This window comes from Nonomuraea sp. NPDC003709, assembly GCF_040610775.1.
In the GTDB taxonomy this organism is placed as follows: domain Bacteria; phylum Actinomycetota; class Actinomycetes; order Streptosporangiales; family Streptosporangiaceae; genus Nonomuraea; species Nonomuraea angiospora_A.
This window is the reverse complement of record NZ_JBEXMW010000001.1, coordinates 265195-378107: the sequence shown is the minus strand read 5'-3', so window position 1 is coordinate 378107 and position 112913 is coordinate 265195. Positions and strand designations below refer to the sequence as shown.

108 protein-coding genes (2 of these 108 only partly in view) are annotated in these 112913 nt (G+C 70.5%); 48 read left to right on the top strand and 60 right to left on the bottom strand.

The window, feature by feature from the left end; genetic code table 11:
- The 4 genes from ABZX61_RS01865 to ABZX61_RS01850 form a co-directional block, all read left to right on the top strand.
- Positions 1–38, top strand: the end of a protein-coding gene (locus ABZX61_RS01865; RefSeq protein WP_350728352.1) for an STAS domain-containing protein. It extends 310 nt beyond the left edge of the window; 38 of the gene's 348 nt are visible here — the last part of the coding sequence; the start codon falls outside the window, past its left edge; its stop codon occupies positions 36–38.
- Between the two features lie 59 nt (positions 39–97).
- The gene (locus ABZX61_RS01860) at positions 98–997 is read left to right on the top strand and encodes a GNAT family N-acetyltransferase (protein WP_355190704.1); all 900 of its coding nucleotides are present in this window, start codon (positions 98–100) and stop codon (positions 995–997) included.
- Positions 997–1836, top strand: a complete 840-nt coding sequence (locus ABZX61_RS01855; protein ID WP_355190702.1) for an LLM class flavin-dependent oxidoreductase — start codon at positions 997–999, stop codon at positions 1834–1836. The genes ABZX61_RS01860 and ABZX61_RS01855 overlap by 1 nt, the downstream gene beginning before the upstream one ends.
- Positions 1837–2016: 180 nt before the next feature.
- Positions 2017–2760, top strand: coding sequence for a hypothetical protein (locus tag ABZX61_RS01850; RefSeq protein ID WP_355190700.1), 744 nt, complete (start codon positions 2017–2019; stop codon positions 2758–2760).
- A gap of 6 nt (positions 2761–2766) precedes the next feature.
- Here the strand turns inward: ABZX61_RS01850 and ABZX61_RS01845 are convergent, their stop codons facing one another.
- The 5 genes from ABZX61_RS01845 to ABZX61_RS01825 all read right to left on the bottom strand — a co-directional run bounded on the left by ABZX61_RS01845 (position 2767) and on the right by ABZX61_RS01825 (position 7689).
- A complete protein-coding gene (locus tag ABZX61_RS01845; protein ID WP_355190698.1) occupies positions 2767–3582 on the bottom strand; it encodes a hypothetical protein in 816 nt (271 codons plus the stop codon).
- Positions 3583–3664: 82 nt separating this feature from the next.
- Positions 3665–4798: a hypothetical protein gene (locus ABZX61_RS01840; RefSeq protein WP_350728347.1), complete on the bottom strand. Its 1134-nt coding sequence runs from the start codon at positions 4796–4798 to the stop codon at positions 3665–3667.
- A 114-nt stretch (positions 4799–4912) separates the two neighbouring features.
- On the bottom strand, positions 4913–6391 hold the full coding sequence (locus tag ABZX61_RS01835) for an ATP-binding protein (RefSeq protein ID WP_355190696.1): 1479 nt from the start codon (positions 6389–6391) through the stop codon (positions 4913–4915).
- Positions 6388–6897, bottom strand: a complete 510-nt coding sequence (locus ABZX61_RS01830) for a VOC family protein (protein WP_355190694.1) — start codon at positions 6895–6897, stop codon at positions 6388–6390. The genes ABZX61_RS01835 and ABZX61_RS01830 overlap by 4 nt, the downstream gene beginning before the upstream one ends.
- A 99-nt stretch (positions 6898–6996) precedes the next feature.
- Entirely contained in the window at positions 6997–7689 is a 693-nt protein-coding gene (locus ABZX61_RS01825) for a C39 family peptidase (RefSeq protein ID WP_355190692.1), read from the bottom strand.
- A gap of 355 nt (positions 7690–8044) precedes the next feature.
- Between ABZX61_RS01825 and ABZX61_RS01820 the strand changes: the two genes are divergently transcribed.
- From ABZX61_RS01820 to ABZX61_RS01810, 3 genes are all read left to right on the top strand, one after another.
- Entirely contained in the window at positions 8045–8494 is a 450-nt protein-coding gene (locus ABZX61_RS01820; RefSeq protein ID WP_355190690.1) for a lamin tail domain-containing protein, read from the top strand.
- A 70-nt stretch (positions 8495–8564) separates the two neighbouring features.
- Complete coding sequence (locus ABZX61_RS01815; RefSeq protein ID WP_355190688.1) at positions 8565–9119, top strand: YceI family protein; 555 nt, start codon at positions 8565–8567, stop codon at positions 9117–9119.
- Between the two features lie 452 nt (positions 9120–9571).
- Entirely contained in the window at positions 9572–10885 is a 1314-nt protein-coding gene (locus tag ABZX61_RS01810) for a UDP-glucose/GDP-mannose dehydrogenase family protein (protein WP_350728341.1), read from the top strand.
- A 131-nt stretch (positions 10886–11016) separates the two neighbouring features.
- On the opposite strand, the gene purE is transcribed toward ABZX61_RS01810, so the two are convergent.
- Positions 11017–11499, bottom strand: a complete 483-nt coding sequence (gene purE / locus ABZX61_RS01805) for a 5-(carboxyamino)imidazole ribonucleotide mutase (RefSeq protein ID WP_355191450.1) — start codon at positions 11497–11499, stop codon at positions 11017–11019.
- A 14-nt stretch (positions 11500–11513) separates the two neighbouring features.
- Positions 11514–12662: a 5-(carboxyamino)imidazole ribonucleotide synthase gene (locus ABZX61_RS01800; RefSeq protein WP_355190686.1), complete on the bottom strand. Its 1149-nt coding sequence runs from the start codon at positions 12660–12662 to the stop codon at positions 11514–11516.
- 280 nt (positions 12663–12942) lie between these two features.
- Between ABZX61_RS01800 and ABZX61_RS01795 the strand changes: the two genes are divergently transcribed.
- Positions 12943–13425 (top strand): GtrA family protein, encoded by a 483-nt coding sequence (locus tag ABZX61_RS01795; protein ID WP_355190684.1) that lies wholly within the window; start codon positions 12943–12945, stop codon positions 13423–13425.
- Here the strand turns inward: ABZX61_RS01795 and ABZX61_RS01790 are convergent.
- Together ABZX61_RS01790 and ABZX61_RS01785 are read right to left on the bottom strand one after the other, a co-directional pair.
- Entirely contained in the window at positions 13409–14689 is a 1281-nt protein-coding gene (locus tag ABZX61_RS01790; protein ID WP_355190682.1) for an ATP-binding protein, read from the bottom strand. The genes ABZX61_RS01795 and ABZX61_RS01790 overlap by 17 nt on opposite strands.
- A 3-nt stretch (positions 14690–14692) precedes the next feature.
- On the bottom strand, positions 14693–15361 hold the full coding sequence (locus tag ABZX61_RS01785) for a response regulator transcription factor (protein WP_043620820.1): 669 nt from the start codon (positions 15359–15361) through the stop codon (positions 14693–14695).
- Positions 15362–15564: 203 nt separating this feature from the next.
- Between ABZX61_RS01785 and ABZX61_RS01780 the strand changes: the two genes are divergently transcribed.
- From ABZX61_RS01780 to ABZX61_RS01770, 3 genes are all read left to right on the top strand, one after another.
- Complete coding sequence (locus ABZX61_RS01780; RefSeq protein ID WP_355190680.1) at positions 15565–17832, top strand: glycoside hydrolase family 95 protein; 2268 nt, start codon at positions 15565–15567, stop codon at positions 17830–17832.
- A 23-nt stretch (positions 17833–17855) separates the two neighbouring features.
- On the top strand, positions 17856–18257 hold the full coding sequence (locus tag ABZX61_RS01775) for a MerR family transcriptional regulator (RefSeq protein WP_355190678.1): 402 nt from the start codon (positions 17856–17858) through the stop codon (positions 18255–18257).
- A gap of 81 nt (positions 18258–18338) precedes the next feature.
- Entirely contained in the window at positions 18339–18815 is a 477-nt protein-coding gene (locus tag ABZX61_RS01770; RefSeq protein ID WP_350728334.1) for an RICIN domain-containing protein, read from the top strand.
- Positions 18816–18918: 103 nt separating this feature from the next.
- Here the strand turns inward: ABZX61_RS01770 and bfr are convergent, their stop codons facing one another.
- The 7 genes from bfr to ABZX61_RS01735 all read right to left on the bottom strand — a co-directional run bounded on the left by bfr (position 18919) and on the right by ABZX61_RS01735 (position 23783).
- Positions 18919–19404 (bottom strand): bacterioferritin, encoded by a 486-nt coding sequence (gene bfr, locus ABZX61_RS01765; protein WP_355190676.1) that lies wholly within the window; start codon positions 19402–19404, stop codon positions 18919–18921.
- 15 nt (positions 19405–19419) lie between these two features.
- Complete coding sequence (locus ABZX61_RS01760) at positions 19420–19596, bottom strand: (2Fe-2S)-binding protein (protein ID WP_138669932.1); 177 nt, start codon at positions 19594–19596, stop codon at positions 19420–19422.
- 106 nt (positions 19597–19702) lie between these two features.
- Positions 19703–20323 (bottom strand): MBL fold metallo-hydrolase, encoded by a 621-nt coding sequence (locus ABZX61_RS01755; protein ID WP_355190674.1) that lies wholly within the window; start codon positions 20321–20323, stop codon positions 19703–19705.
- On the bottom strand, positions 20324–21409 hold the full coding sequence (locus ABZX61_RS01750; protein WP_350728332.1) for an S-(hydroxymethyl)mycothiol dehydrogenase: 1086 nt from the start codon (positions 21407–21409) through the stop codon (positions 20324–20326).
- Between the two features lie 15 nt (positions 21410–21424).
- On the bottom strand, positions 21425–22390 hold the full coding sequence (locus ABZX61_RS01745) for an adenylate cyclase regulatory domain-containing protein (RefSeq protein WP_355190671.1): 966 nt from the start codon (positions 22388–22390) through the stop codon (positions 21425–21427).
- A gap of 4 nt (positions 22391–22394) precedes the next feature.
- Positions 22395–22907 (bottom strand): PH domain-containing protein, encoded by a 513-nt coding sequence (locus ABZX61_RS01740; RefSeq protein WP_355190669.1) that lies wholly within the window; start codon positions 22905–22907, stop codon positions 22395–22397.
- A gap of 33 nt (positions 22908–22940) precedes the next feature.
- Positions 22941–23783: a biotin--[acetyl-CoA-carboxylase] ligase gene (locus tag ABZX61_RS01735; protein ID WP_355190667.1), complete on the bottom strand. Its 843-nt coding sequence runs from the start codon at positions 23781–23783 to the stop codon at positions 22941–22943.
- A 35-nt stretch (positions 23784–23818) separates the two neighbouring features.
- On the opposite strand from ABZX61_RS01735, the gene ABZX61_RS01730 reads away from it, so the two are divergent.
- From ABZX61_RS01730 to ABZX61_RS01720, 3 genes are all read left to right on the top strand, one after another.
- Positions 23819–26023, top strand: coding sequence for an FdhF/YdeP family oxidoreductase (locus ABZX61_RS01730; RefSeq protein WP_355190665.1), 2205 nt, complete (start codon positions 23819–23821; stop codon positions 26021–26023).
- Positions 26020–26862: a formate dehydrogenase accessory sulfurtransferase FdhD gene (gene fdhD / locus ABZX61_RS01725; RefSeq protein ID WP_355190663.1), complete on the top strand. Its 843-nt coding sequence runs from the start codon at positions 26020–26022 to the stop codon at positions 26860–26862. The genes ABZX61_RS01730 and fdhD overlap by 4 nt, the downstream gene beginning before the upstream one ends.
- Positions 26863–26923: 61 nt before the next feature.
- Positions 26924–28003, top strand: a complete 1080-nt coding sequence (locus ABZX61_RS01720; protein ID WP_355190661.1) for an epoxide hydrolase family protein — start codon at positions 26924–26926, stop codon at positions 28001–28003.
- A gap of 9 nt (positions 28004–28012) precedes the next feature.
- Here the strand turns inward: ABZX61_RS01720 and ABZX61_RS01715 are convergent, their stop codons facing one another.
- The 3 genes from ABZX61_RS01715 to ABZX61_RS01705 all read right to left on the bottom strand — a co-directional run bounded on the left by ABZX61_RS01715 (position 28013) and on the right by ABZX61_RS01705 (position 33040).
- Positions 28013–30634 (bottom strand): phosphoenolpyruvate carboxylase, encoded by a 2622-nt coding sequence (locus ABZX61_RS01715; protein WP_355190659.1) that lies wholly within the window; start codon positions 30632–30634, stop codon positions 28013–28015.
- Positions 30635–30699: 65 nt separating this feature from the next.
- Complete coding sequence (locus ABZX61_RS01710; protein WP_355191448.1) at positions 30700–32250, bottom strand: hypothetical protein; 1551 nt, start codon at positions 32248–32250, stop codon at positions 30700–30702.
- A gap of 25 nt (positions 32251–32275) precedes the next feature.
- On the bottom strand, positions 32276–33040 hold the full coding sequence (locus ABZX61_RS01705; RefSeq protein ID WP_350728324.1) for an ABC transporter ATP-binding protein: 765 nt from the start codon (positions 33038–33040) through the stop codon (positions 32276–32278).
- Between the two features lie 36 nt (positions 33041–33076).
- Between ABZX61_RS01705 and ABZX61_RS01700 the strand changes: the two genes are divergently transcribed.
- From ABZX61_RS01700 to ABZX61_RS01680, 5 genes are all read left to right on the top strand, one after another.
- Complete coding sequence (locus ABZX61_RS01700) at positions 33077–34666, top strand: acyl-CoA carboxylase subunit beta (RefSeq protein WP_355190657.1); 1590 nt, start codon at positions 33077–33079, stop codon at positions 34664–34666.
- Positions 34663–34872: an acyl-CoA carboxylase subunit epsilon gene (locus tag ABZX61_RS01695; protein WP_350728322.1), complete on the top strand. Its 210-nt coding sequence runs from the start codon at positions 34663–34665 to the stop codon at positions 34870–34872. Before ABZX61_RS01700 ends, ABZX61_RS01695 begins: the two co-directional genes overlap by 4 nt.
- A gap of 107 nt (positions 34873–34979) precedes the next feature.
- Positions 34980–35921, top strand: a complete 942-nt coding sequence (locus tag ABZX61_RS01690; RefSeq protein ID WP_355190655.1) for an NYN domain-containing protein — start codon at positions 34980–34982, stop codon at positions 35919–35921.
- 119 nt (positions 35922–36040) lie between these two features.
- A complete protein-coding gene (locus ABZX61_RS01685; protein ID WP_350728320.1) occupies positions 36041–37420 on the top strand; it encodes a DNA-3-methyladenine glycosylase 2 family protein in 1380 nt (459 codons plus the stop codon).
- A complete protein-coding gene (locus tag ABZX61_RS01680; protein WP_355190653.1) occupies positions 37417–37917 on the top strand; it encodes a methylated-DNA--[protein]-cysteine S-methyltransferase in 501 nt (166 codons plus the stop codon). Before ABZX61_RS01685 ends, ABZX61_RS01680 begins: the two co-directional genes overlap by 4 nt.
- Here ABZX61_RS01680 and ABZX61_RS01675 read toward each other — a convergent pair.
- Positions 37914–39068 carry an MFS transporter gene (locus ABZX61_RS01675; protein ID WP_355190652.1) on the bottom strand — a complete coding sequence of 385 codons (1155 nt, stop codon included), beginning with the start codon at positions 39066–39068 and terminating at the stop codon, positions 37914–37916. The two genes, ABZX61_RS01680 and ABZX61_RS01675, sit on opposite strands and share 4 nt — an antisense overlap.
- A gap of 90 nt (positions 39069–39158) precedes the next feature.
- Between ABZX61_RS01675 and ABZX61_RS01670 the strand changes: the two genes are divergently transcribed.
- Positions 39159–39593, top strand: a complete 435-nt coding sequence (locus ABZX61_RS01670) for a MarR family transcriptional regulator (protein ID WP_350728317.1) — start codon at positions 39159–39161, stop codon at positions 39591–39593.
- 27 nt (positions 39594–39620) lie between these two features.
- Here ABZX61_RS01670 and ABZX61_RS01665 read toward each other — a convergent pair whose 3' ends face one another.
- The 12 genes from ABZX61_RS01665 to ABZX61_RS01610 form a co-directional block, all read right to left on the bottom strand.
- Positions 39621–40544 carry a hypothetical protein gene (locus ABZX61_RS01665; RefSeq protein WP_355190650.1) on the bottom strand — a complete coding sequence of 308 codons (924 nt, stop codon included), beginning with the start codon at positions 40542–40544 and terminating at the stop codon, positions 39621–39623.
- Entirely contained in the window at positions 40541–41137 is a 597-nt protein-coding gene (locus ABZX61_RS01660; protein WP_355190648.1) for a hypothetical protein, read from the bottom strand. The genes ABZX61_RS01665 and ABZX61_RS01660 overlap by 4 nt, the downstream gene beginning before the upstream one ends.
- The gene (locus tag ABZX61_RS01655; protein ID WP_355190646.1) at positions 41134–43836 is read right to left on the bottom strand and encodes a BTAD domain-containing putative transcriptional regulator; all 2703 of its coding nucleotides are present in this window, start codon (positions 43834–43836) and stop codon (positions 41134–41136) included. The genes ABZX61_RS01660 and ABZX61_RS01655 overlap by 4 nt, the downstream gene beginning before the upstream one ends.
- A gap of 69 nt (positions 43837–43905) precedes the next feature.
- A complete protein-coding gene (locus tag ABZX61_RS01650) occupies positions 43906–44316 on the bottom strand; it encodes a flp pilus-assembly TadE/G-like family protein (RefSeq protein ID WP_350728313.1) in 411 nt (136 codons plus the stop codon).
- On the bottom strand, positions 44313–44705 hold the full coding sequence (locus tag ABZX61_RS01645) for a TadE/TadG family type IV pilus assembly protein (protein WP_350728312.1): 393 nt from the start codon (positions 44703–44705) through the stop codon (positions 44313–44315). The genes ABZX61_RS01650 and ABZX61_RS01645 overlap by 4 nt, the downstream gene beginning before the upstream one ends.
- Positions 44702–45130 (bottom strand): TadE/TadG family type IV pilus assembly protein, encoded by a 429-nt coding sequence (locus ABZX61_RS01640; RefSeq protein ID WP_350728311.1) that lies wholly within the window; start codon positions 45128–45130, stop codon positions 44702–44704. Before ABZX61_RS01640 ends, ABZX61_RS01645 begins: the two co-directional genes overlap by 4 nt.
- Positions 45117–45347, bottom strand: a complete 231-nt coding sequence (locus tag ABZX61_RS01635; protein ID WP_350728310.1) for a hypothetical protein — start codon at positions 45345–45347, stop codon at positions 45117–45119. The genes ABZX61_RS01640 and ABZX61_RS01635 overlap by 14 nt, the downstream gene beginning before the upstream one ends.
- Positions 45347–46219 carry a type II secretion system protein gene (locus tag ABZX61_RS01630; protein ID WP_355190643.1) on the bottom strand — a complete coding sequence of 291 codons (873 nt, stop codon included), beginning with the start codon at positions 46217–46219 and terminating at the stop codon, positions 45347–45349. The genes ABZX61_RS01635 and ABZX61_RS01630 overlap by 1 nt, the downstream gene beginning before the upstream one ends.
- Before the next feature lie 40 nt (positions 46220–46259).
- On the bottom strand, positions 46260–47105 hold the full coding sequence (locus tag ABZX61_RS01625) for a type II secretion system F family protein (protein ID WP_350728308.1): 846 nt from the start codon (positions 47103–47105) through the stop codon (positions 46260–46262).
- 4 nt (positions 47106–47109) lie between these two features.
- Positions 47110–48405 carry an ATPase, T2SS/T4P/T4SS family gene (locus ABZX61_RS01620; RefSeq protein ID WP_355190641.1) on the bottom strand — a complete coding sequence of 432 codons (1296 nt, stop codon included), beginning with the start codon at positions 48403–48405 and terminating at the stop codon, positions 47110–47112.
- On the bottom strand, positions 48402–49118 hold the full coding sequence (locus ABZX61_RS01615; protein WP_350728306.1) for a hypothetical protein: 717 nt from the start codon (positions 49116–49118) through the stop codon (positions 48402–48404). Before ABZX61_RS01615 ends, ABZX61_RS01620 begins: the two co-directional genes overlap by 4 nt.
- A 1-nt stretch (position 49119) precedes the next feature.
- The gene (locus ABZX61_RS01610) at positions 49120–49791 is read right to left on the bottom strand and encodes a hypothetical protein (protein ID WP_350728305.1); all 672 of its coding nucleotides are present in this window, start codon (positions 49789–49791) and stop codon (positions 49120–49122) included.
- A gap of 559 nt (positions 49792–50350) precedes the next feature.
- Between ABZX61_RS01610 and ABZX61_RS01605 the strand changes: the two genes are divergently transcribed.
- The gene (locus ABZX61_RS01605) at positions 50351–55363 is read left to right on the top strand and encodes an FtsK/SpoIIIE domain-containing protein (RefSeq protein ID WP_355190639.1); all 5013 of its coding nucleotides are present in this window, start codon (positions 50351–50353) and stop codon (positions 55361–55363) included.
- A 502-nt stretch (positions 55364–55865) separates the two neighbouring features.
- On the opposite strand, the gene ABZX61_RS01600 is transcribed toward ABZX61_RS01605, so the two are convergent.
- Positions 55866–56447 (bottom strand): helix-turn-helix domain-containing protein, encoded by a 582-nt coding sequence (locus tag ABZX61_RS01600; protein ID WP_355190637.1) that lies wholly within the window; start codon positions 56445–56447, stop codon positions 55866–55868.
- Between the two features lie 322 nt (positions 56448–56769).
- On the opposite strand from ABZX61_RS01600, the gene ABZX61_RS01595 reads away from it, so the two are divergent.
- The 3 genes from ABZX61_RS01595 (at position 56770) to eccB (ending at position 60291) form a co-directional block, all read left to right on the top strand.
- Positions 56770–58128 (top strand): alpha/beta hydrolase, encoded by a 1359-nt coding sequence (locus ABZX61_RS01595; protein WP_355190635.1) that lies wholly within the window; start codon positions 56770–56772, stop codon positions 58126–58128.
- A gap of 440 nt (positions 58129–58568) precedes the next feature.
- A complete protein-coding gene (locus ABZX61_RS01590; RefSeq protein ID WP_355190633.1) occupies positions 58569–58700 on the top strand; it encodes a hypothetical protein in 132 nt (43 codons plus the stop codon).
- A gap of 175 nt (positions 58701–58875) precedes the next feature.
- A complete protein-coding gene (eccB, locus tag ABZX61_RS01585) occupies positions 58876–60291 on the top strand; it encodes a type VII secretion protein EccB (RefSeq protein WP_355190631.1) in 1416 nt (471 codons plus the stop codon).
- A gap of 263 nt (positions 60292–60554) precedes the next feature.
- Here eccB and ABZX61_RS01580 read toward each other — a convergent pair whose 3' ends face one another.
- Both ABZX61_RS01580 and ABZX61_RS01575 read right to left on the bottom strand, forming a co-directional pair.
- A complete protein-coding gene (locus tag ABZX61_RS01580; RefSeq protein ID WP_355190629.1) occupies positions 60555–61388 on the bottom strand; it encodes a hypothetical protein in 834 nt (277 codons plus the stop codon).
- A gap of 32 nt (positions 61389–61420) precedes the next feature.
- Positions 61421–62497 carry a hypothetical protein gene (locus ABZX61_RS01575; RefSeq protein WP_355190627.1) on the bottom strand — a complete coding sequence of 359 codons (1077 nt, stop codon included), beginning with the start codon at positions 62495–62497 and terminating at the stop codon, positions 61421–61423.
- A gap of 256 nt (positions 62498–62753) precedes the next feature.
- Between ABZX61_RS01575 and ABZX61_RS01570 the strand changes: the two genes are divergently transcribed.
- Genes ABZX61_RS01570 through ABZX61_RS01545 form a run of 6 tightly spaced genes read left to right on the top strand, consistent with a single transcriptional unit; the run spans position 62754 to position 67043 of the window.
- Complete coding sequence (locus ABZX61_RS01570) at positions 62754–63095, top strand: WXG100 family type VII secretion target (protein WP_355190625.1); 342 nt, start codon at positions 62754–62756, stop codon at positions 63093–63095.
- An 18-nt stretch (positions 63096–63113) separates the two neighbouring features.
- On the top strand, positions 63114–63425 hold the full coding sequence (locus ABZX61_RS01565; protein ID WP_355190623.1) for a WXG100 family type VII secretion target: 312 nt from the start codon (positions 63114–63116) through the stop codon (positions 63423–63425).
- A 34-nt stretch (positions 63426–63459) separates the two neighbouring features.
- On the top strand, positions 63460–63840 hold the full coding sequence (locus ABZX61_RS01560) for a hypothetical protein (RefSeq protein ID WP_355190621.1): 381 nt from the start codon (positions 63460–63462) through the stop codon (positions 63838–63840).
- Positions 63840–65273: a hypothetical protein gene (locus tag ABZX61_RS01555; RefSeq protein WP_355190619.1), complete on the top strand. Its 1434-nt coding sequence runs from the start codon at positions 63840–63842 to the stop codon at positions 65271–65273. Before ABZX61_RS01560 ends, ABZX61_RS01555 begins: the two co-directional genes overlap by 1 nt.
- Complete coding sequence (locus ABZX61_RS01550; protein WP_355190617.1) at positions 65270–65683, top strand: hypothetical protein; 414 nt, start codon at positions 65270–65272, stop codon at positions 65681–65683. The genes ABZX61_RS01555 and ABZX61_RS01550 overlap by 4 nt, the downstream gene beginning before the upstream one ends.
- A gap of 22 nt (positions 65684–65705) precedes the next feature.
- Positions 65706–67043, top strand: coding sequence for a hypothetical protein (locus ABZX61_RS01545; RefSeq protein ID WP_355190615.1), 1338 nt, complete (start codon positions 65706–65708; stop codon positions 67041–67043).
- Between the two features lie 45 nt (positions 67044–67088).
- Here ABZX61_RS01545 and ABZX61_RS01540 read toward each other — a convergent pair whose 3' ends face one another.
- From ABZX61_RS01540 to ABZX61_RS01530, 3 genes are read right to left on the bottom strand one after another with little or no spacing between them, the layout of a single operon-like run.
- Positions 67089–67529, bottom strand: a complete 441-nt coding sequence (locus ABZX61_RS01540) for a YbaB/EbfC family DNA-binding protein (protein WP_355190613.1) — start codon at positions 67527–67529, stop codon at positions 67089–67091.
- Between the two features lie 50 nt (positions 67530–67579).
- A complete protein-coding gene (locus tag ABZX61_RS01535; protein WP_355190611.1) occupies positions 67580–68749 on the bottom strand; it encodes a hypothetical protein in 1170 nt (389 codons plus the stop codon).
- Positions 68749–69075, bottom strand: coding sequence for a hypothetical protein (locus tag ABZX61_RS01530; RefSeq protein WP_350731426.1), 327 nt, complete (start codon positions 69073–69075; stop codon positions 68749–68751). The genes ABZX61_RS01535 and ABZX61_RS01530 overlap by 1 nt, the downstream gene beginning before the upstream one ends.
- 111 nt (positions 69076–69186) lie before the next feature.
- Between ABZX61_RS01530 and ABZX61_RS01525 the strand changes: the two genes are divergently transcribed.
- Positions 69187–69621, top strand: a complete 435-nt coding sequence (locus ABZX61_RS01525; RefSeq protein WP_355190609.1) for a YbaB/EbfC family nucleoid-associated protein — start codon at positions 69187–69189, stop codon at positions 69619–69621.
- 58 nt (positions 69622–69679) lie between these two features.
- Here the strand turns inward: ABZX61_RS01525 and eccD are convergent, their stop codons facing one another.
- The gene (gene eccD, locus ABZX61_RS01520; protein WP_355190607.1) at positions 69680–71161 is read right to left on the bottom strand and encodes a type VII secretion integral membrane protein EccD; all 1482 of its coding nucleotides are present in this window, start codon (positions 71159–71161) and stop codon (positions 69680–69682) included.
- Positions 71162–71262: 101 nt separating this feature from the next.
- Here eccD and eccCa point away from each other — a divergent pair, with 101 nt between their 5' ends.
- From eccCa to ABZX61_RS01505, 3 genes are read left to right on the top strand one after another with little or no spacing between them, the layout of a single operon-like run.
- The gene (gene eccCa / locus ABZX61_RS01515; RefSeq protein ID WP_355190605.1) at positions 71263–75252 is read left to right on the top strand and encodes a type VII secretion protein EccCa; all 3990 of its coding nucleotides are present in this window, start codon (positions 71263–71265) and stop codon (positions 75250–75252) included.
- Entirely contained in the window at positions 75249–75584 is a 336-nt protein-coding gene (locus ABZX61_RS01510; RefSeq protein WP_350731418.1) for a hypothetical protein, read from the top strand. Before eccCa ends, ABZX61_RS01510 begins: the two co-directional genes overlap by 4 nt.
- Positions 75581–76675, top strand: a complete 1095-nt coding sequence (locus ABZX61_RS01505) for a transglycosylase SLT domain-containing protein (RefSeq protein WP_355190603.1) — start codon at positions 75581–75583, stop codon at positions 76673–76675. Before ABZX61_RS01510 ends, ABZX61_RS01505 begins: the two co-directional genes overlap by 4 nt.
- A 58-nt stretch (positions 76676–76733) precedes the next feature.
- Here the strand turns inward: ABZX61_RS01505 and ABZX61_RS01500 are convergent, their stop codons facing one another.
- The 3 genes from ABZX61_RS01500 to ABZX61_RS01490 form a co-directional block, all read right to left on the bottom strand.
- On the bottom strand, positions 76734–78866 hold the full coding sequence (locus ABZX61_RS01500) for a protein kinase (protein WP_355190601.1): 2133 nt from the start codon (positions 78864–78866) through the stop codon (positions 76734–76736).
- Positions 78867–78984: 118 nt separating this feature from the next.
- Positions 78985–80124 carry a S8 family serine peptidase gene (locus ABZX61_RS01495; protein WP_355190599.1) on the bottom strand — a complete coding sequence of 380 codons (1140 nt, stop codon included), beginning with the start codon at positions 80122–80124 and terminating at the stop codon, positions 78985–78987.
- 195 nt (positions 80125–80319) lie between these two features.
- Positions 80320–80592, bottom strand: coding sequence for a WXG100 family type VII secretion target (locus ABZX61_RS01490; protein ID WP_026214895.1), 273 nt, complete (start codon positions 80590–80592; stop codon positions 80320–80322).
- 130 nt (positions 80593–80722) lie between these two features.
- Here ABZX61_RS01490 and ABZX61_RS01485 point away from each other — a divergent pair, with 130 nt between their 5' ends.
- The 3 genes from ABZX61_RS01485 to ABZX61_RS01475 all read left to right on the top strand — a co-directional run bounded on the left by ABZX61_RS01485 (position 80723) and on the right by ABZX61_RS01475 (position 84737).
- Complete coding sequence (locus ABZX61_RS01485; RefSeq protein ID WP_355190597.1) at positions 80723–81442, top strand: SDR family oxidoreductase; 720 nt, start codon at positions 80723–80725, stop codon at positions 81440–81442.
- Positions 81443–81466: 24 nt separating this feature from the next.
- Positions 81467–83218 carry a biotin carboxylase N-terminal domain-containing protein gene (locus ABZX61_RS01480; RefSeq protein ID WP_355190595.1) on the top strand — a complete coding sequence of 584 codons (1752 nt, stop codon included), beginning with the start codon at positions 81467–81469 and terminating at the stop codon, positions 83216–83218.
- 121 nt (positions 83219–83339) lie between these two features.
- Positions 83340–84737, top strand: coding sequence for a hypothetical protein (locus tag ABZX61_RS01475; protein ID WP_355190593.1), 1398 nt, complete (start codon positions 83340–83342; stop codon positions 84735–84737).
- A 76-nt stretch (positions 84738–84813) separates the two neighbouring features.
- Here ABZX61_RS01475 and ABZX61_RS01470 read toward each other — a convergent pair whose 3' ends face one another.
- The 3 genes from ABZX61_RS01470 to ABZX61_RS01460 form a co-directional block, all read right to left on the bottom strand.
- Positions 84814–85380, bottom strand: coding sequence for a TOPRIM nucleotidyl transferase/hydrolase domain-containing protein (locus ABZX61_RS01470; RefSeq protein WP_355190591.1), 567 nt, complete (start codon positions 85378–85380; stop codon positions 84814–84816).
- 42 nt (positions 85381–85422) lie between these two features.
- On the bottom strand, positions 85423–85833 hold the full coding sequence (locus ABZX61_RS01465) for a RidA family protein (protein WP_355190589.1): 411 nt from the start codon (positions 85831–85833) through the stop codon (positions 85423–85425).
- Positions 85834–85974: 141 nt separating this feature from the next.
- Positions 85975–86532, bottom strand: a complete 558-nt coding sequence (locus ABZX61_RS01460) for a hypothetical protein (protein ID WP_355190587.1) — start codon at positions 86530–86532, stop codon at positions 85975–85977.
- 95 nt (positions 86533–86627) lie between these two features.
- Between ABZX61_RS01460 and ABZX61_RS01455 the strand changes: the two genes are divergently transcribed.
- The 3 genes from ABZX61_RS01455 to ABZX61_RS01445 are packed head-to-tail and all read left to right on the top strand — an operon-like array spanning position 86628 to position 88215.
- Complete coding sequence (locus tag ABZX61_RS01455; RefSeq protein ID WP_355190585.1) at positions 86628–87146, top strand: AAA family ATPase; 519 nt, start codon at positions 86628–86630, stop codon at positions 87144–87146.
- Between the two features lie 10 nt (positions 87147–87156).
- A complete protein-coding gene (locus ABZX61_RS01450; RefSeq protein ID WP_355190583.1) occupies positions 87157–87672 on the top strand; it encodes a histidine phosphatase family protein in 516 nt (171 codons plus the stop codon).
- Complete coding sequence (locus ABZX61_RS01445) at positions 87673–88215, top strand: GNAT family protein (protein WP_355190581.1); 543 nt, start codon at positions 87673–87675, stop codon at positions 88213–88215.
- Here the strand turns inward: ABZX61_RS01445 and ABZX61_RS01440 are convergent.
- The 6 genes from ABZX61_RS01440 to ABZX61_RS01415 all read right to left on the bottom strand — a co-directional run bounded on the left by ABZX61_RS01440 (position 88184) and on the right by ABZX61_RS01415 (position 95757).
- Positions 88184–89302: an FAD-dependent oxidoreductase gene (locus tag ABZX61_RS01440; RefSeq protein WP_355190579.1), complete on the bottom strand. Its 1119-nt coding sequence runs from the start codon at positions 89300–89302 to the stop codon at positions 88184–88186. The genes ABZX61_RS01445 and ABZX61_RS01440 overlap by 32 nt on opposite strands.
- A 66-nt stretch (positions 89303–89368) precedes the next feature.
- Positions 89369–90253, bottom strand: coding sequence for an RNA polymerase sigma factor SigJ (gene sigJ, locus ABZX61_RS01435; RefSeq protein ID WP_355190577.1), 885 nt, complete (start codon positions 90251–90253; stop codon positions 89369–89371).
- Between the two features lie 15 nt (positions 90254–90268).
- On the bottom strand, positions 90269–90586 hold the full coding sequence (gvpO, locus tag ABZX61_RS01430) for a gas vesicle protein GvpO (protein ID WP_355190575.1): 318 nt from the start codon (positions 90584–90586) through the stop codon (positions 90269–90271).
- Between the two features lie 94 nt (positions 90587–90680).
- Positions 90681–91685, bottom strand: coding sequence for a LacI family DNA-binding transcriptional regulator (locus tag ABZX61_RS01425; RefSeq protein WP_355190573.1), 1005 nt, complete (start codon positions 91683–91685; stop codon positions 90681–90683).
- A complete protein-coding gene (locus ABZX61_RS01420) occupies positions 91682–94459 on the bottom strand; it encodes a glycoside hydrolase family 3 C-terminal domain-containing protein (RefSeq protein ID WP_355190571.1) in 2778 nt (925 codons plus the stop codon). Before ABZX61_RS01420 ends, ABZX61_RS01425 begins: the two co-directional genes overlap by 4 nt.
- 98 nt (positions 94460–94557) lie before the next feature.
- On the bottom strand, positions 94558–95757 hold the full coding sequence (locus tag ABZX61_RS01415; protein WP_350731389.1) for an ROK family transcriptional regulator: 1200 nt from the start codon (positions 95755–95757) through the stop codon (positions 94558–94560).
- Between the two features lie 210 nt (positions 95758–95967).
- Between ABZX61_RS01415 and ABZX61_RS01410 the strand changes: the two genes are divergently transcribed.
- The 3 genes from ABZX61_RS01410 to ABZX61_RS01400 are packed head-to-tail and all read left to right on the top strand — an operon-like array spanning position 95968 to position 99522.
- Positions 95968–97605, top strand: a complete 1638-nt coding sequence (locus ABZX61_RS01410) for an extracellular solute-binding protein (RefSeq protein WP_355190569.1) — start codon at positions 95968–95970, stop codon at positions 97603–97605.
- A 37-nt stretch (positions 97606–97642) separates the two neighbouring features.
- The gene (locus ABZX61_RS01405; protein WP_355190568.1) at positions 97643–98614 is read left to right on the top strand and encodes an ABC transporter permease subunit; all 972 of its coding nucleotides are present in this window, start codon (positions 97643–97645) and stop codon (positions 98612–98614) included.
- A complete protein-coding gene (locus ABZX61_RS01400) occupies positions 98611–99522 on the top strand; it encodes a carbohydrate ABC transporter permease (protein WP_355190566.1) in 912 nt (303 codons plus the stop codon). Before ABZX61_RS01405 ends, ABZX61_RS01400 begins: the two co-directional genes overlap by 4 nt.
- 415 nt (positions 99523–99937) lie before the next feature.
- Here the strand turns inward: ABZX61_RS01400 and ABZX61_RS01395 are convergent, their stop codons facing one another.
- Both ABZX61_RS01395 and ABZX61_RS01390 read right to left on the bottom strand, forming a co-directional pair.
- Positions 99938–100570: a helix-turn-helix domain-containing protein gene (locus tag ABZX61_RS01395; protein WP_355190564.1), complete on the bottom strand. Its 633-nt coding sequence runs from the start codon at positions 100568–100570 to the stop codon at positions 99938–99940.
- A gap of 62 nt (positions 100571–100632) precedes the next feature.
- Positions 100633–100926: an antibiotic biosynthesis monooxygenase gene (locus tag ABZX61_RS01390; protein WP_355190562.1), complete on the bottom strand. Its 294-nt coding sequence runs from the start codon at positions 100924–100926 to the stop codon at positions 100633–100635.
- Between the two features lie 100 nt (positions 100927–101026).
- On the opposite strand from ABZX61_RS01390, the gene ABZX61_RS01385 reads away from it, so the two are divergent.
- The gene (locus ABZX61_RS01385) at positions 101027–101638 is read left to right on the top strand and encodes an NAD(P)H-binding protein (protein WP_355190560.1); all 612 of its coding nucleotides are present in this window, start codon (positions 101027–101029) and stop codon (positions 101636–101638) included.
- Positions 101639–101687: 49 nt separating this feature from the next.
- Here the strand turns inward: ABZX61_RS01385 and ABZX61_RS01380 are convergent, their stop codons facing one another.
- Genes ABZX61_RS01380 through ABZX61_RS01360 form a run of 5 tightly spaced genes read right to left on the bottom strand, consistent with a single transcriptional unit; the run spans position 101688 to position 105913 of the window.
- Complete coding sequence (locus tag ABZX61_RS01380) at positions 101688–102683, bottom strand: zinc-binding dehydrogenase (protein ID WP_355190558.1); 996 nt, start codon at positions 102681–102683, stop codon at positions 101688–101690.
- A gap of 44 nt (positions 102684–102727) precedes the next feature.
- Positions 102728–103558, bottom strand: coding sequence for a helix-turn-helix transcriptional regulator (locus ABZX61_RS01375; RefSeq protein WP_355190557.1), 831 nt, complete (start codon positions 103556–103558; stop codon positions 102728–102730).
- Between the two features lie 47 nt (positions 103559–103605).
- On the bottom strand, positions 103606–103938 hold the full coding sequence (locus tag ABZX61_RS01370; RefSeq protein ID WP_355190555.1) for a YciI family protein: 333 nt from the start codon (positions 103936–103938) through the stop codon (positions 103606–103608).
- A 54-nt stretch (positions 103939–103992) separates the two neighbouring features.
- Positions 103993–104706, bottom strand: a complete 714-nt coding sequence (locus tag ABZX61_RS01365) for a helix-turn-helix domain-containing protein (protein WP_355190553.1) — start codon at positions 104704–104706, stop codon at positions 103993–103995.
- Positions 104707–104761: 55 nt separating this feature from the next.
- A complete protein-coding gene (locus ABZX61_RS01360) occupies positions 104762–105913 on the bottom strand; it encodes an NAD(P)/FAD-dependent oxidoreductase (protein WP_355190552.1) in 1152 nt (383 codons plus the stop codon).
- Positions 105914–106023: 110 nt separating this feature from the next.
- On the opposite strand from ABZX61_RS01360, the gene ABZX61_RS01355 reads away from it, so the two are divergent.
- Both ABZX61_RS01355 and ABZX61_RS01350 read left to right on the top strand, forming a co-directional pair.
- Entirely contained in the window at positions 106024–106707 is a 684-nt protein-coding gene (locus tag ABZX61_RS01355) for a TetR/AcrR family transcriptional regulator C-terminal domain-containing protein (protein ID WP_355190550.1), read from the top strand.
- 440 nt (positions 106708–107147) lie between these two features.
- Positions 107148–109967, top strand: a complete 2820-nt coding sequence (locus ABZX61_RS01350; protein WP_355190548.1) for a BTAD domain-containing putative transcriptional regulator — start codon at positions 107148–107150, stop codon at positions 109965–109967.
- Between the two features lie 16 nt (positions 109968–109983).
- Here ABZX61_RS01350 and ABZX61_RS01345 read toward each other — a convergent pair whose 3' ends face one another.
- Positions 109984–110832, bottom strand: a complete 849-nt coding sequence (locus ABZX61_RS01345) for an ABC transporter permease (protein ID WP_355190547.1) — start codon at positions 110830–110832, stop codon at positions 109984–109986.
- The gene (locus ABZX61_RS01340) at positions 110829–111836 is read right to left on the bottom strand and encodes an ATP-binding cassette domain-containing protein (RefSeq protein ID WP_355190545.1); all 1008 of its coding nucleotides are present in this window, start codon (positions 111834–111836) and stop codon (positions 110829–110831) included. Before ABZX61_RS01340 ends, ABZX61_RS01345 begins: the two co-directional genes overlap by 4 nt.
- A gap of 64 nt (positions 111837–111900) precedes the next feature.
- Here ABZX61_RS01340 and ABZX61_RS01335 point away from each other — a divergent pair, with 64 nt between their 5' ends.
- Together ABZX61_RS01335 and ABZX61_RS01330 are read left to right on the top strand one after the other, a co-directional pair.
- Positions 111901–112509 carry a TetR/AcrR family transcriptional regulator gene (locus ABZX61_RS01335; RefSeq protein WP_350731362.1) on the top strand — a complete coding sequence of 203 codons (609 nt, stop codon included), beginning with the start codon at positions 111901–111903 and terminating at the stop codon, positions 112507–112509.
- Positions 112510–112643: 134 nt separating this feature from the next.
- Positions 112644–112913, top strand: the 5' portion of a protein-coding gene (locus ABZX61_RS01330) for an RNA polymerase sigma factor (protein WP_355191446.1). It continues 186 nt past the right edge of the window; only the first 270 of its 456 coding nucleotides appear in the window; its start codon is at positions 112644–112646; its stop codon lies off the right edge, out of view.

Here is a 112913-nt window from a genome sequence, read left to right as displayed (position 1 = left end):
TCGGCGAGGCGTGTTCGGCCTTCGGCAGCGCCGCCTGACCTCGATCGAGCCTCAATGGGGACGGTCTGAGTGATCGCTTCCGTGCGAGAACATGGTCATGTCATCACAGGCACCCCTCGCCACGGCGGCCGCGGCCGGGGAGAGCCCCTCAGGTGTGGAGGCCTTCGCGTTGTTCGACCAGTTCCCCGAGCCGGGGCGCTCCCAGCTCGCGGCCGCCTTCGACGAGGGCAGGACCCGGCCTGAGTGGTGCTTCGTGAAGGGGCAGGCCCGCCTGGCGTTCTGGGCGCCCTTCCCGGGCTCGGAGCCGGTGACCATCTGGCAGTTCGACCCGGGCCCCGATCCGGTCGCCGCCGCGGAGCTGCTGAGCGGCAGCCTGCGCACGATGGGGCCGACCAAGATGATCCACGACATCTCGCTCAAGCCGGGGCTCGACCCCGTGGTCGACCGCGCCGTGGAGCACGAGGCCCTGACCCTCGCGGGGTTCGTCATGGAGGTCGAGCGGCTGGTGCTCGAATGGGTGGCGGGCAACGACGTCCCTGTCCACCCGGGCCGCCTGACTTACCGCCCCGCGCGCCGCATGGCCGGCGACAAGGTGATCGACGTCCTCGTACGCATCTCGGAGGGCTCGCTCGACTACGACACCCGGATCGAGGTGGCCACGTCGGGGGCCGAGCACGAGGCCCGATGGATGTACGACGACCTGATCAACCGCAAGGGCAAGCCCGACTGGTTCGTGATCGGCTACCTGGGCGACTCCCCCGTGGGCCTGGTGGCCCCCGACGACCACTCGATCGCGTACATCGGGGTGGTGCCCGAGCACCGCGGCCACGGCTACGTCGACGACCTGCTGGCCAGGGGCACCCGCACGCTGGCCGAGGCGGGCGTGCAGCGCATCGTCGCCGTCACGGACGTCGCGAACGTCCCGACTGCCGACGCCTTCCTGCGTGCTGAATACTCGGAGGTCGGCCGGTTGTTCCGCTATTACTGGAGGGCATAGTGAGACTCGGAGTCATGTTCGACCGGGACCTTCCTCCCGAGCAGTTGATCCCGTTCGCCAAGGCGCTCGACGAGACGTCCGTGGACGACCTCTGGGTGGTGGAGGACCTGGGCTGGACGGGGGGCGTCTCGTCGGCCGCCACCGCGCTCGCCGTCACGTCCCGGCTGCGGGTCGGCATCGGCATCACGCCCGCTCCCCTGCGCAACCCGATGCTGCTGGCGATGGAGCTGGCCAACCTGGCCAGGGTGCACCCCGGGCGGCTGGCCGCCGGGATCGGGCACGGCGTGGGCGACTGGATGCGCCAGGTGGGCGCCGCCCCGTCGTCGCCGCTGACGCTCCTGGAGGAGACGATCACGTCCGTAAGCGCGCTGCTGCGCGGCGAGACGGTCACCCTGCACGGCAGGTCCGTCCACCTGGACGGGGTCTCCCTGGTGCACCCGCCCTCCGCGCCCCCGCCCGTGCTGGCCGGGGTGAAGGGGCCGCGCTCGCTGGCCCTGTCGGGCCGGGTCGCCCAGGGGACGATCATTCCCGAGGGTGTCGGGCCCGCGCAGCTGCCCGGGATCCTGGACCAGATCGGGGGCTCCGCGGATCACGAGCTCGTGGTCTTCTCCTTCCTCAACACCGAGGCCGAGGTCCCGGAGAGCTCCCGGGCCCTGGTGGCGGGGCAGGCCGGGTTCCTCGGGGTCGCGCCCGAGGAGGTGGCGATGGCGTCGGGGTCTCCTGAGGCCGCGGCCGAGCACGTCAAGGAGCTGTGGGCGGCCGGGGCCGCCACGGTGGCCGTGCGGCCGCTGGGGCCGGACCCGCTGCGGCACGTCACGGCCCTGCTGTCGGCCCTCTGACGCGCGTTCTCTGCGTTCTCGGGGCCTGACGCGTGGTCTCCCGGCCTGACGCGCGATCTCCGGGCCTGACGCGTGGTCTCCCGGCCTGACGCGCGATCTGGCCGAAAGGCCGATGGCGGCCCGCCCGTGTTCGGCCGGACGGTCGATGGCGGGCGGGCGGCGCTCGGCCACCATGGCGGCATGAGCATCTCCATGAGGCGAGTCGTGGCGACAGGGGTGACGCTGGCGGCGGCGCTGACGTTGACCGGGTGCAAGGTGGACCTGGACGCCGAAGAGGTCCACACCGCGCAGGCGTTCCCGTTCACGGGCACCGCGCTGAAGATCAATGCCTCCCTGGGCGGCGTGCGCGTCCTCCAGGGCAGCGGGGGCCGCGTCGAGGTGGAGCGGTGGGTACGCGGCAAGGCCGCCGACGACGGCAACGCCACCTGGTCCCTGCGGGACGGCACCCTTCGCCTGAGCGCGAACTGCAACATGGTCTTCGGCGACTGCGGCGCCCGCTACCACGTCAAGGTCCCGCCCGGTGTACCGCTGTCGATCGAGGCCGACGACGGCGTCATCCTGAACGGCCTCGCCCAGGACGTCGACGTGGTCAGCCGGGACCGCATCCAGGTCTCGGGCGCCGCGGGAAAACTGCGGCTGCGCAGCGAGGGCCCGATCACGGGCGAAGGGCTGAAGTCGCCGAGCGTCCGGTGCCGGACGTCGGACGGCGCGATCGACGTGTCGTTCGCCAGCCCGCCCACCGCCCTCGACCTGGGCTCCAGCGACGGCCGGGTGACCGCGACCGTGCCCATGGCGGCCTACGCGATCACGGCCCGCAGCACGGACGGCACCGAGCGCTCGGAGCTCAAGGACGACGCCAAGAGCCCCAACACCATCAAGGCCGTGAGCGGCTCCGGAGACGTCCGCATCCTCCGGGCCAGGTGACCTCGTTCACTGCCAGATGGCCGCGTACAGCCCGTTCTCGGCGTTCACCTGGACCGGGGACAGCCCCTTGGCCTTGAGGTCGGCGAACCGCTTCTGGTAGCCGGAGGAGGTCATGTCGACGTAGTGGGCCCAGGACCTGACGCCGTCCTTGCGCCACACCGCCGTGTACGTCCCGTCGGGCGCCACGGCCACCTTGACCGGCCGGAACCCCTGCTTCTTCTTGGCGTAGAACGCGGCCTCGTGCTGCTGCCTGGACTTCCCGTACGTGTAGTACCAGGCCCCGCCCGTGTTGACCGTCCACACGCCCACGTACCGCAGGTCGTCCGGGGTGCCGTACACGTCGACCGAGGTCAGCGCGAGCCCCTGGGCGGTGGCCCGCTTGTTGGCGGCGGCGAACTGGGCGGGGGTGAGGTTCGACCTGGCGAAGAACTTCCCGCGCCGCTTCTCGAAGACGGCCGTGAACACCGGCGCGTCACTCGGCCCGGTGGCGGAGACGAAGACCGGCTGCGCCCCCTCCTTCAGCCCCTGGTCGAACCGCTGCTGGTACTCCTCGGCCGACATGCCCTGCCAGATGCCCCAGTTGGCCGGCGAGCCGCCCTTGACCCACACGGCCGCGTACCGCTCCCCGTCGGAGACGTTCACCGTGACCGGCCGGAAGCCCTGGTCCCTGAGCTGCTTGACCCGCGCCACGCTCTGCTCGGCGGTGAGGCCGTGGTAGGCCACCCAGGCCGGACGCGCCTGCGCGCCGGCCGGGGGCGCCACCACGGCCACCGGGGCCGTCATCCCGATCAGTAATGCCGCGATCTTGCTCGTGGTCCGCATGACCCTCCCGTGCCTTTACGCATTCGTGGGGATTTCGGACCGACCATAACAGCCTTAACTGACCACCCGCTGGCAGCTCCGATCAGCCGACCTTCTCGAACGGGGTCGGCGTCTGGCCCGTCCAGCGGAAGAGCTGGGCGTGGCCGGTGTACTTGCTGACCCCGCCTTCCGTGATGGTCGCGGACTTGGACACGTAGTAGCGTCCGCCGCCGAGCGAGATCAGGCCGTACTCGCCGCCGAACTCCCAGCCCCTGACGCCGGTGGCCTCGTGCTGGAGCCCGCCCGGCGCCAGCGTGAGCAGCCGGCCCCGCTCGGGCTGCGGCTGCCCGACGATGTCACCCTCCCTGGGCCGCTCGCGGCCGTCCACCATGAAGAAGGAGTAGTTGGGGAACTGCGGCTTCTTGCCCTTGTAGACGGCCATCATCCAGTTGCCCGTGAAGTCGTCGTACTCGAGGTTCTGCACGCCGTAGGTGGTGTTGCCGGTGTACGCGAAGTACTTGCCGTCGACCTGCTCGGGGCCGCTCTTGTGCGGGTCGCTCTCGGTGAGCGGCTTCTCGTACTTCTTCCACCGCTCGATGTCGTACTGGAGGAGGACCTGGTAGTCGTTGTCGGCCCGGGTGGTGTTGGAGTAGATCCCGTACGCCACGGTCAGCAGCTGCTTGCCGTGCTTCTTCCCGAACTCGGGGCCGAAGGACACGCCGTCGATGCCGCTGCACCCGTACCGGTGATCCGGGGTGTTGCCCACGTTGCCGTCGAACTTGCCGTCGCCGTTCATGTCGGCGGTGTAGTCGGCGACGACCTCCTTGAGGTAGACCGTCTTGACGACGTCACTGGTCTGGGCGTCCATGCCCATGCTGGTGATGCGGTCGACGTCGAAGATCGCGATGTAGAACGACTCCTGCTCCTTGTACTCGAGGGAGCCGTACACCCGGCCGTCCTTGGCGTTGAAGTCCAGATCGCCGAGGTGCCCCGTGAAGCCCCTCACCGAGCCCACGGGGTTGCCCTTGAGGTCGGTCTTGACGAGGACGTTGGTGAAGGAGAAGTACATGTACCCCTTGCGCTCGTCAATGGCGATCCCCTGGACGTGCCCCTCGGTCCAGGCGCCGCCGTAGATCTCGTTCGGCAGCTCTGGGCGGCGGTCGTCGGCGGTGGCCGGGGCGGCGAGCAGGCCGAGCGATGCGGTGGCGACCACGGCGAGCGTCAGGACTTTGCGCATGTTTGCGTACCCGTCTTCGGTTAGGGATCAGACCGAAACCTGACGGTATACCGACCGAATGTCGCTGTCTGACATATGCGTGAACTGGCAGTGAAGTCACTCAGAACTGCCCATTCATGGGCAATACAGCCGTTCAAGGCCGATCAGAGCCACCCGGGCATCCTCGCCCGCGACCGCGCTCAGCTCGTCACTGAACCCCGACCCTCCATAGCAGGCGAGCACGGTATCGCGCGTGTCGTACCCCTTACGCTCCAGCAACTCGCGCGCTCTCGCGAGTCGCCTGAGGTGATGGCGATCCATCACTTCACCCCACTTGGCCTCACCGAGCGACAGGATCCGCCGCGGCTTCCCGGGCTCCTGCGCGGCCAGCGCCACGACGTCGATCTCGATCTGACCCCTGTTGACCGGATCGGGCACGACGCCTGCTCCGATCTCAGCCGGAAACTCGCCGAAAGCGGACTCTCCCGCGTCCAGCGCGAAATCCCGGCACAGCGCCTCGAAGTGCGGCCCGACGACCTGGGCGAGAAACGTCTGCCTGACCGCCTGCCATACGGTCTCGGCCCGATGAATCTCCAGCTCCGACCAGCGGCGCCGCATGATCGCCTCGTAGAAGGTGATCAACGGCTCCACGATGCGGTAGCGGGAACGTCCCGAGCGGAACAGGTCCGGCTCCCGCCTGACCAGCGCGCAGTCCTCCAGCACCGTGAGCGGATGGGTGATCTGATCGGACCTGCGCCCCACATAGTTGGCGATCCCGCCGTTGGTGGAGTTCCCGCCGGCGATCGCCGCCAGGACGGAGTGGTAGAGCGCCGGATCACGGATGTCCGACTCTTCCGCCAGCAGATACCGGGCCTCGCGAAAAAGCGGCATCTGCGGGTTGAGCACCGTGCGGACGACCCAGGAGTCGAAGTCATCGAGGCTCTCCGGCACGTCACCCTGCGTGAACTCATAGCGATAGGCGGGTGTTCCGCCCACGATCGCATGCACCAGCACGGCCAGCCGGGAATCCGAGATCCCCCAGAACTCCGCCGCGTCCCGATACCGAAACGGATGAATCATGAGTTCGAGACCGGCCCGCCCGCGCAGTGGCGCCTGTCCGGAAAGCAGCCCGCCCATCACGGACATGGCCGATCCACAGAGGATCAGCCGCGCGGCGCTCTCCCGGCCGCTTCCACCGGGACCGAGCTCGCGCTGAATGATCGACGGCAGCGCGGGCGAGACCCTGAACAGGAACGGAAACTCGTCGATGATCAGCGGCATGGGCCGATCGCGAAGAGCGCGGAGCGTGTAGGGAACAGCGTCGTTCCAGTCCCGGAAAGGGATCTCCACGACCTGCCGGGTGAATCGCGTGAGAGCTTCGGTGAAGAGCCGCAACGATTCGGCCTCCGTCGCCTCGGTGGCGGCGAAATACATCCCACCGGTCGCCTCCGCCAACGCCTGCAGGAGAAAGCTCTTCCCCTGCCGACGTCGCCCACTGACCACACCGAGCGACGCACCGGGCATCACGGCCGTCTGGCGTTGTGGCGCGACAAAACCCGCCAGCCCTTGCCACTCCCGCACGCGGTCAAAGACGTGCTCCGGCTTCCGGATCAAGCCCCCTCCTCCCATGGCACACTTACAGAAATATACTTCTCAGAAGCATAGTTCTGTAGTCGTGCGGGCGGTTCCTCAAACGGTCGGCGGTTGCCCTGGGGCGTCGAGCGCGACCAGCTCGATCTCGAAGCCGTCCCCATCCTCCAGATAGGCCGCGTAGTGCCGCTCCCCGCCCGCGTACGGGGGCGATCGGGGAACATCAGCGTCCAGCCGTTCGCGGGCGCCCGCTCGGCCAGCGCGTCCACCTCGGCGCGGCTTCCCACATGGAAGGCCAGATGGTTCAGCCCGGGGCGGCAGCGGTCGTGCCGGTCGGCGCTGAGGGCGGGCGACTGCTCCAGCACCAGGTACGTGGCCCCCAGCCGCCAGCTGCGGCCGTGCTCCCAGTCCTGGTACAGGGTGTAGCCGAGCGTCTCCAGCAGCCACTGCCAGCTCGCGACGGCTCGCGGCAGGTCGGGCACCCAGATCTCGACGTGATGCAGCATCCCGGTCGCGGGCTCCCCGCTCATCCCGTACGCACCCCTTCCGCTCCCGGTCGTGGGCCCCCGCTCATCCCGTACGGACCCCTTCCGCTCCCGGCCTTGGGCGCACGGCCCGCCCGCGTCGCCTCAGAGCTTGGAGATGTAGTACATGTTGCCGCCCGGCTGGAGGATGCCGGCCAGGACGGAGGTCTTGATGGTGTGGGTGCCGCCGGTCGGCTTCCACGGGTCGTACACGGTGATGGTGCCCGCCGTCTTGTCGTAACCGTAGGCGATGATGGCGTGGCCGACCCTTGTGCCCTTGATCGTGCCCTTGTTCCAGGGCAGCTGCTCCATCCACACCGCGAGCACCGGCGCCCGGCGCAGGTCTCCGATGTTGCCGGAGACCCGGTTCATGAGCACGACCGCGTTGCCGTCCGCGTCGGTGGGGCTCGTGACCTTGTAGCCGCGCGACTTGAGGTAGGCGTTGACCACCGGCATGGCGTTCACACCCTTGGTGCCTGCGGCGGCCGTGGTCTTCATCTTCTTGGCGAGGGTCGACTGGCTGACGTTGACGCCGAAGGTCGACAGGCTCATCGACGACGAGGCGGGGACGCAGAAGTAGTTGGTCTCCTGGCGCTGGCCCTTGAGGTTGAGCTGGTACTTCAGGGGCGTGAAGAGCCCTTTGGGCGTTGCGGCGACGGAGGACGAGGGGGACGGGGAAGGGGTGGGAGTCGGGGTGCCGGGGGACGCGTAGGCCGGTGACGCGGTGGTGAAGCCCAGGACGGCCACGGTCACGGCTGCGGTGAGGGCGACGCCGGTCCCCGTTCTACGGTTCTTCACTTGATCACTCCACACATGCGCGGCTGACAGTAGTCAGGGACCGTAGTTGATCTGCCAAGAGTGTGCAAATGGTGGCGCATGGTGACATAGGGGCAGACGGGACATTCGCGACACGGCCGAATGCGGAGCGCCTTACACGAGGCGGCCGGACGCGGAGCGCCCTTCGCAAGCCAGCCGGACGCGGAGCGCCTTACACGAGGCGGCCGGACGCGGAGCGCCTTTCGCGAGACGGAGCCGGACGCGGAGCGCCTTTCGCGAGATTGGCCGGATGCGGACGCCGTTGATCGCCAACCCGGCAATCACAGCAGCCGTCCCACTGATGTCACGTTCCATCTCTAGCCATATGGAGCCCGCAGTGCTCAAGCGCCTCCTCGCGGCGACCGGCGTCGCCGCCGTGGTCCTGCCGTCGGCCGGTACGCCCACCCAGGCCGCGACCCCGGTCGTTCAGATCGTCAAGGTCTATTACGACTCGCCAGGGTCCGACCGAGGCGGCAACGTCTCGCTCAACGGCGAATACGCGGTGCTGCGCAACATGAGCAGGCGAAGCATCCAGCTCGAGAACTGGATCCTGCGGGACGAGACCGGCTACAAGTACCGATTCCCCAGCTTCACCCTCAAGCCCGGCAAATCAGTGGCCGTACGCTCGGGCCAGGGGACCGACACCTCGACCACCCTGTACTGGGGTCGCAAGTGGTACGTCTGGAACAACGACGGGGACACGGCCGGCCTCTACCGGAGCAGCGACCTCAAGAAGATCGACGGCTGCACCTGGGGACGCGGCGGCATCTCCACCACCTGCTCGTAGGTTTTCACCACGCCGACCGACACGCCCCTCGGTCAGAAGGCGGACGCGTGGTGCGAGTTAGCCTGACAAGGTGAGCATTACCGCTGGTAGCTACACATTCGGACCCGATTCCGGCCGGCTCCTCATCCACACGACCCGCACCGGACTTGGCGCCAAGGCCGGCCACGATCTCACCATCGAGGTCACGCGCTGGAGCGGCGACGCCACAATCGACACCGCCGCCCCGGCGAACTCCTCGCTGACCGTCGAGGTCGACCCGGGTTCGCTCGAAGTCCGGACGGGGACCGGCGGCATCAAGCCGCTCACGGACTCCGACCGCGAGGAGATCGAGCGAACCATCCGGGAGAAGATCCTGCACACTGGCCGACATCCGGCGATCACCTTCCGGTCGACACGGGTCGACGGGACCGCGGAGTCGTTCCACATCGAGGGCGACCTCACCATCCTCGGGGTGACCCGGCTGGTGACGGTCCAGGGCATGTTCGCCGATGACCGCGTACGGGGCTCGGCGGCCATCGTGCAGTCCCGGTGGGGGATTCGACCGTATTCCGCGTTCTTCGGCGCGCTCAAGCTGAGCGATGAGGTCGAGGTGCGGTTCGACGTCGGCCTCGCGGCAAAGGACTGAGCTCGGACCGGTCCCATCTCCCGAGCTCACGAACAGGGCCTCGTGGTGGCCTCAGCGCCTCCATGCCCCTGGCCGTGCTTCTCTCAATGGCCCGCGTGCTCAACGAGTCGGCGAAGCGGGTTTGGCTGGGGGTTTGGGGGCCACGTCCCCCAATATCACTGCCCGAGCCCTCCGCGCGAAGCGCCCCACCCTGAGGACCGCGCCTTCGCCCCCGGCACGAAGCGCCCCACCGTGAGGACCGCGCCTTTGCCCCCGGCACGAAGCGCCCGCCGCGAGGACCGCGCCGTTGGTCCCGGCGTGATCTTCTTGTCGGCGACGGCGTAGAGGGTGTCAGATATCCGGAGGTCCGACCTTCTTGTTACTAGTCGGTACGGTTTGCGAAGAGGTGCAGGTGGCACGTACGAGGTAGCTAGGGCCGGTAGCATGCCTGCGCGATCGAAAGGAGCTCACTCGTGCCATATCGCCTCACGGTGATCGGGACCGGATACCTGGGCATCACCCATGCGGCGTGCATGGCTGATCTCGGATTCGACGTCCTGGGCCTTGATATCGACGCCGACAAGATCCGCAGCCTCAACCAAGGGGAGCTCCCGATCCACGAGCCCGGGCTCGAGCCTGTGCTCCGCCGCGGGCTCGAATCCGGCCGCCTCCGCTTCACCACCTCGTACGAGGAAGCCGCCGCCTTCGGCGACGTGCATTTCGTCTGCGTAGGCACTCCCCAGAAACGCGGCGAATATGCCGCGGACGTCACGTACATGGACAACGCAATCGAGTCCCTTGCCCCGTTCCTCGACCGCCAGTGCCTGGTCGTGGGCAAGTCCACCGTGCCCGTCGGCACCGCCGAGCGGCTCGCGGACAAGCTCACCCGCCTCGCGCCCGCCGGCGGGCAGGCCGAGCTGGCCTGGAACCCCGAGTTCCTGCGGGAGGGGTTCGCGGTTCAGGACACCATGCACCCGGATCGCATCGTGGTCGGCGTTCGCACCGAGCGAGCGGAAAAGGTGCTGCGCGAGGTGTACGAGCCGCTGGGCGAGGTTCCGTTCGTGGTGACCGATTTCGCCACGTCCGAGCTGGTCAAGACGGCCGCGAACGCGTTCCTGGCCACCAAGATCTCGTTCATCAACGCGATGGCCGAGGTCTGCGAGGCCGCGCACGCCGACGTCAAGCAGCTGTCCGAGGCGCTGTCGTACGACGACCGGATCGGCGGGCGGTTCCTGAACGCGGGCCTCGGGTTCGGCGGCGGCTGCCTGCCCAAGGACATCAGGGCGTTCATGGCGCGGGCCGGGGAGCTGGGAGCGGACCAGGCGCTGACATTCCTGCGCGAGGTGGACGCCATCAACATGCGGCGGCGCGCCCGCATGGTCGACCTGGCCAGGGAGCTGGCCGGAGGCTCGTTCCACGGGTGCACCGTGGGCGTGCTGGGCGCCGCGTTCAAGCCGAACTCGGACGACATTCGCGACTCCCCCGCACTGGACGTCGCCGTGACCATCGGCCACCAGGGCGGACAGGTCACCGTGTACGACCCGATCGCGCTCGACAACGCCCGTAAGGCTCACCCCGAGCTGAACTACGGCGAATCAGCCCTGGACGCGGTACGGGGAGCGCACGTGGTGCTGCTGCTCACCGAGTGGCAGGAGTTCGTGGAGCTCGACCCCGAGGAGCTGGGAGCCGTGGTGGCGACCCGGCGCATCGTGGACGGGCGTAATGCCCTGAATGCCGAGACGTGGCGGTCCGCCGGATGGCACTACCGCGCCCTCGGCCGCCCCTGACGGATCAATCCCCCGCCTACGACCTACCCCGGCCCCCGCCCCTGACGGACCTATCCCCCGCCTACGACAGCCCCCGGCCGCCGTAGGCGCACCCCCCATCACGACCCCCGGCCGCCGTGGGCGCACCCCCATCACGACCCGAGGTTCGCGGCCTCCGTGCGGAGCTTCTCGCCCTTGGCGTACGCCTGCTCCTTCAACCGCACCTGGAACTCCTCCATCCGCTCCCGCAGCCCGGGGTCGGACGCGGCGAGGATGCGTACGGCCAGCAGCCCCGCGTTGCGGGCCCCGCCGACCGCCACCGTCGCCACCGGCACCCCGGCGGGCATCTGGACGATCGACAGCAGCGAGTCCATCCCGTCGAGATACTTCAGCGGCACCGGCACCCCGATCACCGGCAGCGGCGTGACGGAGGCCAGCATGCCGGGCAGGTGCGCGGCTCCCCCGGCCCCGGCGATGATCACCTGGAGGCCCCGGGAGGCGGCCTGGCGGCCGTAGTCGATCATCTCGGTCGGCATGCGGTGCGCCGAGACCACGTCCGCCTCGAAGGGCACGCCGAACTCGGCGACCGCCTCCGCGGCGGCCTTCATGACCGGCCAGTCGGAGTCGCTCCCCATCACAATCCCGATGCTCACGTGTACTCCCCGGTGGTGAGGTAGACGGCGGCGTGGCGGGCGCGGGCGCGCACCTCGTCGAGGTTGGAGCCGAGGGCCGTCACGTGGCCGATCTTGCGGCCGGGGCGCACCTCTTTGCCGTAGAAGTGCAGCTTGATGCCCGGATCGTGAGCCAGCACGTGCTCGTAGCGCTTGAACAGGTCGGGCTCTTCGCCACCGAGCAGGTTGGCCATGACGACGACCTGGGCGGTCATCTTGGGCGAGCCGAGCGGCAGGTCCAGCACCGCCCTCAGATGCTGCTCGAACTGCGACGTCGTCGAGCCCTCGATGGTCCAGTGGCCGCTGTTGTGCGGGCGCATGGCCAGCTCGTTGACCACGAGCCCGTTCGGCGTGTCGAAGAGCTCGACCGCGAGCAGCCCGGTCACGCCGAGCTCGTGGGCGATCTTCAGACCGATGCGCTGCGCCTGCGCGGAGTATTCGGGGTCCAGCCCGGGAGCGGGCGCGATGACCTCCACGCAGATGCCGTCCTGCTGCACGGTCTCCACGACCGGGTAGCTGACGCCCTGCCCGTGCGGCGAGCGGGCGACCAGCACCGCCAGCTCCCGCTCGAACGGCACGAACGCCTCGGCGAGCAGCTCGACCCCGGTCGCGAACGCCTCCGCGACCTCCTCGGCCGACCGGCACACCCAGACGCCGCGGCCGTCGTAGCCGCCGCGCACCGACTTCAGGACCATCGGCCAGCCGTGCTGCTCCGCGAAGCGCGTGGCCTCTTCGGGCGACGACACGCGCGCCCACGCCGGGCACGGCACGCCGATCGCGGTCAGCCGCTCGCGCATGACGGCCTTGTCCTGGGCGTGCACGAGGGCGTCGGCCCCGGGGTGCACGGAGTGGCCGGTCTCGGTCAGAGCTCGGATGTGCTCGGTGGGCACGTGTTCGTGGTCGAACGTGATCGCGTCGCAGCCCTTGGCGAACTCGCGCAGATCGTCCAGATCGCGGTAATCTCCGACGCGCGTGTCGACGATCACTCGTGCGGCGCTCTCCTCCGGAGAGTTGGCCAGCACCCGCAGCTCGACGCCGAGCGCGATGGCCGGCGGCTGCGACATCCTGGCCAGCTGGCCTGCGCCGACGATGCCGACGACCGGCCCGATGGGGCTGTAGGAACTCACGCCAGGTGAGCTTACCGGGACGGAACGACTTTCCCGGACTCCCCGGGCTGGGCGGCCGTTCCGGGTTGCCTTCGCAGGCACGACCGCCCAGCGTTCCGCTCCGCCCGCTTATGCCGGGTCGCGGGCGATGTGCAACGCAGCGTAATGCCCAACTGTCGTAAATGCCGGGCATAGGACGATATTTCTAAGTGGTAAGTTCACCAGCCTGACCTCGCCCCTACATGGCGGCCGGTACGCTGAGTTGGGTCAGGCTCGTCGAAGGAAGGGACCGAGCAGAGACGTGGACTTCGCCAAACGCCTCTACGAGCGGTTCTCCTCCCTTGTGTACGAACTGGCCAAGTTCGGCAGCATCGGGGCCGTCGCCTTCCTGATCGACACCGGCCTCCTCAACCTCTGCAACGTGGGCCTGGGCTGGGGCCCGCTGACGTCCAAGGTCGTGGCGACGACGATCTCCACGACCTTCGCCTACATCGGCAACCGCTTCTGGACCTTCCGGCACCGCGACCAGAGCGGGCTGAGGCGCGAATACTTCCTGTTCTTCCTGCTCAACGGCATCGCGCTGCTGTTCGGCATGCTGACGATCGGCTTCACCACCTACACGCTCGACCTGCACGACCCGCTCAGCTTCAACATCGCCAACATCGTGGGCGTGGGGCTCGGCACGCTGTTCCGCTACTGGTCGTACAAGAAGTGGGTGTTCCTGGAGGCCACCGAGCCCATCCCGATCGAGCTGCCCGAGACCGGGGTCAAGCAGGACCGCTGACCACGCGGGTCCTCGCGCCGTCGTCCTCGGCCGGGCGCAGGAAGATGGCGAACGTCGCCGGGCGGCGCCGTACCAGCTCCAGTCTGCCGCCGTCGGCCGCGGCCAGCGCGCGGGCGAGCGTCAGCCCGAGACCGGTGCCTCCGCCGCCGCTGACGTTCCGCTCGAAGATCTTGGGGGCGATCTCGTCGGCGATGCCCGGGCCCTCGTCCGCGACCTCGATCACCACGTAGTTGTCGCCGCTGGTCGACGTGACGGTGACGTCGCCGCCGCCGTGGCGCAGGGAGTTCTCCAGCAGCGACGCGATCACCTGGCCGAAGCCGCCGGTGGTGGCCATCGCCTTCAGACCTCGGGAGCCTTCGAGCCGCAGGATACGCCCCGCCTCCCGGAACACCGGCTCCCACTCCCTGATCTGCTGGATGATCACGTCGTCGATGGCGACCGGCTCGGCCTGGGCGTGGCGCTGGCGCCGCGCCGCCGCCAGCAGCTCGTCGATCACGGCGGTGAGCCGCTCCGCCTGCACGATCGCCGCCTCGCCCTCCTCCCGTACGACCTCCGGCTCGTCCGCGGCCGACACGATCTCCTCCAGGCGCATGGTGAGACCGGTCAAGGGGGTCCGGAGCTGGTGGGAGGCGTCGGTGGCGAACTCACGCTCGCGGGTGAGCAGGTCGGAGATGCGGGTCGCGCTGCGGTCGAGCACTTGGGCCACCCGGTCGAGTTCGGGAATGCCGTAGCGGTGTTTGCTCGGCCGGGCGTCTCCGGAGCCCAGCCGTTCGGCGATCTTCGCCAGGTCCTGCAAGGGCAGCGTCAGCCGCCGGGACTGTACGACGGCCAGGCTCACGGCCACCGCCAGGGCGGCGACGGCCAGGGCCACGATGAGCAGGAGCCGGGCCCGGACGTCCTGTTCAACCTGGTCGCGATCGCGACTTATGCGGACATAGACGCCGGTGTTGGTCTGCGCGTCCTCGGTCATCAGGTGACCGGACGGCGGTGCGGTGCCGACCACGGTCACCCGCAAGGGGGTTCCGCGTTCCCAGATCTGGATGTACCTGCCGGGATACTTCTGCTCCAGTTGCTGGGGGTCGAGCGGCGTCTCCTGGACACGGGCGTACTCGACCTCTCCCACGAGGCGCTTGGCCTCCGCCCCGAGCTCCTGAGCCGCCTCGTCGACGATCAGCCGGCTGACGACGACACCCAGGGGGACCCCCAGCAGCAGAACCGCGATGACCGCGACGACCAGGGTTGAGGAGAGCAGTCGGCGGCGCATCTCCTACTCGCGTTCGAACCGGAAGCCGACTCCCCGGACGGTCGTGATGTAACGCGGTTTCGCGGCGTCGTCGCCGAGTTTGCGGCGTAGCCAGGAGATGTGCATGTCGAGGGTCTTGGTCGAACCCCACCAGTTCGTGTCCCAGACCTCGCGCATGATCTGCTCCCTCGTGACCACCTTTCCGGCGTCGCGGACGAGCACACGCAGCAGGTCGAATTCCTTCGTTGTCAGATGCAGCTCCTTTTCCCCCATCCACGCGCGGCGGGAGTCGGCGTCTATACGCACGCCCTGGACGACCGGAGTCTCGGAGGTGCCGCGCCGGAGCAGCGCCCGTACCCGGGCGAGCAGCTCGGCCAGCCTGAACGGCTTCGTCACGTAGTCGTCCGCGCCGGCGTCGAGGCCGACGACGGTGTCCACCTCGTCGACGCGAGCGGTGAGAATCAGGACCGGAGTGCCGTGGCCCTCGGCCCGGATGCGACGAGCCACCTCCAAACCGTCCATTTCGGGCAGTCCAAGGTCAAGAACGATGAGATCGATGCCGCCCGACAGAGCCCTTTCCAGGGCTTGCGGGCCGTCGGGGCTCACCTCGACCTGATAGCCCTCACGGCGCAATGCACGCGCGAGCGGCTCAGAGATCGAGGTGTCATCCTCGGCGAGAAGTACGCAGGTCATGAAGCGATCGTAGGACCTTAAGCGATCGTTTCCCGGGCACAGCGCGCGGTTTGACTCGCAGTTGACCTATCCATTGACCTGGGCAAACGCGGCTAAATATCGGTTAGTCGGGATTAAATTACCGCGATTACCGAGAAACGAAAGCAATGGAGTCCCCGGCCCTCTGCCGTCCGGAAGAAATAATGTTGTTAACGTTGTCCCCCGTGACTGATCTGACCCTCTGGTACGACCGGCCGGCCACCGACTGGGAGACGCAGGCGTTACCCATCGGGAACGGCGCGCTCGGGGCGATGGTGTTCGGCGGGACGGACACCGAGCGGCTCCAGTTCAACGAGAAGAGCCTGTGGACGGGCGGCCCGGGATCGCGGGAGGGATACGACTTCGGCGACTGGACCGCTCCCCGGCCGGACGCGCTCGCCGAGGTCCAGGAGGCGCTGGATCGCGACGGGCCGATGACGCCGGAGGAGGTGGCGGCCGCGCTGGGGCAGCCGAAGTCGGGCTTCGGCGCGTACCAGCCGTTCGGCGACCTCTGGCTGGACCTGGCCGGGCAGCCGGGCTCCCCCGCCGGCTACCGCCGGGAGCTGAGCCTGAGCGAGGCCGTGGCCAGGGTGACGTACACGGCGGACGGGGTGCGGCACTCGCGCGAGTACTTCGCCAGCCACCCCGGGAACGTCATCGCCGGGCGGGTCTCGGCCGATCGGGCGGGCCAGGTGTCGTTCACGCTCCGGGTGTCCTCGCCGCACGAGAACGGGCGGGTCAGCGTCTCGGACGGGCGGCTGACGATCCGCGGGCGGCTCGCGGACAACGGGATGGCGTTCGAGGCCCAGGTACGGGTGGTCGCGGAGGGCGGCACCCGTACGGACGGGATCGACCGGATCACGGTCACCGGGGCCGACAGCGCCGTGTTCGTGCTGTCCGCCGGCACCGACTACGCCCCCGCCCATCCGGACTACCGCGGCGAGGATCCACACGCCGCCGTCACCGCCGCCGTGGACCAGGCGGCGGCCCAGGGGTACGAGGCCCTGCGCCGCGCCCACCAGGCCGACCACGGGGAGCTGTTCGACCGCGTACGGCTGGACCTCGGCCAGCGGACGCCGCCGGTCCCCACGGACCGGCTCCGGGCGGCCTACACCGGGGGCGCCTCCGCCGACGACCGCGCGCTCGAAGCCCTCTTCTTCTCCTACGGCCGCTATCTGATGATCGCCTCCTCACGGGCCGGATCGCTGCCCGCGAACCTGCAGGGCGTCTGGAACGACTCCACCACCCCGCCCTGGGCCGGCGACTACCACGTCAACATCAACCTGCAGATGAACTACTGGCTCGCCGACCAGACGAACCTGGCCGAGACGGCGCAGCCGTACGTCGACTATGTCGCGGGCCTGGTGAAGCCGGGTGAGATCACGGCGCGGGAGATGTTCGGGGCGCGCGGGTGGCTCGTGCACAACGAGACGAACCCGTTCGGCTTCACCGGCGTGCACGACTGGGCCACGTCGTTCTGGTTCCCGGAGGCCGGGGCCTGGCTCACGCAGCAGCTCTACGACCGCTATCGCTTCAGCGCGGACGCGGGATATCTCCGCGAGAGCGCCTATCCGGTGATGAAGGGGGCGGCCGAGTTCTGGCTGGACACCCTGCGCACCGACCCCCGTGACGGGACGCTGGTCGTCTCGCCCGGTTACTCCCCCGAGCACGGGGACTTCTCGGCCGGGGCGTCGATGTCCCAGCAGATCGTCCGGGACCTGTTCACGAACGTGGCGGAGGCCGCGGATCTTCTGGGGGACGCCGAGTTCGGCGGGCGGATACGCGACGCGCTGGCGAAGCTGGACCCGGGGCTGCGGATCGGGTCCTGGGGGCAGCTCCAGGAGTGGAAGGCCGACCGGGACGACCCCGGGAACACGCATCGGCACGTGTCCCACCTGTTCGGCCTGCATCCCGGCCGGCAGATCGCCGCGGGCAGCCGCGAGGGCGAGGCGGCCAAGGCGTCGCTGACCGCCCGCGGGGACGGCGGCACCGGGTGGAGCAAGGCGTGGAAGATCAACTTCTGGGCTCGGCTGCTCGACGGGGACCACGCGCACCGGATGCTGAGCGAGCAGCTGAGGACGTCCACGCTGGACAACCTGTGGGACACGCACCCGCCGTTCCAGATCGACGGAAATTTCGGGGCCTCCGCCGGCATGGCGGAAATGCTGGTGCAGAGCCAGCACGGCGAGATCCACGTACTGCCCGCTCTGCCCTCCGCCTGGCCCACGGGGTCGGTGCGCGGGCTGCGCGCCCGGGGCGACGTGACGGTGGACGTCTCCTGGCGGGACGGCGCCGCCGAGCGGATCACGCTGCACGTGGGGCGCTCGGGCCCGATCACGGTACGGACGGACCTGGCCGGACGCTGCCGGGCGCCCGGCGACGCGCGGCGCTCCGGGGACACGCTGAGCTGGGACGCCCAGGCCGGGACGGCCTACACCATCCTGGGAAGCTAGAGCCGGCTCGTATCCTGGGCGGCATGTCATCGGAGATCAGCATCGGCCGGCTCGCCGAACTCACCGGGCTGAGCGTGCACACGCTGCGCTTCTACGAGCGTGAGGGCCTCCTGCTCAACCCCGTGCGCCGCGGGCCGGGCGGGCGGCGGATCTACAGCGACGCGGACGCGCACTGGCTGACCACGTGCATCGTCCTGCGCGCCTCGGGGATGCCGTTGCCCGCCATCCGGGAGTACACCGACCTCGTCAGGAACGGGACCGGGAACGAGGCGGAGCGCCTCACGATCATGCTGGAGCACCGGGAGCGCGTGCTGCGCCAGATGAGCGATCTCAACCGCTGCCTGGACCTCATCACCTACAAGGTCGGCGTGTACGAGGACGTCATCTCCGAAACCACCGTCGCCGACTGCTCACCCCAGAGCTGATCCCATAAGGGATCCGATCACAACAAAACGGGAATCGCGCGCGTCTCAGTGATCAATACCTCAACGGAAAGGGTCACTGACGTGGACGCCACCCCCACCAGATTGTTCGCCGTCGCCGCCACCGCCGCCCTGGCGCTGTCCCTGGCCGCCGCTCCCGCCTCGGCGGGGGCCAGCGGGCGACTGATGAACGGCGCCACCGACCTCTGCCTGGCCGTGGGCAAGAGCGAGGTCAAGGCCGGCAAGAAGGTCATCCAGTGGACCTGCTCCGACAACAAGGACCAGCAGTGGATCTACAAGGGGCGCAAGCTCGTCAACGCCAAGACCGGCATGTGCCTGGCGATCGCGCGCGGCTCCCAGGTCAAGGGCAAGTACGCGATCCAGTGGCCGTGCACGGACGGCGGGATCGAGCAGGAGTGGATCTACGACGACATGCAGCGCCTGCGCAACCGGGCCAGCGGCCTGTGCCTGGCGGTCGGCAAGGGCGAGCGCAAGAAGGGTAAGTGGATCATCCAGTGGACGTGCAGGGACACGGGAGAGCAGGCGTGGCTCTGGAGGTGAAGGGAAAGCGCCCCGTCCGGGGACGGGGCGCCTTCGGTGCCACAGAGCCGCTCAGTAGGGCCGCCCAGTAGGGCCGCCCAGTAGGGCCGCTCAGTAGGGCCGCTCAGTCGTCGGACGAGGGCGGTTCGGCGTAGCGGGCCAGGTAGAGCTGCTCGCCCAGGCTGCGGATGAGGCTGAGCTCCGTCTCCAGATAGTCGATGTGCTCCTCCTCGTCCTCCAGGATCTCCTCGAAGATCCGGGCCGAGGTGACGTCGCCCTTCTCGCGCATGAGCGCGATCGCCGGGCGCAGGCGCTGCACGACTGAGAGCTCGACCTCGAGGTCCGCCCTGAGCTGCTCCTCCACGGTCTGGCCGATGTGCAGGGTGCCCAGGCGTTGATAGTTGGGCAGGCCCTCCAGGAAGAGGATGCGATCGGTCAGACGCTCCGCGTGGCGCATCTCGTCGATCGACTCCGCACGGGTGTGCTCGGCGAGTTTCGTGTAGCCCCAGTTCTCCTGCATCTTGGCGTGCAGGAAATACTGGTTGATGGCGGTGAGCTCGGCGGTCAGCTGCTCGTTGAGCAGCTCGATGATCTGCTTGTCGCCCTGCATGAAACGGGCCCCTCGCTATGCGGTCGTCAGTTCTTCAGACCGTTTCAGGATTGCACAGATCTTCCGTACACATCGGGCACAGTCACCACCGGCACCAGTGGTGTCGCGAATCTGCTTCGCGCTCTTGGCCCCGGAGGCGATGCAGTCGTGCACCTCGTTTTCGGTCACAGCACGACAAATGCACACGTACATCCGGGGACAGGCCTCTCGCGAGCGAAGTGGGGGCACCTTTAGGTAAGGCACACCTAAGCTACCTCACTTCGGTAAGGCTTGCCTATGTTAGGTCGGCCACATCAGGCTATCCACCTTGGGTGATCCATTCGTCCAGGTGGGGCGCCTCCGCGCCGATCGTGGTCGAGTCGCCGTGTCCCGTGTGCACGACGGTCTCCGGCGGCAGGGTCAGCAGCCGCTCCCTGATCGAGTCGATGATCGTGTCGAACGAGCTGTAGGACCGGCCGGTCGCCCCCGGACCGCCCTTGAAGAGAGTGTCGCCGCTGAACAGGGCGCCGAGGTCGGGGGCGTACAGGCAGACCGCGCCGGGCGCGTGGCCGGGGGTGTGGACGACCTCCAGCGCGATGCCGCCGACCTCGATCTTCTCGCCGTCGGCCAGCGGCTCGTACGACGCCGCGGCCCCGTACTGCTGCTCCCACAGCACCTGGTCGGCGGGGTGCAGCCGGATGGGCGCCCCGGTGCGGTCGGCGAGGGGCTTGGCGGCGTTGATGTGGTCGTTGTGGGCGTGCGTGCAGACGATGGCCTTGACCGTGCGCCCGCCCACCCGCTCGGCGATCGTCGCGGCGTCGTGGGCGGCGTCGATGACGACGACCTCGCGGGCGTCGCCGACCAGCCAGACGTTGTTGTCGACGTCCCAGGTGCCGCCGTCCAGCGAGAACGTGCCCGAGGTGATGACCCTGTCGATCATCTAGAACGTCACCACCGAACGCAGCACCTCGCCGCGGTGCATCTTCGCGAACGCCTCCTCGACCTGCCCGATCCCGATCGTCTCCGAGACGAACTTGTCGAGCGGCAGCCGGTTCTGCAGGAACAGGTCGATGAGCATCGGGAAGTCACGCGAGGGCAGGCAGTCGCCGTACCAGGAGGACTTCAGCGCGCCGCCGCGCCCGAAGACGTCGAGGAACGGCAGCTCCAGCGTCATGTCCGGCGTGGGGACGCCGACCAGCACGACCGTGCCGGCCAGGTCGCGGGCGTAGAAGGCCTGCTTGTACGTCTCGGGGCGGCCCACCGCCTCGATGACCACGTCGGCGCCGAAGCCGCCGGTCAGGTCGCGGATCGCCTCGACCGGGTCGCTCTCGCGGGAGTTGACGGTGTGGGTGGCGCCGAAGTCGCGCGCCCAGCCCAGCTTGCGGTCGTCCACGTCGACGGCGATGACCTTCGCGGCCCCGGCCAGCGAGGCGCCCAGGATCGCGGCGTCGCCGACGCCGCCGCAGCCGATGACGGCGACCGAGTCGCCGCGCGCCACGCCGCCGGTGTTGATCGCGGCGCCGATGCCCGCCATGACGCCGCAGCCCAGCAGGCCCGCGACCTGCGCGGGCGCCTCGGCGGAGACCTTGGTGCACTGGCCCGCGGCGACCAGCGTCTTCTCCAGGAACGCGCCGATGCCCAGCGCGGGCGACAGCACCGTGCCGTCCTTGAGCGTCATCTTCTGCGTGGCGTTGTGGGTGGCGAAGCAGTACCACGGACGGCCGCGCAGGCACGCGCGGCACTGGCCGCACACCGCGCGCCAGTTGAGGATCACGAAGTCGCCGGGCTCGACCTCGGTGACACCCGGGCCGACCGCCTCGACGACGCCCGCGGCCTCGTGGCCGAGCAGGAACGGGAAGTCGTCGTTGATCCCGCCCTCGCGATAGTGCAGGTCGGTGTGGCAGACCCCGCAGGCCTGCACGTTGACGACCGCCTCGCCGGGACCTGGATCCGGCACCACGACCGTCTCGAGCGAAACTTCCTGACCCTTGGCGCGGGCGACGACGCCCTGCACTTCGTACGGCATGCCAGCCATCTTGTGTCAGGAGGATGATCTCCGCAAGAGATAGGGCTGGACCACGCCGAGCCCTCTCGCGGGCCGGCGCCTGATCTTGTGCAGATCGAACCCCTCCAGCCCTTCGGCCAGCGCGGAATCGACCAGGATCGTGCCCGGCCGGGCGATGGCGGTGAGCCGGGCGGCCAGGTTGACGGTGGTGCCGAAGACGTCGCCCATGGTGGGCAGGACCGGCCCGTACGCCAGGCCGACGCGCAGCTCGACGCCCGACTCGACCAGGTCGAGCGCGATCCCCGCGGCCTGGGCCGGGCTCGGGGCGGTGAACAGCACCTCGTCGCCCAGCGTCTTGACCAGCCGGGCGCCGTGGGAGGCCACCACGTCGGAGGCCCGCGCCTCGAACCCCTCGACCAGCTCGGCCAGCTCCTTCTCGTCGAGCTCGCGGCTGCGCCTGGTGAACGAGACCAGGTCCGCGAACCCCACCGCCATCGCCACCCGGGTCGGCACCAGCTCGTCGCTGCCGTCGGCGATGGCCAGCAGCCGGGTGCCGGCGGCGGCGAGCTGGGCCCGCCAGACGTGGACCAGCACCTGTTCGAAGTCGGGCATCAGCTCCTGCGCCGCCCCGAGCACCTTGGCCAGGTCGTCCTCCGAGGGCTCCGGCGGCAGCATCGCGCCGATCATGATCTCGGCCTGCCACTGCGCCAGTCTGGCCGTGGTCTGGCCGAGCGCGCGGGCCATGCGGATGACGGTCTGCTCGTCGAGCAGGCCGCCGTCGAGCATCCGGCGCACCCGGCGCAGCGCCGCCACGTCGGCGTCGGTGAACGCCATGGCGCCGTCGGCCCGCTGCGCGAACCCGAGCGCCCGCCAGATGCGCTCGGCCAGCTCCTGCGACACCCCGGCCTTGGCCGTGACCTGCTCTTTCGTGAAGCGGGCCGGCGAGCCGACGAGCAGGCGTTCGATCTCTTCGGCACAGGGCCGGCTGGGGGGACGGCTCACGCGGTCACTGGCCGTCGATCTCGCCGTCGGAGGCGTCCTCGACGAGCCTGAACAGGTCGGTGCGGACGTCCTGGATCCTGGGGATGTCACGCAGCACGATCTCGCCCCGGTCCCCCGCGGACTCGACGGTCAGCGTGCCGCAGCCGAGCAGGCGCTCGAAGAACGTCTGGTCGGAGCTGACCGTGTTGACCTTGGTGATCGGGATCTCGTCGGTCGACTTGTTGAGCACGCCGGTGCTGATCGTGAAGCGGTGGGTGGTGAGCACGTAGCCGGTGTTGACCCACCGCAGGTAGGGGACGAGCGACCAGATCGTCAGCAGGATGAGGCCGATGACGACGACGGCGATCCTGGCGTAGAACACGTACTCCCAGCCGCCGGGGATTAAGAACATCGCCGCGCCCGCGGCCGCGACGACGAGAATCAGCGCGAGGAAGGGGAGCACGAGTCGCTTCCAATGGGGATGGAAGGACCGGATGCGCCGCTCACCCTGCGTCAGATGATGGTCGGGAAGGGTCATGGCCAAATCGTGCCACCATCGCCGCCGCGGCGGCTACGCTCCCGGCGGATCAGGTCGGTCCGCCGGGCGGACGTGCACCACGTCGCCCGCGCTCAGCGTGTAGCGCTCCCCCTCCGACTCCACCTGCAGGTGCCCGAACTGGTCGATCCCCGTGGCCGTCCCGGTGACCGCCTGCCGGCCCGGCAGCTCCACCCTGACCCGCCGCCCGACCGTGGCGCTGGCCGCCAGGTACGCCGGGCGCAGCCCGCACGCCTCGGCGTCGCCCTTCGCGTCGGTCCACTCCCTGTAGTGGCTCTCGACCTCCCTGAGCACGGCCCTGAGCAGCGGGTCGCGGTCGAGGCAGGCCGCCTCCTCGATGCCCAGCGACGTGGCCGTCTCGACGGGCAGCTCCTCCGGCCTGAGTGACACGTTCAGGCCCATGCCGATGACGACGCCGCTCTCCGCCCGCTCGGCCAGGATCCCGGCCAGCTTGCGCTCGCCGATCAGCAGGTCGTTGGGCCATTTGACGCGTACATCCACCTCGGCCAGGCGGCGCAGGGCGGAGGCGGCGGCGACGCCGTACAGGAGCGTCAGCCAGCCCTGCGCGGTGGCCGGCACGTCCGGTTTGAGGAGGATCGAGAACGTCAGGCCCGAGCGCGGCGGCGCCGTCCAGGTGCGGCCCAGCCGGCCGCGGCCCGCCAGCTGCGACTCCGCCACCAGCACCGTCCCCTCCGGGGCTCCGGCGTGGGCGGCCTCGGCGAGGTCGGCGTTTGTGGAGCCGGTGCTCTCCACGACGGTGATGCCGGTCCACAGGGAGCCGGGGCGGACCAGCGCGCGGTTGAGCGCCGCCGCGGAGAGCGGCGGGCGGTCGAGGTCGGAGTAACGCGAGTCGGGCATCCCTCTATCTTTGCAGCCAGGAGGAAGATGGAGAGATGAGCAAGCTCCTGGATCCGCGTAACTGGGCCTCTTGGCGACCGTTCGGCATCGGGCTGCGCAAGCCGAACAACTACCTGGAGCTGTGGAAGGCGTTCAGGTCGGTCAAGGGCAACCGGCGTTACGCGTGGCGGATACTCAACCAGGGCACGTGTGACGGGTGCGCGCTGGGCACCCAAGGCATGAGGGATTGGACGATGGACGAGATCCATCTGTGCAACATCAGGCTGCGGCTGCTGCCGCTGAACACGATGCCCGCCCTGGACACCACACTTTTGCGGGATATTTCTGGACTCGTCGGCAAGAAGAGCGCCGAGCTCCGCGAGCTGGGGCGGCTGCCGTACCCCATGCTGCGCCGCGCGGGCGAGCCCGGCTTCACCCGGATCTCCTGGGACGAGGCGCTGCGCGTGGCCGCGGATGGCCTGCGGGACGCGCGCTTCGGCGCCTACCTGACCAGCCGCGGCGTGCCGAACGAGAACTACTACGCGGCCCAGAAGGCCGTGCGCGCGCTCGGCACCAACAGCGTCGACAACGCCGCCAGGATCTGCCACTCGCCCTCCACGGTCGCGCTCAAGCAGACCATCGGCGCGGCGGCCACGACCTGCTCGTACACCGACTGGATCGGCTCCGACCTGATCGTCTTCATCGGCTCCAACCCGTCGAACAACCAGCCGGTCGCGATGAAGTACCTCTACCACGCCAAGAAGGCCGGTACCCGGATCGCGATGGTCAACGCCTATCGCGAGCCCGGCATGGACAAGTACTGGGTGCCGTCGAACGCCGAGTCCGCCGTGTTCGGCACGAAGATCACCGACGAGTTCTTCGGCGTGAACGTGGGCGGCGACATCGGCTTCCTCAACGGCGTGCTCAAGCACCTGATCGAGAACGACTGGGTGGACAAGGAGTTCGTCGACCAGCGGACCACGGGCTTCGAGGAGCTGCGCCGGGAGCTCGCGGGGCAGACGTGGGAGGAGCTGGAGGCGCTGTCCGGGGCCTCCCGCGACGACATGCTCCGCCTGGCCACGCTGCTGGGCGAGGCCAGGTCGGCGGTGCTGGTGTGGTCGATGGGCATCACGCAGCACAGCTACGGCGAGGACAACGTCCGCTCGATCGTGAACCTGGCGCTGGCCAGGGGCTTCGTCGGGCGCGACAAGTGCGGGCTGATGCCGATCCGGGGGCACAGCGGCGTGCAGGGCGGGGCCGAGATGGGCGCGTACGCGACCGGCCTGCCCGGCGGGCTGCCGATCACGCCAGAGAATGCCGCGAAATTTACGGAGATGTGGGGGTTCGAGGTCCCGACCACGCCCGGTCTGACCGCGACCGACATGATCGACGCGGCCCACCGCGGCGAGCTCGACGCGCTGGTGTCGAGCGGCGGCAACTTCCTGGAGGTCCTGCCCGACCCGGCCTACTGCCGCGAGGCCCTGTCGCGGCTGCGGCTGCGGGTGCACATCGACATCGTGCTGTCGTCGCAGATGCTGGTCCCGGGCGAGGGCGACGTGCTGCTGCTGCCCGCGCAGACCCGCTACGAGATGGTCGGCGGCGTGACCGAGACCTCCACCGAGCGCCGGATCATCTTCTCCCCCGAGGTCGAGGGGCCACGCATCGGTGAGGCGTGGCCGGAGTGGAAGATCTTCACGGAGCTGGCCGCCCGCACAAACCCCGAAATTTCGTCAAAAATCGCCTTCACTGGCACTCCGCAGATCCGGGCCGAGATCGAGCGCGCCGTCCCCTTCTACCGAGGCATCGCCGACCTGCGGAAGTTCGGCGACAACGTCCAGTACGGCGGCCGCCACCTGTTCGCCGACGGCCGCTTCCAGACCCTCGACGGGCTGGGCCGCTTCAGCGATGTCCGGCCTCCGGCGCTGAAGCGCCCCGACGGCGCCTTCATGGTGGCCACCAGGCGCGGCAAGCAGTTCAACAGCATGGTCCACGAGCGCCGCGACGGCTTCAACGGCGCGATGCGCGAGGCCGTGCTGATGAGCGAGTACGACGCCGACCGCCTGGGCCTGCCCGACGGCGCCCCGGTCGAGCTGCGCTCCGGCGAGCGCACCTACCGCGGCAAGATCCTGCGGGCCCCGCTCATGCCGGGCAACCTGCAGATCCACTGGCCGGAGGGCAACGTCCTGCTGGACGAGTCCCGCCGCTCCCCGGACGCGCGGATCCCCGACTACAACGCCCTCGTCACCGTGCGGCCGCTGTGAGCACGCGTCCGGGGCCCACCACGCGCGTCAGGATCATGGAGCTGTCCGGCTCCGCCACCAGGGAGCGGCGCGACTACCTGGCCACCGAGGAGCCGCTGGAGATCCGGCTCACCGCGCCCGACGGCACGCGCAAGACCATGGCCATCACCATGCGCACCCCCGGGCACGACTTCGAGCTGGCCGCCGGGTTCCTGCACGGCGAGGGCCTGGCCGGTCCCGGCGACATCGCCGCCATCGCGTACTGCACCGACGAGGACCTCCCGCCCGAGGCCCGCTACAACACGGTGACCGTACGCCTGCGCGGCCCCATCCCCGACCTGCCCGCGCTGGACCGCCACTTCCTCACCTCCAGCGCGTGCGGCGTCTGCGGCTCGGCCAGCCTGGAGGCGCTGCACGACCGCTGCAAGCCGGTCCCCAGGGGCCGGCTCGACCTCACCCCCGAGCTCCTGTACGGGCTGCCTGACGCGTTGCGCGCCGCCCAGGGCGGGTTCGGCAAGACCGGCAGCCTGCACGCGGCAGGGCTGTTCTCGGCCACGGGCACGCTGGTGGCGGTGCGGGAGGACGTGGGCCGCCACAACGCGGTGGACAAGCTGGTCGGCTGGGCGGGGCTGAACGAGCGGCTGCCGCTGGCCGAGCACGTGCTCATGGTCAGCGGGCGGACCAGCTACGAGATCATGCAGAAGGCCCTGGCCGCCGGGATCCCGGCGGTGTGCGCGGTCTCGGCGCCGTCGTCGCTCGCGGTGGAGCTGGCCAGGGAGTTCGGCATCACGCTCGTGGGGTTCCTGCGCGGAGAGCGCTGCAACATCTACGCGGGATCGGAGCGGATTCTAGTGGAATGAATCATTCCGTTCTGCTATTCTGGAACAGAACAAACCGTTCCGCATCTTCCGGGAGCCTTCCATGAGCATCAGCCCCTTCCGCGTCGAGATCTCCCAGGCCGACCTCGACGACCTCCAGGCCCGCCTCGCCCTGACCCGCTTCACCCACGAGATCCCCGGCGTCGACCAGGGTGTCAGCGTCGAGCGGGTCAAGCGCCTGGTCGGCTACTGGCAGGATGGCTTCGACTGGCGCGCGCAGGAGTCCAGGCTCAACGCCCACCCGCAGTTCACCACCGAGATCGACGGCCAGAACATCCACTTCATCCACGTACGCAACGACAACCCCGACGCCCTGGCGCTGATCCTCACCCACGGCTGGCCCGGCTCGATCGCCGAGTACCTCGACGCCATCGAGCCCCTGTCACGCCACTTCCACCTGGTCATCCCGTCGGTCCCCGGCTACGGCTTCTCCGGCCCCACCGTCGAGCTGGGCTGGAACAACCAGCGCATCGCCAGGGCGTGGGCCGAGCTGATGGCCCGCCTCGGCTACACCCGCTACGGCGCGGTCGGCAACGACGGCGGCTCGATGATCTCGCCCGAGCTCGGCAGGATCGACCCGGACCACGTCGTGGGCGTGCACGTCACGCAGCTGTTCTCCTTCCCCTCCGGCGACCCGGCCGAGTTCGCCGGGCTGAGCGAGGAGGACCAGGCCGGGCTGGCCGTGCTCGACTGGTTCTGGAAGGAGAAGGGCGCCTTCAACGTGCTGCACTCGCAGCAGCCGCAGACCCTCGCCCACGCCCTCGCCGACTCCCCCGCCGGGCTCCTGGGCTGGCTCGCCCAGCTCTTCGACGAGGACCTGGACGACGACTTCGTGCTCACCAGCGCCGCGATCTACTGGTTCACCGGGACCGCCGGCTCGGCCATCCGGCAGTACTGGGAGAACGCCCGCGCGGAGCAGCCCAAGGAGCCCACCACCGTTCCGACCGCGCTGGCGATGGCCGAGGGCGACTTCACGTCGATCCGCCGCTTCGCCGAGCGCGACCACGCCAACATCGTCTCCTGGAAGACGCTGCCGGCCCCGGCGCACGGCCACTACACCGCGCACACCGCGACGGAGGCCCTCACCTCCGACGTCATCGCCTTCTTCGAGGGCCTCCGCTAGACGGCTGGATCAGCCGGTGTTCTGCAGGCCCGCGGCGACGCCGTTGACCGACAGGAGCAGGAGCGTGGACAGGCGTTCGCGCTCCTGCTCCGACGGGTTGCCGGTGCGCAGCGCGCGCAGGGCCCGCAGCTGGAGGTGGGAGAGCGCGTCCACGTACGGGTCGCGGAGCTGGACGGCGCGCGAGAGCACCTTCCGGTTCTCCAGCAGCCGCGTGTGGCCGGTGACCCGCAGCACCAGGTCGCGGGTCCGGTCGTACTCCTCCAGCACCTGCTGGGCGAAGTCCTCCCGGCCGCCCAGCGCCAGGTAGCGCTTGGCGATCGAGCGGTCGGTCTTGGCCAGCGACATCTCGGCGTTGTCCAGCATCGCGTTGAACAGCGGCCACTCCGCGTACGCCGCCCGCAGCTCCTCCAGGGAGCCGACCGAGGCCAGGCCGGTGCCGAGGCCGTACCAGCCGGGCAGGTTGACCCGCGTCTGCGCCCACGCGAACACCCACGGGATCGCCCGCAGGTCGTCGAGCGAGCGCGGCGCGCCGAGCCCGCGGCGCGCCGGGCGCGAGCCCAGGCGCAGCGTGCCGATCTCCTCCAGCGGGCTGACCAGGCCGAACCATTCGGGGAAGCCCGGCGCCTCGGTCAGCGCGCGGTACGCCTGCTCCGACGCCGTGGCCACCTGCTCGGCCAGGCCCCGGAAGCGCTCGGCGGCGGCCGCCGTGCGGGCGCCGACCGTGGGCGAGGAGGCCATCAGCACGGCGTTGGCCACCTGCTCCAGATGGCGGCGGGCGATGGCGATGTGGCCGTAGCGGGCGAAGATGACCTCACCCTGCTCGGTGACCTTGAACCGGCCGGCGACCGAACCCGGCGCCTGGGCCAGCACCGCGCGGTTGGCCGGGCCGCCACCACGGCCCAGCGCGCCGCCACGGCCGTGGAACATCCGCAGCTTCACGTCGTGCTTGGCCGCCCAGGCCGTCAGCTCCTCCTGCGCCTCGTAGAGCCGGAGCGTGGCGGCCGCGGGGCCGAGCTCCTTGGCCGAGTCGGAGTAGCCCAGCATGATCTCCATGCGCCGCCCGTTGGTCTCCAGGCGCGCCCGCATCGCCGGGATCTCGAGCATCCCGGTCAGCACGTCCGGCGAGTTGGCCAGGTCCTGGCCCGACTCGAACAGCGGCACGACGTCGAGCACCGGCGCCCGCTCGCCGAGCGCATGCCTGGCCAGCTCGTAGACGGCCGCGATGTCGTCGGCCGAGCGGGTGAAGGAGACCACGTAGCGGGAGCAGGCCGTGACCCCGAACCGCTCCTGGATCCAGGCGATCACCCGGATCGTGGCCAGCACCTCCTCGGTGCGCTCCGACAGCTCGCCGCCGGCCCTGATCTCCTCCAGGGCGGCCGCGTGCACCTGGGAGTGCTGGCGCACCTCCAGCTCGGCCAGGTGGAAGCCGAACGTCTCGACCTGCCAGATGAGGTGCTGCAGCTCCCCGTACGCCTGCCGCGGCGCCGAGGCGGCCAGCGACTCCTGCGCCACGCGCAGGTCGTCCAGCAGCTCGGCCGGCGCGCGGTAGGCCAGGTCGAGATCGCGACGGCGGGTCGCGGCGATGCGCGCGGCCACGAACAGCAGCCACTGCCGGTGCGGCTCGCGCGGCGAGCGGGTGGCCAGCTCGGAGACCACGTCGGGGTAGGCGTCCACGGCCTCGGCCAGCGCCGACTTGAGCGCGGGCGAGGGCGCGGCGAGCTGGACGGAGGAGGTCAGCGTGCGGGCGATGCGCGTGCAGGCGGTCTCCAGGGCCGTCAGCACGTGCTCGGACTGGATCTGGATGGTCTCGCGGGTGACCCTGGCCGTGACGTTGGGGTTGCCGTCGCGGTCGCCGCCGATCCAGCTGCCGTACCGGATGAACGGCCTGGCCTGCGGCGGGCGCGTGCCGGTGCGCTCGTCGAGCGCGGCGTCCAGCGAGCGGTAGACCTGCGGCACCATGCGGAACAGCGTCTCGTCGAAGGCGGCCATCGCGGTGCGCACCTCGTCAAGCGGGTCGAGCTTGGTCGAGCGGAGCTGGGCCGTGCGCCACAGGAGGTCGATCTCCTCCAGCATGCGGCGCTTGTTCTCGGCGCGCTCGCTGGCGCCGCGGCCGGGCGTGTTGTACTCGGTGAGCTGGCCGCTGATGCGCTGGATGGCGGTGACGACCGCGCGCCTGCGTGCCTCGGTGGGGTGCGCGGTGAGCACCGGGTGCAGCTCCAGGCCTTCCAGCAGCTCGGTGACCCGCTCGTGGCCCAGCTCCTGTACGGCCTGGGCCAGCGACTCTCGCTGAACCCTGCCCTCGGCGTCCCGCTCGCGTAGTGTGCGGATCCGGTAGTGTTCCTCGGCCAGGTTGGCCAGGTGGAAATAGCAGGTGAACGCGCGGGCGACCGCCACGGCCCGCTCGATCTCCCATTCGGCGACCATGGCGGTGATCTCGTCGGCCGAGACCTCGCCCTTACGTGCTGCGATGACTGCCTTGCGCAGCCGTTCGACGTCGGCCAGCAGGTCTTCGCCACCCTGTTCGGCGAGCACCTGGCCGAGCAGTTTGCCGAGCAGCCGCACATCGTGGCGTAGCTCGTCCGGCATCTCGGTAACGGCGGCGCTGCGACGCTCGAGCCCCTGGTCAATCATGTTTCGAAGGGTATCGAGTCGCTCAGGGAAGCCGTAGACCGGTCTCGCCCATTGGACTAGACCATTCAACTACCTTTGGAAACAGCCCCCAGCAGCTCCGGCATCCGGGCGAATCCGATCCTGGCGGCCAGGCGCCTGCCGAGCGTCTCCGCCAGCACCCCGTAGAACGGCGCCACCGCGCACACCCAGAACCAGCCGAACGCCAGCGGCACCACGAACGGCAGCGACAGCAGCGCGATGCCGAGCGTGGCCCCCATGGCGGAGGCGAACGCCTGGCCGCCCTGCCCGGGCGCGGCGCCGCTGAAGGCGTTCATCCGCTCGGGCACGGTGTACGGGACCACCACGCTGGTCACCGACCCGACGCCGAGCCCGATGCCGAGCGCGCCCCACCCGGCCAGCGCCGCCGGGACGATCATGCCGGGATGGCCGGTGAACAGGCCGGTGGCCACCGCGATCACGGTGAGCAGCGGCACGGCGATCAGCGCGTTGGCCAGGTGGCGCCCGGCCAGGTCGGTGGCCAGCCCGCGCTCGGAGCCGAACACCACGGCGTTCATCCACAACGAGCGGCCGTCGATGCCGAACGCGTTGCCCGACTGCAACGCGATCATCAGGGCGCCGACGCAGGTGAGCACGATCGGCACGCCCTCCGCGCCGCCCGTGTTCCTGCTCAGCGAGAACGCCAGCACGGCGGTGACCACGACCGCGCTGAACCAGCCGACGCGGAACCTGGGCTCCCGCCTGATGTACTTCAGCTCCTTCGTCACCACGGCCGCCAGCGGCCCGTCCGGCAGGAACCTGTCGACCAGGCCGCTCTCCTTGCGCACGGACGCGGCCTGGGTGGAGACGTCGGGCGTCACCAGGGCCCGGCCCAGCGCCTTGATCCACAGCAGGCCCAGCACCACCACGATCACGGCCACCAGCGCCAGCTCGGCCAGCCCGGCCAGGCCGCCGTCGGCCATCGCGTGCGCCGCCATGCCCGGCGGCGTCCACCGGAGCACGCCCGCAAGCTGGCGCAGCATGGCCTCGGGGTCGCCGAGGCCGCGGTTCATCACGAGGTTGGGCAGCTGCGCGAGCACCACCACCAGCAGCGCGGCCACGGCCAGCACGTCACGGCCCCGCCGGGTGCGCAGCGCGCTGGAGAGCGAGGTGGTGATCAGCCGCGACGTCACCACGCACAGCGCGAACTGCAGCAGCACGGCCGGCACCCCGAGCAGCACGCCGCCGACGCCCGTCGCCACCCCCACCAGCGCGCCGGCCGTGACGATCAGCATGGCCAGCGGCCATACCCCGGTCACGGACGCGGTGAACATGCCGACCGCGAGCTGCCCGGTGCGCAGCGGCAGGAGCGACAGCTTCGCCGGGTCGAGCGTGTCGTCCAGGCCGAACGCCATCAGCGGCACGATCATCCAGCCGATCAGGAAGGACGTGAACGCGATGATCACCAGGTCGGCGGCGATGTCGTGGGGCGCCAGCCGGAGCAGGCTCATCAGGAAGAAGCCGAGCACGGCCAGGCCGGTGGAAATGAGCAGGGTGAAGACGAAGCCGAGCTTGCGCTGGAGGTCTCCGCGCAGGTTTCCGGCCAGCAGCCGGAGCTTGAGCTGCGCGAACAGGGCCACGGTGGTCAACGGGACTCCTCGGGTGTCACCTGGGGTTGGCGCCGAGCCACGTGAGGCCCTCGCCGTTGTCGCGCGATCCGCCGACCAGCTCCAGGAACGCCTGGTTGAGGCTGCGCCCGCCACGTACGTCCGCCAGCGGGCCCTGCGCCACGATGTGGCCCGCGCTCATCACCGACACCCAGTCGCACAGCCGCTCGACCAGGTCCATCACGTGACTGGAGAAGATCACCGTCGAGCCGGACGCCGTGAAGCGCCGGAGCACGTCGGTGAGCGTGTTGGCGCTGACCGGATCGACGCCCTCGAAAGGCTCGTCCAGGAAGAGCACGGACGGGTTGTGCAGCAGCGCGGCGGCCAGGCCGATCTTCTTGCGCATGCCGGTGGAGTAGTCGACGACGAGCTTGTCGGCGGCCTCGGTCAGGTCCATCACGGCCAGCAGCTCGCCCGCGCGCTGCTCGACGTCGGCCTTGGGGATGCCGCGCAGCCGCCCGTTGTAGAGGAGCAGCTCGCGGCCCGACAGCCGCTCGAACAGCCGCAACCCCTCCGGCAGCACCCCGATGCGCGTCTTGACCTCCACGGGGTCGCGCCACACGTGGAACCCGTCGACCTCGGCCGTGCCGCCGTCGGGCCGGAGCAGCCCGGTGATCATGCTGAGCGTGGTGGTCTTGCCCGCGCCGTTGGGCCCGACCAGGCCCGCGAAACTCCCCGACGGCACCACCAGATCGACGCCCGCCACCGCGACCTGCGGCCCGTAGCGCTTGAACAGCCCGTGCGTGCGAACCGCATCCGTCATGGATCCACTCTAGGAGGAAGGACTAGCCTTGCGCGCATGAGCACTGCTGCCGAGGAGCTGCCGGACAGGCCGGACATTCACACCACCGCCGGGAAGATCGCCGACCTGGAGCGGCGGCTCGACGAGGCCGCGCACGCGGGCTCCGCGGAGGCCGTGGACAAGCAGCACGCCAAGGGCAAGATGACCGCCAGGGAGCGGGTGCTCGCGCTGCTGGACGAGGGCTCGTTCGTGGAGTTCGACGAGTTCGCCAGGCACCGGTCGACGATGTTCGGGCTGGAGCGGCGGCGGCCGTACGGCGACGGCGTCATCACCGGGCACGGCACGGTCGACGGCCGGCAGGTGTGCGTGTTCTCGCAGGACGTGACGGTGTTCGGCGGCTCGCTCGGCGAGGTGTACGGCGAGAAGATCGTCAAGGTGCTCGACCTGGCGATCAAGACCGGGTGCCCGATCATCGGCATCAACGAGGGCGGCGGCGCGCGCATCCAGGAAGGCGTGGTCGCGCTCGGCCTCTACGCGGAGATCTTCAAGCGCAACGTGCACGCCTCCGGCGTGATCCCGCAGATCTCGCTCATCATGGGCGCGGCGGCCGGCGGGCACGTCTACTCCCCCGCGCTGACCGACTTCGTGGTGATGGTGGATCAGACGTCCCAGATGTTCATCACGGGGCCCGACGTCATCAAGACGGTGACGGGCGAGGAGGTCACGTTCGAGGAGCTCGGCGGGGCGCACACGCACAACACGAAGTCGGGCGTGGCCCACTACCAGGCCACCGACGAGGACGACGCGCTGGAGTACGTCAAGGCGCTGCTGTCGTACCTGCCGTCGAACAACCTGGACGAGGCCCCCGCCTTCGAGCCCGCCACCGACCTGGAGCCCGATCCGGAGCTCGACGGGCTGATCCCCGACTCGGCCAACCAGCCGTACGACATGCACCGGGTCATCGAGCACGTGCTGGACGACGGGGAGTTCCTGGAGGTCCACGCGCTGTTCGCGCCGAACATCGTGGTCGGGTACGGCCGGGTGGACGGCCAGCCGGTCGGGGTCGTGGCCAACCAGCCCATGCATTTCGCGGGATGTCTGGATATCAACGCATCGGAGAAGGCCGCCCGATTTATTCGAACATGTGATGCCTTTAATATTCCGATACTGACATTTGTGGATGTGCCGGGATTCCTCCCAGGAACCGATCAGGAATGGAACGGAATCATCCGGCGGGGCGCCAAGCTCCTCTACGCCTACGCCGAGGCCACCGTGCCGCTGATCACGGTGATCACGCGCAAGGCGTACGGCGGCGCGTACGACGTCATGGGCTCCAAGCACCTCGGCGCGGACGTCAATCTGGCCTGGCCGACGGCCCAGATCGCGGTCATGGGAGCACAGGGCGCGGTCAACATCCTCTACCGGCGCGAACTCGCCGCCTCCGACGACCCCGAGGCCGAGCGCGCCCGGCTCGTCACCGAGTACGAGGACACGCTGGCCAATCCGTACATCGCGGCCGAGCGCGGCTACGTGGACGCGGTGATCCGGCCGTCCGAGACCCGGGTTCAGGTCGTCAGGGCGCTGAGGGCCCTCAGGAACAAGCGGGCGACGCTCCCGCCGAAGAAGCATGGGAACATCCCGCTATGACGCCAGAGCTGCGAATTGTCCGGGGGGACGCCACGCCCGAGGAGATCGCGGCGTTGGTGGCCGTACTCGTCGCGCGGCAGAGCTCGCACGCCGAACCCGAGGCGTCTCCTGAGCCGCGTCGGCAAAGGTGGCGAAACCCAGCCAGAGGTATGCGTAAGCCTGTCGTTCCAGGGAAGTCGGCATGGCGGATGAGCGCTCTACCCTAGATAGATCCTGAGAATCGGGTGTCAAGTTCCCCGGGAGTTGGGACTATCTAGAGAAAGTAGGCGTATATAGTCAGCCGATCAACTAACACCGCGGCCTGGAGGACGACATGGCCATCCCAGACCTCATGCCGCATCCTGTGGCAGCCAAGTACGCCGTCCTGGTGGATGTCGGTTATCTGTACGCGGCGGCAGGTGAAGTGCTGCTCGGTGCGAAGGAACGCAAGGAATATCGGGTGGCCGCCGATGAACTCATCCAGAGTCTACAGAAACATGCAGAGGAACGTACTTCCGGCGAACTTCTGCGGATCTATTGGTATGACGCCGCCCGTGACCGTGTGCCCACCGTCGACCAGCGAGTCATCGCCCAGCTCCCGTGGGTCAAGGTGCGGCTTGGCAACCTGAACGCCCGTGGCCAGCAGAAAGGCGTGGACGCGCAGATCAGGAGCGATCTGGAGGCGCTGGCCCGACATCATGCGGTGACCGACACCATCCTGCTGGCAGGCGATGAGGACATGGTTCCGGCGGTCGAGGCGGCGCAGGCGTACGGAGTGCGGATCCACCTGTGGGGCGTCGAGCCGCCGTACGGCACCAACCAGGCCGAGCGCCTGGTGTGGGAGTCCGACACCGTCGAAGTGATCTCCGCTGATTTCCTGAGGCCCTTTTTCAGCCGTGCTCCCCAGCCCGTACCGGTCACTCCGCCGGTCGTGGCCCCGTCGCCCGCCCAGGTCTTCGCCGGGCGCACGCCGGTCAAGCCGCACGCCAAGCCGGGCCAGGTGGCCAAGCTCGGGCCGAGCCGCCCACGCGTGGAGGACGTGGGCGAGCACGTGGCACAGAAGTGGATCCTCACCCGTGGCCGCGACAACATCCGCGACCTGCTGCCGGGGCCCATCCTGCCGACCGTGATCGACACCGAGCTGCTGATCGAGGCGGAGAAGGAGCTCGGCCACTCGCTGCGGCCCTACCCGGAGGCCCGGGTGTGGCTGCGTGACGGCTTCTGGGCCCGGGTCTACCGGGAGTTCGACCTGGGAGTGGGCGTCTCGTCGAAGTAGCCGTGCGCCGGGTGTCCGATTTCCGCAGGTCACCCGGCTCGGCCTGCTGACCTGCCGTTCGACGCTCACGTCCGATTTCCGCCAGTCAGCGCCTTCGGAGAGCGCCTAGTGTCGGAGGCATGTCACCACTCCAGCTCGACTTCGACTCCTGCTACCGGGCCGTCTCGGCCAGGGACGCCCGGTTCGACGGGCGGTTCTACACGGCGGTGACGACGACGCGCATCTACTGCCGTCCGATCTGTCCGGCGCGTACGCCGTCCTCCAGGAACGTGCGCTTCTACCGGCACGCGGCCTCGGCCGAGGCCGCGGGGTTCCGGCCGTGCAAGCGGTGCCGTCCGGAGCTCTCGCCCGGCGACCCGGGCTGGGACGTGCGCGGCGACCTGGTCGGCCGGGCGCTGCGGCTGATCGACGACGGCGCGGCGGACGAGCGGGGCGTGGGCGGGCTGGCCCAGCGGCTGCACATCACCGAGCGGCACCTGCACCGGCTGTTCGTGGCCGAGCTGGGCGTCGGGCCGCTGGCGGTCGCGCGGACCAAGCGGCTGCTGCTGGCCAAGCAACTGCTGACGGAGACGGGGCTGCCGGTCACGGAGGTGGCGTTCGCGGCCGGGTTCGGGAGCGTGCGGCAGTTCAACGCGACGATGCGGGAGACGTACGGCTTCACGCCCAGCGAGCTGCGGGCCACGGCGGGACCGCGGGTCTGCGACGCGACGCTGCGGCTGCGGCTGCACCGGCGCGAGCCGTACGACGTGGAGGGGGTCTTCGCGTTCCTGGCGGCCCGCGCCATTCCGGGGCTGGAGGTGGCGGACCGGACGTCGTACCAGCGAGCCGTACCAGGTGGGACGATCACGCTCACACCACGGCAGGACCACATAGCCCTGGACGTCGTGATGGACGACACGCGGCAGCTCGCCCGCGTCGTGGCGCGCTGCCGCCGCCTCCTCGACCTCGACGCCGACCCCTCCGCCATATCGGAGATCCTGGAGCAGACCTCGCTCGGGCCCCTGGTGACGGCCCGTCCGGGGCTGCGGGTGCCGGGCGCGTTCGACGGCTTCGAGCTGGCCGTACGCGCGGTGGTGGGCCAGCAGATCTCGGTGGCCGGCGCCCGCACCCTCCTCGGCCGCATTGTCGCCAAGGCCCCCGGCCCGCTCTTCCCCACCCCCGCCGAGCTCCTGGAGACGGACCTGACCGGCGTGGGCCTGACCAACCGCCGGATCGACACGCTCAGGCACCTGGCCGGCCACCTGGTGGAGGGCCGCCTGGACCTCGACGGCGGCCAGGACCCCGCCGAGGCGGTGTCGGACCTGCTCGAAGTCCCGGGCATCGGCCCGTGGACGGCCAGCTACATCGCGCTCCGGGCGCTGCGCGACCCGGACGCGTGGCCCACGGGCGACCTCGTGCTCAAGAAGCGCATGGCCTGCCTGGGCATCCCCGACGACCACATCGAGCGGTGGCGGCCCTGGCGGGCCTACGCCGCCCTGCACCTTTGGAGCTCATCATGATCGCTGCCCAGCTCATCCCGACCCCGGTGGGGCCGCTGTCCCTGCTGTCCCGCGAGGGGGTCGTGGTGGCGGCCGGCTTCACCGCCGACCCGACGGAGATGTTCGTGCGCCTCACGCCCGAGCTGCAGTCGGAGGGCCTGGAGGTTGTGGACGACCTCGGGGCCGCCTCCGCGGCGGTCCGGGCGTACCTGGCCGGGGACCTGGACGCCCTGGACGCCGTCCAGGTCTCCCAGCCGGGTACGGCCACCCGCCAGCGGCTCCACGCCACGTTGCGCGAGGTCAAGGCGGGGACCACGGTCTCGTACGCGGAGCTGGCCGAGCGGGCCGGCATGCCCAGGACGGCCGCCCGGGCGGCCGGCTCGGCCTGCGCGCAGAACCTCATCGCGCCGTTCGTCCCCTGCCACCGGGTGCTGCCCAGCGGCGGAGGCTACGGCGGCTACTACTACGGCGTACCGGTCAAGGAGTGGCTGATCGCCCACGAATCCCGCGCCGTCTAGGTGGCGGGCGCCAGGCGGCGGGCCTGGAGGCCCGCCGCCCCCGCCACGGCCAGCCCCGCCAGGCCCAGCAGGGCCGCGGTCCAGGCCGGGGCGGTGTAGCCGAAGCCGGCGTCGATGGTGAGGCCGGCCGCGAAGGAGCCGATCGCGTTGCCCAGGTTGAAGGCCCCGATGTTGGCCGCCGAGGCCAGCGTGGGAGCGCCGGCGGCGGCGTCCAGGACACGGGTCTGCAGGGGCGGGACCGTGGCGAAGGCGGCCACGCCGAACAGCGTGATGGTGATCACGAAGGCCACCTGGTTGCCCGACACCAGGGCCACCGCCACGGCCAGCAGGGTGAGCAGGGCGACCGAGCCGTAGATGCTGGGCATGACCGCGCGGTCGGCGAGCTTGCCGCCGATCAGGTTGCCCGCCACGAGGCCGACCCCGAACAGGGCCATGACCACGGGCACGGCGCCGGGCGAGAAGCCGCCCGGGCCGGTCATGATGGGCGCGATGAACGTGATGACGGCGAAGACCGGGGCGAAGCCGAAGACGGTCATCCCGAGGGCCAGCCAGACGCCGGCCTTGCGGAACGTCGCCAGCTCCCGCAGGACGCTCCCGGTCGGGCGCGGCTGCCGGGGGACGAGGGCGACGACGCCGGCGAGACCGGCCACGCCGATCGCCACCACGACCCAGAACGTGGCCCGCCAGCCGAACGCCTGACCGATCCAGGTGCCCAGGGGCACGCCCAGGACGTTGGCGAGCGTGAGGCCGGTGAACATCATGGCGATGGCGCTGGCCCGCTTCTTCGGCGCCACCAGGTCGGCGGCCACCACGGAGCCGACCCCGAAGTACGCGCCGTGCGCGAAGGCCGACAGGAAACGGCCGACCATCAGCACCGCGTACGAGGGCGCCAGTGCCGACAGCAGGTTCCCGGCGATGAACAGCACCATCAGCGACAACAGCATGGTCTTGCGCGACAGGCGCCCGCCGAGCATGGTCAGCGGGGGCCCGCCGACCGCCACACCCAGCGCGTAGCCGGACACGAGCAGGCCGGCGGCCGGGATGGTCACGTGGAAGTCGGCCGCCACCTCGGGCAGCAGCCCGTTGATGATGAACTCCGTGGTCCCGATGCCGAAGGCGCTGATCGCGAGGGCGAACAGGGCGAGAGGCATAGACTACTCCTCAGACGACGTTAGTAAGCGTGGACATTATTTGCACACGCCGACTAACTGACCATACAAGGATGTCGAGGAGGCTGTCACATGCCCCTAGCCGATGACGCCGTGGAGGCGCGCGCCCAGGGCTGGCGCACCCTCGCGGCGCTGCACGCGAAAATCGAGGACAGGCTGGAGAAATCACTCCAGAAGGAGCACTCGCTCAGTGTGAGCGAATACACAGTGCTGGACGTGCTGGCCCGCCAGGACGGCTGGCACATGCGGATGCAGCAGCTCGCCAGGGCCGTCGTGCTCAGCCAGAGCGCCACGACCAGGCTGGTGACGCGCCTGGAGAACCGCGGCCTGCTCAAGCGCTACCTGTGCGAGGACGACAGGCGCGGGATCTACTCGGAGGTCACGCAGGCCGGGTTCGAGCTGCTGGAGCGGGCCCGTCCCACGCACGACGGCGTACTGAAGGAAGTGCTCGACGAGGCGGCGGAGCTGCCCGAGCTGGCCCCGCTGGTGGCGGTGGTCCGGGCCTGAGCGGCCCCTGAGCGGCCCGGCCGCCGCTCACGGCTTGACGTTGCTCTGGATCTCGCCGACCGGCACGTCCCGGCTGGCTCCGACCTGTACGGGCGCGAACTGGAACGGCACCACGTTGTCGGCCACCTGGACCGGCCAGACGGTGGTGACAGTCAGCGTGTACTTCTCGCGCGGCTGGTCGATCGCCGAGCGCAGGTAACGCACGCCGCAGGTGAACTGGGCGCCCTTCGCGTACGGCTTCCCGGACGGCCCGCAGCCCTCCTCGTGCACCTCGGCCCGGTCCTTGGTCGTGCCCGGGTCGATCTTGATGTCCTGGAGCGTCGCCACCAGGGTCACGCTCATGACGCCGGGGATCGACGCCGTGACCGTGCGGCGCGGCTGACCGACGTTCTCCAGCCAGACGTAGGTCGGGAGGTTGACGAAGCTCTTGGCGTCGGGGTTCAGCTTGACCGTCGGCTCCGGGACGGTCAGCGCGGCCCTGGCGATCTGCGCCAGCTGCTCGATCGTGATCCCGGACGGCGGCGTGGTGTTCGGGGGCATGAAGATGAACTGTTCGAGGCCGCCCCAGCAGGCGGCGCCGTTCGGATCGGCCTTGTTGTACGCGGGCACCCACCACCGGCCCGGCTTGCCGAGCTTGTCCTTGAACTGCTGGACGAAGGCCCGGAAGCTGTCCTCGTCGATGCCCGCCCGCCTGGCCGGGCCCGCGCCTTCGGTGTGCAGCCGGAACATCTCCTCGGCGTCCAGGCTGGGCTCGTACCAGCAGGGGCGCGGGATGCGGTAGCCGTCACCCGAGCCGCCCTTGCCGTCACCGGTGATCTTGATGGTGCTGGCCTCCAGGCTCAGGGTCGTCGTCCGCCCGCGCTGATTGCCCTTGACGTCCACATCGCCGGGTCCCGGGCTCGGACCGAGCGTCAGCGGCACCGCGAGCAGTACCGCGAGCAAAGGTTTCATCGGGTGCATCTCTCTGTGGAGGTGATGTAGGACCTGATGCGCCACACCCCGTCATCACCGCGATGGGCGACCACGCTCTGGCCGTAGGGGGCGCGCAGCCAATCGGGTTGGGGCGCGACGGCCTTCCCGGTGCGCGAGGAGATCATCCGCACGCCTGACTCGTCCACGCACGCGTTGATCTGAGCGCCTTTGCCCATGCGGGCGCTGACCCGCAGGTTGTAGAGCCGGCCCGTCCCGCGCATCGACTGCTCCTCGTCGATGAACTCGTTCACCCACTCCGTCGCCTGCTCCTCGGCCTGGATCTCGAGATTGCGCCGGTAGCCGCGGGTCCCTTCGACGACGGCCTGGCGGGTGCCCACGTACTGGTCGACGATGACCTTCAGCAGCGGGTCGGGGTCGGCCGGCCACTCCACCCGCACGCGCAGGCCGTCGCCGATGGCGATGCTCTGGGGGCCGGCGGGCAGCGTCTCCTCCGGCTGTGCGGCTTTGACAGAGGGTTTCGCCGGCGTGGGCTCCGCCGCGGGCGTGTACGGGCGCTCGGCCTGCCCGCAGCCCGCCAGGACGATCATCAGCAGCACCACGACTCGTCTCATGCCGACGACTCCCTCACCACATGGATGCGCCACGTGGGCAGCAGTTCCTCGATCAGTGCCTCGGTCTCCGGGGCCATCCCGCCGCCGTACGGGTGCGAGGCCGCCCTGCGGGTCAGCCCCTCGACGACGGCGCGCAGCCGTACGGTGTCCTCGGTGGCGTGCGTGGCCCGCAGCAGGTCGCGCCAGAGGCCCTCGTCGTCCACCGCCAGGAGCAGGGCCGCGCGCACGGCGGCCACCGCGGCGTCCGGCTGCCCGTGCGCGAGCCGCAACTCGCAGAGCTGGTGCGCCGCGTCGGCCACCTCGGCGGCCACGTCGTACTCCAGGTCCTCGGCCGCCAGCCAGGCATACCGGCCCGGCTGGCGGCCGCTCAGTAGCGGGCCTCTGACCAGGCCGAGCGCCTTCTCCAGCAGGACGGCCCGGGCCGTCGGGTCGCCGTTCGAGCGGCGTACGAGCTCGCGGAACAGCGCCCAGTCCGTACGCACCTCGGGCCCCAGGCTGATCCGGCCGGCCTCGTCGGTGTGCAGGTGCTCCCGCCCGAGCCATTCGGCGACCCTGGCGATCGTGGCGTCCCTGACCATGTCCTGCACGCCGCGCGGCCAGAGCACCCCGCCCAGCACCGAGGGGTGCACGCCGCCGGGATGCGTGGCCAGGTAGACCAGCAGCTCCGCGGCCAGCGCCAACCGGCCCTCCTCCAGGGGCCGCAGGCCGATGACCTCGATGGGGCCGAGCATCCTGATCTCGACGGCGGGCGGGTGCAGCCCCGCCAGCGGCTCGGCCTCGGAGACGGCCTCGCCGTCGACCTGGGAGGCCGTGCGGAACAGGTCGATCAATGCCTGGTAGTGGCGGCGGGGCAGGAGCTGGGCCTGCACGTCGAAGCCCAGCTCGGCCATCCTGGCCCGGCCGTCGTCGCCGATCTCCAGCGTCCAGGTGGCGTGCGGGACCTCGCCCGCCAGCACGTAACCGGCGGTGTCCCGGCGGGCCAGCAGCGCCAGGCGCCGGGCCTCCTCGTGCGTGGGCGCGACCGCGGACAGCAGGTAGTGGGCATCGCGCGGGCTGCCGGTGATGCGCCCGGTCAGCACCTCCCTGCGCGGCGCGGCGATCGCCTCCAGCTCGGGCAGCACCTCGGCCAGGCCGCCCACGGCCCTGATGCGGTCAGGCGCGATGGCGGTCAGCTCCTCGCCGAAGCCGACGAGCGTGATGCGCATGCGGTCGGACCAGCGGTTGGTGGCCAGCTCGACGGCGAGGGCGGCCAGCGCGGCCGTGGTCTGCGGGCCGCGCACGTTGATCAGGCCCTGCGCGGCTTCCAGGTCGATGAGCACGCGCCCGCCGGCGTCCGTGCCGATGGAGACCAGCCCGGGGTACGGCGCCCCGCCCGCCTGCTCCTCCAGCAGGCGGCCCTCGTGGGCGGGCAGCCGCCACACCTGGCCGCCGTCCTGGGCCATCCACGGCGCGGGCGCGTCGCCGTCCGGCGGGTGGATCCACAGGTCGAGCGTGCGGGCCGACAGGTGCGCCCCGTACACGGTGGGCGGCGTGCGGTTCTGGGCGGCCAGCTCGGCGCCGAGCAGCCGCAGGCCGATGTCGAGGATGCGGGCGCCCGGCGCGTCGCCGCCCAGCCTCAGCGCGACCTCGGCCTGGGCGGCGTCGTCGCGCGGGCGGGCGATCCGGCGGCCGAACACCCTGCGCCAGAGCTGCTCGCGGCGCCGCCTGGCCAGCACGACCAACAGGCCCGCGGCGGCCAGCGAGGCCGTGGCGAGGTAGTCGGTCAGGTCGGTCGTCTGGCTCTGCCGGATGGTGGCCTGCGGCCGGTCGGGCTGCTGCTGTTGATCCGGCTGGCGGTGCTTGGCCTCGACCTTCTTCTCGGCCTGGCCGGTCTTCGAGTCGGCGTGCCGGTCCGCGTGCTGACCCACCGACGCCCTGCCGGGGTGCTCGCGCAGGGTCTGCTCGCGGGGCTGGTCGACGGGGACGACGTGGGCGTGCCTGGCGTCGTCCGGCATGTCGAGCACCCAGCCGGGCCTGATCAGGTCGGCCATGCGCAGGCGGGAGCCGTCTGGCTGCTCCTTCGCCTGATTAAGCCGGTAAATTTCGGGATATCGGCGGCCGTCGCCGAGGCACTTCTCGGCGATCTCCCACAGGCTCTCGTGGTGCCGGCCGTGCGGCGGCTGCACCACGTACACCTTCTTGGTCTTGTGCGTGTCGAGGGTCGTCTTCTCGATGATCGGCGCGGAGTACGCGACCGCCGTCACGGGCGTGGCGGCCGGCGTGGGCGCCAGCTTGGCCAGCGGCACAACCATCGCACCCGCCGTGAACAGCAGCAGCACCGCGCCGACGAGCTTGTTGGCCAGCGCCTGCGTGCCTCCGGAGAGCGGCACGCGGGCCGGCATGCCGACCCTGCGCACGCCCGCGTACACCTCGACCAGCACGCACACGAACAGCTGGAACCAGGCCAGCCACACCAGCAGCACCAGCACGGCCACGACGGTGCTCGGGCCGACGCGGCTGGTGAGCAGGTCGAGGTCGAGCAGCTCGGGCGCGATCGGCGGCCCCACGAACGTGAGCAGCGCGTACGGCACCCCGCCCACGAGCGCGACCAGCACGATCAGCGATCCGATGCCGGCGAGCACATCTCCGGCGCTGCGCCTGGCCTTGACGCGCACGGGCGTGTGACGTCCGTGTGGGCGCGCGGGCTCTCGCGTCGGCATCGTCTCTCCCTTCCGCCGTCCAGGGTCGTGCTCGTACGCTCACCGATCCATCGACCGGTGAGTTTCGGTCTATCTCGCTTCGGGCGCGGCGACGGCCCGGCCGGTCATCTCGGTGCCGGGAAAGCCGATCGCGCTCAGGAAGAACGCCTTCCAGGGCACCGACACGGTGACCGTCACCTGTGCCTGTCCCTGGCCGACGGTGCACTCGCCGCGGGTCACACCCTCGCCGCCCTGCGCGGCGACGATCTCGTCGGCCCTGGCGCACACCTGGTCCTCGCCGAGCAGCCGGGTCTGGCCGGTGGAGCGCAGATGGTCGACGTCGATCTCGTCGGCGCCGGCCCGCGCGGCCTGCTCGGCCACGTCGGCCGCGCGCAGCCGGGCGTTGATCGCCGCGCCGCCGTCCACGAGGAGCCCGGCCAGCAGGAACACGACGACGGAGAACAGCACGGTGAACACCGACATCGACCCCCGCTCCCTCATTCGACCCTCCTGAACTGCTCGATCGGCACCACCGCCGTGCCGGTCATCCGCTTGACGCCGCCGAACCCCAGGAAGCCGAGGTCCAGCTCGCAGCTCACCTCGGCCTGGACCTGGCCGCCCTGCTCCCACGCGGAGCCGTCCAGCGACACGGACGGGGACCCGCAGGGCCCGGTCAGCGTGCTGTCGGCGATGGCCTTGGCCGCGGCCTCGGCGTCGTCGAGCGTGCGCTGCACCGACGCGGCCCGGGCCGCGTCCCTGGCCGCCCCGTTGACCCGCCCCTGCGACTCCACCAGCACCCCCGCTCCTGCCAGGAACATGAGGAACAGCAGGAAGAGCGGGGCCAGCATCACGGTCTCCACGGCCATGGAGCCGCGCTCCGGCCGCCTCACGAGCAGTCCCCGCCGCCGTTGTCCGGGCGGAAGCACTCGACCGGCCCGCCCGCGGTGGCGGTGATCGTGAACGTCAGCTCGGGCAGCAGCGGGATGACCTGTACGGCGCTGCCGGTCACGGTGACGAAGCGCTCGTCCGGTTCCTTCTCGGACGTCGTGGCCTTGGCGCTCTGGAGCAGCTTCGGGCCGACGGCCTGGATGATGTCGGTGGCCTTGGCGGTGGCCTGGCCCGGCCAGTCACCGGAGTCGAACGGCGCCGCCCTGGCCACGCGCGCGCCCTCCTGGGCGGCGGCCTCCGCGACCTGGCGGGCGTGGAACCAGAGCGCCACCTGCACGATGAGCAGCGCGACCGCCAGGATGATCGGCATGAGGATGGCCAGCTCGATCACCGTCGCGCCCCGCTCGCCCCTCCTACGGATTACCACCGGTGTCACCGCCACCGCCGAAGGTGCCTTGGAGATCGTTCTGCCTTCCTTCGACCAGCGACTTGATCAAGGTGGCCAACCCGAGCGCGACACCGGCGATGATGGCGGTGATGATCACCCACTCGACGGCGGAGGCCCCGCGGGTGGGGGCGGTGCGGGCGCGCTGGATGCGGACACCCAGGTACGCGGTGAGGTAAACGATCCAGGGATGGTTCATCAGGACCCCAACATCTTCATAGCGGCGGGAAAACTGAGAAAGATCACGAAACCGGCGCAGAGCAGCAGCTGGGCCACGAGCATCGACTGCGACCGCTCGCCGGCCCTGCCCTCGATCTCCGCCAGCTCGCGGCGGCGCAGCGTCGCGGCCCTCGCCGTCAGCGACGCGCGTACTTTGGCGCCGTCGTCGGCCACCAGGCCGAGCGCGGCGGACAGGTCGCGCAGCTCGTCGATGTTGATCTCCTCGCCGAGCTGGCCGAGCGCCTGCCACGGGGTGATGCCGACGATCCTGGCGCCGCTGAGCGCGTCGCGGATGCGGCCCATCGCCCAGTTGGGCTGCTCGCCGCTGACCGAGACGGCCATCATGAGGGCCTCGGGGACGCCGCGGCCGCCGGCCAGGTTCATGGAGACGAGGTCGAGGAACGCGCCGACCACATGGCGGAAGTCACGCCGCCTGGCCGCCGCGTCCTTGCGTATCTGGAGGTCGGGCAGGAAGAAGAACAGCAGCGCGACGAGCACGGCGGCCCAGAACGGGATGGCGAGCGAGGTGCCCCACTCCATGAGCACCAGCCAGCCGAGCAGCAGCGGGAAGGCCAGCAGGCCGCTGGCCGCCAGCAGCACCTTGCCGGCCAGGAACGCCTCGAACGAGCGGCCGAGCAGTGCCAGGTCCGCCTTGATCGACCTGACCTCCCAGCCGCGGGCCGCGTACAGGCGGGCCAGGCGGGCGCCCAGGCCGCGGCGGAACGCGCTGACCTCCTCCTCGGGCAGCAGGAGCTGGATGCTCGGAGCGCCCGCGTCCTCGCGGACGGCGTCGAGCGCGAGCAGCCGCGCCACCAGCCCCGGGCGGGCCGGGAAGAGCGCCCGCAGCAGCACGAACAGGCCGAGCCCTAATACGGCCCCGCCCAGCGCGCCCTCAACCATCGCCGCCGCCTCCTCCCATGAGCAGCCGGGTCGGCTTGTCGAACCTGGCCAGCCGCCGCATCCAGGCGAACCCCGCTCCGAACAGCCCCGCGACCACCACGAGCACGGCCTGGCCCAGCAGGCCCCCGTACTCGGCCACGTAGGAGGGGTTGAACAGGATGAGGAGCCCGGCGAAGACGAGCGCGGTGATCACCACGATCTGGACGCTGCGCCTGGTCGAGCGGCGTTCGGCCTCGACGCGGCGGCGCATGTCGAGCTCCTCGCGGGCCGAGACGGCCAGCGCGCCCAGCACGTCGCGCAGGCCGGGGCCGCGCAGCCGGGAGTTGAGGATGAGCGCGGCCACCACGAGGTCGGCCGACGGGTCGTCGAGCTCGTCGGCGAACAGCGCCAGCGCCTCCGGCAGCGCCATCCTCGTGTGCAGCCGGTCGATCATGGCGCGCAGGTGGGGCCTGAGCATGGGCGCGGCGGCCCTGATGGACGACGGGATGGCCTGTTCGAGCCCGGCCGCGCCGGCGATCGTGTCACGCAGGGACTCGGTCCAGGCGGCGAGCCCTTCGAGCCGGCGCATGGCGGCGCGCTCTTCGGCGGCCCCGCCCGACAGGCCGCGCCAGGCGAACACGAGCAGCACCGTGCCCACCGCCATGACCGGCCAGCCGGTGATGATCAGGACGAGTCCGGCCGCTACCGCGGCTATCGCGGTGCGGGTGGTCAGCATCTTGATCAGGTGGCGCTTGGGCTGGGGCGGGCGGGGGCGCATGCCGTACAGGGAGATGAAGAACAGGAACAGGCCGCCGCCTATGATCGCTCCGGCCAGCAGCGCGAACGGGTCGAAGATCACCTCGTCACCACCCTCCCGGCAGGTAGCCGTGGGCGGCGAGCTCGTCCAGGCAGGAGACCGGCGCGTGCGGGACGGCGGTGCCGTCGGGGCCCGGCACGAACACCTCGCTCGACAGGACGCGGCCGTCGCAGCCGTTGACCTCGCGGATGCTGGAGACGTAGCGGCGCAGGGTGCCGCCGACGTGGTAGTCGTTGCGCTTCGTGATGAAGACGACGAAGTCGATGGCGCCCGCGATGAGCATGTGGGTCGCGTCGATGGGCAGGCGCTCGCTGGCCTGCAGGGCATAGGTGGAGATGCGGTTGAAGACCTCCATGCTGGAGTTGGCGTGGATGGTCGACAGGGAGCCGTCGTTGCCCTGGGTCATCGCGTTGAGCATGGTGACGATCTCGTCGCCGAGGACCTCGCCGACGATGACGCGGCTGGGGTTCATGCGGAGGGAGCGTCTGACCAGCTCGGCCATGGAGATCTCGCCCTGGCCCTCGGAGTTGGGCAGGCGCTGCTCGAAGGCGACGACGTTGGGGTGGAGCTCGGAGAACTGGTCGAGGCCCAGCTCCAGGGCTCGTTCGACGGTGATGAGGCGCTCGGTGGGCTGGATCTCGTTGGCCAGGGCCCGCAGCAGGGTGGTCTTGCCGGCGTTGGTGGACCCGGCGATCATGATGTTCTTGCGGGCGGCGACGGCGGCCGTCAAGAACCTCGATATGTCCCGACTTATCGTGCCGTTGCCTGCCAAGTCGGACAGGAAGACCTTGCCGAGGCGGGCGCGGCGGATCGAGACCGCCGGCCTGACGGTGACGTCCATGACGGCGCTCAGCCTGGAGCCGTCGGGGAGGCGCAGGTCGAGCTGCGGGTTGGCGGTGTCGAAGGGCCTGCTCGACAGGCCCGAGTACGCCGCCAGGATCTGGATGAGCTCGATCAGCTCGTCGTCGGACTCGGCGACCGGGTCGTGCATGAGCTCCTGGCCGTCGGCGTAGCTGACGAACACCCTGTCGCAGCCGTTGATGTCGATGTTCTCGACCTGGGGGTCGTCGAGCAGCGGCTGCAGCCTGCCCACGCCGAACAGCGCGGCGTGGATGCCGGCCGCGAGCGCCTCTTCCTCCTCGACCGTGGGGGGCGTGCGGCCGAGGCCGATCTCGTTGCGGGCGTGCTCCTCCAGGACCTGGGAGATCAGCGCCCGGGCGAACTGGCGCTCGTCCTCCCCCGTCATCGGGGGCAGGCCGTTGGCCTGGTCGAGCCGGCGCTGGTGGGCCAGGCGGTCGCCGACCTCCTGGCGGAAGCGCTTGACCAGCGAGTGATCGATCATCGGTGGCTCACCAGCCTTCCCGCCAGGTCTCTCGCGGTGCGGATGAGCAGGGACCGGTCGAGCCGTCCGCCCCACTGGCCGCGCAGCAGCTCGGCGCCCTTGGGGTCGTGCGCGAGGCCGTACACGTACTGGACGGCCGGGCCGACGATCCTGCGTACGTCGTCGATGGAGGCGCGGTAGTTACGCGGGTCGGCGATCACGGCGACGCCGTGCGCCTTGGTGATCTGGAGGCGTTCGCGCAGGTGGGCGACGTGGTCGAGGGTGGCCCTGGTGAGCAGCACGACCTGCTCGGCCTCGGCGAGCAGGTCGCCGAGCTGCGCGTGCGCGCCGAGGCGGCCGCAGTCGGCGATCACGTCGGCGTTCGGGATGCCGGCGAGTGCTCTGCCCAATGGGCCCCACAGCCAGGTGAGCCCGGCGGCCTGCTCGCCGTGCGTGAGCCCGACCAGTACGTCGAGACCGCCGACGATCTTCTGCGTGTGCTGGTGGATCTGGGCGGGCTCGAGCCCGCGCCGCGCCGTGGCGCCGAGGGTGAGCAGGCCCTTGCCGGGGTTCAGGACGCCGCCGTCGGCGGCCGGGAGCCGGTAGGCGAGGTCACCGCCCGCCGGGTCGCATTCGGCCAGCAGCACGGGCCGCGGCCACACCGCCGCCAGGGCGGTCGCCGCGGTCGTCACACCCGGCGCGCCCTTGTCGGCGGCCAGTACGATCAGCGCCACGTCAGCGTGCCCCCGGTAGCTCGGCCACCGCGATCTCGCCGCTGGAGGCGAACGCCACTATTTCCGGTGACGCTGATGAATCCACTATTACCGTGATCTGGCCGGAATTCGCCGTCCTCGACTTGTCGCCCACCGAGAACACGAGAGCGCTTTCCGCCAGCACCCGCGTTTGTCCCTGGGCCGAACGGCTGGGCACATATATCACCTGGACCCGGTCACCCGCTTCCACTCCGGCGGGCATTTGCCCTGGCTTGAGGGCCAATCCGACGGTCGCCTTTCCGGGGCCCAGCTCGCTGCTCTGCTTGACGCCCATCCGGCTCGTGAACAGCGTGCCGGGCAGGACCGTGACGGTCGCGAAGCTGTTTTCCACCTTGCCCCGCTCCGACCAGCTCACGTAGTCGATGCCGCTGTCGGCCGCGATCTGGACCTCTTCCAGCATCTGCTCGGTGAACTTCTGGCCCGCGCCGACCTGCTGCGTCACCCGGATCGCGGAGACGCGGTCGCCGCTGCGCAGCACGAGCAGGGTCGTGGCCAGCGCGCCGCCCAGAATCAGCAGAACGGCAAGGGCGGCGAGGGCCGGCTTGCGTTCGCGAGGGGGCACGGGGAGCTTGCGCGAGGCCGGGCCGGACAACCCCGCCGCCGCGTTGACGGCAGGCTTTTCACTGGTCCTCATGGGTGGGGGGCTCCCAATTGAATCGTGGAATTGCCGCCATTATGTGGGGCGGGGAGGGGGCGTGGGGGCGGAATGCGAGGACCCATGCTTGTTTCGCAGGTGACAGGACGCCAATGCCGAATAATCGATGCCGGTTCTTTCTACCGAGTTGACGAACAACCATTTCTCCGGCTAGTCACCACCCCAATAACACCCACCACACCATTCACTCCCATTACCCCCACCCACCCCAAGCCTCTTACCCCACCACCCCAAGCCCCCTACCCCACCCGGCCCGACGACCACCAATCGCCCAACCACGCCCACGGCCGGACGCAACGCCCCGCGACCTAACCAAACGGACACCAATCCCATACACCGCGGCCTCCACACCCACCGCCCCGACCAAGCCACCCACCCCCGCCAAAGAGCGGAGACCGGTTATCCACAGCCATCAGGAGCCCCAACCCGCGCTCATCCCCAGCACCAGCCAGCCATGCCATTGCCGTCAACCAACCCGCCTACCCTCCCTTCGGGCGCTACCTTTGGGCGCCCGAGGTCCGAGCGAGGAGACGGCATCATGCGGATCATGCTCACCGTGCTCGGCGGGCAGGGCGACCGTGACGTCGTGATCGACGGCGACGACGGCGCCACAGTGGCGAGGGTGAGCGAGGCGCTCAACGATCACGGGCCGCTGGCGAAGGTCGTCCGCCTGCCCAAAGCACGAGCCCCCTACGGCATGTCGACCCCCGAGGACACCGGCGCCCACGTGCCACACCCCCGCCGACCGGAGCGCACCGCGACACAGGCGGCGCAGCCGAGCGCCGCAGGGGCGGGAGCGGCGCCGGCCCTCTGGCGTGACGGCCGCCCGCTCGATCCCCGCGCCCGGGCCGCCGCCGTGCTGCGCGACGGCGACAAGATCACGCTGGACCCCGCGCTCGCCCGCGAAACCCTCATCGAGGAGCCGGGCGGGGTGGCCGAGGTGCGCGTGGTGGGCGGCCCGGCGGCCGGCGCCGTACACCGCCTGGGCCTGGGCGTGCACGTCATCGGCTCCGACCCGATGTGCGCCATGACCACCGCCGACCCCGTCCTCGCCCCGGAAGCGGTGACCGTACGCGTGACGCCGGACGCGATCACCATCGAGCGCGCCGGGCGGCCGCCCGGCGAGGCGCCCAGGCTGAAGCTCAAGGGCAGGTGGGCCGAGGAGGTCGCCGAGCTCACGGCCCGGGTCGCGGAGCGGGAGGCGGCCGAGCTGGCCGCCGACTACGGCGAGGTGCCCGAGCTCGACGGCCGTCCGCTCACGGAGCGGACCGAATGGCCCGACCAGGCCGTGCTCACATGTGGTTCGTCGGTGTTCGTGCTGACGTCGATCGAGCCCAAAGACGCGCATCTGGCGCCCAGGAGCGAGGGTGGCGTGTCCTACAACCGCCCGCCCAGGCTCCGGCGCTCCGAGCCCGAGCGCAAGTTCGTCAAACCCAAGGAGCCCTCCAGGAACGAAGGCCTGCGCCTGCAGCTGCTCGCCGCCCTCCTGCCCGCCGTGCTCGGCGTGACGCTCGCGTTCGCCCTGAAGCAGCCGTACTACCTGCTCGTCGCCCTCATGACCCCGGTCATCATGATCGGCCAGTGGTGGAGCGACCGCCGCCATGGCAAGAAGCAGCACAAAAAGGCGCTCAAGGAGTACAACGAGCAGCTCCAGGCGTACGACGAGGCCGTCGAGCGGGCGAGGGTGGCGGACGAGGCCGCTCGCAGGTCGGACGCGCCCGACCCGGCGCAGGTGCTGCTCACCGCCACGGGGCCGCGCAGGCGGCTGTGGGAGCGCCGGATCCACGACGCCGACTCGCTCAGGCTCAGGGTCGGGCTCGCCGACCTGCCCGCCAACCTGGAGCTGTCGGAGGAGCAGGGCGGGCCCATCGATCCGCCGATGTGCCACTCCGTTCCGGTGGCACTGCCCATGCGCAGGCTGGGCGTGGCGGGCGTCACGGGCCCGCGCGCCGCGGCGACCAGCCTCGCGAGCTGGCTGATCGCCCAGGCCGCGACCCTGCACAGCCCCCGTGACCTGGCCATCGTGATCGTGTCCGCGCACGCCGACGGCGAGCACCGCTGGGGCTGGATGCGCTGGCTCCCGCACTGCTCCCCCCGCGCGGGCGAGGAGTGCGTGGCGCTGATCGGCACCGACCCCGAGTCGGCCGCCCGCCGCGTCTCCGAGCTCGCCGCCCTCATCGACGAACGCCAGAACACCGCGATCCCCGAGCTGGGCAAGATCCCCACCGGCTGGGACGACCTCGGGGGCCCGGAGAAGCCCACCTTCTCCTCGTACGACGTGCGCCCGTACGACGTCCTGGTGATCCTCGACGGCGCCCAGGTGCTGCGCGGCCTGCCCAACATGCCGCAGGTGCTGCGCCAGGGCCCGCGTTCAGGCGTGTTCACGCTCGCCATCGACGACGACCAGCGGCTGCTGCCCGAGGAGTGCCAGACCGTGGCCGCGTGCGGCACGGATGGTCTCGTACGCCTGCGCGGCGGTGGCCTCGACGTCATCGGCCCGATCCTGGGCGACCTCGTCTCCCCCACCTGGTCCGACCGGCTGGCCAGGGCCCTGTCCCCGATCCGCGACGTGAGCAGGGACGACTCGTCGGGCAACCTCCCCGGCGCCGTCCGCCTGCTCGACCTGATGAGCATGCCCAGCCCGTCCGGACAGGAACTGGCCGGGCGATGGCGCGCCCAGGGCTCCACGAGCGCGCTGATCGGCATCGGCCCCGAGGGCCCGTTCTCGGTCGACCTCAGGCTCGACGGCCCCCACGGCCTGATCGCCGGCACCACGGGCGCGGGCAAGTCGGAGCTGCTGCAGACGCTGATCTGCTCGCTGGCGGTGGCCAACCGGCCCGACCAGCTCACGTTCGTGCTGATCGACTACAAGGGCGGCGCCGCCTTCAAGGAGTGTGTACGCCTGCCGCACACGGTCGGCATGGTCAGCGACCTCGACGGCCACCTGACCCAGCGGGCCCTCGACTCGCTGGCGGCCGAGATCCGCCGCAGAGAGCGCCTGCTGGCGGCGGCCGGGGCCAAGGACATCGAGGACTACACGGGCACGGGCATGCCGCGCCTGGTGTTGATCATCGACGAGTTCGCCGCCCTGGTGGCCGAGCTGCCCGACTTCGTCACGGGCCTGGTCGACATCGCCCGCCGTGGCCGCTCGCTGGGCATCCATCTCATCCTGGCCACGCAGCGCCCCGCGGGCGTGGTCACGGCCGACATCCAGGCGAACACGTCGTTGCGCATCGCCCTGCGCGTGACCGAGCCCGCGGAGTCCTCCGACGTCATCGACCTCCCGGACGCCGCCCACATCTCCAAGTCGACGCCCGGCCGTTGCTACGTCCGTTCCGGCGTGGGGGCCGCGACCGCCGTACAGACGGCCAGGGTAGGAGGCCGCAGCCCCGCGCCAGGTTCGACCGGCCCGCTCGCCGGGCCGGGCGCTGCCATCAGGGTGCTCGACGTGAGCTGGCGCTCGCTGGGCAAACCTCTGCCGCCCCCTCCGGAGCCGGAGGAGGACTCGACGGTCACCGACCTGACCCTGGTCGCCGACGCCCTGATCGAGGCCACCCACCTGACCGCGGCCCCCGTCCAGCCCAGTCCCTGGCTCGATCCCCTCCCCACCCACTTCGTCCTGGATCTCCCGGCCCTCACCACGCCACCCTCGGCGACCGCGCCCACCGCATCCTCACCTTCCAACGCCGGCTCCCCCGCACCACAGACGGCGCCTCCCAACCCGACGAAGGGCGCTTCCAGGCACGTTCCAGGGATCGCCGCCCATGACCACGTTCAGGTCTCCGTGAAGGGCTCGGCCCAACCTTCCCTCGGCCTCCCCGGACACCCACCCCTAGGTCGCCCCGCGCCCCTTCACCCCGCGGGCCCAGGCCATCTCCATCCATCGACCCCCCGCCCCTCCGGAGGCCCTCTACCGGCCGCCGCGCAACCTGACCACTTCCCCTCCCGCCCGGAGCCCCACGGCGCGGGATCCCCGTCGGGTGCGTTCGTCGAGGTCCCACCACTGCCTTACGGCCTGACCGACCGTCCGTGGGCGCAGGACCGAAGCCCTCTCGCGCTGGACCTGGCCCACGGAGGCCACCTGCTCATCGCGGGGGCCGCCCGCTCCGGCAGATCGACGGCGCTACGCACGATCGCGGGCTCCATCGCGGCCCACTCCTCCCCGGAAGACGTCCACGTCCACGCGGTCGACTGCGGCTCCGGGGCGCTCCTGCCCCTGGTCACGATGCCCCACTGCGGCGCCGTCGTGACCCGCGACCAGATCGACCGGGTCGAACGCCTGCTCACCCGCCTGCGTGCCGAGGTCGGCCGCCGCCAGCAGCTCCTGGCCGAGGCCGGGCACGCCTCCCTGGCCGAATACCGCCAAGCCGGCCACCGCCTGCCCTGGCTGGTGTTCATGCTCGATCGCTGGGAGGGCTTCGTCGCCGCCTTCGAGAGCTACGACTACGGCCGCCTGATCGAGTCACTGCTCCAGCTCATGCGCGAAGGCCCGGCGGTCGGGTTCAGGGCCGTGGTCACCAGCGACCGGTCGGGCCTGCTCGGCCAGGTCTCGACGGTCTTCGACGACCGGCTGCTCCTGCGCCTCTCTGACTCCTCCGACTACGGCCTGGCGGGCTTCCCCCTCAAGGGCCTGCCCTCCTCGATGCCGCCTGGCCGCGCGCTCTCGATGGGCGAGCACGGCATCGTGGAGCACCACATCGCGCTGCTCTCCTCCGACCCGTCGGGCCCGGCCCAGGTCGCCGCGTTCCAATCCCTGGCCCGCACGTCGACGACGGATTCGGCGAGCCCTCGACGGAGTCCCGGTCCCGCTCACGGGCGGTCCGCCGGTACCGGGCAGGGCGGCTGGCAGTGGGACGGCGAGCCCCCCTTGCGGGTGGACGCCCTCCCCATGCGCGTCACGGCATCCCAAGCGCTCGCCCTGGACGCCACGTTCACGCCCCCGTCCCCGCTGTGGGCACTGATCGGTGCCGGCGGCGACGCCCTGGCGCCGCTCGGGCTCGACCTGCTGGCCCACGGGCCCGGCGCCGTGATCGCCGGTCCGTCCCGCTCCGGCCGCTCGTCCGTCCTGCTCACCGCCGCCCACTCACTCATCGCCCGGGGCACGCCCGTCATCGCCATCGCCCCCAGGCGCAGCCCGTTAAGGGAGCTCAACGGCGCACTGGCCGTGCTGGACGGCAACGCCGCCAACCTGCCGGAGCTGGTCGCGGAGCTGCAGCAGTACGTGGTGCTGGTGGACGACGCCGAGTTGATCAACGCGGACGGCCCCTTGGGGATGGCGCTGGAGGAGGTGCACCGGGCGGGCCGGGACGGCGATCACGGGCTGCTGATCGCCGGCACGACCGGGGATCTGGCCGTCGCCTATCGCGGGTTCGTCGCCGAGACGCGCAAGGCCCGCACCGGGGTGCTGCTGGCCGTCCAGAGCCAGGCCGACGGCGACATCTTCTCGATCCGCCTACCCCGCGGAACGGTCGGCGGCCCCCCTGGCCGAGGCTTCCTGGTGAGAACGGGCAACATCACCCCCATCCAAGCGGCACTCCCCGACGACGCCTGACGTACGAGGCCCAATAGCCAGCCCTACCACCCTCGGGACCACCGGCTACGAGACCGACCCCCGCGCCCGGCGGGACCTGCCCGTCACAGACATCCGCCCCGGAAGCACCCCGTCGTAGCGCCCGGCGTGATGATGGTGCTCCGTGAGAGGGCTCCTTGCGATGTCGGGGGCGCGCCCGGTTCCTCAGCAGACGGCGCTGGGGGTACCCGGACCCTCGCCAGGTGGGGCCGTGGGTTGTGTACGGGCGTGTGTCAGGGCTCGTCGGCGCGTGCGATTGCGCGGGCCGTGGAGGATGCGCCAGGGCTCGTCGACGTGGAGGGCCGTGTCGGGCGTGGGGGTCAGGGCTCGTCAACGTGGAGAGCTGTGTCGGGCGTGGGGGTCAGGGCTCGTCGACGTGGAGAGCTGTGTCGGGCGTGGGGGTCAGGGCTCGTCGACGTGGAGGGCTGTGTCGGGCGTGGGGGTCAGGGCTCGTCGACGTGGAGGGCTGTGTCGGGCGTGGGGGTCAGGGCTCGTCGGCGGGGAGGGTGAAGAAGCGGACGTAGACGGGGCGGGCGTCCGGAGGGGCGTCCTCCGGCTGGTGGCTGTACTTGAGGAGCAACGCGATGTACGCGTTGTAGAACTCGTTCAGCTCCTCCTTCGTCATGCGGGCCAGGCCCCTTGAGCCCCTTGCCCAGTCGGGGTCGGCGCGGTAGGCGGCCGGGAAGCGTTCCATGAGGGCGCGGTCCTCCTCGAACCCGACCCTCAGGAACTCGCCCAGGACCGCCCGGTCCTCCGGGGTCAGTTGGTCGGGGTTGGGAAAGCGCATGTCCCTGGGGATCTCGGCGCGGCGCCACCAGCGTTCGCGGCCGGACGAGCGTTCGGGGATCTCCTCGATGAAGCCGTACTTCTCCAGCTGGCGCAGGTGGTAGCTCGTGGTGCCGGTCTTGGCGCCGAGCAGCTCACCCAACGTGGTGGAGGTGGCGGGGCCGTGGATGTTGAGGTGGGTCAGCATGCGGCGGCGCATGGGATGGGCCAGGGCCTTGAGCTTGTCCGGGTCGTCGAGGATGAACGGCTCGTGGTCGTTCTTCGTCTCGTCCTCCTTCATGAGGAGGAGGGTAGTCCTCCCGAACGATATCTGCAGACTCCTCTTTGCCGAGACTTCTCTGCAGAGTAGGTTCGGCGATATGCAAAAGATTCTTGCGGTCGTCGCCGCCGCGCTTCTGGCGACCGGACCCTCTGGTGGTTCTTCACTGCTCGGCACTTTCGCGAGACCCGCTGCGTCCAGCCTTCCTTCGGAACACTTAGCGGTCGGACTCTCGGCCGAACACGTCGCCGGACAGGCCGTCCGGGAGCGGGGCCTCGGGGCCGGGCAGCTCGGAGGTGGAGTCGGGGCACGCTCCGGTGCTGCGCCCGATGGAGGGCTGGACGTGCCCGACGATCTGGCGGCCGCCGAGGTGAGCTTCCGAGGGAGTGGTGGGCTGGTGCTGCACGGCAGCGTGATCAGTCCGGTGCGGGCACAGAGCGGGCGGGCCGGGGTTGTGCTGGTGCACGGGGCGGGGACCGGGACGAAACGGAACAAGCTGCTGGGCGAGGCCGTGGCGTTCGCCCGCCAAGGACTGTCGGTGCTGATCTACGACAAGCGTTCCGAGGGGTATTCGCTGTTCGAGAGGTCGTACTCGCAACTGGCCGACGACGCCCTGGGGGCCGTAGAGACGCTGCGGCGGCAACCGGGGGTCGATCCGGCGAAGGTCGGGATCTGGGGCCTCAGCGAGGGTGGATGGGTGGCGCCGCTGGCGGCGTCGCGGTCCAAGGACATCTCGTTCGTGATCGTGGTGGGCGCCAACGCGCTGCAGCCGCTACGGCAGCAGACCTGGGCGGTGGCGGCAGGGTTGCGGAAGGCGGGGGTGCACGGGTCGTTCGTCGATCGGGCCGAGCCCACGATGTACCGGGTGATCACGGACGCCGGGATGTTTCCCGAGCCCTACTACGATCCGGAACCGGTCATCGCGAGCCTGCGGCAGCCCGTGCTCGGGATCTGGGGCGTACACGACCTGCTGACGCCACCCCGGGAGACGCCGCCCATCTTCGCCAAGGCCTTGGAGAAGGGAGGAAACCGGCAGTACACGTTCCGGTTCTTCGCGGATGCCGATCATGCCGCTCATCGGACGCCTGATGGTGGGGTCACACGGCTGCCCGAGCTCGCTCCTGGCTATCCGGAGCTGGTCGGCAGTTGGGTGGGAGAGGCGACCTCGGGGCGGGCACCCGTGGCGCAGGTGACGGGGCCCGCACCGGTCCAGGCGGACGACACTGTGGCGGTGCCGCCTGCCGAGTGGTGGGAGTCGGCGGGCGTTCAGGGCGCGGCGCTGGTGTTGTTCCTGGTCGCGTTCGGGGGGTATCCGGTGGTGGCCCTGGTACGCCGGGTCCGGCGGCGTGGCGGGGGGTCGTCTGTCGACAGGGCGGGGCAGGGTGAGGCGGCGCCCGTCAAGGGGGCGTGGCTGGTGAGTGCCGGTGGGCTCGCGGTGGTCGTGGGCGCGTTCCTCTACCTGTTCTACTCGATCATGAGTGGCGGGAAGCTGGCCTCGCCGGGGCCTCTGGTGGCGGAGCGGCCTCTCATCTGGCTCGCGCTCCAGGCTCTCGCGGTCGCGACCGTCGTGGGCACCGTCTTGACCTTCGTACGGTGGCCCCGGTCCGCTCCGGTCGGCGAGAGGGTGCGGGTCGGGCTGCTGATGGCGGGCGGCGTCGTGTTCGTTCCGTGGGCGCTGTACTGGGGGTTGCTCCTCGCGTAGACGGCAGGGCGATGAGGTGAGGAAGCCGCCGGGTGGGCGGCGGTCGTAGGGCGCTGGGGCCGGCAGCGGGTGGGCTGAGGGCGGCTTGGAAGCCCGGGCGGGGCGGTGGTCCGAGCAGGTGAGACGACGCTGGGACGGCGCTACGCCGGACAGGCGGCAGGTCTCCAGCCAGGGGCGGGGCGGAGAGGCGGAGAGGCGGATCGGTGGCGCTGGAAGCTGCGAGGTGAGCGGTGGTCGCACGGCGCTGGGGTCGGCAGCGGGCCGGATGAAGGTGGGCGGAAGCCCCGGGCGGGCGGTGGTCGGGAGCGCTGGGATGGATTGGCGGGGGTGGAAGCTGCGAGGGGGCCGGTGAGCTGGAGGCAGCGGGCCGAGCGGTGGTTCGCAGGGACCGGTCTGGGGTGACGCTGAAGGCGGGCTGAGCGAGCTGGGCGGTGGCGGGGGTGGGCGGGGTGGCAGCGCTGGGCGGGGTGGCAGCGCTGGGCGGGGTGGCAGCGCTGGGCGGGGTGGCAGCGCTGGGCGGGGTGAGGCGGGCGGTGGTCGCAGGGCGCTGGGCCTGGCAGCGGGCGGGCTGAGGGTGGGTCCAAGCCCTGGGGCGGGCGGTGGTTGAGAGGGGTGGGATGGGGCGGTGGGGTGGAAGTTGGGGGTGGGGTGGGTGAAGAGGTGAGAGGGGTGGGAATTGGGGGGATTGGGGCGGGTGGGGTTTGAGGCGTTTATGCTGATGCGCGGATTCTGACGCGGGGAGGCGCTGTGCAGACCAAGAAGGACCTCTATCAGGCACACCGCTTGATGCAGCAGAGGCTTGGCATGGCGCTCCTGCAGGCCGAGCCCGACGTCCCCGAGTCCCCCATGCGCCGGCAGAACGTCGCCACGTTCGGCGGGATCCTGATCGGGGTCCTGGTGATGGCGGTGTTCGGGATCTGGGGGCTGGTGCGGCCCGGGAACGCGACCAAGCTGACCGACCCGGGGCAGTTGCTGGTCGAGGAGGAGAGCGGGGCGAAGTTCATCTACAGCCAGCAGCAGCGGCGGCTGCTGCCGGTGGCGAACTACGTGTCGGCCAGGCTCGTGCTGGATGCCGGGCAGATCACGACCCGGAGCGTGAGCGCCGCCTCGCTGGCCGGGTACGCCCGAGGGCCGCTCATCGGGATCTCCGGGGCGCCCGACTCGCTGCCCGATCGGAAGAAGCTGGTCAAGGCGCCGTGGTCGGTGTGCGTGGCGGAGGGGCCCGACAGCACGGGCGGGCGCAAGCCGTACACGACCCTTGTCGGGGGGACCGACCTCGGCGGGAGGCCCGTGGGCGGGGACGCGATGGTGGTCTCCGACGGGCAGCAGAACTGGGTGATCTGGGGCAATCGCCGCATGCGCGTCAACGAGCACGGCGTGCGGGCACTCAACGCGCAGCCCAGGAAGGTGCCGGCGGCATGGCTGAACGCGCTGCCCGTCGGCCACGACTTCAGGGGCCCGAACGTGGCGAACCTCGGCAGGAAGGTACGGGCCAACGGGAAGGTCACGGCGGCGGTGGGGCAGGTGTTCGTGGTCCCGGCCATGCCGGGTACGGCCGCGCGGTGGTACGTGCTGCTCAACGACGGCCTGGCGCCCATCTCCCCCGTCCAGGCCAGGCTGCTGCTGGAGGACCCGAACATCAAGAAGGCGTACGGCAACCGGGTGGCGCGGGAGATCCAGATCGACGCGGCCTCGGCCAATGCCTCGCCCTCGCGCCAGAACGTCATGGACCCCACCCTGCCGACGACCATGCCCAAGGCGATCAACGTGTCCGGGACGACGCCGCTCTGCTCGGTTTATCCGAACACGGCGGCCGGCTCGGTCGTGGCCAAGGTGACGGTCGGCAGCAGGGTCACGATTCCGACGCCGTCGAGCTCAGGCGTACAGGACCGCTTCGACCAGGTGCTGCTTCCGCCGGGCAGCGCCGTGGTGGCCGGGGTGCTGCCCGGCGAGGGCCAGCTCGGGGCGGTGGCGGGCACGCTGGCGCTGATCAGTGACCAAGGGGTGCGCTATCCGGTCCCGTCGGCTGACGTGCTGGCGAAGCTCGGGTACGACACCGCGGACATCGCGCCCGTGCCGACGAACATCATGCACGCGATTCCGCAGGGGCCGGCGCTGGATCCCGCCGCGGCCATGGTGCCCCTGACCGTCGGCAGCCGGTAGGCCCATCGGGGGTGGGTTCGGTCCCGGGGATGGGTTCGGGAGTGCTCGGATCTGGGGATGGGTTCGGTTCCGGGGATGGTCGGTCCCGGGGATGGATTCGGATCCGGGTTCAGGAGTGTTCGGGTCCGATTCGGGCGTCCGGGCCCGCGTGCGTGCGCCTCTCCGAGGAGCGGGCCGGGCCGGCACCGTGGGCGTAGCCGGTTTCCCGGCGGCACGGTGATGTGCAGCCGGGCTCCCGGCGTCCCGGCAGGGGCGGGGCCGGGTTAGAAGCCGAACTCCGGAATCATCGAGTCGTCCACGTTGGGCATCTGCGGTGTCGGGTTCTTGACGATGTCCGCCTTGCTGGGGTCCCAGATGGCGCTGGCGTTCACCAGGTTAGGCGCGCCGGTGGACGGCATGGCCTTCAGGAACGGAAGGTCCTTGGTGAACTGGTTGAACGCCGTCCCCGCGAGTCCCAGGTAGAGGGTGACCTTCATGACGAGCTTCCAGTGGTTCTTGAAGACCGTCTGCAGGCACTTGTAGATGCTCATCACCCCGCGGATGATCGCCGCCTCCCACGCCTGCCCCCCTGGGATGAAACGTACGGCGAGCACGATCCCCGCCATCACCGTCAGGATGCCGGCGATGACGTCGCACAGCACCGCCACGACGTGGAACGCGGTGGCCGAGCACTTGAGCGTCTCCCCGCAGGCGACGCGGTTGTTGTCGAGCTTGTCCAGCTGCGTGTCGAGCTCGTTGACCTTCTGCACGAACGACGCGTAACCCCGGCCGGCCCAGTCGCTGTTGTCGCCGATCTCCTTGGCCATCCGCTTCAGCTCGCCGCGCAGGTAGGCGAGGTCGCTGGCGCCCCCCGAGTTCCCGGTCGGGGCCAGGAGCGGGGTCTGCTGCGCGGGCTTCGCACCCGCCGCCATCGGCGGGTGCCAGTCCTTGTTGTCGGCCTGCCCGATGTTGACCGGCGTCTTGTCGTTCCACTGGTCCGCCGCCCGGCTCTGCTCGGCCGGGTCCGCGATCACCAGGCTCATGAGCCCGAGGATGGGCGCCGCGTACGGCATGACGATCGTCGCCGCCGCAGTGGCCGCCCAGGCACTGCGGAACATCCAGACATCCGCTTCGTAAGCCACCTGCTCGCCTATTCCTCCCTGCCGAGCACCGCCGGCGTGATGTCCTCGTCCGTCTCCCAGACCGACTCGTCCTCGCCGAGGTGGGGACCGCGCTCGCGGTCCTTCTCCTCCTGGCCGGCTCCGCCGCCCATCCCGGGCGTCATGGGGTAGAGCGGCGTCCCGCTGTTCAGTGCGCGGGCGATGCTCCCCGGCGCGCCCGCGTTCGTACCTGGCGTGCCGCCGCCGGCGGTGTAGCCCACCCCGCTGTCCGGCACGCCGACCGAGGTGCGCGGCACGGAGGCGCGCGGGTCGTAGCCGGGGGTGCTGGGGACCTGCGGCGTGGTCGAGGTCGGCACGCTGGGGTTGAGACCTTCCAGGTTGGTCTTGGGCGTCTGGTTGAGGGCGCTCAGGTCGGGCTGCTTGACGTCCGGCTGCTTGATGTCGGGCTGGTCAATGTTCGGCTGGTCGATCTTGGGCTGATCGATCTTCGGCTGGTCGATGTTGGACCCCGGGATGTCCGGCTTCGGGATGTCGGACCCGGGGATGTCCGGCTTCGGGATATCGGACCCGGGGATGTCCGGCTTCGGGATGTCAGACCCAGGAATGTCCGGCTTCGGGATGTCCGTCGAGGGCTTGTCGATCTTCAGGTCGTCGGGGTTGACGCCCTTGGGCAGGCCGCCCAGCCCGCTCTTGGGCAGGCCACCGCTGCCCGGCCCGCCGGGGCCTCCGGGGCCTTTGCCGGCCTTGCTGGCCTCCTCGGCGTCCTTGCCGTTGGCGGCCGCGTCGGCGATCGCCTGCTTCCACGAGTCCAGCACTTCCTTGGCCTGTTTCAGCGCCTCGACGGCGTTGTCGCGGACCGAACGATGCGCCACGTTGAGCCCGCCGCCGATCACGCCGAAGGTGAACTGGTGCATGTCGATGGCGCCGGTCTTCTGACTCATCGAGGTCAGGTCGTCGCCGTAGCTGCCCACGTTCTTCCCCAGCGTGTTGACGCTGGAGTACTTCATCGAGAAGTCGGGATCCTTGGTACGCGGGTCGACAGCGCCGCTGCCGAGCCCGCCGAGCCCGTTCAGGGCGCTCGAGTAGGGATTGCTGTCCTCGGCCACGTGCCCCCCTTGTCACGAACGGCCCATACGTTACGCCAGCCCCACATGTGCCGTACAGACAGATACGGCCTGTTACCACTCACCAGGAGCAAGGGCCCAAATGCCTACATTCTGTCAATACACCCACCATCCGCCTCGAAGATATGGAAAATTAACGTGATCACATGCGACGCTAGTGATGGATGTTCACTAATGTGACCAAACGGGCCGACTCCAGTAGTCGGCTGGGAGTCAGCCGACCAGCAAGGGAGGGACTGTGGGGGCACAACCGCAGGCTCAAGTAAGTGAATCCGATCTCATCGCCGCTGTCACCCGCATCGAGGACGCCGCCGAGCGCCTGCGCGGCATCCAGCTGCAGCTCGACCAGGCCGGCGTCAGCCTCAAGGCTCACTGGCTGGGCCAGTCGGAGGCCGCGTTCGACGCCGTCCACAAGAAGTGGCACGAGCGGATGGACGTCATCCTGGGCAGCCTGCGCCGCCTGGCGGAGAACATCGGCACGAGCAACAAGAACTACCAGGCGTTCAATCAGGAGCGGACCGAGGCGATGAACCAGATCGCCAACCTGATCAACAACCAGTTCGACTCGCGTCTCAGCTAGCAGCAAGGGGAGGCCGCAATGCCCGCGGAAGACATCTTCGACGTTACAAAGGTCAACTACTCCGGCCTCAGCCAGGGTGAGACCGACTTCGCCAAGGCGTTCAACGACATGGTCACCGAGCTGGACAACCTGGAGCGGGACCTGCTGGCCAAGAGCGCGATCTGGCAGGGCGAGGCCAAGACCGTCTTCGACGAGGTCAGGCAGCTCTGGGAGCGCGAGGCCAACGACATGTCGCAGTTCATCGAACTGATGAAGAAGAACATCAACGTCACGAACATGAACATGCAGCAGGTCGACAGGATCAACTCCCAGATCTTCGACGGCAAGTAAGGCGTAGCGCGGGGGCCGACTCCAGAGGGGGAACATGGGCAGCGACAACGGCGGGGTTGAGCTCAGCCGGAGAGCGATCAAGGCGGCCAAGGCGGACCTGGAAGAGGCCCTCGCCATGCTGGACCCCGGCCATGAGGCCGGCAAGACGGGCGGCAGCGGCGCCGTGCAGGCCATCTTCACGGGCTCCGGTCCCGTCGAGCAGTTGAGCGGCGACTACGACGCCCTGGGCGGGTTCTGGCCGGCGGCCATGGGCTTCCGTCAGAGCACCACCAACGCCATCACCACCGTCACCAGCACCTACTCGAACATCACCGGCCAGGTGGCGAACGTCATCGGCCTGCTCGACCAGGCGTTGCAGAACTACGACGGCGCCGAGGTGGACAGCGAGGGCCGGTCGAAGGCGATGCAGGTCTGATGGCCGAGTACCAGGCGCCTATCAGGGGCCAGATCGGCAGCCTCGAGTTCGAGGGCGCGACGCTGGATCTGCTCCGCGACACGCTGGCCAAGAACAAGCCCCAGCTCATCGGCCAGGCAGCGGCCGAGTTCCTCGAAGGCAAGGCACGGCTCGACCATCTCGTCGACGTGATCGACAAGCATCTGCGGGAGCTGGACAAGTCCTGGACCGCGGGCGAGGACGCCAAGACCGTCAAGAAGCAGCTGCGCAGGCTGCGGGAGGCGGCGGCGGACATCTCGACCACGATCAGCGACCAGCCCGTCGATGCGAAGAACCCCCCGAAGAACCCGCACGGTGTCGCCCCCGCGCTCATCGTCCACGCCCGGACGTTGTCGGCGGCCAAGGGAGACGTGCCCGACAACCCCGGCAGTGACATCGACTTCGGTGAGGCCGCCGTCACGGGCGGCGTGGCCGGGGCCGCCATCGGCTCCTTCTTCGGCGGGGTGGGAGCCGTGCCGGGTGTGGTGATCGGCGCGGGCGTGGGCGTGCTCGTCGGCGGCATCACCCGCTTCATCAGCGACCTTCCCTTCGCCAACCTCTGGGGCGACTCCAAGGAGGAGAAGGACAGGAAGAAGGCCTCCGAGGCCATCAAGCTGCTGAGCCAGGACACCAAGCTCAACAACGACGTGTTCCCCGCCGAGCTCAAGACCGACATCCCGCAGTTCATGGCGCTCTCGCCGAACGTTCCGACCGGCCCGTTCAGCGGGAAGACCGGGATCGGCGGCAACATCCCGGCCGGCCTCAACCAGGGGTACGACCCGACGGCCGGCTTCGACGGCCTGAACCAGGACGGCATGCAGGACCCCAACCGGCACCAGATCCCGGGCATCGACACCACGAACAACCCGACGAGCACGTTCCCCAACGGCACGGTCGGGACCGTGGGCTCGGGAATCGGGAACGGCCAGAACGGGATCGGCGGCAACGGCCAGAACGGCGCCGGCAACATCCCCGGCCTGACCGACCCCTCCAGCGCCCTGAACGCGAACGCGAACGCGAACCTGAACGGCCCCCAGAGCCCGAATGCCGGGGGCCCGACGACGACCCTGGCTGGGATGCCCGATCCGTCCATGTCCGGACCGTCCACCAGCCAGCCCACCACGGGCATCGGCAGCCCGTACGGCGGCTCCACCACGGGAGGAAGCAGCTTCGGCGGCGGCGGGGGTGCGGGCGCGGGCAACGCTGTGAACGCGGCCGGCGTGCGCGGCCTGGGCGGCGGATCCTCCATGATCCCGGCGGTCCCGGTGTCGGGGTCCGCCGCGCGGGGCAGCGGCGGCCAGGAGCAGCAGGAGATCGTACGGACCACGTACCTCCTGGAGGACGAGGACCTCTTCAGAAGCGACGTGTCGACGACCAACCACACCATCAAGGGTGACTCGAAAGGCAAGGCGTGAGCGTTCCGAAGGACAACGACTCGCCGCCCCCGGGACTGGAGCTCGCCAAGGACTTCCCAGGGCTCAGCGGGAACGGCGGCGGGCAGTACGCGGATCACGAGGGGATCAGGGACGTCGTCTCGCGGCTGCGCAAGAACCTGGGCTCCGTGCACGGCAACCCGCAGCCGTCGATGAGCGCCACGTGGAGCGGCCCCGGCACGATCGGCGAGGTGCAAGGGCTGGGCAACGTCGGACCGGAGGCCACCGGCAAGTGGGAGGTGGCCAACAACTTCGGCGCCAACTTCGAGTCGGCGTACAAGGTGTTCGGCGAGAGCTACAGCCAGCTCATCGACTATGTCGAGAAGTGGGCCGAGGCGGTCGAACGGGCCGTCTCCAACTACGAAAAAGGGCAGCGGGACAGCAGTGCGTGAGATATCTGCAGGGATGGCGTAGATGGGCGATGAGTGGAAGCCGATCAGGCTCTATGACTACCTCGGCAACAGCAAGCCGGGCATCTTCGTCACCAGGGCCCAGATCGTCGCCTATCTGAAGGACACCCAGCCGGACCGCATCGAGAGCGCCGGCAACAGCTACGTCAAGGCGGCCGGTCTGGTCCACGGCAAGAGCGGGCTCGAGGGCACGCTCCTGAAGGCCGCTGAGGAGCTCGCGGAGGTCTGGCGCGGCGAAGGGGCCACGACGGCGCTGGAGGCGCTGCGGCTGCTGCACGCGAGCGCCGCGGCGCTCGGCGACGCCATGGAGAAGACCGGCAAGCCGATGGTCGAGTACGCCCAGCAGCTCAGGACGTCCAAGACGACCATGCCCGGGCCCACCGCCCTCAGCACCACGACCAACGTCGACAACGAGCCGACGACGAACTTCAACCCGCAGTTGGGGACCGCCGGGTACCTGGTGGACTCGGCGGCCCGGGCGCATCTGGAGCAGCTGAACAACAAGATCAACGACCTGAACGCGCAGATGGCCGACGGCCTGGCGTTCAAGCTGCCCGAGATCCAGCCCATGGTGGTGGAGACCCAGAAGCAGCAGCCCCTCGACCCCGGCAGCGGCACGAAGACGCCGTCGGGCGAGACGAGGTACTGGACGGGCGACGGCACGGGCGACGGCTCGAAGGGCTCGTCCGGCTCCGACGGCAGCAGCACCGGCGGCGGCCGTGACGGCTCCGACGGCACCGACGGCAAGGACCAGAACCCCGGCAAGGACCAGGACCCGGGGCGCGACGATCCGGGCCATGACCCGGGCAAGGGTCAGGACGACCCGTCCACGGGAACCCAGGACCCCAACAACCCCCAGCAGCCGGGCACCGGCACGGACACCGGCGGCTCGCCGCAGAAGCCCGGGGACCAGGACCAGAGCGTGCCTCCGGTGATCGGCGCAGACCAGCCGAAGACCCAGCTCGCCGACGCCGGAAACCCGAACTTCCCCACCACCACCACCACGACGCCGCAGACCACCGGTTACCCGCAGCAGTCCACGCCCACCGTGCTCACCAACCCCACCACGCAGGTGCCGACGAGCACCCCGTTCTCCCCGGTTCCGGGGCAGAGCGGCGGCGGCCCGAGCACCTGGTACGGCGCGGGCGGCTCGGCATCGGGGGCCGCTCCGTCGGTGCTCCGCGGCGGGCCGGGGGCCTCGGGGACGGGGCTCATGGCGTACCCGCCGGGCGGCATGGGCGCGGGCGGCGATCAGAGCAGTGAGCGCAACCGCGAGATCTACGACCCCGAAGGGGACATCTGGTCCTCCGCGCACCAGGCCGGCCCCGACCGCATCGGCTGACAGAAAACAAGAAAGCCCGGCTCACGCCACGTGAGCCGGGCTTTTTCAGCCCTCCATGCGCTGCCGGATCCTGTCCAGCTCTCCCATGAGGTCCTCGTACGTGCGGTTGTAGGCCGCCTCGGCCTGCCGTACCAGCTCCAGGCCGCCCTCGGGGTTCTGGGCGAAGCGCATGGGGTTGTTCTCCTCGCCGAAGACGTTGCCCATCTCCTCCGAGATCCGCCGCTGCAGGTCGGCGTTGGCCTCCGCGATGACGACCTTGATGCGCTCGGCCAGGTCGGCCGAGTTGAGGCGCATGGCCTTGGGGTGCAGGACGAGCTCCTTGAGCCCCGTGCTGCCGCACTCGGCCATGACGAACCCGTCCTCGTCCTGGGCGTGGCCCGTCAGGTCCTGCAGGACCTGCTGGAACTCGCCGGCCCGCGCCATCTGCTGGTCGGCGTTCCGGAGGATCCGGTCGATGTCCAGCGCGCCGAATTCCCGCTCGATCATCCCTCATACCCCACAAGACACAGAAGCCGCTTTTCTCACCACCCTATCCATCAGGGCTTGGAGATCTCCCGTTTCGGCTCGATCCAGTCGAAGTCCTGGTAGCGCGGGGGCAGTCCGTTCTTCTTGGCGGGCTCCGAGAAGGAGGGGTACTTCTTGGCGTCGATCTCGATCGACTTGAAGTTGACCGCGGCCTCGCCGCCCGGCGTGATGTAGTTCCACTGGTGGTTCCGCTTCACCATGGTCGACAGCACCTCGCCGCCCTCCTTCAGGGTGCTGGCCAGCGAGGTGGCCAGGAAGAGCGTGGCGATGTTGACCTCGGCCGTGATGTATTTCTCCATCAGCACCCCCCACACCGAGCTCTGCGGCACCCGCTGCAGCGCCTTGGCGGCGATGAGCAGGCCGAGCGCGGCGGCCGACGTGCGCAGGACCCAGGTCCAGAAGCTCCGGTAGGCCGCCGCGACCTCGTCGAGCGAGCTGCCGCCCGTGTTGAGGACGTTGCGCAGCACCTCGGACTCGCGCTGGAAGGTCCACAGCACCCGGTCGAACTCGTCGCGGTCCATCGCGATCCAGCCGTCCTTGGCCGTGTCGCGCAGCTGCGGGAGCAGGTTCTTCATGCCGCCGTCGAGCCGCTGGGCCATGCCGCTCTGCCAGACGCTGACCGCCTGGGCCATGCCCGGCTCGTTGGCGAGCATCCCGCCGCAGATGGCGATGGCGGGAGCCAGGCCCAGGGCGAGCTTGCCCGCCCTTTTCAGCATGTTGAGCGCCTTCTCCCCCAGCGACGGCAAGGACGAGCGGGCCGCGTTCATCTCCGGAGCCGGACCGAACCTCCCTGCGCCCAGGTTCGCGCGCTGGGCGCCGTTGGCGGCGTAGTTCTGGGGGGTGTGGGTGACGGGCTGGGCGTAGGGGTTGCCGGGAACGGGCCTGGGCTGCGGCTGGTACGGGCGCGGGCTGGTGGGCGTCGTGGAGTAGGGGTTCGGGCTGGCGTACGGGTTGGAGTAGGGATTGGCGGGCACCGGCTGGCCCGGCGCCGGGGGCCGGGTGTGCGCCCAGGGATCCGGGGCGGCCGGCTGCGGTGGCGTGGCCGCCCGCGCCATGGGGTCCGGAGCGCCCGGCTGGGCCGGCGTGCCGTAGGGATTGCCAGGAGGCGCCTGGGTGGCCGGCGGGGTCTGGGTGTGCGCCCAGGGGTCCGGAGCGCCGCCCCAGGGATCTGGCGTGCCCATCAGCCGCGGTACCTCACGATGCTGGCCTCCTCGGCCGCGCGCCAGTTGCGCCTGGCCCGTTCGAGGGCGTCCGACCAGCTCTCCACGGCGTCTTCCATTTCGGTGAACGTGGTGTCCGCCCAGCGGCGGAACTCCTCGTACGCGCCGCCGATCATCACGCCGCCGATCGCACCGAAGCCGAGCCCGCCCACGGCCGTGTACGACATGAGCCCGTGGATGAACTCCACGTTCGGATGCAGCTCCTCGTCGACGCGCTTTCGCGTGTGCGCGATGGTGGAGGAGGTGACGTAGATCTCTTGCCCCGTTTTACCCTGTTGTTGCCCCACAAATCGGCATTCTTGTCCACATATCGCTACTAAGTGGCACACTTGCCTCGATCTTCATGATCGATTCAGCGGCCCGCCAGCCTGTGATCGCCTCCAGTTAACCCGGCGCCGATGGCGTGGCGTGTCATGGACTACACCGACGACGACGTGGACAAACTCCTGCGGGACAACGAGCGCGAGCTCACGCGCCTGGCCGCGGCCGCCGCCGAGCTGCAGCTGATCACCGGCAAGGGGGAGAGCCGCAGCGGCCTGACCACCGCGGTCGTGGACGCCGACGGCCGGCTCCAGAACGTGGTCTTCTCGCCGCGCGTCCTGCGGCTGGACGTCAGGACCCTGGCTGAGGAGGTCGTCCAGGCGGTGCGCCAGGCACAGGAGGACCAGGGGCGCCAGGCCCAGGAGCTGCTGGCCGTGCCGCAGTCGCAGATCATCGGGCTCGAGGAGATCCAGCGGCAGTTCGCCGAGTTCCAGGACAGGTTCGGCGCGGAGACCGCCGAGCGGAACGACCGGCTCCGGCGGCTCGGCGAGCAGGACCCCCGCGACATCTGACCTGCCGAGGCGGCCCGCCGGGCCGCCTCGGCGAGTCGTCGAAAGCGGGTCGAGGCGGTCAGCCCGCCAAGCCGCGGATCCACGTGTAGACGTCGAGGACGCCCAGCGCCAGCGGGAAGAGCGCGATCAGCAGGATGACGTCCACGATCTCGCCCGCGCGCCCCCAGAACGGCGAGAGCCGCCCGGACGGCAGCCACAGGCCGAGCCCGACGACCAGCATCGCCAGCCAGAGCACGCCCATCACGACGGCCGCGGCGGCCACCGTGCCCGCGCCCGCGCTCAGCTCGATCCCCACCGCGATCAGCCCGGCCAGGCCGGTGCCCAGCAGCCAGAGCCGCTGGCCGAGGCCGTGGAAGACGCGGGCGCGCAGCAGCAGTACCAGCGAGAGCACGACGGTCATCGAGACCGCCATCCAGGTCGGCGTGGTGACCAGGAAGGCCATCGCGCCGATGGCGGTGAGCACGATGCCGACGACCATGCCGGTCGCGTACCGGCGGGCCTGCGCGGTGCGGGCCAGGACGCCCTCGCTGTCCAGCCGCTGGTTGTCGGCCCGCAACTCCTCGGCGTTGGTGGGCAGGGCCGGCAGCGGCACCCTGGCGATCCTGAACGACAGCGTGGGGATCAGCGGGCTGAACGCGATCAGGATCGTCACCGTCATCGCCGCCACGCCGGCCGCGGGCAGGGCGAACACCATGACCGCGGCAGACGCGAGCGCCCCCGCCACGGTCGCGATGGCCGTACCGAGGAAACCCGCGACTCCGTCGGCCACCACGGTGCCGCCGATGGTGGCAACCAGCGCGGTGCAGGTCAGCGCGGCCAGCAGGTGCGGGGCGCCGAGCCCGGCCAGGGTGGAGCCGCTGACCAGGCCGTACAGGCCGGCCAGGAACGCGTACGGCAGCGCCGCGTAGCCGATCAGCGCGCCCGCGGAGGAGTCGCCGACGGCCCGGGACAGGGCCGCGCTGACGCCGATCAGCAGCAGCGCGAGCATGCCCGCGACCACCGTCACGCCCAGCGGCGCGCTGCCGGACAGCACCAGCGCCGGCGCGCCGAGCGCGAGCATGATGGCGGCGGCGCCCGCGCCCATGGCCCGGGTGTGGCGGGCCTCCCATTTGCCCGAGCTGTCCTTGACGCCCGTGGCGACCACGTCGGCCACGTCGTCGAAGAGCGCGGGCGGCAGCGTGAGCTCGCGCGGCCGCAGGTAGAGCAGTTCGCCGTCCAGCACGCCCAGGGACGCGAGCGTCTGCCCGAGGTCGAACGGCGCGCCTCCGAGCCGCTGGAGCACCCAGCCGGGCGGTCCGGCCGCGTCGCCGCCGGCCTCGCCGACCGCGCGCAGCAGGCCGGGCAGCACGTGCGGGAGCGGGATGTCGGCAGGCAGCGCCAGATCGACGCGGCGGCGCGGGGCCACGATCGTGACGTGGCACAACGGCGCCACCGGCGCGCGCATCTGCGGCTGAGCGCCTGGATGCGTCGGCGGCAGCCCGGGCGGCCCGGGCGGCATCGGCCGCATGGGCTGCATCGGCTGGTGGGCGAGCGAGGTCACGGCCACTCCAGGTCTGGCTGACGAAATCCGACATGCCGAACATATAGGGATGGCACGTCTGGTAAGAAAGTGTTCCAGGTGACAGGAGGGTTGTCCCGTCAGTGAGCATTGTTGTTGTTCGGCGTCCTGAACGCCGTCCCAGCCCCCAGCCACCGCGTGGGGAAATCCTGCTGGAGTCTCCGCCGGAGATCCCCGAGGTGCAGCCCGCCGGTATGACCGGCGTCCTCATGTACGTCCCCATGCTGGCAGGCGGGGCGGCCATGGGGCTGATGTTCACCGCGGGCGGTAACGCCAACCCCATCATGTACGTGGCCAGCGGCCTGTTCGCGGTCTCGATGCTGGGCATGACGGTCGGCCAGTTCGGCCGCAACGCGGGCGAGCGCAAGAACCGCCTCAACGGCCTGCGCCGCGACTACTTCCGCTACCTCTCCCAGATCCGCAAGAGGGTCCGCAAGGCCGCCGTCCAGCAGCGCGAGGCACTGGAGTGGAGCGGCCCCGCCCCCGAAGCGCTCTGGTGGGTGGCCATGGGGCCGCGCCTGTGGGAGCGCAGGCCCCGCGACGACGACTTCGGCACGGTACGCCTCGGCACCGGCGTGCAGAAGCTGGCCGTGCAGCTCATCCCGCCCGACTCCAAGCCGGTCGAGGACCTCGACGCGCTGACGGCCGGCGCGCTGCGCAGGTTCGTACGGGCCCACTCCACGGTGTCCGAGCTGCCCGTGGCGGTGGCGCTCAACTCTTTCGCCCGGATCCACCTCAGCGGGGATCCGCGGGCCGTACGCGGCCTCGTACGGGCGATCATCGCCCAGCTCGTCACCTTCCACTCCCCCGACGACATGCGGGTCCTGGTGTGCGCCGGCAAGGAGTCGATGCCCCACTGGGACTGGGTCAAGTGGCTGCCGCACGCGCTGCACCCCGAGGAGATGGACGCGGCCGGTCAGGTGCGGCTGATGGGTGAGAACCTGTCCCAGCTCGACCAGCTCGTGGGCGACGAGCTGAAGGAGCGGGCCAGGTTCCGTCCGGGAACGGCGTCGGACGCGCTGCCGTACCACGTGGTGATCGTGGACGGCGGGCACGTGCCGCACGACTCCCAGCTCGGCAGCGACGCCATCCAGGGCGTCACGGTGATCGACCTGTCGGAGGTGACGGGGCCGGTCGAGGAGGCCAGCACGCTGCGGCTGGAGATCCAGCCCGACGGGTTCCACATGGTGAAGATCGACCACGCGGGCAAGCGGTCCACGACCCGGCTGGGCGACCCCGACAAGCTGGACTACGCGCGCGCGGAGGGCCTGGCCAGGCAGCTCTCGCCGCTGCGGGCCTCAGCGGGCTCCGGCGGCGAGTCGCAGGACCTGCTCGGCACCAACACCACGCTGACCGAGCTGCTCGGCGTGGGCGACCCGGGCCGGCTCTCGCCCGCGGTCACCTGGCAGCCCAGGGCGGGCCGCAACCGGCTGCGCGTGCCCATCGGCATGGGTGGCGACGGCCGGGTGGTCGAGCTGGACATCAAGGAGTCCGCGCAGGGCGGGATGGGCCCGCACGGCCTGGTCATCGGCGCGACCGGCTCCGGCAAGTCGGAGCTGCTGCGCACGCTCGTACTGGGCCTGGCGATCACCCACTCCTCCGAGATCCTCAACTTCGTCCTGGTCGACTTCAAGGGTGGCGCGACGTTCCTCGGGCTGGAGGGGCTCTCGCACGTCTCCGCCGTCATCACCAACCTGGAGGACGAGCTCCCCCTGGTCGACCGCATGCACGACGCGCTGCACGGCGAGATGGTGCGCCGGCAGGAGCTGCTGCGCGCGGCGGGCAACTACGCCTCGCTGCGCGACTACGAGCGGGCCCGCGAACAGGGCGCCGACCTGCGGCCGATGCCGACGCTGTTCATCGTGCTGGACGAGTTCAGCGAGCTGCTGTCGGCCAAGCCCGAGTTCATCGACCTGTTCGTGATGATCGGCCGGCTGGGCCGCTCGCTCGGCGTGCACCTGCTGCTGGCCTCCCAGCGGCTGGAGGAGGGGCGGCTGCGCGGCCTGGACACCCACCTGTCCTACCGGATCGGCCTGCGGACGTTCTCCGCCATGGAGAGCCGGGTCGTGCTCGGCGTGGCGGACGCGTACGAGCTGCCGTCGGCGCCGGGCAACGGCTACCTGAAGTTCGACACGACCGGTATGACCAGATTCAAGGCCGCCTACGTCTCCGGCGCCCACCACGACGACGCGGCGCAGACGGTCGCCCCCGACGGCACCGCGGCGATCCGCGAGGTCGTCGAGTACGGCCCCACCTACATGCCGCTGCCCGAGATCACCAAGCCCGTCCAGCTGGCGACGCAGTCGGAGCAGGAAGAGCCCGCGGGCGGCAACCAGCGCAGCCTGCTCGACGTCGTGGTCGGCCGGCTGGCCGGGCACGGCCCGGGAGCGCACCGCATCTGGCTGCCGCCGCTGGCCGAGCCGCCTACCCTGGCGCACCTGCTGCCCCCGCTCTCCGTCACCCCCGAGTTCGGCCTGACGACCGCGGGCTGGCAGGGCCGGGGCCAGCTGCACGCCGTCATCGGCATCATCGACAAGCCGTTCGAGCAGCGCCGTGACCCGTTCTGGCTGGACGTCTCCGGTGCCGCCGGACACGTCGGGGTGGCGGGCGGCACCCAGAGCGGCAAGAGCACCGTCGTACGTACGCTCGTGGCCAGCATGGCGCTCATGCACACGCCGCGCGAGGTCCAGTTCTACTGCCTCGACTTCGGCGGTGGCGCGCTCGCCTCGCTCGAAGGGCTCCCGCACGTCGGCGGCGTCGCCACCCGCCTCGACGGCGACCGGGTACGCCGTACGGTGGCCGAGATCGGCGCCATCCTGGAGCAGCGCGAGCGCGACTTCGGCGAGCACGGCATCGAGTCGATGGCCTCCTACCGGCAGCTGTGCGCGGAGGGCGCGATCCAGAGCGACGGCTGGGGTGACGTGTTCCTGGTCGTGGACGGCTGGCTGACGCTCAGGCAGGAGTTCGACTCGCTGGAGCCGACCATCACCGACATCGCGGCGCGCGGGCTCGGCTACGGCATCCACCTCGTCGCCGCGACCAACAAGTGGTCGGAGTTCCGGCCGAGCATCCGTGACCTGCTCGGCACCAAGATCGAGCTCAAGCTCGGCGACGCCTACGAGTCGGAGGTCAGCAGGAAGAAGGCGCTGGCCGTGCCGGAGGCGGCGCCGGGCCGGGGGCTGACGAAGGACGGGTTCCACTTCCTGACCGCGCTGCCCAGGATCGACGGGGTGCAGAACTCCACGGACCTGGCGGCCGGGGCTCGCTCGCTGGTGCAGGCCGTACGGGACTCCTGGCAGGGCACGCCCGCGCCGCGGGTCAGGCTGCTGCCCGCCGTCCTGCCCGTCTCCGCGCTGCCGGACGACCGGGAGCGGATCCCGATCGGCATCGACGAGGCGGCGCTGGCGCCCGTCTCCCTCGACTTCGACGCCGACCCGCACTTCGTGGTCTTCGGCGAGAACGAGAGCGGCAAGTCGAACCTGCTGCGGCTCATCTCCGAGGGGCTGGTGGCGCGCAAGCAGCCGAGCGAAGCCATGATGATCGTGATCGACTACCGCAGGGCGCTGCTCGACTCCGCGGTGACCCCGCACCGCATCGGCTACGCCGCCTCCAGCGCGGCCGCCGCCGACCTCATCAACGACGCCAAGGGCGCCCTGCTGAGCCGCCTGCCCCCGGCCAACCTGACGCCCGAGCAGCTGCGCGACCGCAGCTGGTGGCAGGGCTCCGACCTGTACATCATCGTCGACGACTACGACCTGGTCGCGACCTCGTCCAACCCGCTGCACCCGCTGGTGGACCTGCTGCCGCAGGCCCGCGACATCGGCCTGCACGTCGTGCTGGCCCGCCAGATGGGCGGCGCGGGCCGTGCCATGTTCGACCCGGTCATCCAGCGCATGAAGGACATGGCCACGCCGGCGCTGCTCATGTCCGGCAACAAGGACGAGGGCTACCTGTTCGGCAACGTACGGCCTCAGACACTGCCGCCGGGCCGCGGCTTCCTGGTCGACCGGCGATACGGCGCGCGCCTGACGCAGACGGCATACCTGGACGCGGACAAGACACGGGGAGAATGATGGCCGATCTGGAGATCTACCTCTCGGCGCTGGACAAGTGCCGCACAGCCATCCACAAGGCCGCCGGCCAGTACGAGGAGACGCTGAACGAACGCAACCCCGGCAAGCTCACCTACGACGACCGCGGTGAGCCGCACAACAACCGCACCGCCGTCGCCGCCACCACCTTCGGCCACCTGGACGACTCCGGCACGCTGGCCACGGCCGCGAACGGCGTCTGGACCGCCGTGATCGGCGAGATGGACCAGGCCCGCAGGAAGCTCGGCGGGGTCGAGCGGGGTCTGAGCAACGTGGAGGAGAACATCCGCAAGGCGCACAGGGCGACCTCATGAGCGTCGCCCACCTGCCCGGAGGCGACGCGCTCGACACCATGCTGAACAAGGTGACCGGCGACCCCGGCGCCATCGACAAGATCGCCACCGCCTGGCGCAGCGTGTCGGGCGACGTCAACGAGTTCGACGGCGCGCTGGGGGCCGCGGTCCAGACGGTGGACGACGCCTGGAAGGGCCACTCCTCCGACCAGTTCGCCACTTACATGCGCAAGTACGGCACCGCGGCCGAGGACCTGAAGCTGGCGCTGTCCAACTCCGCGGCCTCGCTCGAGGCCGCCGCCTCGGCGCTGCGTACCTCGCACACCGAGATCAGCTCCATCTGCCGGGACCTGACCACCAGCGCCGCCACCTACAAGACCACCTACTACCGCGAGCACCCCGACGCCAAGGAGGCGGACGTGGAGCCCGGGTTGAGGAAGCTGGTCGACCAGGCCAAGACCGAGGCCCAGCCGTGGGTGGACTCGGCGAACAAGGCGGTCAGCAAGGCCAAGAAGGACATCAACGGGTTCCTGGACGATCGCACGCTCACTTTCCACGCGATCCCGGATGTCTCCACGCAGGACTTCACACCGGCGCCCGGGCGGAAGATCGAATGGGAGCCGGATCCCGAGTACCAGCCGCGCACCACCCTGCAAGGGGCCGGCGGGAACGGGCCCGGCGGCGGCGGCCCGTCCGGTTTCGGGGGCTACGGCCCCAGCGGCCCCCCGCCCGCCGGAGGCGGTCCCGCGCCGACGGGCCAGGTCAAGCAGTGGATCGAGCAGGCCATCGCGATCCTGGAGAAGAACGGCGTGCCGGCCTCGAAGATGAACGCCAGCGACATCTGGATGATCATCCAGCACGAGTCCGGCGGGAATCCCAACGCGATCAACAACTGGGACTCCAACGCGGCCAAGGGCACGCCGTCCAAGGGCCTCATGCAGACCATCGACCCGACGTTCAGCTCGTACTCGCTGGCCGGGCACAAGAACATCTACGACCCGGTGGACAACATCATCGCGGGCGTGCGGTACGCGATCTCGCGCTACGGCTCGGTGTCGAACGTGCCTGGCGTGGTCAACTCCAAGCGCGGCCTGGACTACGTCGGCTACTGAAACGACAGATGGGCCCGGATCTCAGCGATCCGGGCCCATCTGTCGTTCGAAAGGGCGCTCAGGCCCCGCAGCTGCCCCAGGCCGCGCTGGTGCTCGTGCCACCGGCGCTGCCGGAGAAGCGCACGCACTTGCCCCTGGCGGGCAGCTTGACCGGGCCGGCGTAGAACTCGAAGCTGCCGGAGTCCGTCTGGCTGCCGCCGCCCTGGACCTCCAGGGTCGCGCTGACCGGCGTCTTCTTGCCGATGTCAGTGGTCTTGATGGTGACCACGCAGTTCTGGCCGGTGCTGTTGTTCCAGAGCTGGTACGTCACCCCGCCCCCGAACGGGCTGGACCGCTGGACCGAGAAGCCGGAGCCGCACACCTGGGTGGGCGAGTACGGGTTCGTGGTCCTGGTCGGGGTCGGCGTCGGCTTGGCCGTCGTCTTCGTGGGGGTGGGCGTGGGCTTGGCCGTCGTCTTCGTGGGCGTCGGAGTCGGCTTGGCCGTGGTCTTCGTCGGAGTCGGGGTGGGCTCCGGCTCCCTCGTCGGCTCCTTGGTCGGAGTCGGGGTGGGCTCCGGCTCCTTCGTGGGCTCCTCGGTCGGCGTGGGCGTCGGCGTGGGCGTCCTGTCCACCGTCTTCGTGACCGTCGCCGTCGGCTTCGCGTGCCGCGTCTTGCTGGGCGTCGGCGTCGACTCGGCCGTGTTGTTCGCGGCCGGCTGCGTGACCGTGGGGACCGGCTGCGTCGGGACCGGCTGGGTCGGGATCGCGGCCGGGGTCGTGGGCACGGTGGTCAGCTCGGGCACCTGGGGCGCGGCCGAGGTCGAGGACCACTCGGTGGGCAGCGTCAGCGGCCCGACGCCCGAGTCGTCCGGGGCGGCCGTGGCGCCCCAGGGCACGGTGGCCTCGGGCTGCGTCTGCTGCGGATCGGCGCCGCCGCCGAGGGGGTCCGTACCCTGCGGGCCGGTGGTCGCCGGGGCGCTGGCGGGCACCGGGATCTCGTCCGCGTTGGCCTGCGCCATGGAGGCCGGGTTGACCTGCTGCAGCTTCACGTACCTGTTCGCGCCCCACAGGCCCAGGGCCGAGATGAGCGCGACCACGGCGACCCCGGCGACCAGTCCCAGCGGGAAGCCACGGCGCGGCCGGGCGGCGGGCCCGGAGGGCACGGCCTCGAGCCTGATGTGCTGCGGCTGCTGGTCCGGCTCCGGCGGGCCCCACATCGGCGTCTCGGACTGGTGCTGATGCGGCACCGGCAGGCCCTGCATGGGCGGACCCTGCATCGGGGGACCCTGCATGGGCGGGCCCGGCACGAACGGCGGACCCTGGACGGGCGGCGGGCCGTTCTGCAGCATCGGCGGGCCGGCGACCAGCGTGTCCTGAGGCGGCACGGGACCGCCCTGGCCGGGCACGCCGGGGATCGGGATGCCCTGGATCGGCACGCCCTCGATGGCGGTCTGCTGGGCCGCGGGCGGCTTGGCGTTGCCGCCGAGCAGCTGCATGAGCGCGCTGTACGTGGTCGGCCGCTTGCCGACCTCCTTGGACAGCGCCGCCAGCACCACCCTGCGCACCGGCTCGGCCTCGATGTCCACCTCGGGCTCACCGGTCAGCACCGCGTCACGGTCGGCGAACGGCGCCTTGCCCGTGGCCGCGAACGCGATGGTCGCCGCCCAGGCGAACACGTCCGCGTAGGGGCCGTACTGCAGGCCGAGCAGCTGTTCGGGGGCCTGGTAGGCGATCTCGCCCACCGGCTCGCCGATCCCGGCGTCGGTGACCCGCGGGCCCTCGGGGCCGAGGATCACGTTGTGGGGTGTGAGCGACTTGTGCGAACGGCCGGCGAGGTGGACGGCCGACAGGGCGGTCAGCACCCCGACCGCGACCCGCTCGAGCGCGTCCCCGGTCAGTGGGCCGTCGTCGGCCACCGCCTGGGCCAGGCTCTTGCCTTCGACGTGCTCTCTGACGACGTACGGGCGGTCCTCGTGCATTCCGGCGTCCAGGACCCTGGCCACGTACGAGCTGGAGACCTGTTTGGCTGCCAGGTGCTTGACCGGCGCGTCGGCGTCGGCGTCCGGCTCCGCCGGGAGCAGCTTCACCGCGACGATGGGGGCGTCCTCGGACTCGCGGCCAAGGAACACCTCGCCCCGCGGCCCCTCTCCCAGCCGGCCAACAATGCTGAGATCGCCGATCCGCTCGGGATCACCAGGGCGCAAAGCGTGCATGACTAAACCTTTCACGGCCAAGCATGATCTGGACACATTGAACCAGATCTTTCACTTCAGCATCAGAAGTTTCGGGCCGTACCCGACAATTCACCGTTTTGTTTCCTTGCAGCCCGAGTCACTCCGGGCGGCCGGGCCGCCAGCCCCTGCGGCGGCCCATCGGGATCATGACGCGGGCGATCGCCACCAGCAGCGCCAGCCCGAGCGCGGACCCGGCGACGATCAGGGCCAGGTCGATCGCGTCGTGGTCCACGGGCGGGACCTTGGCCACGGCCTCCGCGGCGAGCGGGCTGGGCGGAGGGGGCGCGACCACGGGGGCGCCGGCGGGCTCGTACGGGAGGATCGCGCTGAGCGCGAGCATCGGGTTGACCATGCCCGCCCCCTTGCCGCCGCCCGTGGCGCCGTCGGCGGTGGCGATGATGCGCTGGCGTACCTGGGCCTGGTCCAGCTTCGGGAAGCGGGCCCGGACGAGCGCGGCCACCCCGGCGACGTAGGGGGCGGCGTAGCTGGTGCCGTTGAGGTCCTTGAAGTAGGAGCGGCCGGGCCAGGTGGACGTGACGCCCTGGCCGGGGCCGAGCACGGCGACGGGGGTCTTGACGTTGGAGAAGTTGGACAGGATGCCGTTCGGGCCCGCCGCGCCGACCGCGAGCACCCCTTCGTAGGCGGCCGGATAGGCCGGTACGGGGGTGCCGTCCTCCTTCGTGACGTTGCCGGCCGCGGCCACGATCACCGCGTCCTTGGCGAGCGCGTACTGCACCACCTCGCGCAGCGCGGGCAGGTCGCTCGTCGAGACCGACACGTTGATGACCTTGGCGCCCTCGTCCGCCGCCGCCTTGATGGCCTTGACCAGCAGATCGGGGTCGCCGTTCCGCTCGGAGGCGGTCTGCTTGTACGACAGCAGCCGCGCGCCCGGCGCCATGCCGTAGAAGAGCACGCCCTGCATGTACTGGGCGCCGATGATGCCCGCCACCGCGGTCCCGTGGCCCACGCAGTCGCGGTAGCCGGTGCCGGTGAGGTCGGCCCGGCCCGCCAGGCGGATCTGCGGATGCTGCAGATCGACGCCGCTGTCGACGATGGCGACTTTCACGCCCGCACCGGTGGACAGCGACCAGACGCGTTTGGGGTCGAGCCGTTTCTGCGCCCAGGATTCGCCCACCTGCATGGTGCCCCTGGGCGGCCGGCACTCGTCCCTCACGGCCGCGGGCGCCAGCGGGACCTGCAGGGCGAGCACGCTCGCCACCAAGGCGCGACCAATCATGGGGAAAAAGCGTAGCTTGCCGGATTCGGGCGGCGGCGGGGCCTGCCCGAATCAGCCCCGAATCAGGCCGGAATCAGCGCCGGTCCGGCTTCGGTCCGGCATCGGCATCGGCATCGGTCTGGCTTCGGCTTCGGCTTCGGTTCGGCTTTGAGGGAAGGAAGCCCCGGCTCCCTTGCCAGGGCCCCGATCCGTTGCTCATTTCGTTGCGGACTCGATGTTCTGGCGGTAGGTGCCGATGACGCGCGAAGCCTCCTGCAACTCCTCGGTCATGCGCTGGAAGGCCGTGCGGTAGTTCTGCCACGCCTGTTGGAAACGCTGGGCGCCCGGCCCCGTCCACGCCGTGCCGACCTTGGCGGCCTCGCGGTCGAGCGCGGTCATGGTGGTGCGGACCGCCTCCGACTGCTGCGTGAACTGACTGGCCATCTGCTGCATTTCCGCGGGGTCGCCGCCGAGCATGCTCTGGCTCATGCATACCTCCTGGAACATGGGGAAAGCGCCCTCAACTTAAGGGGTGACCACCTACCGTCGCCTGAGTTATACCGAGCGGCTATGGTCTACCCGAGGACTGTTCGGATTCGTCTCGGGGAGCGCTCGGGTCATGCGCGAGGTTGTGGTGACCGGCGGAGGCACCGGCATCGGATACGCCGTCGCGGCCGCGTTCGTCTCGCTCGGCGACCGCGTGACCATCACCGGCCGCCGCGAGCACGTGCTGAAGGAGGCCGCGGCGCGGCTCGGGGCGGCGCACGTGGCGTTCGACGCCTCCAGCCCCGTCGCCGTGAAAGAGGCGATCGGCAGCCTGCCGCCGCACGTGGACGTGCTGGTCAACAACGCCGGCGGCAACACCAACCTCGACCGCAGGCAGCCCGGCGAGCTGACGGACGTGGCCGAGGCCTGGTGGGCCAACCTCAACGCCAACCTCATGTCCGCCGTCCTCGTCACGACCGCGCTGACGCCGCGCCTGAGGGAGGGCGGCCGGATCGTCTCGGTCGGCTCCATCGCCGCGCACGGCACGGGCTCCGGCTCGTACGGCGCCGCCAAGGCCGCCCTGGAGTCCTGGACCGCCGACCTGGCCGCCGAGCTCGGCCCCCGGCGCGTCACCGCGAACGTGGTCGCCCCCGGCCTCGTCCTGGACACCGAGTTCTTCCGCGGCCGGCTGACCGAGGACGGCATCAGGGCACGCGTGGAGAACACGCGGAACGGGCGCCCCGGCACCCCCTCTGACGTCGCCGATACCGTTCTGTTCCTGGCCTCCGCGGGAGCCAGGCATGTGACCGGGCAGGTGCTCCATGTGAACGGCGGCGCGTACCTGGGCCGCTGAACCTCTCAGGAAGGACTTAGGTCGGTGCGGAAGGTTCTGATCGCCAATCGCGGCGAGATCGCGGTACGGGTGGCCCGCGCGTGCCAGGACGCCGGGATCGGAAGTGTGGCCGTCTACGCCGACCAGGACCTCGACGCCCTGCACGCCAAGGTCGCCGACGAGGCGTACGCGCTGGGTGGTCAGTCCCCCGCGGAGACCTACCTCGACATCGCCAAGCTGCTCGACGTCGCGCGGCGCTCCGGCGCCGACGCCGTGCATCCCGGATACGGCTTCCTGGCCGAGAACGCCGCCTTCGCGCAGGCCGTCATCGACGCGGGCCTGATCTGGATCGGCCCGCCGCCGGAGGCCATCGCCGCGCTCGGCGACAAGGTGCGGGCCAGGCACATCGCGCAGAAGGTCGGCGCGCCGCTGGTCGCGGGCACGAAGGACCCCGTCTCCGGGGCGGCCGAGGTCGTGGCGTTCGCGGAGGAGCACGGGCTGCCGATCGCGATCAAGGCGGCGTACGGCGGCGGCGGGCGCGGCATCAAGGTGGCGCGCAACCTGGACGAGGTCGCCGAGCTGTACGAGTCGGCCGTGCGCGAGGCCGTCGCGGCGTTCGGACGGGGCGAGTGCTTCGTGGAGCGCTACCTCGACCGGCCGCGCCACGTCGAGACGCAGTGCCTGGCCGACGCGCACGGCCACGTGGTCGTGGTCAGCACGCGCGACTGCTCGCTCCAGCGCCGCCACCAGAAGCTGGTGGAGGAGGCGCCGGCGCCGTTCCTGTCGCGGGAGCAGCTCGAGATCCTCTACTCCGGCTCCAAGGCCATCCTGAAGGAGGCGGGCTACGTCGGGGCCGGCACGTGCGAGTTCCTCGTGGGGCAGGACGGGACCATCTCATTCCTCGAGGTGAACACCCGGCTGCAGGTCGAGCACCCGGTCACCGAGGAGGTGTCGGGGATCGACCTGGTGCGGGAGATGTTCAGGATCGCCGACGGGGAGACACTGGAGTACGGCGACCCGGAGCTGCGCGGGCACTCGATCGAGTTCCGGATCAACGCGGAGGACGCCGGGCGCAACTTCCTGCCCGCCCCCGGGACGCTGACCGTCATGCGCCCGCCCGCCGGGCCCGGGGTGCGCCTCGACGCCGGCTACGAGGCCGGGATGACGGTGCCGCAGACGTTCGACTCGCTGGTGGCGAAGCTGATCGTCACGGGCCGGACGCGGCAGGAGGCGCTGGAGCGGTCGCGGCGGGCGCTGGCCGAGTTCGAGATCTCGGGGATGCCCACCGTGCTGCCCTTCCATCGGGCCGTCGTGTCCGATCCGGCGTTCGTCTCCTCGCCGTTCTCGGTGCACACGCGGTGGATCGAGACGGAATGGGAGAACACGGTCGCGCCGTACGAGGAGGAGATCGCCTCGGGCCCGGACGCCGGCGCCGCCGCTCGCGAGACGGTGACGGTGGAGGTCGGGGGCAAACGCCTCGAAGTGGTGCTGCCCGCCGGGTTCGGCGCGTCCGCGCCGGCGCCCGCGAAGGCGCCGCGACGCGGTGCCGCCCGCGCCGGGAAGGCGTCGGCGGCGGGCGGAGACGCGCTGGTCAGCCCCATGCAGGGGACGATCGTCAAGGTCGTGGCCACGGACGGGGACGTGGTGAACGAGGGCGACACGGTCGTGGTGCTGGAGGCGATGAAGATGGAGCAGCCGCTGGCCGCCCACAAGTCGGGCACGATCACGGGGCTCACGGCCGCGGTCGGGCAGACGGTCACGTCGGGCGCCGCGATCTGTGAGATCAAGGACACCTGACGGAGATTCCGGCATCTTCGCCACGGTGTGCGCCCGCGCGCTCGCGGACAGGTAACGTGCGACAGTGAGGAACTTTGCCGACCGCTCGTTCGTCCTCATGGGCGAAGGAGGCTTGCTGCCAATGACCCACTCGCTGCGCCGAGCAGGGGCCGCGCTTGCGGCTCTGATCGCCGGTCTAATCGTCGTGCTTGCGCTGTCCCCTGCCGCCAACGCGGCGGCACCCCCTGATGCTCAGTCGGTGGTGTCCTACTGGAAGGACAAGAAGGACCCGCTTTTCGTGGAGTCCGGTTCATCGCTGTCGTCGGACCAGCAGAATGAGATCCGTGACGCGCTGAAGGGGGCCAAGAGCAAGATCTATACCGTGGCGCTCCCCGACGGCACGCTGGACAACTCCACGATTGCGTCGTACATGAGCTCGCTCAACTCCGAGCTCACGAAGGCCGGCCGCAACCGCGCCACGTTCGCCGTGCTCGACGGCGAGACGTTGTTCGCGGCCTCGAGCGCCTTCCGCCAGGAGGGTGTCGCGGGCAGGCTGGCCAACCTCGCGGTGAGTGCCAACTCCGGCAACGTCGTGGACGGCATGAAGGACTTCGTCAACCGCGTTGACCTCGCCGTCGACGGCAAGCGCTCCGCGCTCGACAGCGGCAGCCAGGCCAACCCCGGCGCCGGCGGCACCGCCGCGCTGATCGCCCTGGGCGGCCTGGTCGTGGTCGGCGGTGGCGGCTACTTCCTCTACTCCAGCAACCGCAAGAAGAAGAAGGCCATCCAGGAGGCCAAGGACCTGGCGGCCGTCAAGCAGACCGTGGACGAGGACGTCACCAAGCTGGGCGAGGAGATCACCTCCCTCGACACCGACGTGACGCTCGCCGGCCAGGGCGGCAAGCACATCGAGGAGTGGCAGCAGGCGCTCGACTCCTACGAGAAGGCCAAGACCCAGCTGGCCAACGTCCAGCGTGCCGAGCAGGTCCGCGAGGTCACCCAGACCCTCGAGGACGGCCGCTACGCGCTGGCCGTGGTGAAGGCCAAGGTCCACAACGACCCGGTCCCCGAGCGGCGGGCCCCCTGCTTCTTCAACCCGCAGCATGGCCCGTCCGCCCGCGACGTCCGCTGGGCCCCGCCCGGTGGCGCCGTCCGTGACGTGCCCGCCTGCAAGATGGACGCCGAGGCCGTGGAGCGCGGCTTCGACCCGCAGATGCGCGAGGTCATGGTCGACGGCCAGCGCCGCCCCTACTACGACGCGGGGCCCGCGTACCAGCCGTACGCGTACGGCTACTACGGCGGCTTCGGCGACATCATGACCGGTATGTTCATCGGCACCATGATGGGCAGCCTGCTCAGCGGCGGCTTCGGCTACGGCGGCTACGGCGCCGGCTATGCCGAGGGCTACGCCGACGGCGGCGGAGGCGACTTCGGCAGTGGCGGTGACTTCGGCGGCGGCGGCGGAGACGGCGGCGGCTGGGGCGACTTCGGTGGCGGAGGCGACTTCGGTGGCGGCGACTTCGGTGGCGGCGACTGGTAACCCTAGCCCCGACCGAACCACGACGAGCGCTCCCCCTGGGCCCACAAGCCCGCGGGGAGCGCTCGCGCGTCAGGCCTCACCCGGCGACGTGGGCCAGCAGCATGTCCAGCGGTCGCGGCACGCGATCGAGATCGAGGGCCGCGACGAGCAGGCCGGCATAGCGGATTTTGCGGCCGCCGCCTGACCCCATGAACCGGCGCAACTGGTCGTGGGTGGCTCTCCCGCGCCATGCGGGTTGCTTCTGGAGCGAGCGGAACGAGCTGAGCTCGCCCTCGGCGTCGACGACCTGCTCGACCATGGCGGTGCCGAGGGCGCGGATCAGCTCGTCTTCCAGGTCGGCGACGCACACGAAGAATCCGAGCGCCTCCAGATCGCCTCGGCTGAGGTCGGATCCGAGGCCGGCGCGCTCGAGGCTCCTCCGGAAGTCGCCCTCCTCCCCGACGTCGCACAGACCGGCCAGCCGGAGATCGCGACCGGGAGGGCCGAACTTGCCGATATACGTCCCGATGTTCGTGGCACCGCCCATCGCCACCAGGGAGATGCCTTCGGCCGCCAGATTCCGGCCACGGCGCTCGGCCAGCGCTTCGACGGCCGACTTGTCACTGACTCCCTCGACCAGGACCACGGTTTGCGTGTCGCTCACGAGCCCAGCCTCGCACCGAACCCTGGAGAGGTTCATCCCCTTTTATGCGCTGAGCATCGCGGTGGCTTCGATCTCGACCAGATGCTCGGGGATGTCCAGTGCCGCAACGCCCAGCAGTGTGGCCGGTGGGACCGGAGTGACCCCCAGCTTCGCTCCTGCCCGGGAGATGCCCTCCAGGAGCGCGGGCATCTTGTCGGGGGTCCAGTCGACGACGTAGACGGTCAGTTTCGCCACGTCGTCGAAGGAGCCGCCTACCCCGGCCAAGGCGGTGGCGATGTTGAGGTAGCACTGCTCGACCTGCGCGGCGAGGTCGCCTTCGCCGACCGTGACCCCCTGGGCGTCCCAGGAGACCTGTCCGGCGAGGAAGACGAGCTTCGTCCCTGATGCGATCGACACCTGCCGGTAGACATCGATGTGGGGCAATCCGTCGGGGTTGACGAGAGTGATGGCCATGTCGCCTGCCTCCTTGTCCGGGCGTCCGCCGAACCGGGACGCCCGTGATCTCTTGTAGTTACTCAGAAACCATAAGAGAGTGTGCCCTGACATGGAAGAACGCACTTTTTGGTGACTGGGGAACCTGATGGTGACTACGGGTCAGTCTTCCTCGGGCCATTTCTCCTGGACGTGCAGGCAGATCAGCGCGGCGTGGGAGAGCGGGGTGGCGGGGTCGTCGATGTCGCCGTTGGTGGTGTAGTCGAGGAGGACGACCTCGCGGTCGGCGGCGAGCAGGCGCAGACGCTCCACGAGATCGCCGGTCTTGTGCTCCAGGACCCAGCGGTAGGCCGGGAGGTAGATGCGGCGCCGCGCGGCCTGGTAGGTCAGCAGCCGGTCCCCGTGGAGGCCGTCGCGGTGGCCGCGCACCGGGCCGTACTTGCGTACGGTGCGTTTGAGGCCGGTCATGGTGGTGATCGCGAGCTTGGCCGGGTCGACGTCGGCGGTCTCGAAGACTTTGAGCGCCTGCCAGATCCCCTCGACGCTCTGGCTGGTGACGCCCGGGGTCTGCGGGACGGGGATGCCCCCGTGCGGGTAGAACGGGCTCAGCCGCACCCATGGCTCGTCCGCCTTGGAGGTCACGTCGATGACCTCGGCGCCGGGGAAGGCCTTGGCGAGTGAGGCAGCCGAACGACGGCGGCCGGCGACCTGGATCGACACGAACGGCACCCCTTCGCGAGAGCGGACGGGTTCAGCTTGGACTACGGGAGTGACAATTTCCGCGCTCGCCGGGTGGGCTTCCTAGCATGGGGTGCGTGCTCATCGTCATCGGCGGTCTCCCCGCGACAGGCAAGACAACGCTCGCCCGGCTCCTCGCCGCCCGCATCGGCGCGGTGCACGTGCGGATCGACACCATCGAGCAGGCGATCGTCCGCTCCGGCCTGGCCCGCCACCCCATCGGCCCCGCCGGATACGTCGTCGGTTACGCGCTGGCCGAGGAGCACCTGAGGCAGGGGCTGACGGTGATCGCGGAGTCGGTGAACCCACTGGGCGTCACCCGCGACGCCTGGCGGGAGGTCGGGGTCAAGGCGGGCGTTCCGGTGACCGAGGTGGAGGTGGTCTGCTCCGATCCCGCCGAGCATCGGCACATCGTGACCTCGCGCTCGATCGACATCCCCGACCTGCGGCCGCCTGACTGGCGGGAGGTCGTCGAGCGCGAGTACGAGCCGTGGGAGCGCGAACGCGTCCTCGTCGACACCGCTGGACAGGCCCCCGAGGAGTCGCTCGACGCCCTTCTCCGGAGTCTCGAGCACGCCAGGGGCTCGGGCTCGTAGGGTCGGGCGCATGGGTGTCCGCGTGTTGTGCCTGCGCCATGCCGAGTCGGAGAACGTCGTCGCCGGGGTGGCCGGGGCGCTGCCGCCGGCGGAGCTGACCCCGAAGGGGCGGGCACAGGCGGCGGAGGCGGCCGAGCGGCTGCGGGGAGAGGGCGTCATCCGGATCTACGCCAGTACGGCGGTGCGCGCCCGGCAGACCGCCGAGATCATCGCGCGGGCGCTGGGGCTGCGGGAGGAGGTGGTGGCGCTGCGAGGGCTCGTGGAGTTCGGGATCGGGCGGTTGGAGGGCACCGCCGACCCGGACGAGCCCGCCACCCGCCCGGATCAGCTGACCGCCAGCGACAGCGGGACGGTCGCTCTGGTCGGGCATGTGGGCAGCCTCACCGCCGGGCTCAGCGTGCTGTGCCCGGGGCTGGGCGAGCAGGTGTGGGGCGCGCCGCTCCCGCACGCGGTGCCGTTCCCGGTCGAGTGGGACGGCCGGTCCTGGCGGTGCGCGTCGTGGCCGGCCTTACGACAAGATCGATAAGTGACCTACCTCGCCCAGGGCGCCCGCGTCGGCATCCGCCGCATCGGCCACCGCGACCGTACGGAATTCCTGGCCCTGAACCGGGAGAGCGCCGACCTGCTCGCCCGCTGGATGCCCGGCGCCCCCATCACCACCGACGAGGCCTTCGACGGCTACATGGCACGCTTCGACGACCCGGCGAACGAGGGATTCGTCATCTGCCGGGTCGACACCGGCGCGATCGTCGGCCGGGCCAACCTGAACAACATCATCCGGGGCACCCGCCAGGACGGCACCCTGGGCTACTGCGCCTACTCGTCCACGACCGGCAGGGGCTACATGACCGAGGGGCTGCGGCTGCTCGTCCGGTACGCGTTCGGCGAGCTGGGGCTGCACCGCGTCGAAGCCAACATCCAGCCGTCCAACACCCCCTCCCTGAACCTGATCAAGCGGGCCGGCTTCCGGCGGGAGGGCTACTCGCCGGACTTCCAGTTCATCGACGGGGCGTGGCGGGACCACGAGCGATGGGCCGTCACGGCCGGTACGGGCCCGGGTGGCGCATAGCCCAGACGGTGCCGCGGGCGATGGTCTCCTTGAAGGCCGCCGAGGTCCGGCCGGTGAGGACGGCGTCGAGCGGGCTGTCGTCCGGACGGGTGAACTGGGTGACGCCGTCGTGCCGGCCCAGGCTGATGTTCTGCCAGACGTACCGGAATCTGGCCCGCCGCGGCGCCCGCCCGCTCAGCAGGTCGGCCACCGCGTCGCCCGCGCAGATCCCCATGGGGAGGCCGGTCTGGCAGGCCATCCGGGCGACCTGCCCGCTCCGGTCCAGGGTGCGGGCGGCGTCGCCGATGCCGAACACCTCCGGATGCGACACCGACCGCAGCGACCGGTCCACGAGCATGCGTCCGTGCCGGTCCGTGGCCAGCCCGGCCTCCGCGGCCAGGCCGGGGACGCGGAAACCGGCGGCCCAGACCACGGTCTCGGCGGGCAGCTCGTCCCCGTTCGCCAGCAGCAGGCCGTTCGGGCCGAGTTTGGCGACCGGCGTGCGCTCGCGGACGGCGATGCCCATGCGGCGGAAGGCCCGGTGGAGGTGGCGGCGGGCACGCGCGGACAGGCTCTCCCCGATCAGGCCGCCCGACAGCAGCGAGACGCGCAGCCCAGGACGGGTGAAGGCGAACTCGGTCGCGGCCTCGATCCCGGTCAGCCCGCCGCCGATCACGGTCACCTCGCCGGTCCCGGCGAGGCGGGTGCCCAGCCGGACGGCCTCGTCGGCGGTGGCCAGCGTGTACGCGTGCTCGCGCACCCCGGGCACCGAATCCAGCTCCGCCGCGCTCCCGAGGGCGTAGACGAGCACGTCGCAGGAGAGCTCGTACGGAGGCGCGTCCAGGCGTACCGTCCTCGAACCCGGATCGATCCCCGTCACCCGGGCGACGACCAGCTCGATGCCGGTGCCGTCGAGCAGGCCGGCCAGCGGCAGGTCGGGCAGCCGCTGCCCGGCGGCGAGTTGGTGGAGCCGGATGCGCTCCACGAACCGGTCGGCCGCGTTGACCAGCGTCACCCGAGCTCCGGCGCCCCGCAGCCGTCGTGCGGCGCGCTTGGCCGCTCCCAGTCCGGCATATCCGGCTCCCAGCACCACGATGCGATCTGTCATGGTTCCTGAACTGGCGAGCCCGCCCATCCGTGACAGGACCGGCGTGTGATCGTGCTCACACTCGGATCAGGCGAGCTGTGCCCCGGCGAAGGCGAGTTTGGCCGGGTTGACGGTGGTCCGGACGACGGCGACGTGGTCGCCGTCCAGCTCCATGGTCATGATCGCCAGCAGGTCGCCGCCGGGGCCGCGGATCAGCGCCGCGGGCTCCCCGTTGACCTCCAGGAACTCGGCCACCACCCCGGCCGCCTCCGGCCGCGTGACCAGCCCTCCCAGGTAGCGCGTCACCTTCGCCGGACCGTGTACCGGCCGCCGGGCCGCGGTCACGGAGCCGCCTCCGTCGGTCCAGGCGACCACGTCGTCGGCGAGCAGCCGTTCCAGGGCGGCGACGTCCCCGTGCACGGCGGCCTCCAGGAACCGCCGCACGATGCGCCGGTGCTGCTCCTGGTCGCTCGCGAAGCGCTTGCGCGGCTCCCCCACGTGCGCCCGCGCCCGCCGGTGGAGCTGACGGGAGTGCGCCTCCTCGATGCCCACCACGTCGGCGATCTCCGCGTGGCTGTGCCCGAACGCCTCCCGCAGCACGAACACCGCCCGCTCCACCGGTGTCAGCCGCTCCAGCAGGATGAGCACGCCCATCGACACGGACTCGCGCTGCTCGACGGTCTCCAGCGGCCCGAGCGCTCCGTCGGCGGTGAGCACCGGCTCGGGCAGCCACGGGCCCGCGTAGCTCTCCCGCTGCCGCCGCGCGGAGGTGAGCCGGCTGAGGCAGAGGTTGGTGATCGCCCTGGTCAGCCAGGCGGCCGGGACCTCGACCGGCCCGGTGACCCGGCTCCATCGCAGGTACGTCTCCTGCACCATGTCCTCGGCCTCGGCGGCGGAGCCGAGCAGCCGGTACGCCAGCCCGAACAGCCGGGCCCGCTGCCCCTCGAACACCTCCGCGCCAGGGTCGTCCACGCACCCGATGCTAGGTCACCCTCCTGTAGGTGACCCATCCGCGTCGCAGCGCCGGTAGCGCCGCAGCCTCCGGTACGACAGCAGGCCGCCCTCCGCGTCGATCCGGGCCTCGTAGAGGGCGAGGATGTCGTCCGAGGAGGGGATGCGACGGTCTTCGACGACCTCGACGCCGATCTTCCAGCCGCCCTCGACCGGTTCGACCGCCGTGACCCCTTCGGCCTCCTTCGCGGTCACCTCGATGATGTGGCGGAGCCCGACCCCGCCGGCCGTCACGGCCGTCAGCCCCTCCGCGTCCGAGTCGGCGGCCCCCGGGGGCATGCGCGGCTCAGTCATGCGTTCTCTCCCCTCGCCTCGGCCAGCCTGCCCGCAGAAGGGGACGCGGAACTCCAGGAGGCGAAAAAGCGGACAGGCTTGACGCCGCTTTGGGTCAGGTGCTGGCGCGCACGGCCAGGAGCGGGGTGAGGAGGGTGGAGTCGGGCACCGCGCGGCCTTCGAGCTTGTCCATGACCAGGCGGACCGCCTCCCTGCCCACCTCCTCGGCCGGGATCAGCACGGAGGAGAGCGGCGGGCTGGCCCGCTCGGCCACGTCGTCGGGGCAGATCGCCACCACCGCCATGTCGTGCGGCACCCGGCGGTCGAGCTGCCGCAGCGCGGCCAGCACGTGGCCGACCGCGGCCTCGTTGTGCACGACCAGCCCGGACAGGCCGGGGCGGTCGAGGAGCAGGCCGCGTACGGTCTCGTACACCTCGTCGAACGTGTCCTCGCACGGCAGCGCGACGCCCTGCAGACCGTGGGCGGCCACCGCCTCCACGAACCCCTCGCGCGTCCGCCGGGCGAACCCCGTCCCCCGCTCGTACACCACGGAAGGCGCCCCGAGCAGCGCGATCTCCTCGTGGCCGCGTTCGGCGAGGTGGTCCACGCACCGCGCGCCGGCGGCGGCGAAGTCGAGGTCGACGCACGTCAGCCCCGCGGGCTCGGCGGGGAAGCCGATGAGGACGCTCGGCTCGGCCAGCTCGCGCAGCAGCGGCACCCTGCTGTCGTCCAGCTCGACGTCCATGAGCACCAGCGCGTCCACCAGCGCGCTCGCGGCCACCCGCCGGATGCCCTCGGTGCCCTCGTCGGCGGTCAGCAGCAGCACGTCGTGGTCGAACCGGCGCGCGGCCGTCACCACGGCGCTGGCGAAGCGCATCAGGACGGGCACGTGCATGCCCGCCCGCAGCGGCAGCACCAGCGCGATCACGTTGGAGCGCTTGCTGGCCAGGGCGCGGGCGCCGGCGTTGGGGTGGTAGCCGAGCGCGCTGATGCTGTCGAGCACCCGGCGCCTGGTGTCGGCCGAGATCGTCCGCTTGCCGCTGAGCACGTAGGAGACCGTGCTGACGGCCACGCCCGCGTGCTTGGCGACCTGGGAGATCGTGACCGTGCGCCCGCTCAAGCCCCGGCTCCGAAGTCGAGCCGGGCCAGCGTGACGCCGTCGTCCTCGAACACGGCATAAAGGTCGTGCACGCCGTCCGCGGCCGCGAGCGAGGCCGTGATGGCGTGGTAGGCGTAGCGGGCGGTCCTGGGGACGGGGAAGGTGGCGAGGGCCTCCCCGTAGAGGGGGTCGCCGCGGCGGATGGTGATCATGCCGCCTTCGGCGCTGCCCGCCGTCGCCACGCACGTCGTGGCCCCGCTGAGATCGACCTGCCGGAAGAGGATCCAGGCCCCTTCCGCGTCGGACCTGACGGCGTCGCCGTCCACCTTGGTCTCGTCCACGAACGTGATCGCGTCGTACTCGTCGTGCGCCGCCGCGCGCAGCAGTCCCGACTGGGGCGGCACGCTCTCGCCGTCCACCTCGAAGCGGGCGCTCAGGCGCAGGTCGGTGGCGCTGCGGCCGACCATGAGCTGGTGCGGCGCGCTCTCCACGACGAACCTGCTCCTGGTCACGTCCCAGAACGCCAGCTCCGGCACCGGCAGGGTCAGGGTGACGGCGCGGCTCTCGCCGGGCGCCAGGCGGACCTTCTCGAAGCCGCGCAGGCGGCGCAGCGGCTGCTTGACGCGGGAGCGCTGCTGGTGGGTGTAGAACTGGACGACCTCCACGCCGGGCCGCGGGCCGGTGTTCGTCACGGTGACGCGGGCCCGCACCAGGTCGCCGTCCAGTTGTACGCGCAGGTCGGCGTACTCGAACGTCGTGTAGCTCAGGCCGTGGCCGAACGGGTGCAGCGGGACGCCGCGGAAGTACAGGTACGTGGCGTCGGAGGCGATGATGTCGTAGTCGAGCAGGTCGGGCAGCTCCTGCTCGGAGCGGTACCACGTCTGGGTGAGGCGGCCCTCGGGGTCGGCGTCGCCGAAGAGCACCTCGGCCAGGGCGTGGCCGTACTCCTGGCCGCCGTGGGCCGACCACAGCACGGCCGGGACCTCGTCGTCGGTCCAGGTGAGCGGGTAGCCGCTGGTGATGACCATGACGGTACGGGGGTTCGCCTTGCGCACGGCCCGCACCACGGCGTCCTGCCCGGAGGCCAGGGCCAGCGTCATGCGGTCCTCGGTCTCGCGGCCGTTCACGAGGGGATGGTCGCCGACCACCACGACCGCCACGTCGGCCGCCGCGGCCAGGCGGGCGGCCTGGTCGGTGCCGCTCCTGACCACGTCCATGGCCAGGAAGACCGCCTGGTCGGCGTCGTCGACCAGGCGCAGCACGCCGTCGTCGCCGGCGCCGACGTAGCAGCCGGTCGAGATGTGGCGCAGGGCGAGCGTGCCGCGCGGCCGCTCCTCCATCCGGAACGTCTGGCGCACCTCCCACCCGTTGGGGCCCGGCTGGTCGTTCACCAGCGTGACGCCGTCCACCGACACGAACCGGCCGGTCGCCACGGCCCGCAGCGCGTAGGCCCCGCCGCCCCAGTCGAACAGGTCGAACGTGCCCGCCTCAGAGCCGGAGCCCGGGCCCACGCTGAGCGGCCCGCCCGCGGGATCGGCGGCCACCGGCCCGGCCTCGGCGGTCAGCGTCACCCGGTCCACGGCCTCGCAGAACACCGTCTCGCACCGCTCGCCCAGCCCCTGGCGGGCGGTGACCGCGTACGGCAGGGTGCCGCTGTACCAGTCCTCCAGGAGCGCGTCACCGAGCTGCCCGATCACCGCGACCTTGGTCACGCCGTCGAGCGGCAGCAGCCCGTCGTTCTTCAGCAGCACGAACGAGCGCCGCGCCGCCTCCCTGGCCAGCGCCTGGTGTTCGGGGCAGTTGACCACGTTGTCGCTGATGTCGTCGTACGGCGTCGCCGGGTCGAACTCCCCCAGCCGGAACCTGATCGACAACGCGTGCCGCACGGCCCGGTCCACGTCCTCCTCGGCCAGCAGGCCCTGGGAGAGCGCGTCGCGCAGGTGGCCGAGCGTGGCCTCGGAGCGGTCGTCGTCCTGGGTGAAGCTGTCGATCCCCGCCTTGATCGCGTGCGCGTACGCCTCGGGCAGCGTGTCGTGGTAGCCCTGGAGCGCGGTGAGGTTGCCCGGCGCGTACGCGTCGCTGACCACCAGCAGGTCGTCGGGCGCCCACGCGCGCAGCGCCTGGCCGATCAGCGGGCTGAGGTGCGCGGGGCGGCCGTTGACCAGGTTGTACGACGGCATGACCGCCACCGTCACGCCCTCCTCGATGGCGGGCCGGAAGGCGGGCAGCTCGTACTCGCGCAGCACCCGCGGCGGCAGGTTGCTGGAGGTCGTGCAGCGGTCGGTCTCGTTGTTGTAGGCGAGGAAGTGCTTGAGCGTGGGGGCGGTCTTGAGGACTTCGGGAGCGCTCCCACTAAGTCCACGCGCATAGGCCGTGGCCATCACGCCGGTCAGCCCCGGATCCTCGGAGTAACCCTCCTCGTTGCGCCCCCAGCGGGGGTCACGCAGCGGGTTCACCACCGGGGCCCACACGTTGCGGCCCGCGCCCGCCGGATCCTTGTGGTGGAAGGCCAGCACCTCGTCGCTGGTGGCCTCGCCCACCCTGCGCACGAGGTCGGGATCCCACGTCGAGGCCAGCCCCACGGCCTGCGGGAACACGGTGGCCGGCCCCAGCCAGGCCAGCCCGTGCAGCGCCTCGGTGCCGGTGCGGAACGCGCCGAGGCCCAGCCGCTCGACCGGCGCCTGGTACTGGTGCAGCAGCCCCACCTTCTCCTCAAGGGTGAGCCGGCGCACCAGGTCGTCGATCCGGTCGGGAATCGGGATCGCTGGGTCGCGGAAGGGTTCTTGCATGGTCATCCCTTTGAAACTGTCGAAGCGCTTCGACGACCGGCCTGGGGAAGTTACACGGACATTTCGGTGGGTTGACTGAAGAGTGCACTCCCCGGTGACCGAGGTCAAGGGACTCGGGGCAATCTCCCCGAATCGATGGAGTCGAGCACCCTCGCGGCACCGCCCAGCGCGGCCGCGTCGTGGCCCAGCGTCGAGGCGACGACCTGGCAACCGCCCGACCCGGAGGCGATCACGCGGTCGTCCATCTCGTCCTGGACGGCGGGCAGCAGCCACGGCGCCAGCGGGACGTAATAGCCGCCGAGGATCACCACCTCGGGATTGAGCAGGTTCGCCAGGATCGACACGCCCCTGCCCAGGCTCCGGCCCACCGACTCCAGCGTGGCCAGGGTGGCCGGGTCGCCGGCGCGGGCGAGGCGTACGGACTCCTCGATCTCCACCTGGATCTCGGCGGGAGAGGGGTCCTTGCCCAGCACGGCGCCGATCCCGGCCATGACCTCCAGGCAGCCGCGCCGCCCGCAGTGGCACTCGGGACCGTCGGGATCGAGCTGGACGTGGCCGATCTCGCCGCTGTAGCCGAGGCGGCCGCGGCGCAGCCGCCCGTCGAGGATGATCCCCGCGCCCACGCCGATCTCGCCGGTGAGGTAGACGAGGTCGGAGGCCCCCGCGTGCGCGCCGAAGCGCTGCTCGGCCAGGGCGGCGAGGTTGGCGTCGTTGTCGACCTGGATCGGGAAGCCGGGGTCGCGCAGCGCCTTGGTCAGGTCTCCGCCGATGTCGGCGTCGCGCCAGCCGAGGTTGGGCGCGATGCGTACGGTGCCCTGCACGTCGACCAGCCCCGGCACGGCCACGGCCAGGCCCAGGACCTGGCGCTCCTCCTTGGCCATGCGGCTGACCACCCGCCTGATGATCGCGCCGACGCCCGCCACCCCCTGGTTGACGGACTCGCCGCCGCCGAACGAGCGCCGCCACGTCAGCAGCCGCTCCCCCGCCAGGTCGACGGCCACGGCGGACACGTAGTCGACGTTGATCTCGACCCCGATGGCGGCGTACGGCGAGCCGTCCAGCACCAGCATCGTGGCCGGCCGCCCGACCCGGTTCTCCGTCAGCCCCGTCTCACGGACCAGCCGCCGGTCGATGAGGTCAGCGACGAGACTGGAGACCGTCGCCTTGTTGAGCCCGGTGGAGGCCGCGATGTCGGCCCGCGAGCAGGGCGCGTGCTCCCGGACGAACCGCAGCACGACCGCGAGGTTGGTGGCCCGTACGTCGGCGAAGTCGGCCGGCTGAGGGCCGGTCGTAGAAGTGATCAAAATCAGCCCCGTTCCCGCCAAGAGATGACCCCAGCATGCCGCATCCCGGGCTCCCTTCACCAACAGGAGTCGATGCCGCGCAGCTTCTCATCGGCACCAACCTGTGACGTCGCGATCCCTTGTGGCCACGGTCACAGTCTACTAATTTGTTTGGTCGTAATACCAACTAATTTTCATAAGGCCATCCCCACTTGGAGAAGGGAGCGGGCCATGGCAACCAACACGTCCCGCCGCGGATTCCTCGGCCTGGTCGGTGCGAGCGTTCTGGTGGCCGGCTGCGCCGAGAAGAAGCAGCTGTCCAAGGGTACGGCCGTGGCGGCCGACAAGCTCAAGAGCCTGGTGCCCACGCGGATCCCGTTCGAGATCCCCGGGCTCAAACCGGATCTGCCGGGCAACGAGTTCGTCGCGCCCGGTTTCCTGACCCGCCCGGCCGACATGGTGCAGGCCGTCACCACCAAGCCGCTGACCAGCGGCAAAGAGGTGACCGCGATGACGCCGCTATGGGGGACCGTGCCGCCCGGGCCGGGCAGCAACTCCTACTACGACTACATGACCGAGCGCCTCGGCGGCGTCGTGCGCTTCAACATCTCGGACGGCAACACGTATGGGCAGAAGCTCAGCACCGTCCTGGCCAGCGGCGACGTGCCTGAGATGGTCTGCGTGCCCCAATGGGAGCTCATCAAGATCGCCCACTTCACCGAGGCGGCCAACAAGCTCTTCGCCGACCTGGGCCCTTACCTGGCCGGCGACAAGGCCAAGGAGTTCCCTCTGCTGGCCAACTACGACACGGCGGCCTGGCAGTACAGCGTCTTCGGCGGCATGCTCCAGGGCATCCCCTGGCAGAACGACCCGTTCCCGCAGGTCACGTTCGTCCGCGGGGACATACTGAAGGACCTGGGCCTGGAGCATCCCAAGAGCGCCGACGACCTGCTGACGCTCGGCAAGGCGATCACGGACCCGAAGAAGAAGCGCTGGGCGTTCGGCGGCATGGACAAGGAGGTCCAGCGCGCCTTCGGCGCTCCGCGCGAGTGGCGCAAGAAGAGCGACGGCACGCTCGAGTACAAGTACGAGACGGCCGAATGGGCCGCGCACGTCGAGTTCATGGCGAAGCTCTTCTCGAACGGGTACGTCCACCCGGACGTCGTGGCCAACAAGAACGCCGACAACAAGGCCATCTTCGGCAGCGGCCAGATGATCATCTACTGGGACGGCCTCGGCGCCTGGCACGAGAACCTCGACCGCTTCCTGCCGGACAACCCCAAGTTCAAGATGGAGATCGTCAATCCGTACCCGCAGCACGCGGGCGGCACCCCCATCGTGTGGCGCAACGAGCCCGCCAGCATGTTCGCCTTCATCAAGAAGGGCCTCGGGGACGCGCGCACGCGCGAGCTGCTCGCCCTGGCCAACTGGACCTCGGCGCCGTTCGGGACGCAGGAGTACGAACTGGTCTCCAACGGCGTCGAAGGCAAGCACTACACGGTCGAGAACGGCGTCATCAAGACGACGGCGCTCGGGCGCAAGGAGGTCGCGCCCACGTACCTGTTCCTGTCGGGGCGGCCCAACGCCAACGCGACGAGCCAGTACAGGGACCTCGTGCAGTCGCTCTACGACTGGGAGTCGAACGCCGCGAAGCTCCTGTCCAACGACCCGTTCGTGGGTCTCCGGGTGGAGACGCCGTCGAAGATGGCCGGGCTCGTCACGCCCATCGAGGACAAGATGCAGGAGATCTTCCGGGGTAAGCGGCCGGTCTCCGAGTGGTCGAACGTCGTCAAGGAATGGCAGGACCAGGGCGGGAACGAGGCCCGGGAGTTCTACATGAAGGTCGCGCGGGAGAACGGCAGGCTGTGAGACCCGTGAGAACCCGCGCCACGGTAAGAGGCTTTTCATGGGTGTGATCACGGCCAGACGGACGGCTCCGCAGCCCAGCAAGGCCGCCCCGCAGGAGCTCACCTGGAGGGCCAAGCTCCGCCGGGACTGGCCGCTGCTCGTGATGAACCTGCCGATGCTCCTGCTCGTCGTCGCCTTCTGGTGGATCCCGGCCCTCGGCAACGTCATCGCGTTCCAGGACTACAACCCGTACACCGACGGCATCGTCGGCAGCCCGATCATCGGCTTCACCAACTTCGGGCTGCTCCTCCAGGACCCCCAGTTCCTGCGCGCCATCGCGAACACCCTGTCCATCACGGCCTTCCAGCTCGTCTTCTACTTCCCCGTGCCGATCATGCTGGCGCTGCTGCTCAACAGCATCGTCTCGGCCCGGCTGAGGGCGTTCGTGCAGGGCGTGGTCTACATGCCGTTCTTCTTCTCCTGGGTGCTGGTCATCGCCATCTTCCAGCAGATGTTCGGCGGGGCGGGGCTGCTGGCCCAGATCCTGCGGGAGCGCGGCCACGAGGGCGTCGACTGGATGACGAACTCGGACACGTTCATCCTGCTGATCACGTCCCAGACCGTCTGGAAGGACGCCGGCTGGGGGGCGATCATCTTCCTCGCCGCACTCAGCACGATCGACCCCAACCTGTACGAGGCCGCCGCCGTGGACGGGGCCCGCCGCTGGCGTCGCATGTGGCACATCACGCTGCCCGGACTGCGGCCGGTGATCGTGCTCCTGCTGATCCTGCGGCTCGGGGACGCGCTGAACGTCGGGTTCGAGCAGTTCATGCTGCAGCGCAGCGCCGTCGGCAGCGCGGCGTCCGAGGTCTTCGACACGTTCGTGTACTGGTCGGGCCTGCGTACCGGGGACCTGGGGTACGGGGCGGCGGCCGGGCTGTTCAAGGGCCTGGTCGGGCTGCTGCTCATCGTGGCGGCCAACCGGGTCGCGCACGCGTTCGGCGAGCGAGGGGTGTATTCGCGATCATGACCGTACTCACCTCCCGTAAGCCCTCCCGGCTCGCGCCGTGGGAGGAACGCCCCTCGCCGTTCGGCCAGCTCGGCAAGGGCTCGCTGATCACCCTGGTCGTCGTGGTGGTGCTCGGCCCTCTCTACACCATCGTCCTGACCAGCCTCAGCTCGGCCGCCACGGTCAACCGCGTGGGCGGGCTGGTGCTGGTGCCGGAAGGGATCACGTTCGAGGCGTACGAGCAGATCTTCTCCGACACGGTCGTCAGCAGGGCCGTCCTGGTCAGCACGGGCGTCACAGTGGTCGGGACGCTCCTCAGCGCCGGCGTGAGCATCCTGGGCGCGTACTCGCTGTCGCGCCCGGGCTCGTTCCTCCACCGCCCGCTGCTGTTCAGCGTGCTGCTGATGTTCGTCTTCTTCCCCGGCATCATCCCGGTCTACCTGATGGTCAGCGGCCTGGGCCTGAAGGACAGCTACTGGTCGCTGATCCTGCCGACGGCCGTCTCGGCGTTCAACGTGGTGGTGCTGCGCTCGTTCTTCATGAGCATCCCGGGCGAGGTCCTGGACAGCGCCCGCATCGACGGGGCGGGCGAGTTCCGCATCCTGTGGCGCATCGTCCTGCCCATGTCGAAGGCGGTCACGGCCGTCGTGGCGATGTTCTACGCGGTCGGCTACTGGAACGCCTGGTTCAACGCGATGCTCTACATCGACGACACCAGGAAGTGGCCGCTGGCGTTGATCCTGCGCCAGTACGTGGTGGACTCCAACCCGTTGCCCAGCGCCACGGCAGGCGTGACCGGCGACGCCCCACCGACACTCGCCATCAAAATGGCCATCGTGGTCATCGCGGTGATCCCCGCCTTGATCATCTACCCCTTCGTCCAACGCCACTTCACCAAGGGCGTGATCGTCGGCGCCATCAAGGGCTGACACTTCCGCAGGGGGCGCTGCGGGCCTCGGGATTCCAGACAGCGCCTCCCAAGGGGGCTTCGCCCCCTTTCTATCCCCCTCAACCCCCGCTCGCTTCGCTCGCCAGCGCCCACCCGTCGGCCGGTTACCGGCGGCCCTGGAGTCGTACTGGGCCGAGCGGCGTCGCAAGGGACCCCCTCCACCGGTCGATGGCACGGCGGTCTTCTCCACACCCATTGTCGACGGCGGACGGAGCCGCCGAGCTGACGAGTCCAGCATCTTCTCCGGCCCGCGAGCCCTCGGGGCTGGATCGCGGTGCGCGCCCGTCCCCTCATCGCGGGGCGGGGAACTCCTGGGCCGGTATTGAGGTCGCCGGTCGGGAGGCCATGGTGAAGGTCTGCGGCGTAGCCGTGGCGAAACGTTTGTGCTGGTTCCTTTAGGGTCGCGGGTGGGCGCGGAGCCCTTCGCAGATGATCGAAATCATGCGCTGCCGTGCAGTGTCGTCGATGCCGTCGCGTTCACGGGCCAGGCAGCCGACGACCAGCGCCTTGACGTCAGCGGCATCAACGTCCTGGCGTACCGCGCCGGCTTCTTGCGCCCTGGCGAGCAGACCGCCCAGGGCATTCCCGAAGTCCCGGCTCGCGGCCGATGCGGCGGCTTGGATGTCGAAACCTGCGTTGCTGAGCGCGTCGCCGACTGAGTGGTCGGCTGCGCCTTCTTCCACCAGGACCGCGAAGAAGGTGAAGAACGCAGTGGCCGGGTCGTTGTCGGCGGCGAGTTCGTCGGCCCGCTGGACGAGTTGCCCGATGCGGTTGAGTACGACGGCCCTGAACAGCGCGTCTTTGGTCGGGAAGTGCCTGCTGAAGGTGCCGGTGCTAACGCCCGCTCGCCGTGCGATCTCACGCACGGAAACGGAGGCGCCGTGTTCGGCGAAGGCGGCGAAGGCGGCCTCCAGAAGCCGCGCCTGGTTGCGACGACCGTCGGCACGCTGGCGCCTGACCGGGCTCAACGTGGCCTGCTCATCTGTCGCGCCCGATCCTGGCTCGCCTGAGTATCGTTCCTGTGCCATTGACGCCGATCATAGACACCGCGCCGCCCATCGACGGCGCCCACCGTCGATGGGCAGCGCAGCTATGGATGGAAGGGCAAGGAAGCGGCGATCTCGTACTGCGTGATCTCCATGCTGAGTACGGCTGGGGTGGGCTGCGCCGGTCGGGCCATCGCTGCCAGGTGGGCTGCGAGGTGTTCCTTGGACTCCCACCGCTCGTACACGTTGACGCGGCCGGGTTCGACAGGATCGGCGGCTACCACGTAGTCCAGGCATCCCGGTTCAGCTCGTACCTGTCGCAGAGACGCTTCCAAACCCGCGAGCAACGCTTCGCGGTGCTGCGGATCGACGTAGCCCTTGCCTGCGACGATCAACATGTTCGACCTCCGTTTTGCGTGGCGTTGCACGGCACGATAACACTTAAGCGGGACGCGTGTCCCGTATAGTTGTGGCTTACTCCCCCAGAGAGGCGGCACCATGCAGCTGGCCATCTTCGGCGCAACCGGTCGTACCGGTCGCGTTGTCCTCGATCAGGCTCTCGAACGTGGACATCAGGTAACCGCCCTGAGCAGGGACCCGGCAACGATCCCGCAGCACGAACGCCTCCGCGTGGTGACCGGTGACGTGCGCGACTTCGCGCCCGTCGCGCAGACCATCGAGGATGCGCACGCCGTTGTCAGCACCCTCGGCAGGCAGCGACGCGGACCAGCGATCTGCACCGAAGGAACCCGCACGATCCTGTCGGCGATCGCCGCCGGCCGACCGCGTCGGCTCCTCATTCTCAGCAACTACGGCGTCGCCGAAAGCCGTCACCGCAGCCTCTACGTCGCCGTCTCCTGGCTCTTGGAACGGTCAGTGCTACGCGACAAAGAACACATGGAAGCCCTGGTACGCCCCAGCGAGACCGAGTGGACCCTGGTCCGGGCGCCGATCCTGACCAGCGGACCGCGGACCGGCCGCTACCGCACCGGTTCGGACCTCCGGCTGACTTTCACCTCCAAGGTGTCCCGCGCGGACATCGCCGAGTTCATGCTGTCCGAACTCGAAGACAACACCTACCTACGCCAAGGCGTCGCCATCACGTCCTGAAACAGACCCCCGGGGCGCACAAGTGTGCACTCGACGGTTGTCCGGGCGATCAGGCGACTGCCTCGTCAGCTCCGCTCAACTCCTGGATTCGTTCGACTTCGAGTACGAGCTTGCCGGTGGTGCGGCCCGACTCGATGCGGCGGTGGGCCTGTGCGGCCTGCTCCAGCCGGAGCGACTCGACCTGCACCCGAAGCTCCCCGCCGGCGGCCGCGGCCACAGCCCGACGCAGCGCCCGGCCTGCTTCCGCGGGGAAAGCGGCGGAGAAGGCCGCCAGGTTGAACCCGGACACCGTCTTGTTGGTGAACCACAGTTCGTTGGCCGAGATCCCCACGTCCTCGGCGCCGGAGGCGTTGCCCATCACCACCATCCGGCCCATCGGCGCGAGCAGGTCCAGGCTGCCGCGCCGGGCCGGACCGCCGACCATGTCCACCACGACGTCGAACCGACCGGCCTCGGCCACCTGGTCGCGCAGGACGACCTCGTCGTAGCCGAACGCCTTGGCGGTCTCGATCTTGGCGGGGCTGCCCACGGTGCCCACCACGCGGCCCGCCCCCAGCAACCGGGCGGCCTGACCGAGCTGGCTGCCCACGCCTCCGGCGGCGGCGTGCACGAGCACGCTTTCCCCGGGTTCGATGCGGGCCACCCGGTCGAGCACGAGGAACGCGGTGGTGCTGTTGGAGGGCAGCGCCGCCGCGATGCCCAGCCCCAGGTCGTGGCCGTCCAACGGGGCCACCAGGTCCGCGGAGGTGACCACCGCCTCCGCGTAGCCGCCGCTGTCGACGATCGTCAGGGCGGCGACCGACTGGCCCACGCGCAGCCCCTCGACGCCGGGGCCGAGCGCCCGGATGCGGCCGGACACCTCGATGCCGGGTACGAAGGGCAGCGGTACGTCCACCACGCCCTGCCGGTAGAGGACCTCGGCGAAGTTCGCGCCCGCGTAGGCCACGTCGATGGAGACCTGCCCCGGCCCGGGCTCGGGGAGCTCGACCTCGTCGAGGCGGAGGACGTCCGCGCTGCCGAATTCGGGGATCGTGATTGCCTTCATGCCGTCCATCGTGCTGGGCCGGCTTTCGGTAAGGCAGTGTCAGCTCATCCTGGGTGTGCCACCACCAGGCTCTCCACCTTCGCCTTGGTGTCGGTGTCGGGATGCGGCGTGTGCAGCACCACGTTCAGGTCCGTACGATCCGGCAGCCGGAACAGCGAGTACTCGAAGACGAGGTCCCCGGCTTCGGGGTGCGTGATCGCCTTGATCCCCTGGGAGCGGGAGCGGACATCCGGCCGGGCCCACAACTCGGCGAACTCCGCGCTGGCGCCGCACAGCTCTTCGGCGATCTGCCCGAAGAGCGGATCGTCGTGATAGCGGGCCGCGCTGGCACGGAAGTCGGCCACCATGTCCGGGGCGAACTCGTGCCATGCGGTGAACCTGCCGCGGTAGATCGGATGGGTGAAGAACGCCACCATGCAGTTGCGGACCTCGCCGTCGAATCCGAACACCCACCTGGCCGCGTCGTTCATCGCCACCAGGTTGTAGTGCCGATCCAGCACGTGCGCCGGGTTGGGCATCCAGGCGTCCAGCACCGCGCGCAGCTGCTCGCTCACCGGCGCGCCCGGCCGGCCCGTGGGGTCCGGCGGGTTCAGCCCGGCGAGCACGTACAGGTGCGCCCGTTCCGCCTCGTCGAGCTGCAGCGCGCGGGCGACCGCGTCCAGCACGGCGTCGGAGACCTTGATGTCGCGTCCCTGCTCCAGCCAGGTGTACCAGGACACTCCCACCCCGGCGAGCACCGCCACCTCTTCCCGGCGCAGTCCCGGAGTGCGGCGGCGCCCTCCGGCGGGCATTCCGGCGTCGGCGGGGGTGAGAGCCTCCCGCTTGCCACGCAGGAACTCTTTGAGCTGGTCACGGCGGCCTTGGCTGGCAGTCACCAACACACCATAGGCGACCATAGACCGCCACCCCTCCTACTCGACTCCTACTCGACGACGGGGCGCACGTCCACGCTGCCGTAGCGGGCGGTGGGGATCTTCTCCGCCCACGAGGTGGCGGCGTTGATGTCCGCGACGTCGACGACGTACAGACCGGCGGCGATGGCGCCGGACGTCGGCGCGACCCCGTCGTCCACGACCGTGGCGCCGTCGCGCACGCTCACCGTCCGGCCGCTGCTGGCCTCGTGGAAGCCGGCCTCGTACGCGAGGACGCCGGCCTCTCGCACCTCCTTGTCATAGGCGAACCAGTCCGGCACCTCTCCCTCGGCCGGGCCCGTCACGGCGGGGTCGTACTGGTAGATGAGGGCGAACTTGGGCATGGTCCCGCTCCTGTGCCAACTGAGGTGGGTAGGTGGTTGCACGCTATGAGAGATTCACTGCCCGGACTTGTACAGAAGCGACAGGGGCTCGTCCGGGTCCGGATGCTGCAGCTCGGTCGCCGTACGGCCCATGAACCGGGTGAGCGAGCGGGCAAGATGCGGCTGGTCGTAGTAGCCGAGCCGGTGCACCACGTCCAGCGGTGCGACGCCCTCGCCGAGGAGCATGGCCGCCTCCCGGGCGCGCTCGATCTGCCGGATCGCCCCCTGCGTCAGCCCGGTGGCGGCGACCACCCGGCGCTGCACCGAGCGGGCGCTCAGCCGCGGGGCGTCGTCGCCCGCGACGACGTCGGTCACCAGCGGGTCGCGCACCAGGAGGCCGGAACGCACGAGCCGGTCCACGAAGACCTCGGCGTTGTCGAAGCCCGGCAGCTCCCACTCCTCCCCCTGCAGCACGAACGTGTCCGAGGTCACGTGCGGGGACAGCACGGCGGAGTCGACCAGGCCCTGGACGGGCAGGTGCGGCATGGCCGCGCCGTGGGCGAAGATGATCCCGAACGCGGCTCCATCGGGGCTCATGTCCACCGTGGTCGGCCTGGTCTCCGGCCCGCGGATCGCGACGTGCGCGCGCCCGCAGTGCTCCCAGATCACCAGCTCCCAGTTGGAGTTGGCGACCGAGTGCATCCGCTTGGCTGTGGAGACGCCCTCGCTGCGGTAGACCCGCTCGATGTAGGGCGAGTCCGACGTCCGGTCCTCGTTCTCCATCACCATCGCATCTCCCCACGCCAGGTCATCATTCTCGCCAGATCGCCGGAGAACGCGCCACTCAGGCGGCGGGGAGGGGGTCCTGGCCGAGCAGGCGGTGGCCGTTCTCGGCGGAGGCGCGTACGGCGGCGAAGCCGTAGGCGGTCATCGCGGACTCGTACTCGGCCAGCGCCTGGAGGAGCGGACGGCCCGCGGCGGCCGCGCCGAGGGCGGCGGTGAGCGCGCTCGCGTCGCGCAGGGCGGTGTTCGCGCCGATCCCGCCCGCGGGGCTCATCGCGTGGATGGCGTCCCCGAGCAGCGTGACGTTGGTGGCCGGCCAGGGCTCGATCGGCACGCTGGTACGGAGCACCAGGGCGAAGACCGTGGAGGTGTCCCAGTGGTCGATGATCGCCCGGACCCGGGGGTGCCAGTCCTCGATCGCCCGCAGGGTCAGGGCGCGCAGTTCGGTCCCCGGCATGGCGCGCAGTTCGTCGTCGGGCGGCAGGAGTTCGCGGCGGGCGCCGAAGGAGCAGGTCATGTAGTCCTGGGTGACTCCTAATTCGGCCGGCACGGGCTCGGGGAACTCCACCGGGGCGACGCCGACGAAGCTGCCGTCCGGGCCGATGATCGGGGTGAACACGGCGAACATGTCGTCCAGGAACAGCTCGCGGGTCCGCGCCGTGAGCGGCACCTTGCCGTACAGCTGCCGCAGGCCCGTGTCCACCACGCGCGCGTGCGGCAGATACTGCCTGCGCACCGGGGAGTTGACGCCGTCCGCCGCCACGAGCACGTCGCCGGTCGCGGTGCTGCCGTCGGCGAAGTACGCGGTGACCCGGCCGTCGGCGCCGGTGCGGTAGTGCGTGAGCCGCTTGCCGAACCGGACCGTGTCCGTCAGGCCGGAGAGCAGGATCCGCCGCAGCGTCAGCCGGTCGACCGCCAGGTGCACGCCGCCGTCGGACGGCTCCAGGACCGTGAGCCGCTCAAGACGGTGGTCGAAGACAGGTGTGCTGGTACGCGGTCGTCCGGCCGTGGCGCGGAACAACCGGTGCAGCCGCTCGGGCAGGTTCGCGGCCAGGGCCCCGTCGCCGTGCTCGTCGATGTGGATGCGGTAGCCCTGCCGCCGCGAGGTCAGGGCGTCGTCGCTCTCGTACACGGCGACGCTGATGTTTCTCTGCCGGAGCCCCTGTGCGAGGCACAGCCCGCCCAGCCCCGCACCGATGACGATCACATGCATGTCCGCAGTCCTCTCGTCGGCCTTCCCTAGCAGTGCGAGGGAGACTCTAACATCGCTAGGGATTGCCTTGCACTGCTAGATTGGTGCGTGGCAGACGGAGGAGTTCGCGCATGGCACGTCTAGATCCCGGCTTTCCCGGTGGCATCGAGGAGACCGAGCCGAGGCTGGACCGTGCCCAGATCGCCCAGGCGGCCCTCGATCTCCTGGACGAACACGGTTTCGACGCGTTCAGCATGCGCAAGCTCGCCGTGGCGCTCGACATCAAATCGCCGTCGCTCTACTGGCATGTACGCAGCAAGGACGAGCTGTTCGACCTGCTGATCGACGTGGTCCTGGGCAAGTGCCGGCTGCCGGCCGACGCCGACGGCCCCTGGACCGAGCGGCTGGCCGGCATCGGGCTCGAACTCCGGCAGGTCCTCCTCGCCCACCCCGCGGCCACCCGGCTCCTGCCGGGCAGGATGCCCTTCGGGCCGAACGGGCTGCGGCTGGCCGACCACATCATCGGAGTTCTGCGCCAGGCCGGGTTCGACAACCGACTGTCGAGCTACGGCTACCTGCTGCTGCTGTTCTACGTCACCGGTTTCGCCGGTCAGGAGATCGCCTTCGGCAAGGGCCCCGACAACCCCGCCCGCCTCGCCCAGATCACCCGTTTCCTGCGCGAGCTGCCCGCCGATCGCTATCCCCACGTGACGGCCGTGGCGGACGAGCTCACCGGCGCCCCCGGCCTCACCCGCCGCTTCGAGCTGGGCCTGACCGGGATCCTCAACGAGCTGGACCGCGAACGCCGTGAATGACCGCGGAAGACGAAGACCTGGCCACTTGCGGCCAGGTCGTCATCAGGTCTGAACTACGCCTCGCTCAACGGCGACGGCGGCTGCGGCGGCGGTTGGAACGGCTGCTGTTGTCGCTGTTGATCCTCTTCTTCGGCCCCAGCGGATTGGGCCCAGGGGGCTCCATGGCTACGGGCAAGATCCTCGCAGCTGACATGTAGCGCGGGAAGATCATGATTCGCTCCTTTCGAGAATGTGATGGAGCGGTCGAGGGACTGGAGCGCACATCCCCAACCGACTATTCGGACATACCCCTCATACAGCCACATTACCCCGCAAACCATTCCCCAGCTCTGGCTCGTCCGAAACATGAGCCTTGAGAGCCCTTGGGGCGTTCAGTCCGCTGCAATCCGATTGCATGGCCGGTTAAAAATACTGCCAAATGTCAGAGTCGGCGGAGGGGGATGCGACGGATGCGGTTCGCGGTGCTGGGGCCTGTGCGCCTCTGGCGAGGAGACGTCGAGCTGAACTCCGGTCCTCCGCAGCAACGAGCCCTGCTCGCCCTCCTGCTGGCGTACGCGGGACGGCCCGTGAGCCTGGACGAGATGGTCGACGTCCTCTGGGGCCAGGACCCGCCGTCCAGCTCGATCAACGTCGTCCACAGGTACGTGGGCAACCTGCGCCGGTTGCTGGAGCCGGGGCTGCCGCCCAGGGCGGAGGGCGGCTGGCTGCTCCGGGGCGCGGGCGGCTACCGCCTGAAGGCCGACGCCGGCACGCTCGACCTGCTGCGCTTCCGCCACCTGGCCGGACAGGCCCGCTCGGCCGCCCCGGCGGAGGCGGTGGAGCTGTACGCGGAGGCGCTGGCCGTATGGCAGGGGGAGGCGGCGGCGGGCATTCCTGCCGAGGTGCGGTCCCTGCCGGTGTTCGCCGCTCTGGAGCAGGAGCGGATCATGGTCGCGCTGGAGGCGGCCGACGTGGCGCTGGAGCACGGCGGGATGGTCGGGCTGCTGCCCGCGCTGAGGGCGGCGGCCACCCGGCATCCGCTGGACGAGCGGCTCCAGGCCAGATTGGTGCTCGCCCTGGCCACCACCGGCCGCCAGGCCGAGGCGCTGGACACCTGGCAGGCGGTCCGCGACGAGCTCGCCGAGGAGCTGGGCGTCGAACCGGGCCAGGAGTTGCGCGCCGCCCAGCAGCGCGTACTGACCGAGCCCGCCGACGGGCTCGCGACGGACACGGCGGACACGGTGGTGCGGCCCGCGCAGCTGCCCGCCGATCTCGCCGTCTTCGCGGGCAGGCGGGCCGACCTGGCCAAGGCCCTCGCCCTGCTCGACGGCGACGCGCTGAGAACGGTCGTGATCAGCGCCATCGGCGGCATGGCGGGCGTCGGCAAGACGACGCTGGCGGTTCACTGGGCGCACCAGGTGGCCCACCGTTTCCCGGACGGCCAGCTGTACGTGAACCTGCGCGGCTTCGACCGCCAGGGCTCCGCCATGGACCCCGCCGAGGCCCTGAGGAGCTTCCTGGAGGCGCTCGGCGTGCCGCCGCACCGGATCCCGGTCGCGGTGGACGTGCAGGTCGGGCTGTACCGGAGCCTGCTGGCCAAGCGCCGGGTGCTGATCCTGCTGGACAACGCCCGCGACGCCGAGCAGGTACGCCCGCTGCTGCCCAGCAGCCCCGGCTGCCTGGTGCTGATCACCAGCAGGGACCGGCTGCCGGGCCTGCTGGCGACGGAGGGGGCGCTGCCGATGACGCTGGACCTGTTCCCGGCCGAGGACGCCCGGGAGTCGCTGGCCCGGCGGCTCGGCGAGAAGCGCCTCGCGCGGGAGCCGGAGGCGGTGGACGAGATCGTCGAACGGTGCGGCGGCCTGCCGCTGGCCCTGGCCGTGGTGGCCGCCCGCGCCGCCGCCAATCCGGCCTTCCCGCTGTCCGCGATCGCCGCCGAGCTGCGCGGGACGCCCGCGACGCTGGACGCCTTCGCGGACGGCGATCCGGCCGTCGACGTGCGGGCGGTGTTCTCGTGGTCGTACCGGTCGCTCAGCGCGGAGGCGGCCCGCCTGTTCCGGCTGCTGGCGCTGCATCCGGGACCTGATATCAGTGCCGGGGCGGCCGCCGCCCTCGCGGGTGAGCCCGTACGGCGTGCGCTGAACGAGCTGACCAGGGCCAGCCTGCTCACCGAGCACGCCCCCGGCCGGTACGCCGCGCACGATCTGCTGCGCGCGTACGCGACCGAGCTCGTGGCGGACTCCGAGGACGATCGGGACGCGGCCATGGGACGGCTGCTCGACCACTACACGCAGCAGGCGCACGGGGCCTGCAGGAAGTTCGCGCCGTTCTGGGTACGGCCGGAGCTGGGCCGGCCCGTGCCGGAGTTCGATGACGACCGGCAGGCGCTGGCCTGGTTCACGGCCGAGCACCCCGTGCTGATGTCCGTGGTGGAGCTGGCGGCCCAGGGCGGGTTCGACACACACAGCTGGCAACTGGCCTGGGCGCTGGAGCGCTTCCTCGACCAGCAGGGCCACTGGCGCGACTGCGCGACCGTACAGCGCCATGGACTCGCCGCCGCCCAGAGACTGGGGCACCGGGCCGCGCAGGCGCACCTGCATAGGGCACTGGCCCGCGCCTCCGCGCGCCTCGGGGACTATCACGTGGCCTGGCCCGGCATCCGGCGTTCGCTGGAGCTGCACGAGGAGCTGGGCGACCTGGCCGGGCTGGCCACCGCCCACCGCAGCCACGCGTGGCTGCTCGACCAGGTCGGCCGGTACGAGGAGTCGATCCAGCAGGCCGAACGGGCGCTCGCCCTGTACGCGGCCACCGGCAACCCCGCCGGCGAGGCCAGCATGCTGCACGCGCTCGCCTGGACCCACATCAGGCTGGACCAGGACTGCCGGGCCGCCACGTACCTCCAGGACGCCTTGATCAAGCTGAACGGCCTGAGCAACCGCTACGGCGACGCGGGGGTCCTGGACGGCCTCGGCTACGCCCTGCACCGGATGGGCGACTACGACCGGGCCATCGTCTACTACCGGCACGCCCTGACCCTCTACCGGGACGTCGGCGACCGCTACAACGAGATCGGCACCCTGCGCCACCTCGGCGACAGCCACCGCGAGGCCGGCGACCATGACGCGGCCCGGGACTCCTGGCAACATGCCCTGGACCTGGTCGACGAGGTCGTCGATCCGTCGACGGCCGACGAGATCCGCTACAAGCTCCTCTGCCTCGACATGCCCGACCTGGTGGGCGCCGAGAGAGGCGTCAGACGCTCCTGCCGCGGCGGCCCCTGACCACGCGCCCGGCGCGTCAGCCCCGCTTGTTGTAGAGGTGGAGGGCGAGCGGCGCGCACACCGCGGCGATGGCAGCCGTCGCGATGAGCGACCAGACGAGAGATCCGCCGGTGCCGGCGGCGTTGTTCATCAGGCCCCTGGCCGCGGCGGCGACGTGGCTGAGCGGGTTGACCTCGACGAAGGCCTGGAGCCAGCCGGGCATGGTGCCGGGCTGGACGAAGATGTTGCTGGCGAACGACAGTGGCATCAGCACGACGTTGGCGATGCTGATGACGACGGCCGGATCGGGCACGAGCAGGGCGACCGTGGCCCACAGCAAGGACAGGGAGAGCCCGAAGGCGACGATCAGGGCTATGGCGGCGAGCACGCCAGGTGCGCCACCTTCCGGCCGGTAGCCCATGATCAGCCCGAGGACCACCACGATGCCGGAGGCGAACAGGTAGCGGGCGGCATCGCTGAGCAGGCCACCGAGCACGAAGGCGCCGCGCCAGACGGACAGCGAACGGAAGCGGTCGAAGGCTCCGGTGGTCACGTCCTTGGCGAGCCGGGCACCGCCGTACATGGTGACGATGGCGATGCTCATGCTCAGCGTGCCGGGCAGGAGGAAGGTGAGGTAGTCGCCGGTCGAGCCGCTGACGGCGCCGCCGAACAGGTAGGTGAACAGCACGGTGAACAGGATCGGGATGGCGATCGAGTCCACGAGCTGTTTGGGGTCGTGCTTGATCTTGAGCATGGCTCGCCGGCCGAAGGTCGCGGAGGCGGCCAGCGCCCCGGCGCGGCGGTGTTGCCGGCCGATGGCGAGCAGGATGTCGATCGGGGAGGTCTGCGCCGCGTCGGGGCGCGTGACGGCGGCCGGGGTGCTCATGCGTTCACGTCCTGGTGGTCGGTGGTGGCCGGGTGGCCGGTCAGGGCGAGGAAGGCCTCGTCCAGGCTGGGCTGGCCGAGAGCGACCTCGGCGACGCCCACCCGGGCGTCGGCGAGCTGGGTCATGGCGTGCCCGACCAGCCGGCTCACGTCCGTCGCGTCGGCCGGGGTGGCGAGCAGCATGGACAGGGAGAGCGGGTCGGCGGCGAGACGGACCGTCCCGTTCAGGGTGGCGGCCAGGATCTGCCGCGCTCGCGGACGCTGCTCGCCGTCGAGGAGCCGGACGCGCAGGGTGCCCGAGCCGACCCGGGATTTGAGCTGGGCGCTGGTGCCTTCGGCCACGATCCGGCCGCGGTCGATGACCACGATCTGCTCGGCGAGCTGGTCGGCCTCCTCGAGGTATTGGGTGGTGAGCAGCACCGTGGTGCCGGCCGCGGCGATCTGGCGGACCAGCTCCCAGACCTGGGTACGGCTGCGCGGGTCGAGCCCGGTGGTCGGCTCGTCGAGAAACAGCAGGTCGGGGGTCACGATCAGGCTGGCCGCGATGTCCAGCCGGCGGCGCGTCCCGCCGGAGTATCCGCCCACCGGGCGGCCGGCCGCGCCGGTCAGATCGAAGGCGGCCAGCAGGTCGTCGGCTCGCTGCCTGCCGGCGGCGCGGGGCAGGCCGTGGAGGCGGGCGAGGACGGTCAGGTTCTCGTACCCGGTCAGATCCTCGTCCAGGGCGGCGAACTGGCCGGTCACGGCCACCCGGGCGCGGATCGCGTCCCGTTCGCCGATCACGTCGTGGCCGAGGACGCGGGCAGTGCCGCCGTCGGGCCGGGTCAAGGTGGCCAGGATGCGGATCGTGGTGGTCTTGCCCGCCCCGTTGGGGCCCAGGAACCCGAACACCTGACCGCGCCGGACCGTGAGGTCGATCCCGTCCAGGGCCCGGTTCTCGCCGTAAACCTTGACCAGGCCGTACGCCTCGATCGCCGGCTGCTCCTCAACCGCGCTGTTCTTTGACATGCCGTAAGACTTATTTATCTCTTACAGATTGTCAAGGTTATTCCGAGCCGATATCATCGCTGCGATGGCCGACACACTCGACCCCGCCAGGCCCGCCCGCCGTCGCCGGTCCGACGCCCGGCGCAGCATCGACGCGATCCTCAACGCGGCCCGCATCGCGCTCGGCGAGCGACCCGACGCCAGCATGGAAGAGATCGCCACCGCGGCGAACGTCAGCCGCCAGACCGTCTACGCGCACTTCCCCTCACGCGACGCCCTCATCGACGCCCTCATCGAGACGGCGGCCGCCGAATACTCCGCCCTGCTCGACGCCGCCGGCCTCGAGACCGCGCCGCCCGCCGACGCGCTGGCCCAGTTCCTCGACGCCGGCTGGCGGTTCCTGAGCCGCTACCCCCTCCTGCTCGACCCCACCACGACCTCCGTCCACCGGCCCAAGAGCAACGACCCCCACGACGTCGTGCCACCGCGCCTCGAACGGCTCATCCGGCGAGGCCAGGACACGGGCGACCTCGACCCGTCACCCCCGGCCGCCTGGCTCGCCGCCGCCGTCATCGGACTCCAGCACGCCGCCGCGGCAGAACTCGCCGACGGCCGCCTCACCGCCGATGAGGCGGCGGCTCTCTGCCTGGAAAGCACGCTGCGCCTCTGCGTCCGGCCGCCTGCGAGCCGCTAGGACGGGTGCGGTGGGTCGGTTCCGTACGGCGGATGGGGTCGTAGAACCGGACTCCGGCCGGCAAGCCGTGTGACCATTCCCGCCCCGGTGACGTCTGCATGTGACGTGACAATCGAAACCGTTCGGGGGGCGACATCATCGAGGAGCTGTACCGCGAGCACTGGCCGCTCGTGTGCGGGTTCCTCCTGCGCAGGACCCGCGATCCGCATCTCGCCGAGGACCTGGCGCAGGAGACGTTCATCAAGGCGACCAGGGCGCTGCTCGGCTGGCGCGGGGAGAACGCCGCGGCCTGGCTCCTCACGATCGCGCGCAACACCCTGCTGGATCACGTCCGCAGGAGCCGCCGCGAGCCGGCCCTCCCGAGCCCCGACGAACTGGGCGTACCACCGCTGCACGTGGAATCG

Excerpts from the sequence above, each read along its gene's own strand:
- ABZX61_RS01860 (WP_355190704.1), top strand. The coding sequence starts at position 98 with ATGTCATCACAGGCACCCCTCGCCACGGCGGCCGCGGCCGGGGAGAGC.
- ABZX61_RS01850 (WP_355190700.1), top strand. The coding sequence starts at position 2,017 with ATGAGCATCTCCATGAGGCGAGTCGTGGCGACAGGGGTGACGCTGGCG.
- ABZX61_RS01845 (WP_355190698.1), bottom strand. The coding sequence starts at position 3,582 with ATGCGGACCACGAGCAAGATCGCGGCATTACTGATCGGGATGACGGCC.
- ABZX61_RS01840 (WP_350728347.1), bottom strand. The coding sequence starts at position 4,798 with ATGCGCAAAGTCCTGACGCTCGCCGTGGTCGCCACCGCATCGCTCGGC.
- ABZX61_RS01830 (WP_355190694.1), bottom strand. The coding sequence starts at position 6,897 with ATGAGCGGGGAGCCCGCGACCGGGATGCTGCATCACGTCGAGATCTGG.
- purE (WP_355191450.1), bottom strand. The coding sequence starts at position 11,499 with ATGGGGAGCGACTCCGACTGGCCGGTCATGAAGGCCGCCGCGGAGGCG.
- ABZX61_RS01790 (WP_355190682.1), bottom strand. The coding sequence starts at position 14,689 with ATGCGCCGCCGACTGCTCTCCTCAACCCTGGTCGTCGCGGTCATCGCG.
- ABZX61_RS01785 (WP_043620820.1), bottom strand. The coding sequence starts at position 15,361 with ATGACCTGCGTACTTCTCGCCGAGGATGACACCTCGATCTCTGAGCCG.
- ABZX61_RS01775 (WP_355190678.1), top strand. The coding sequence starts at position 17,856 with ATGTCATCGGAGATCAGCATCGGCCGGCTCGCCGAACTCACCGGGCTG.
- bfr (WP_355190676.1), bottom strand. The coding sequence starts at position 19,404 with ATGCAGGGCGACAAGCAGATCATCGAGCTGCTCAACGAGCAGCTGACC.
- ABZX61_RS01760 (WP_138669932.1), bottom strand. The coding sequence starts at position 19,596 with ATGTACGTGTGCATTTGTCGTGCTGTGACCGAAAACGAGGTGCACGAC.
- ABZX61_RS01755 (WP_355190674.1), bottom strand. The coding sequence starts at position 20,323 with ATGATCGACAGGGTCATCACCTCGGGCACGTTCTCGCTGGACGGCGGC.
- ABZX61_RS01750 (WP_350728332.1), bottom strand. The coding sequence starts at position 21,409 with ATGCCGTACGAAGTGCAGGGCGTCGTCGCCCGCGCCAAGGGTCAGGAA.
- ABZX61_RS01740 (WP_355190669.1), bottom strand. The coding sequence starts at position 22,907 with ATGACCCTTCCCGACCATCATCTGACGCAGGGTGAGCGGCGCATCCGG.
- ABZX61_RS01735 (WP_355190667.1), bottom strand. The coding sequence starts at position 23,783 with ATGCCCGACTCGCGTTACTCCGACCTCGACCGCCCGCCGCTCTCCGCG.
- ABZX61_RS01730 (WP_355190665.1), top strand. The coding sequence starts at position 23,819 with ATGAGCAAGCTCCTGGATCCGCGTAACTGGGCCTCTTGGCGACCGTTC.
- ABZX61_RS01720 (WP_355190661.1), top strand. The coding sequence starts at position 26,924 with ATGAGCATCAGCCCCTTCCGCGTCGAGATCTCCCAGGCCGACCTCGAC.
- ABZX61_RS01715 (WP_355190659.1), bottom strand. The coding sequence starts at position 30,634 with ATGATTGACCAGGGGCTCGAGCGTCGCAGCGCCGCCGTTACCGAGATG.
- ABZX61_RS01705 (WP_350728324.1), bottom strand. The coding sequence starts at position 33,040 with ATGACGGATGCGGTTCGCACGCACGGGCTGTTCAAGCGCTACGGGCCG.
- ABZX61_RS01700 (WP_355190657.1), top strand. The coding sequence starts at position 33,077 with ATGAGCACTGCTGCCGAGGAGCTGCCGGACAGGCCGGACATTCACACC.
- ABZX61_RS01695 (WP_350728322.1), top strand. The coding sequence starts at position 34,663 with ATGACGCCAGAGCTGCGAATTGTCCGGGGGGACGCCACGCCCGAGGAG.
- ABZX61_RS01690 (WP_355190655.1), top strand. The coding sequence starts at position 34,980 with ATGGCCATCCCAGACCTCATGCCGCATCCTGTGGCAGCCAAGTACGCC.
- ABZX61_RS01685 (WP_350728320.1), top strand. The coding sequence starts at position 36,041 with ATGTCACCACTCCAGCTCGACTTCGACTCCTGCTACCGGGCCGTCTCG.
- ABZX61_RS01680 (WP_355190653.1), top strand. The coding sequence starts at position 37,417 with ATGATCGCTGCCCAGCTCATCCCGACCCCGGTGGGGCCGCTGTCCCTG.
- ABZX61_RS01675 (WP_355190652.1), bottom strand. The coding sequence starts at position 39,068 with ATGCCTCTCGCCCTGTTCGCCCTCGCGATCAGCGCCTTCGGCATCGGG.
- ABZX61_RS01670 (WP_350728317.1), top strand. The coding sequence starts at position 39,159 with ATGCCCCTAGCCGATGACGCCGTGGAGGCGCGCGCCCAGGGCTGGCGC.
- ABZX61_RS01665 (WP_355190650.1), bottom strand. The coding sequence starts at position 40,544 with ATGAAACCTTTGCTCGCGGTACTGCTCGCGGTGCCGCTGACGCTCGGT.
- ABZX61_RS01660 (WP_355190648.1), bottom strand. The coding sequence starts at position 41,137 with ATGAGACGAGTCGTGGTGCTGCTGATGATCGTCCTGGCGGGCTGCGGG.
- ABZX61_RS01655 (WP_355190646.1), bottom strand. The coding sequence starts at position 43,836 with ATGCCGACGCGAGAGCCCGCGCGCCCACACGGACGTCACACGCCCGTG.
- ABZX61_RS01650 (WP_350728313.1), bottom strand. The coding sequence starts at position 44,316 with ATGAGGGAGCGGGGGTCGATGTCGGTGTTCACCGTGCTGTTCTCCGTC.
- ABZX61_RS01635 (WP_350728310.1), bottom strand. The coding sequence starts at position 45,347 with ATGAACCATCCCTGGATCGTTTACCTCACCGCGTACCTGGGTGTCCGC.
- ABZX61_RS01620 (WP_355190641.1), bottom strand. The coding sequence starts at position 48,405 with ATGATCGATCACTCGCTGGTCAAGCGCTTCCGCCAGGAGGTCGGCGAC.
- ABZX61_RS01610 (WP_350728305.1), bottom strand. The coding sequence starts at position 49,791 with ATGAGGACCAGTGAAAAGCCTGCCGTCAACGCGGCGGCGGGGTTGTCC.
- ABZX61_RS01605 (WP_355190639.1), top strand. The coding sequence starts at position 50,351 with ATGCGGATCATGCTCACCGTGCTCGGCGGGCAGGGCGACCGTGACGTC.
- ABZX61_RS01600 (WP_355190637.1), bottom strand. The coding sequence starts at position 56,447 with ATGAAGGAGGACGAGACGAAGAACGACCACGAGCCGTTCATCCTCGAC.
- ABZX61_RS01580 (WP_355190629.1), bottom strand. The coding sequence starts at position 61,388 with ATGTTCCGCAGTGCCTGGGCGGCCACTGCGGCGGCGACGATCGTCATG.
- ABZX61_RS01565 (WP_355190623.1), top strand. The coding sequence starts at position 63,114 with ATGCCCGCGGAAGACATCTTCGACGTTACAAAGGTCAACTACTCCGGC.
- ABZX61_RS01560 (WP_355190621.1), top strand. The coding sequence starts at position 63,460 with ATGGGCAGCGACAACGGCGGGGTTGAGCTCAGCCGGAGAGCGATCAAG.
- ABZX61_RS01555 (WP_355190619.1), top strand. The coding sequence starts at position 63,840 with ATGGCCGAGTACCAGGCGCCTATCAGGGGCCAGATCGGCAGCCTCGAG.
- ABZX61_RS01545 (WP_355190615.1), top strand. The coding sequence starts at position 65,706 with ATGGGCGATGAGTGGAAGCCGATCAGGCTCTATGACTACCTCGGCAAC.
- ABZX61_RS01540 (WP_355190613.1), bottom strand. The coding sequence starts at position 67,529 with ATGATCGAGCGGGAATTCGGCGCGCTGGACATCGACCGGATCCTCCGG.
- ABZX61_RS01535 (WP_355190611.1), bottom strand. The coding sequence starts at position 68,749 with ATGGGCACGCCAGATCCCTGGGGCGGCGCTCCGGACCCCTGGGCGCAC.
- ABZX61_RS01525 (WP_355190609.1), top strand. The coding sequence starts at position 69,187 with ATGGCGTGGCGTGTCATGGACTACACCGACGACGACGTGGACAAACTC.
- ABZX61_RS01510 (WP_350731418.1), top strand. The coding sequence starts at position 75,249 with ATGATGGCCGATCTGGAGATCTACCTCTCGGCGCTGGACAAGTGCCGC.
- ABZX61_RS01505 (WP_355190603.1), top strand. The coding sequence starts at position 75,581 with ATGAGCGTCGCCCACCTGCCCGGAGGCGACGCGCTCGACACCATGCTG.
- ABZX61_RS01500 (WP_355190601.1), bottom strand. The coding sequence starts at position 78,866 with ATGCACGCTTTGCGCCCTGGTGATCCCGAGCGGATCGGCGATCTCAGC.
- ABZX61_RS01495 (WP_355190599.1), bottom strand. The coding sequence starts at position 80,124 with ATGATTGGTCGCGCCTTGGTGGCGAGCGTGCTCGCCCTGCAGGTCCCG.
- ABZX61_RS01490 (WP_026214895.1), bottom strand. The coding sequence starts at position 80,592 with ATGAGCCAGAGCATGCTCGGCGGCGACCCCGCGGAAATGCAGCAGATG.
- ABZX61_RS01485 (WP_355190597.1), top strand. The coding sequence starts at position 80,723 with ATGCGCGAGGTTGTGGTGACCGGCGGAGGCACCGGCATCGGATACGCC.
- ABZX61_RS01475 (WP_355190593.1), top strand. The coding sequence starts at position 83,340 with ATGACCCACTCGCTGCGCCGAGCAGGGGCCGCGCTTGCGGCTCTGATC.
- ABZX61_RS01465 (WP_355190589.1), bottom strand. The coding sequence starts at position 85,833 with ATGGCCATCACTCTCGTCAACCCCGACGGATTGCCCCACATCGATGTC.
- ABZX61_RS01450 (WP_355190583.1), top strand. The coding sequence starts at position 87,157 with ATGGGTGTCCGCGTGTTGTGCCTGCGCCATGCCGAGTCGGAGAACGTC.
- ABZX61_RS01440 (WP_355190579.1), bottom strand. The coding sequence starts at position 89,302 with ATGACAGATCGCATCGTGGTGCTGGGAGCCGGATATGCCGGACTGGGA.
- gvpO (WP_355190575.1), bottom strand. The coding sequence starts at position 90,586 with ATGACTGAGCCGCGCATGCCCCCGGGGGCCGCCGACTCGGACGCGGAG.
- ABZX61_RS01420 (WP_355190571.1), bottom strand. The coding sequence starts at position 94,459 with ATGACCATGCAAGAACCCTTCCGCGACCCAGCGATCCCGATTCCCGAC.
- ABZX61_RS01410 (WP_355190569.1), top strand. The coding sequence starts at position 95,968 with ATGGCAACCAACACGTCCCGCCGCGGATTCCTCGGCCTGGTCGGTGCG.
- ABZX61_RS01405 (WP_355190568.1), top strand. The coding sequence starts at position 97,643 with ATGGGTGTGATCACGGCCAGACGGACGGCTCCGCAGCCCAGCAAGGCC.
- ABZX61_RS01400 (WP_355190566.1), top strand. The coding sequence starts at position 98,611 with ATGACCGTACTCACCTCCCGTAAGCCCTCCCGGCTCGCGCCGTGGGAG.
- ABZX61_RS01395 (WP_355190564.1), bottom strand. The coding sequence starts at position 100,570 with ATGGCACAGGAACGATACTCAGGCGAGCCAGGATCGGGCGCGACAGAT.
- ABZX61_RS01390 (WP_355190562.1), bottom strand. The coding sequence starts at position 100,926 with ATGTTGATCGTCGCAGGCAAGGGCTACGTCGATCCGCAGCACCGCGAA.
- ABZX61_RS01385 (WP_355190560.1), top strand. The coding sequence starts at position 101,027 with ATGCAGCTGGCCATCTTCGGCGCAACCGGTCGTACCGGTCGCGTTGTC.
- ABZX61_RS01380 (WP_355190558.1), bottom strand. The coding sequence starts at position 102,683 with ATGAAGGCAATCACGATCCCCGAATTCGGCAGCGCGGACGTCCTCCGC.
- ABZX61_RS01370 (WP_355190555.1), bottom strand. The coding sequence starts at position 103,938 with ATGCCCAAGTTCGCCCTCATCTACCAGTACGACCCCGCCGTGACGGGC.
- ABZX61_RS01365 (WP_355190553.1), bottom strand. The coding sequence starts at position 104,706 with ATGGTGATGGAGAACGAGGACCGGACGTCGGACTCGCCCTACATCGAG.
- ABZX61_RS01360 (WP_355190552.1), bottom strand. The coding sequence starts at position 105,913 with ATGCATGTGATCGTCATCGGTGCGGGGCTGGGCGGGCTGTGCCTCGCA.
- ABZX61_RS01355 (WP_355190550.1), top strand. The coding sequence starts at position 106,024 with ATGGCACGTCTAGATCCCGGCTTTCCCGGTGGCATCGAGGAGACCGAG.
- ABZX61_RS01350 (WP_355190548.1), top strand. The coding sequence starts at position 107,148 with ATGCGACGGATGCGGTTCGCGGTGCTGGGGCCTGTGCGCCTCTGGCGA.
- ABZX61_RS01345 (WP_355190547.1), bottom strand. The coding sequence starts at position 110,832 with ATGAGCACCCCGGCCGCCGTCACGCGCCCCGACGCGGCGCAGACCTCC.
- ABZX61_RS01340 (WP_355190545.1), bottom strand. The coding sequence starts at position 111,836 with ATGTCAAAGAACAGCGCGGTTGAGGAGCAGCCGGCGATCGAGGCGTAC.
- ABZX61_RS01335 (WP_350731362.1), top strand. The coding sequence starts at position 111,901 with ATGGCCGACACACTCGACCCCGCCAGGCCCGCCCGCCGTCGCCGGTCC.